At 42.4% G+C, this 115,343-nt stretch carries 112 protein-coding genes, 1 other RNA gene, 2 pseudogenes and 1 other annotated feature (2 of these 116 cut by a window edge); of the genes and pseudogenes, 83 read left to right on the forward strand and 32 right to left on the reverse strand.

All coding sequences use genetic code 11. From position 1 onward, the window contains the following. The 14 genes and pseudogenes from IGI78_RS04540 to cls form a co-directional block, all read left to right on the forward strand. On the forward strand, positions 1-679 hold the 3' portion of the coding sequence (locus tag IGI78_RS04540; RefSeq protein WP_096742352.1) for a DEAD/DEAH box helicase. It extends 632 nt beyond the left edge of the window; only the last 679 of its 1,311 coding nucleotides appear in the window; the start codon falls outside the window, past its left edge; the stop codon is at positions 677-679. Next, a complete protein-coding gene (locus IGI78_RS04545) occupies positions 669-1,352 on the forward strand; it encodes a ComF family protein (protein ID WP_077453544.1) in 684 nt (227 codons plus the stop codon). The genes IGI78_RS04540 and IGI78_RS04545 overlap by 11 nt, the downstream gene beginning before the upstream one ends. Positions 1,353-1,489: 137 nt before the next feature. Then, the gene (hpf, locus tag IGI78_RS04550; RefSeq protein WP_005237301.1) at positions 1,490-2,047 is read left to right on the forward strand and encodes a ribosome hibernation-promoting factor, HPF/YfiA family; all 558 of its coding nucleotides are present in this window, start codon (positions 1,490-1,492) and stop codon (positions 2,045-2,047) included. A gap of 182 nt (positions 2,048-2,229) precedes the next feature. Next, positions 2,230-3,177: a LacI family DNA-binding transcriptional regulator gene (locus IGI78_RS04555; protein WP_140965685.1), complete on the forward strand. Its 948-nt coding sequence runs from the start codon at positions 2,230-2,232 to the stop codon at positions 3,175-3,177. Positions 3,178-3,332: 155 nt separating this feature from the next. Next, entirely contained in the window at positions 3,333-4,598 is a 1,266-nt protein-coding gene (locus tag IGI78_RS04560) for an extracellular solute-binding protein (protein WP_077453542.1), read from the forward strand. 160 nt (positions 4,599-4,758) lie between these two features. Continuing rightward, positions 4,759-6,048, forward strand: coding sequence for a carbohydrate ABC transporter permease (locus IGI78_RS04565; RefSeq protein ID WP_077453540.1), 1,290 nt, complete (start codon positions 4,759-4,761; stop codon positions 6,046-6,048). 2 nt (positions 6,049-6,050) lie between these two features. Continuing rightward, a complete protein-coding gene (locus IGI78_RS04570) occupies positions 6,051-6,884 on the forward strand; it encodes a sugar ABC transporter permease (RefSeq protein ID WP_077453539.1) in 834 nt (277 codons plus the stop codon). Positions 6,885-6,894: 10 nt separating this feature from the next. Beyond that, a complete protein-coding gene (locus tag IGI78_RS04575; RefSeq protein ID WP_140965684.1) occupies positions 6,895-7,710 on the forward strand; it encodes a DUF1189 family protein in 816 nt (271 codons plus the stop codon). Between the two features lie 247 nt (positions 7,711-7,957). Further along, positions 7,958-10,342, forward strand: a pseudogene (secA, locus tag IGI78_RS04580) (preprotein translocase subunit SecA); the annotation flags it as partial. A 45-nt stretch (positions 10,343-10,387) separates the two neighbouring features. Beyond that, positions 10,388-10,462 (forward strand): annotated as a pseudogene (locus IGI78_RS04585) (SEC-C metal-binding domain-containing protein); the annotation flags it as partial. 88 nt (positions 10,463-10,550) lie between these two features. Beyond that, positions 10,551-11,658 (forward strand): peptide chain release factor 2 gene (prfB, locus tag IGI78_RS04590; RefSeq protein ID WP_102136372.1). Its coding sequence is split into 2 segments (ribosomal slippage): positions 10,551-10,622 and positions 10,624-11,658, totalling 1,107 coding nucleotides; the frame shifts between segments, so codons are not numbered across the junction. A 112-nt stretch (positions 11,659-11,770) separates the two neighbouring features. Then, positions 11,771-12,457 (forward strand): cell division ATP-binding protein FtsE, encoded by a 687-nt coding sequence (gene ftsE / locus IGI78_RS04595; protein ID WP_005237293.1) that lies wholly within the window; start codon positions 11,771-11,773, stop codon positions 12,455-12,457. Continuing rightward, complete coding sequence (gene ftsX / locus IGI78_RS04600) at positions 12,450-13,334, forward strand: permease-like cell division protein FtsX (protein ID WP_077453536.1); 885 nt, start codon at positions 12,450-12,452, stop codon at positions 13,332-13,334. The genes ftsE and ftsX overlap by 8 nt, the downstream gene beginning before the upstream one ends. A 122-nt stretch (positions 13,335-13,456) precedes the next feature. Continuing rightward, complete coding sequence (gene cls / locus IGI78_RS04605) at positions 13,457-14,902, forward strand: cardiolipin synthase (protein ID WP_096742357.1); 1,446 nt, start codon at positions 13,457-13,459, stop codon at positions 14,900-14,902. A gap of 63 nt (positions 14,903-14,965) precedes the next feature. Here the strand turns inward: cls and IGI78_RS04610 are convergent, their stop codons facing one another. Then, a complete protein-coding gene (locus IGI78_RS04610) occupies positions 14,966-15,085 on the reverse strand; it encodes a DUF4044 domain-containing protein (RefSeq protein ID WP_005237290.1) in 120 nt (39 codons plus the stop codon). A 332-nt stretch (positions 15,086-15,417) separates the two neighbouring features. Here IGI78_RS04610 and IGI78_RS04615 point away from each other — a divergent pair, with 332 nt between their 5' ends. The 19 genes from IGI78_RS04615 to IGI78_RS04705 all read left to right on the forward strand — a co-directional run bounded on the left by IGI78_RS04615 (position 15,418) and on the right by IGI78_RS04705 (position 40,336). Further along, the gene (locus IGI78_RS04615) at positions 15,418-15,786 is read left to right on the forward strand and encodes a DUF3397 domain-containing protein (RefSeq protein ID WP_077453534.1); all 369 of its coding nucleotides are present in this window, start codon (positions 15,418-15,420) and stop codon (positions 15,784-15,786) included. Positions 15,787-15,984: 198 nt separating this feature from the next. Then, complete coding sequence (gene mraZ / locus IGI78_RS04620) at positions 15,985-16,416, forward strand: division/cell wall cluster transcriptional repressor MraZ (RefSeq protein ID WP_005228792.1); 432 nt, start codon at positions 15,985-15,987, stop codon at positions 16,414-16,416. 25 nt (positions 16,417-16,441) lie between these two features. After that, positions 16,442-17,401, forward strand: coding sequence for a 16S rRNA (cytosine(1402)-N(4))-methyltransferase RsmH (rsmH, locus tag IGI78_RS04625; protein WP_077453533.1), 960 nt, complete (start codon positions 16,442-16,444; stop codon positions 17,399-17,401). A gap of 5 nt (positions 17,402-17,406) precedes the next feature. After that, on the forward strand, positions 17,407-17,826 hold the full coding sequence (gene ftsL / locus IGI78_RS04630) for a cell division protein FtsL (protein ID WP_077453532.1): 420 nt from the start codon (positions 17,407-17,409) through the stop codon (positions 17,824-17,826). Beyond that, complete coding sequence (locus IGI78_RS04635; RefSeq protein WP_142424782.1) at positions 17,827-20,022, forward strand: penicillin-binding transpeptidase domain-containing protein; 2,196 nt, start codon at positions 17,827-17,829, stop codon at positions 20,020-20,022. Positions 20,023-20,037: 15 nt separating this feature from the next. Further along, positions 20,038-21,000 carry a phospho-N-acetylmuramoyl-pentapeptide-transferase gene (gene mraY / locus IGI78_RS04640; protein ID WP_005237283.1) on the forward strand — a complete coding sequence of 321 codons (963 nt, stop codon included), beginning with the start codon at positions 20,038-20,040 and terminating at the stop codon, positions 20,998-21,000. A 12-nt stretch (positions 21,001-21,012) separates the two neighbouring features. Then, a complete protein-coding gene (murD, locus tag IGI78_RS04645) occupies positions 21,013-22,371 on the forward strand; it encodes a UDP-N-acetylmuramoyl-L-alanine--D-glutamate ligase (protein WP_077453530.1) in 1,359 nt (452 codons plus the stop codon). A 15-nt stretch (positions 22,372-22,386) separates the two neighbouring features. Beyond that, positions 22,387-23,481 carry an undecaprenyldiphospho-muramoylpentapeptide beta-N-acetylglucosaminyltransferase gene (gene murG, locus IGI78_RS04650; RefSeq protein WP_430618534.1) on the forward strand — a complete coding sequence of 365 codons (1,095 nt, stop codon included), beginning with the start codon at positions 22,387-22,389 and terminating at the stop codon, positions 23,479-23,481. An 86-nt stretch (positions 23,482-23,567) separates the two neighbouring features. Beyond that, complete coding sequence (locus tag IGI78_RS04655) at positions 23,568-24,554, forward strand: cell division protein FtsQ/DivIB (RefSeq protein WP_077453528.1); 987 nt, start codon at positions 23,568-23,570, stop codon at positions 24,552-24,554. Between the two features lie 153 nt (positions 24,555-24,707). Next, positions 24,708-26,030, forward strand: a complete 1,323-nt coding sequence (gene ftsA / locus IGI78_RS04660) for a cell division protein FtsA (RefSeq protein WP_081118410.1) — start codon at positions 24,708-24,710, stop codon at positions 26,028-26,030. A gap of 31 nt (positions 26,031-26,061) precedes the next feature. Continuing rightward, a complete protein-coding gene (ftsZ, locus tag IGI78_RS04665; RefSeq protein WP_005237278.1) occupies positions 26,062-27,306 on the forward strand; it encodes a cell division protein FtsZ in 1,245 nt (414 codons plus the stop codon). 12 nt (positions 27,307-27,318) lie between these two features. Beyond that, positions 27,319-27,990 carry a YggS family pyridoxal phosphate-dependent enzyme gene (locus IGI78_RS04670; protein WP_077453525.1) on the forward strand — a complete coding sequence of 224 codons (672 nt, stop codon included), beginning with the start codon at positions 27,319-27,321 and terminating at the stop codon, positions 27,988-27,990. A 16-nt stretch (positions 27,991-28,006) separates the two neighbouring features. Next, the gene (locus IGI78_RS04675; RefSeq protein ID WP_077453524.1) at positions 28,007-28,660 is read left to right on the forward strand and encodes a cell division protein SepF; all 654 of its coding nucleotides are present in this window, start codon (positions 28,007-28,009) and stop codon (positions 28,658-28,660) included. A 26-nt stretch (positions 28,661-28,686) separates the two neighbouring features. Continuing rightward, positions 28,687-28,950 carry a YggT family protein gene (locus IGI78_RS04680; RefSeq protein WP_005228822.1) on the forward strand — a complete coding sequence of 88 codons (264 nt, stop codon included), beginning with the start codon at positions 28,687-28,689 and terminating at the stop codon, positions 28,948-28,950. Between the two features lie 18 nt (positions 28,951-28,968). Beyond that, positions 28,969-29,751 carry an RNA-binding protein gene (locus IGI78_RS04685; protein ID WP_430618535.1) on the forward strand — a complete coding sequence of 261 codons (783 nt, stop codon included), beginning with the start codon at positions 28,969-28,971 and terminating at the stop codon, positions 29,749-29,751. A gap of 20 nt (positions 29,752-29,771) precedes the next feature. Beyond that, positions 29,772-30,527, forward strand: a complete 756-nt coding sequence (locus tag IGI78_RS04690) for a DivIVA domain-containing protein (protein WP_077453523.1) — start codon at positions 29,772-29,774, stop codon at positions 30,525-30,527. Then, positions 30,523-30,751, forward strand: a binding site (T-box leader). Its footprint overlaps the gene before it by 5 nt. A 477-nt stretch (positions 30,752-31,228) precedes the next feature. Next, positions 31,229-34,024: an isoleucine--tRNA ligase gene (ileS, locus tag IGI78_RS04695; protein WP_081118411.1), complete on the forward strand. Its 2,796-nt coding sequence runs from the start codon at positions 31,229-31,231 to the stop codon at positions 34,022-34,024. Positions 34,025-34,389: 365 nt separating this feature from the next. Then, a complete protein-coding gene (gene gltB / locus IGI78_RS04700; RefSeq protein WP_430618536.1) occupies positions 34,390-38,895 on the forward strand; it encodes a glutamate synthase large subunit in 4,506 nt (1,501 codons plus the stop codon). 1 nt (position 38,896) lies between these two features. Further along, positions 38,897-40,336, forward strand: a complete 1,440-nt coding sequence (locus IGI78_RS04705) for a glutamate synthase subunit beta (protein ID WP_081118413.1) — start codon at positions 38,897-38,899, stop codon at positions 40,334-40,336. 83 nt (positions 40,337-40,419) lie between these two features. Here IGI78_RS04705 and vanS read toward each other — a convergent pair whose 3' ends face one another. The 11 genes from vanS to IGI78_RS04760 form a co-directional block, all read right to left on the reverse strand. Beyond that, positions 40,420-41,550 carry a vancomycin resistance histidine kinase VanS gene (vanS, locus tag IGI78_RS04710; protein ID WP_430618537.1) on the reverse strand — a complete coding sequence of 377 codons (1,131 nt, stop codon included), beginning with the start codon at positions 41,548-41,550 and terminating at the stop codon, positions 40,420-40,422. Next, positions 41,540-42,235, reverse strand: coding sequence for a vancomycin resistance response regulator transcription factor VanR-C (gene vanR-C / locus IGI78_RS04715; protein ID WP_200126913.1), 696 nt, complete (start codon positions 42,233-42,235; stop codon positions 41,540-41,542). The genes vanS and vanR-C overlap by 11 nt, the downstream gene beginning before the upstream one ends. 99 nt (positions 42,236-42,334) lie before the next feature. Further along, on the reverse strand, positions 42,335-44,437 hold the full coding sequence (gene vanT, locus IGI78_RS04720; RefSeq protein WP_430618538.1) for a membrane-bound serine racemase VanT: 2,103 nt from the start codon (positions 44,435-44,437) through the stop codon (positions 42,335-42,337). Next, positions 44,434-45,006 (reverse strand): D,D-carboxypeptidase/D,D-dipeptidase VanXY, encoded by a 573-nt coding sequence (vanXY, locus tag IGI78_RS04725; RefSeq protein WP_195265982.1) that lies wholly within the window; start codon positions 45,004-45,006, stop codon positions 44,434-44,436. Before vanXY ends, vanT begins: the two co-directional genes overlap by 4 nt. After that, on the reverse strand, positions 45,003-46,055 hold the full coding sequence (gene vanC / locus IGI78_RS04730; protein ID WP_195265980.1) for a D-alanine--D-serine ligase VanC: 1,053 nt from the start codon (positions 46,053-46,055) through the stop codon (positions 45,003-45,005). Before vanC ends, vanXY begins: the two co-directional genes overlap by 4 nt. Positions 46,056-46,394: 339 nt before the next feature. Next, complete coding sequence (locus tag IGI78_RS04735) at positions 46,395-46,943, reverse strand: TIGR01440 family protein (RefSeq protein WP_077453516.1); 549 nt, start codon at positions 46,941-46,943, stop codon at positions 46,395-46,397. Positions 46,944-46,948: 5 nt separating this feature from the next. Then, positions 46,949-47,428 carry an ECF transporter S component gene (locus IGI78_RS04740; RefSeq protein WP_015510153.1) on the reverse strand — a complete coding sequence of 160 codons (480 nt, stop codon included), beginning with the start codon at positions 47,426-47,428 and terminating at the stop codon, positions 46,949-46,951. Continuing rightward, on the reverse strand, positions 47,425-48,213 hold the full coding sequence (gene thiD / locus IGI78_RS04745; protein ID WP_195265978.1) for a bifunctional hydroxymethylpyrimidine kinase/phosphomethylpyrimidine kinase: 789 nt from the start codon (positions 48,211-48,213) through the stop codon (positions 47,425-47,427). The genes IGI78_RS04740 and thiD overlap by 4 nt, the downstream gene beginning before the upstream one ends. Before the next feature lie 103 nt (positions 48,214-48,316). Beyond that, a complete protein-coding gene (gene zwf, locus IGI78_RS04750; RefSeq protein ID WP_195265976.1) occupies positions 48,317-49,843 on the reverse strand; it encodes a glucose-6-phosphate dehydrogenase in 1,527 nt (508 codons plus the stop codon). Positions 49,844-49,852: 9 nt separating this feature from the next. Further along, the gene (locus IGI78_RS04755) at positions 49,853-50,500 is read right to left on the reverse strand and encodes a metal-dependent transcriptional regulator (protein ID WP_008377371.1); all 648 of its coding nucleotides are present in this window, start codon (positions 50,498-50,500) and stop codon (positions 49,853-49,855) included. Positions 50,501-50,641: 141 nt separating this feature from the next. Beyond that, a complete protein-coding gene (locus IGI78_RS04760) occupies positions 50,642-51,877 on the reverse strand; it encodes an aminopeptidase (protein ID WP_195265974.1) in 1,236 nt (411 codons plus the stop codon). A gap of 231 nt (positions 51,878-52,108) precedes the next feature. Between IGI78_RS04760 and IGI78_RS04765 the strand changes: the two genes are divergently transcribed. Next, complete coding sequence (locus IGI78_RS04765; protein ID WP_005228861.1) at positions 52,109-52,684, forward strand: TetR/AcrR family transcriptional regulator; 576 nt, start codon at positions 52,109-52,111, stop codon at positions 52,682-52,684. A 54-nt stretch (positions 52,685-52,738) separates the two neighbouring features. On the opposite strand, the gene IGI78_RS04770 is transcribed toward IGI78_RS04765, so the two are convergent. Next, on the reverse strand, positions 52,739-53,185 hold the full coding sequence (locus IGI78_RS04770; protein WP_195265972.1) for a flavodoxin: 447 nt from the start codon (positions 53,183-53,185) through the stop codon (positions 52,739-52,741). Positions 53,186-53,361: 176 nt separating this feature from the next. On the opposite strand from IGI78_RS04770, the gene map reads away from it, so the two are divergent. The 8 genes from map to IGI78_RS04810 all read left to right on the forward strand — a co-directional run bounded on the left by map (position 53,362) and on the right by IGI78_RS04810 (position 61,605). After that, the gene (gene map, locus IGI78_RS04775; protein ID WP_195265970.1) at positions 53,362-54,126 is read left to right on the forward strand and encodes a type I methionyl aminopeptidase; all 765 of its coding nucleotides are present in this window, start codon (positions 53,362-53,364) and stop codon (positions 54,124-54,126) included. Between the two features lie 79 nt (positions 54,127-54,205). Further along, positions 54,206-55,129 (forward strand): YihY/virulence factor BrkB family protein, encoded by a 924-nt coding sequence (locus IGI78_RS04780; protein WP_005237256.1) that lies wholly within the window; start codon positions 54,206-54,208, stop codon positions 55,127-55,129. A gap of 19 nt (positions 55,130-55,148) precedes the next feature. Continuing rightward, positions 55,149-56,375 (forward strand): glycosyltransferase family 4 protein, encoded by a 1,227-nt coding sequence (locus IGI78_RS04785; RefSeq protein WP_086299204.1) that lies wholly within the window; start codon positions 55,149-55,151, stop codon positions 56,373-56,375. A gap of 285 nt (positions 56,376-56,660) precedes the next feature. After that, positions 56,661-57,647, forward strand: coding sequence for an aldose epimerase family protein (locus tag IGI78_RS04790; RefSeq protein ID WP_195265968.1), 987 nt, complete (start codon positions 56,661-56,663; stop codon positions 57,645-57,647). Positions 57,648-57,788: 141 nt separating this feature from the next. Then, positions 57,789-58,235: a CopY/TcrY family copper transport repressor gene (locus tag IGI78_RS04795; RefSeq protein WP_008377382.1), complete on the forward strand. Its 447-nt coding sequence runs from the start codon at positions 57,789-57,791 to the stop codon at positions 58,233-58,235. A 37-nt stretch (positions 58,236-58,272) separates the two neighbouring features. Further along, entirely contained in the window at positions 58,273-58,482 is a 210-nt protein-coding gene (gene copZ / locus IGI78_RS04800) for a copper chaperone CopZ (RefSeq protein ID WP_077453509.1), read from the forward strand. Positions 58,483-58,609: 127 nt separating this feature from the next. Beyond that, positions 58,610-60,976 carry a heavy metal translocating P-type ATPase gene (locus tag IGI78_RS04805; RefSeq protein ID WP_288362708.1) on the forward strand — a complete coding sequence of 789 codons (2,367 nt, stop codon included), beginning with the start codon at positions 58,610-58,612 and terminating at the stop codon, positions 60,974-60,976. 101 nt (positions 60,977-61,077) lie between these two features. Beyond that, positions 61,078-61,605 carry a type II toxin-antitoxin system Phd/YefM family antitoxin gene (locus tag IGI78_RS04810; RefSeq protein WP_005237249.1) on the forward strand — a complete coding sequence of 176 codons (528 nt, stop codon included), beginning with the start codon at positions 61,078-61,080 and terminating at the stop codon, positions 61,603-61,605. 161 nt (positions 61,606-61,766) lie between these two features. Here IGI78_RS04810 and IGI78_RS04815 read toward each other — a convergent pair whose 3' ends face one another. Beyond that, the gene (locus IGI78_RS04815) at positions 61,767-62,486 is read right to left on the reverse strand and encodes a DUF2087 domain-containing protein (RefSeq protein ID WP_081118425.1); all 720 of its coding nucleotides are present in this window, start codon (positions 62,484-62,486) and stop codon (positions 61,767-61,769) included. 178 nt (positions 62,487-62,664) lie between these two features. On the opposite strand from IGI78_RS04815, the gene IGI78_RS04820 reads away from it, so the two are divergent. The 3 genes from IGI78_RS04820 (at position 62,665) to IGI78_RS04830 (ending at position 67,289) form a co-directional block, all read left to right on the forward strand. Beyond that, positions 62,665-63,834, forward strand: a complete 1,170-nt coding sequence (locus IGI78_RS04820; RefSeq protein ID WP_081118426.1) for a pyridoxal phosphate-dependent aminotransferase — start codon at positions 62,665-62,667, stop codon at positions 63,832-63,834. A 187-nt stretch (positions 63,835-64,021) separates the two neighbouring features. Further along, positions 64,022-64,930 carry a phosphate ABC transporter substrate-binding protein PstS family protein gene (locus tag IGI78_RS04825; RefSeq protein WP_081118427.1) on the forward strand — a complete coding sequence of 303 codons (909 nt, stop codon included), beginning with the start codon at positions 64,022-64,024 and terminating at the stop codon, positions 64,928-64,930. A 121-nt stretch (positions 64,931-65,051) separates the two neighbouring features. Further along, positions 65,052-67,289 carry a GH25 family lysozyme gene (locus tag IGI78_RS04830; protein WP_081118428.1) on the forward strand — a complete coding sequence of 746 codons (2,238 nt, stop codon included), beginning with the start codon at positions 65,052-65,054 and terminating at the stop codon, positions 67,287-67,289. 67 nt (positions 67,290-67,356) lie between these two features. Here IGI78_RS04830 and pnpS read toward each other — a convergent pair whose 3' ends face one another. Both pnpS and IGI78_RS04840 read right to left on the reverse strand, forming a co-directional pair. Next, positions 67,357-69,087, reverse strand: a complete 1,731-nt coding sequence (pnpS, locus tag IGI78_RS04835) for a two-component system histidine kinase PnpS (protein WP_081118429.1) — start codon at positions 69,085-69,087, stop codon at positions 67,357-67,359. Next, entirely contained in the window at positions 69,087-69,791 is a 705-nt protein-coding gene (locus IGI78_RS04840) for a response regulator transcription factor (RefSeq protein WP_081118430.1), read from the reverse strand. The genes pnpS and IGI78_RS04840 overlap by 1 nt, the downstream gene beginning before the upstream one ends. Positions 69,792-69,941: 150 nt before the next feature. Between IGI78_RS04840 and IGI78_RS04845 the strand changes: the two genes are divergently transcribed. The 4 genes from IGI78_RS04845 (at position 69,942) to IGI78_RS04860 (ending at position 72,727) form a co-directional block, all read left to right on the forward strand. Next, positions 69,942-70,415 (forward strand): DUF523 domain-containing protein, encoded by a 474-nt coding sequence (locus tag IGI78_RS04845; protein ID WP_077453503.1) that lies wholly within the window; start codon positions 69,942-69,944, stop codon positions 70,413-70,415. Continuing rightward, entirely contained in the window at positions 70,405-70,743 is a 339-nt protein-coding gene (locus tag IGI78_RS04850; protein ID WP_430618539.1) for a putative DNA-binding protein, read from the forward strand. The genes IGI78_RS04845 and IGI78_RS04850 overlap by 11 nt, the downstream gene beginning before the upstream one ends. A gap of 14 nt (positions 70,744-70,757) precedes the next feature. After that, positions 70,758-72,176, forward strand: coding sequence for a signal recognition particle protein (ffh, locus tag IGI78_RS04855; protein ID WP_005228902.1), 1,419 nt, complete (start codon positions 70,758-70,760; stop codon positions 72,174-72,176). Between the two features lie 350 nt (positions 72,177-72,526). Further along, positions 72,527-72,727, forward strand: a complete 201-nt coding sequence (locus IGI78_RS04860; protein WP_081118431.1) for a CsbD family protein — start codon at positions 72,527-72,529, stop codon at positions 72,725-72,727. A gap of 46 nt (positions 72,728-72,773) precedes the next feature. On the opposite strand, the gene IGI78_RS04865 is transcribed toward IGI78_RS04860, so the two are convergent. From IGI78_RS04865 to IGI78_RS04875, 3 genes are read right to left on the reverse strand one after another with little or no spacing between them, the layout of a single operon-like run. Next, positions 72,774-73,934 carry an ABC transporter permease gene (locus IGI78_RS04865; RefSeq protein WP_081118432.1) on the reverse strand — a complete coding sequence of 387 codons (1,161 nt, stop codon included), beginning with the start codon at positions 73,932-73,934 and terminating at the stop codon, positions 72,774-72,776. A gap of 12 nt (positions 73,935-73,946) precedes the next feature. Further along, a complete protein-coding gene (locus IGI78_RS04870; protein WP_081118433.1) occupies positions 73,947-74,828 on the reverse strand; it encodes an ABC transporter ATP-binding protein in 882 nt (293 codons plus the stop codon). Then, positions 74,825-75,211: a GntR family transcriptional regulator gene (locus IGI78_RS04875; protein WP_170920129.1), complete on the reverse strand. Its 387-nt coding sequence runs from the start codon at positions 75,209-75,211 to the stop codon at positions 74,825-74,827. The genes IGI78_RS04870 and IGI78_RS04875 overlap by 4 nt, the downstream gene beginning before the upstream one ends. A 100-nt stretch (positions 75,212-75,311) precedes the next feature. On the opposite strand from IGI78_RS04875, the gene IGI78_RS04880 reads away from it, so the two are divergent. Together IGI78_RS04880 and IGI78_RS04885 are read left to right on the forward strand one after the other, a co-directional pair. Continuing rightward, complete coding sequence (locus tag IGI78_RS04880; RefSeq protein WP_077453498.1) at positions 75,312-75,881, forward strand: DNA-3-methyladenine glycosylase I; 570 nt, start codon at positions 75,312-75,314, stop codon at positions 75,879-75,881. A 13-nt stretch (positions 75,882-75,894) separates the two neighbouring features. Further along, positions 75,895-76,428, forward strand: a complete 534-nt coding sequence (locus tag IGI78_RS04885) for a dihydrofolate reductase family protein (protein ID WP_081118434.1) — start codon at positions 75,895-75,897, stop codon at positions 76,426-76,428. 82 nt (positions 76,429-76,510) lie between these two features. On the opposite strand, the gene IGI78_RS04890 is transcribed toward IGI78_RS04885, so the two are convergent. Continuing rightward, positions 76,511-77,062 (reverse strand): NADPH-dependent FMN reductase, encoded by a 552-nt coding sequence (locus IGI78_RS04890; RefSeq protein ID WP_016613846.1) that lies wholly within the window; start codon positions 77,060-77,062, stop codon positions 76,511-76,513. 254 nt (positions 77,063-77,316) lie between these two features. On the opposite strand from IGI78_RS04890, the gene rpsP reads away from it, so the two are divergent. From rpsP to IGI78_RS04970, 16 genes are all read left to right on the forward strand, one after another. Further along, positions 77,317-77,592 carry a 30S ribosomal protein S16 gene (gene rpsP, locus IGI78_RS04895; RefSeq protein ID WP_005228917.1) on the forward strand — a complete coding sequence of 92 codons (276 nt, stop codon included), beginning with the start codon at positions 77,317-77,319 and terminating at the stop codon, positions 77,590-77,592. Between the two features lie 11 nt (positions 77,593-77,603). Then, complete coding sequence (locus tag IGI78_RS04900) at positions 77,604-77,849, forward strand: KH domain-containing protein (protein WP_005228918.1); 246 nt, start codon at positions 77,604-77,606, stop codon at positions 77,847-77,849. A gap of 112 nt (positions 77,850-77,961) precedes the next feature. Beyond that, entirely contained in the window at positions 77,962-78,219 is a 258-nt protein-coding gene (locus IGI78_RS04905) for a hypothetical protein (protein ID WP_081118435.1), read from the forward strand. 87 nt (positions 78,220-78,306) lie between these two features. Next, the gene (locus tag IGI78_RS04910; RefSeq protein WP_081118436.1) at positions 78,307-79,131 is read left to right on the forward strand and encodes a hypothetical protein; all 825 of its coding nucleotides are present in this window, start codon (positions 78,307-78,309) and stop codon (positions 79,129-79,131) included. Between the two features lie 155 nt (positions 79,132-79,286). Beyond that, positions 79,287-79,811, forward strand: coding sequence for a ribosome maturation factor RimM (rimM, locus tag IGI78_RS04915; RefSeq protein WP_081118437.1), 525 nt, complete (start codon positions 79,287-79,289; stop codon positions 79,809-79,811). Further along, positions 79,801-80,547, forward strand: a complete 747-nt coding sequence (gene trmD / locus IGI78_RS04920) for a tRNA (guanosine(37)-N1)-methyltransferase TrmD (protein WP_077453494.1) — start codon at positions 79,801-79,803, stop codon at positions 80,545-80,547. Before rimM ends, trmD begins: the two co-directional genes overlap by 11 nt. Before the next feature lie 166 nt (positions 80,548-80,713). Continuing rightward, on the forward strand, positions 80,714-81,061 hold the full coding sequence (gene rplS, locus IGI78_RS04925; RefSeq protein ID WP_002357176.1) for a 50S ribosomal protein L19: 348 nt from the start codon (positions 80,714-80,716) through the stop codon (positions 81,059-81,061). Between the two features lie 126 nt (positions 81,062-81,187). Continuing rightward, on the forward strand, positions 81,188-81,796 hold the full coding sequence (locus IGI78_RS04930) for an aminoglycoside phosphotransferase family protein (RefSeq protein WP_223273021.1): 609 nt from the start codon (positions 81,188-81,190) through the stop codon (positions 81,794-81,796). Between the two features lie 387 nt (positions 81,797-82,183). Beyond that, positions 82,184-83,197, forward strand: a complete 1,014-nt coding sequence (gene adhP, locus IGI78_RS04935; protein WP_077454243.1) for an alcohol dehydrogenase AdhP — start codon at positions 82,184-82,186, stop codon at positions 83,195-83,197. Positions 83,198-83,298: 101 nt separating this feature from the next. Continuing rightward, positions 83,299-84,018: a helix-turn-helix domain-containing protein gene (locus IGI78_RS04940; protein ID WP_170920132.1), complete on the forward strand. Its 720-nt coding sequence runs from the start codon at positions 83,299-83,301 to the stop codon at positions 84,016-84,018. Between the two features lie 270 nt (positions 84,019-84,288). After that, on the forward strand, positions 84,289-84,693 hold the full coding sequence (locus tag IGI78_RS04945; RefSeq protein WP_081118438.1) for a VOC family protein: 405 nt from the start codon (positions 84,289-84,291) through the stop codon (positions 84,691-84,693). Positions 84,694-84,884: 191 nt separating this feature from the next. Beyond that, on the forward strand, positions 84,885-85,310 hold the full coding sequence (locus IGI78_RS04950; protein WP_034878711.1) for an Rrf2 family transcriptional regulator: 426 nt from the start codon (positions 84,885-84,887) through the stop codon (positions 85,308-85,310). Between the two features lie 135 nt (positions 85,311-85,445). After that, the gene (locus tag IGI78_RS04955) at positions 85,446-86,096 is read left to right on the forward strand and encodes an NAD(P)H-binding protein (protein WP_077454239.1); all 651 of its coding nucleotides are present in this window, start codon (positions 85,446-85,448) and stop codon (positions 86,094-86,096) included. A gap of 177 nt (positions 86,097-86,273) precedes the next feature. Then, positions 86,274-86,735: a GAF domain-containing protein gene (locus IGI78_RS04960; RefSeq protein ID WP_086293039.1), complete on the forward strand. Its 462-nt coding sequence runs from the start codon at positions 86,274-86,276 to the stop codon at positions 86,733-86,735. 180 nt (positions 86,736-86,915) lie between these two features. Continuing rightward, entirely contained in the window at positions 86,916-87,143 is a 228-nt protein-coding gene (locus tag IGI78_RS04965; protein WP_005237217.1) for a hypothetical protein, read from the forward strand. 170 nt (positions 87,144-87,313) lie between these two features. Beyond that, the gene (locus tag IGI78_RS04970) at positions 87,314-88,087 is read left to right on the forward strand and encodes a hypothetical protein (protein ID WP_140965863.1); all 774 of its coding nucleotides are present in this window, start codon (positions 87,314-87,316) and stop codon (positions 88,085-88,087) included. Positions 88,088-88,161: 74 nt separating this feature from the next. Here IGI78_RS04970 and IGI78_RS04975 read toward each other — a convergent pair whose 3' ends face one another. After that, positions 88,162-88,497 (reverse strand): antibiotic biosynthesis monooxygenase family protein, encoded by a 336-nt coding sequence (locus IGI78_RS04975; RefSeq protein WP_140965862.1) that lies wholly within the window; start codon positions 88,495-88,497, stop codon positions 88,162-88,164. A 707-nt stretch (positions 88,498-89,204) separates the two neighbouring features. On the opposite strand from IGI78_RS04975, the gene IGI78_RS04980 reads away from it, so the two are divergent. From IGI78_RS04980 to IGI78_RS04995, 4 genes are all read left to right on the forward strand, one after another. Beyond that, positions 89,205-90,866 (forward strand): peptide ABC transporter substrate-binding protein, encoded by a 1,662-nt coding sequence (locus IGI78_RS04980; protein WP_140965861.1) that lies wholly within the window; start codon positions 89,205-89,207, stop codon positions 90,864-90,866. A gap of 188 nt (positions 90,867-91,054) precedes the next feature. Beyond that, positions 91,055-92,128 (forward strand): dipeptide epimerase, encoded by a 1,074-nt coding sequence (locus tag IGI78_RS04985; RefSeq protein ID WP_140965860.1) that lies wholly within the window; start codon positions 91,055-91,057, stop codon positions 92,126-92,128. A 21-nt stretch (positions 92,129-92,149) separates the two neighbouring features. Next, entirely contained in the window at positions 92,150-93,064 is a 915-nt protein-coding gene (locus tag IGI78_RS04990) for a C40 family peptidase (RefSeq protein WP_189372293.1), read from the forward strand. A gap of 36 nt (positions 93,065-93,100) precedes the next feature. Then, on the forward strand, positions 93,101-93,865 hold the full coding sequence (locus IGI78_RS04995) for a serine hydrolase (RefSeq protein ID WP_140965858.1): 765 nt from the start codon (positions 93,101-93,103) through the stop codon (positions 93,863-93,865). Between the two features lie 53 nt (positions 93,866-93,918). On the opposite strand, the gene IGI78_RS05000 is transcribed toward IGI78_RS04995, so the two are convergent. Further along, positions 93,919-94,620 (reverse strand): GntR family transcriptional regulator, encoded by a 702-nt coding sequence (locus tag IGI78_RS05000; RefSeq protein ID WP_077454231.1) that lies wholly within the window; start codon positions 94,618-94,620, stop codon positions 93,919-93,921. A 171-nt stretch (positions 94,621-94,791) separates the two neighbouring features. On the opposite strand from IGI78_RS05000, the gene IGI78_RS05005 reads away from it, so the two are divergent. Both IGI78_RS05005 and IGI78_RS05010 read left to right on the forward strand, forming a co-directional pair. Next, entirely contained in the window at positions 94,792-96,096 is a 1,305-nt protein-coding gene (locus IGI78_RS05005; protein WP_081119487.1) for a PTS sugar transporter subunit IIC, read from the forward strand. Positions 96,097-96,111: 15 nt separating this feature from the next. Beyond that, entirely contained in the window at positions 96,112-97,527 is a 1,416-nt protein-coding gene (locus IGI78_RS05010; RefSeq protein WP_081119488.1) for a glycoside hydrolase family 1 protein, read from the forward strand. A gap of 53 nt (positions 97,528-97,580) precedes the next feature. Here the strand turns inward: IGI78_RS05010 and IGI78_RS05015 are convergent, their stop codons facing one another. The 3 genes from IGI78_RS05015 to IGI78_RS05025 form a co-directional block, all read right to left on the reverse strand. After that, complete coding sequence (locus IGI78_RS05015) at positions 97,581-98,681, reverse strand: mandelate racemase/muconate lactonizing enzyme family protein (RefSeq protein WP_140965857.1); 1,101 nt, start codon at positions 98,679-98,681, stop codon at positions 97,581-97,583. A gap of 509 nt (positions 98,682-99,190) precedes the next feature. Beyond that, on the reverse strand, positions 99,191-99,559 hold the full coding sequence (locus IGI78_RS05020) for an ACT domain-containing protein (protein ID WP_081119490.1): 369 nt from the start codon (positions 99,557-99,559) through the stop codon (positions 99,191-99,193). A gap of 147 nt (positions 99,560-99,706) precedes the next feature. Further along, positions 99,707-100,006 carry a hypothetical protein gene (locus tag IGI78_RS05025; RefSeq protein WP_195265960.1) on the reverse strand — a complete coding sequence of 100 codons (300 nt, stop codon included), beginning with the start codon at positions 100,004-100,006 and terminating at the stop codon, positions 99,707-99,709. A 113-nt stretch (positions 100,007-100,119) separates the two neighbouring features. Between IGI78_RS05025 and IGI78_RS05030 the strand changes: the two genes are divergently transcribed. Continuing rightward, positions 100,120-100,335 (forward strand): helix-turn-helix domain-containing protein, encoded by a 216-nt coding sequence (locus tag IGI78_RS05030; RefSeq protein WP_034872498.1) that lies wholly within the window; start codon positions 100,120-100,122, stop codon positions 100,333-100,335. Between the two features lie 333 nt (positions 100,336-100,668). On the opposite strand, the gene ssrA is transcribed toward IGI78_RS05030, so the two are convergent. Then, positions 100,669-101,032: a transfer-messenger RNA gene (ssrA, locus tag IGI78_RS05035) on the reverse strand. Between the two features lie 62 nt (positions 101,033-101,094). After that, on the reverse strand, positions 101,095-101,865 hold the full coding sequence (locus IGI78_RS05040; RefSeq protein WP_081119492.1) for a Cof-type HAD-IIB family hydrolase: 771 nt from the start codon (positions 101,863-101,865) through the stop codon (positions 101,095-101,097). Positions 101,866-102,010: 145 nt separating this feature from the next. On the opposite strand from IGI78_RS05040, the gene IGI78_RS05045 reads away from it, so the two are divergent. The 3 genes from IGI78_RS05045 to IGI78_RS05055 are packed head-to-tail and all read left to right on the forward strand — an operon-like array spanning position 102,011 to position 104,515. Further along, positions 102,011-102,361, forward strand: coding sequence for an SdpI family protein (locus IGI78_RS05045; RefSeq protein ID WP_081119493.1), 351 nt, complete (start codon positions 102,011-102,013; stop codon positions 102,359-102,361). Then, complete coding sequence (locus tag IGI78_RS05050) at positions 102,342-103,055, forward strand: response regulator transcription factor (RefSeq protein ID WP_081119494.1); 714 nt, start codon at positions 102,342-102,344, stop codon at positions 103,053-103,055. Before IGI78_RS05045 ends, IGI78_RS05050 begins: the two co-directional genes overlap by 20 nt. Then, complete coding sequence (locus IGI78_RS05055) at positions 103,055-104,515, forward strand: sensor histidine kinase (protein WP_005237199.1); 1,461 nt, start codon at positions 103,055-103,057, stop codon at positions 104,513-104,515. Before IGI78_RS05050 ends, IGI78_RS05055 begins: the two co-directional genes overlap by 1 nt. 116 nt (positions 104,516-104,631) lie before the next feature. Here the strand turns inward: IGI78_RS05055 and IGI78_RS05060 are convergent, their stop codons facing one another. The 3 genes from IGI78_RS05060 to IGI78_RS05070 form a co-directional block, all read right to left on the reverse strand. Beyond that, on the reverse strand, positions 104,632-105,105 hold the full coding sequence (locus IGI78_RS05060) for a hypothetical protein (protein ID WP_081119495.1): 474 nt from the start codon (positions 105,103-105,105) through the stop codon (positions 104,632-104,634). Then, positions 105,084-105,821, reverse strand: coding sequence for a hypothetical protein (locus IGI78_RS05065; RefSeq protein WP_081119496.1), 738 nt, complete (start codon positions 105,819-105,821; stop codon positions 105,084-105,086). Before IGI78_RS05065 ends, IGI78_RS05060 begins: the two co-directional genes overlap by 22 nt. 180 nt (positions 105,822-106,001) lie before the next feature. Continuing rightward, positions 106,002-108,086, reverse strand: coding sequence for an LTA synthase family protein (locus IGI78_RS05070; protein WP_077454265.1), 2,085 nt, complete (start codon positions 108,084-108,086; stop codon positions 106,002-106,004). A gap of 237 nt (positions 108,087-108,323) precedes the next feature. Here IGI78_RS05070 and IGI78_RS05075 point away from each other — a divergent pair, with 237 nt between their 5' ends. The 3 genes from IGI78_RS05075 to ybaK are packed head-to-tail and all read left to right on the forward strand — an operon-like array spanning position 108,324 to position 110,793. Then, positions 108,324-109,493, forward strand: a complete 1,170-nt coding sequence (locus tag IGI78_RS05075) for a class I SAM-dependent rRNA methyltransferase (protein WP_281201985.1) — start codon at positions 108,324-108,326, stop codon at positions 109,491-109,493. 5 nt (positions 109,494-109,498) lie between these two features. Further along, positions 109,499-110,251, forward strand: a complete 753-nt coding sequence (aroD, locus tag IGI78_RS05080; RefSeq protein ID WP_081119498.1) for a type I 3-dehydroquinate dehydratase — start codon at positions 109,499-109,501, stop codon at positions 110,249-110,251. A gap of 50 nt (positions 110,252-110,301) precedes the next feature. Further along, the gene (gene ybaK / locus IGI78_RS05085; RefSeq protein ID WP_081119499.1) at positions 110,302-110,793 is read left to right on the forward strand and encodes a Cys-tRNA(Pro) deacylase; all 492 of its coding nucleotides are present in this window, start codon (positions 110,302-110,304) and stop codon (positions 110,791-110,793) included. A gap of 55 nt (positions 110,794-110,848) precedes the next feature. Here the strand turns inward: ybaK and IGI78_RS05090 are convergent, their stop codons facing one another. Further along, on the reverse strand, positions 110,849-111,886 hold the full coding sequence (locus IGI78_RS05090) for a tagatose 1,6-diphosphate aldolase (protein ID WP_081119500.1): 1,038 nt from the start codon (positions 111,884-111,886) through the stop codon (positions 110,849-110,851). Positions 111,887-111,906: 20 nt separating this feature from the next. Here IGI78_RS05090 and IGI78_RS05095 point away from each other — a divergent pair, with 20 nt between their 5' ends. Continuing rightward, on the forward strand, positions 111,907-112,032 hold the full coding sequence (locus IGI78_RS05095) for a hypothetical protein (protein WP_267907354.1): 126 nt from the start codon (positions 111,907-111,909) through the stop codon (positions 112,030-112,032). On the opposite strand, the gene IGI78_RS05100 is transcribed toward IGI78_RS05095, so the two are convergent. Continuing rightward, positions 112,026-113,288 (reverse strand): NAD(P)/FAD-dependent oxidoreductase, encoded by a 1,263-nt coding sequence (locus tag IGI78_RS05100; RefSeq protein ID WP_081119501.1) that lies wholly within the window; start codon positions 113,286-113,288, stop codon positions 112,026-112,028. The two genes, IGI78_RS05095 and IGI78_RS05100, sit on opposite strands and share 7 nt — an antisense overlap. Positions 113,289-113,448: 160 nt before the next feature. On the opposite strand from IGI78_RS05100, the gene gdhA reads away from it, so the two are divergent. Continuing rightward, the gene (gene gdhA, locus IGI78_RS05105) at positions 113,449-114,798 is read left to right on the forward strand and encodes an NADP-specific glutamate dehydrogenase (RefSeq protein WP_081119502.1); all 1,350 of its coding nucleotides are present in this window, start codon (positions 113,449-113,451) and stop codon (positions 114,796-114,798) included. Between the two features lie 102 nt (positions 114,799-114,900). Next, positions 114,901-115,343, forward strand: the beginning of a protein-coding gene (locus IGI78_RS05110) for a glucose-6-phosphate isomerase (RefSeq protein ID WP_005229134.1). The gene runs 904 nt beyond the window's last position; only the first 443 of its 1,347 coding nucleotides appear in the window; the start codon lies at positions 114,901-114,903; its stop codon lies off the right edge, out of view.

Raw genomic sequence — 115,343 nt, forward strand, 5'->3', positions numbered from 1 at the left:
CTACGAGGGCGATACGCAGCTGCGTTACGGATTATACAATGCCTTGGCAGAAAACGGGTGTCTGATCTATTTAAGTGCGACGCCTTCAGAACGGCTGCTGCAAGAAATTCGTGGAAAATTCGCTGTGTTGAAAATGCCGTTGCGGTTTCATCAGCGTCCGCTGATCGTTCCCAAACCTATTCATTATAGTCGCTGGGCGCAGGCTTATCGCAAAAAACGTTGGCTGCGACCATTGCTACAGCACTTGCAGCGGTTGGTTAAAAAAAACTTTGTCTTGGTATTTTGTCCAAGTATTCAGCTGATGAAGGAAATGGAAGGGGCTGTCCGCAGGCAAGAAGCATCATGGCTCATCACTAGTGTTTCTTCACAAGATGAAAAACGGAGGGAAAAAGTCCAATCGGCGCGCAGCCAAATGTACAAGGTGTTGTTTACAACGATGATTTTAGAACGAGGCGTAACGTTTGAAAATGTCTCAGTGGTGGTACTAGGAGCCAATCACCCGGTCTTTACAAAATCGGCGTTAGTACAAATCGCTGGCCGTGTCGATCGCAAAGGTGCGTTTACAGAAGGGGAAGTCATTTTTTTCTACGACCAAATGACAGAAGCGATCCGTCAAGCAATTAAAGAACTCAATGAGATGAACCAATTAGCAAGGAGCTGGTTGACCGATGGAGTGTAGTTGGTGCCAAATATTTTTTCCAAGAGAGGTAACGATCATTGAGCTGTTGGCTCCTTGGCGCATCCCCGAAAAAGAATTATGTCCACAATGCGCTCAGCGATTTACCGTGATCGATTGGCAAAGCTGCTGCCCAACATGTGGCAAAAAGGATACCATTTCCTGCAGTGACTGTCTCTTTTGGGCGAAAACCTGTCCCATGATCCATTTGCAGCATCGGGCACTGTTCGCTTACGATCAAGGGATGAAGGCGTGGATTCACGAATACAAATTAATGGGAAACTATCAGTTGCGGGAGACCTTTGCTGCGGCCATCAGACAAAAGATCAACAACTTTGAATACGATTGTTTGATACCCATCCCGCTATCGGCAGAACGTTACCAGCAGCGAGGGTTTAATCAAGTGACCGCTGTGCTGGACGCAGCCGGAGTCAAGTCGCAAGAATGGCTGGATAAAGTGGTTGATACCGCACCACAAGCTCAACGTTCTCGCAAGCAACGATTAGAGGAGGCCCAACCTTTTGCGGTGAAGCCGGATGTAGCATGTGAAATTAAAGGGAAAAAATTATTGTTGATCGATGATGTTTACACTACCGGTAGAACGTTATATCACGCAGCTGAAGCATTGCAGACCTTTGCCCCCCAGTCGATTCGATCCTTTTCCTTTGCCCGTTGAATCGTTATTTTGAAAACGCTTAAAGAAAATTGTTCGATTTACTAGGCAAATGACCAAGAGTTCGATATAATAGAGTTAAGAAGAAGAAAAGAGTGGTCCTTTTCCTTCTTTACTGGTAGACGAAAGGGGTAATTTTTATGTTTAGATATAATGTGCGCGGCGAAAATATCGAGGTAACAGAAGCGATCCGTGATTACGTCGAGAAAAAAGTAGGTAAATTAGAACGTTATTTTAATGATGTGCCGGAAGCAACAGCACATGTTAATTTGAAAGTATATACTGAAAAAACAGCAAAAGTAGAAGTAACGATTCCTTTACCATTCTTAGTTCTGCGTGCGGAAGAAACCTCACCTGATCTATATGCTAGTATCGATTTGGTTGTTGACAAATTGGAACGCCAAATCCGCAAATTTAAAACAAAAATCAACCGCAAATCTCGTGAGACAGCGTTGGTTCCGCCAACAGATGGTGATTTGTTCACAACTGAAGCAAATGATGAAGAAAACAATGGTTCTGAATTAGACATCGTACGTACAAAACGTTTGTCTTTAAAACCAATGGACAGTGAAGAAGCTGTTTTACAAATGAACATGCTTGGACACAACTTCTTTATCTTTGAAGATGCGGAAACGAATGGAACGAGCATTGTGTATCGTCGAAAAGATGGCAAATACGGGTTGATCGAAACAGATTAACAAGTGTTGAGTCTTTTTCTCGACACCCCAAAAAGTCTTTTTTGACAGAGTAGCTGAGAAGCTGCTCTGTTTTTTTATATTGTCTATAGAGGGAGAAATTCTTTTTATATCTAAATCCTTTCAAGTTATCTTTTAAATTAATGTGTTATACTATAGATGAAATAATACAAGGAGAGTGAATCATGACTACGCTAGCAGATGTTGCTAAAAAAGCAAATGTTTCCGCAATGACCGTTTCTCGAGTGATCAATCATCCGGACAAAGTAACTGAAGAGTTAAAGGAATTAGTTCATCAAGCGATGCTTGAATTGGATTATCAGCCGAACATTGCTGCCAAATCATTAGTTTCCAAGCGTTCCCATATCATCAAAGTGTATATCTTAGAGGAGATGGATACGACAGAACCTTACTATATGAACTTATTGGTTGGGATCGCTCGTTCTATCGGTAAAGCACACTATTCTTTGCAGCTGGTTACGACTGACGGGGTGGATCGTGGCCCAGCAGATGGCAGTATCATTACGGGCTTTCGGCAGGCTGACATGGACTGGATAAGAAATTTAAGGAAGCCTGTGGTGTTATTTGGTGAAAATGAAGCGGGGTTCAGTTTTGTCGACAGTGACAACTACCAGGGAATCGTTTCTGCATGCAAACATGCTATCGAGGCCGGCTATCAACAATTGGTCTATATTGGTTTAGAGTTGGAAGAAGCGTTTACGAAAAGCCGAGAAAAAGGATACATAGATACAGTCACAAAAGCGGGACAAGCACCAAAAATCTATCGTTTCGACAATCGCTCTTCCGCCGCCCGCAAGTTTATCCAAACGCAGAATGAGCATTTAGTGAAAAACACTTGTTTTATCTGTGCTACTGATCGTTTAGCCTTAGGCATTAATCAAGGCTTGCAGTCGATCGGAGTGGAGGTGCCAGCTGATTTTGGGATCATCGGCTATGATGGCGTATTCCTTGATCAGGTAAGTTCGCCAAAATTGACAACGATGAAGCAAGCCATCGTGGAAATGGGGGAAGCTTGCGGCGAATTATTGATCCAAAAAATCGAACATAATGATACAAGCCAGCGACAACAGCGCTTTTTACCTCAACTGGTGGTTCGTGAATCCACAAGGTGAAAATTAAGCAAATGGTTGCGCAATTTCTTTTTGATTCTTCGATATCTTAATTTAAAGGCTTTTTCTATTTTTGTTATCGCTAACATTTAGAAAAGGTTTGCCATTTTAAGAAACCGGTTGCATAATGGAGTTACAAATTGCAGGAGGTAAAGAGGATGAAAGTGAATTGGAAAAAGGCAGCTTTAGGATTAGTTTCAGGAAGCGCATTGTTAGCGCTTGCGGCATGTGGTGGCAACAGCGGTAGTACCGATGGTAGCAATGCAGATGCAGGTTCAGGTAGCGATGAAAAAACGATCACGGTCTCTGTAGGCGCAGACTATATTGATTATATCAATGAAGTGAAATCTGACTTTGAATCTGAAAATGATGTGACCATCAACGTTGTAGAAATGGACATGTTCGATCAAATGGATGCGCTTCAATTAGACGGACCTGCTGGCAAAGGACCCGACGTTACGATGTCTCCTTATGACCGCGTGGGTCAAGTAGGATCGCAAGGGCATTTGGCAGAGATGACTTTGCCAGATGATGGTCGTTACAGCGATACAGACAAGCAACAAGTGACGATCGATGATAAAATCTATGGCGCACCAGCAATGATTGAAGCGGTTGTCATGTTTTATAACAAAGATTTGATCGATGAAGCGCCAGCAACATTTTCTGATTTAGAAGAACTAGCAAAAGATGATCGTTTTGCAGAAGGCGATGACAATGTTGGCTTCTTAGCTCGCTGGACAGACTTTTATTATACGTATGGTCTATTAGCTGGTTATGGTGGTTATGTCTTTGGGGATGAAGGAACAGATCCATCTGATTTAGGGATCAACAATGAAGGTTCTGTTGAAGCGATCACCTATGCAACAGATTGGTTCCAAAATGTTTGGCCGCAAGGAATGCTGGACGTATCAGCCAACGAAAACTTGATGTTGGATTACTTCAACCAAGGCAAAACAGCAGCTATCATCTACGGCCCATGGGGCGTGAACGGCTTTGAAGAAGCAGGGATCAACTATGGCGTAGCGAAAATCCCAACATTGAGCAATGGCAATGATTATGAAACATTTGGCGGAGGAAAAGCGTGGGTTGTTTCCAACTACTCACAAAACAAAGACGTTTCTCAACAATTTGTCGAGTATTTGACCAACGAAGCCAATCAAGAGAAATTGTATGAAATGCGTCATGATATTCCAGCAAACATTATGGCTCAAGAAACAGTCGCTGCTTCTGATGATCCAGTAGCAAAAGCAGTAATCGAGCAATACAGTGTTTCACAACCAATGCCAAATATCCCTGAAATGTCTGAGGTTTGGGTAGGGGCTGAAAACATGCTATTTGATGCAGGTTCAGGTAATATGACTCCTCAAGAAGCAGCGGATAATGCTGCCAAAACAATCGAAGAAGCGATTGAGCAGAAATATTAATAAATAGCCGATTACGGTCTGTCATTCATGTCGACGATTCTATAGAGGATGTTTGTCAAAAGGATTCCTTGCAACGTAGCACGCAAGAAATTGCTTGATGAGATTGATTTCTATGGATCGTCGGCCGCTTGGCAGACTTTCGATTTTAAGGAGGATACATATGAGGACGAATTCAAAAGCCATGCAGACAGCGCTTCTTTCAATCATCCCTGGGGTGGGACAATTCAAAAATGGTCAGAAATTTAAAGCGGGACTCTTTTTTGCGGTCTTTCTAATTTTTCTTGGCGAAATGCTTTTGTTCGGTGGACAAGCATTATATAATTTTGTCACACTGGGATCCGTACCGATGGAACACAATTCTTTGTTCTTGTTGATCGAAGGAACGCTACAGGTCATCGTTACCGTTATTTTCATTATCTTTTGGGTTTTAAATATCAAAGATGCCTATCAAGTTCGCCAAAGTATTGAAAAAGGGTTCCCGGTGGCAGTTACGAGAAAAGAGTTTTTCAATAAATTGTATGAGGATGGTTTCGCTTATCTATTGACGATCCCAGCCTATCTGGTGATGATCGTAGCAATTATTTTTCCGGTAATGGTGACACTCTTCATGGCGTTTACCAACTATGATTTTCGACATATTCCGCCAGCAAACTTAATCGACTGGATCGGTTTTTCGAATTTTACGAATATCTTCACCTTAAGTTCTTACCGCGACACCTTTGTAAAAGTGTTTAGTTGGACGGTGATTTGGACCGTTTTAGCAACTACTCTGCAAATTACCTTAGGAATACTGACAGCAGTTGTTGCCAATCAAAAATTTGTGAAGTTCCGTCGGGTCTTCGGGGTGATTTTCTTACTTCCTTGGGCGGTGCCAGCGTTCATCACGATCATGAGTTTTTCGAACATGTTTAATGATACCGCTGGAGCAATCAATACTCAGGTGATCCCGCTATTGAACAACTTGCCTTTTGTTGATATTGGCAATATTGCTTGGAAAACCGACCCGTTTTGGACAAAGACGGCGATTATTTTGATTCAAGGGTGGTTAGGTTTTCCATATATTTATGTCATGGTCTCAGGGATTTTACAATCCATTTCTGAAGATTTATACGAAGCAGCCAAAATGGATGGGGCAAATGCGATTCAGCGTTTTCGCAATATTACGTTGCCGGCGATCTTTTTGGTGGCAGCACCAACCTTCGTTACGCAATACACAGGGAACTTTAATAACTTCTCCATGATCTATCTCTTTAACGAAGGTGGTCCAGGAAGTTTAGGCGGAAATGCCGGTTCGACAGATATTTTGATTTCATGGATCTACAAATTGACGACGGGTGGCTCGCCACAATATTCGATCGCATCTGCATTGACCTTGATCATTTCCTTTGTGGTGATCTCCATTTCATTACTGGTGTTTAAAAAGACGAATGCATTTAATATGGAGGACTGAGGATGAAAAAGAAAAAGTTTTCTTTCAGCAAATTATTTACCTACTTGTTTATGATCGCTTTATCGATCATTATCATCTATCCCTTGTTGATTACCGCAACCTCAGCCTTTAAGGCAGGGAATATGATCGCTTTTCGCTTGGATTTTGATGCGGATTGGACATTGAACAACTTTCGACGATTGTTCAATGAAACCCCCTATTTGACATGGTATAAAAACACTTTGATCGTGGCTGTTTCCACGATGGTGATCCAAGTAATGATCGTAACGCTGGCAGGGTATACTTACAGTCGTTATCGCTTTGCCGGTCGTAAGAGCAGTTTGATGGTGTTCTTGATCGTTCAGATGGTGCCAACGATGTCGGCGTTGACCGCTTTTTATGTCATGGGCTTATTAGCAAACGGTCTAGATAGTTTTTGGTTTTTGACACTGATCTATATCGGTGGTGGGATTCCCATGAACACTTGGCTGATGAAAGGGTACTTTGATACGGTACCAATTGACTTGGATGAATCAGCAAAACTTGATGGTGCAGGGCATTTTCGCATCTTTTGGCAAATCGTTTTGCCCCTCGTAAAACCAATGGTCGCCGTGCAAGCATTATGGGCCTTTATGGGACCATTCGGCGAATTCTTGCTAGCGCGGTTCTTGCTTCGCTCGCAAGAGCGTTTGACTGTCGCAGTCGGTCTGCAGACTTTTATCAACGATGCCCGTAACCAACGGGTAGCACTTTTTGCGGCTGGGGCGATTTTGATCGCCGTACCGATCGCTGCACTGTTTTTCTTCTTACAAAAATACTTTGTTTCAGGTTTGACCTCGGGTGGAACAAAAGGATAGGAATGATAGGATGTCTGAACAACGATTTCCCTTAACATACTTTGGGGCCATTTTTTCTCCAACAAAAGTCTATGCATGGCGTAAAAAATTAAATCGCTGGCAGCAAGTGTTTGTCTATATTTTCTTGATGTCCTTGCTGATGGTCCCGCTGACCTTGATGATCAGCAAGCAAACGGATCAAGCCTTTGCAGCATTTTTCCCCCATGCAAAAACACTCATGACTGCTGAAACAGCAGCCAAATACAGTGAACTGCAGCTGGAAGATGGCAAACTTTTAACGGATGAGTCACAAGTCTTTTCGCAAACAGAAACGGGCATTATAGGCGTTGGGCTTTCAGAAGCGGACCTTGAGGAAGCCAAATATGCCATCAATTTCCGAGAAACAGACTGGACCATCAAAGAAGAAATCGATGGACAAACCTATCACTATGAAATGCGTTACACGGCGGAAATGATGCCTGATCAAGTGCATGATGCGACTTCGTTTCAGAAAGTGATCGAAGACGGCTTCTATCGCAACAACGAGACGGCGATTTTCTTCAGTCAGACGATCACAGTGGCATTTTTATTGGTGGCAATGAATAGTATTCTCGTCATAGGCGCAGCATTTTTCCTCTGGGTGACGAAAAAATCACGACTGTCGACAATCGGCAGCTTCAAAGAAAGCACGAACGTGATTTTAAATGCATTGGGGGTAGGCTCTCTGGTGGCAATGTTGGCAGGATTTATTGGCGCTGATATCATCTTGATGATCGGGATTCAGTCTTTAGGCATGCTGCTGATGCTTTTCTTAACTTTCTTAAAAACCCGTTTTAAAACGGCCTAATTTGCAAACATTCGCAACAAGTCATTTGGACGTGCGCTGGACTTTTGGCGCCGATCAATGGCTTGTTGCGTATTTTTTCCCTTCGTTTCTTTAAAATCTGTGAAAAAAGGTTAAGAATCCGTTTATCACGCAAGATTGATGCGATAGTTCTATCGAAAAATATTTCATTTATGGTGAACTAGTGCTAAAATAGTTAGGAGAGTTTCCAGCTAGGATAATGTAGAAGTAAAAGGAGAATTATTAAGGTATGGCCAATTTTTTTAGAAAATTAATCGAAAACGACAAAAAAGAATTAAAACGTCTTGACCATATTGCGAATCAAGTTGAATCACATGCGGATGAAATGGCCGCTTTATCTGATGAACAATTACGCGGGAAAACCGATGAATTTCGTCGTCGTTTCCAAGAGGGAGAGACTTTGGATAAATTATTACCTGAAGCCTTTGCAGTAGTTCGTGAAGCTGCAAAACGCGTTTTGGGTCTGTATCCTTACCACGTCCAATTAATGGGTGGGATCGTCTTACATGATGGGAATATTCCAGAGATGCGTACCGGTGAAGGGAAAACCTTGACGGCGACATTACCTGTTTATTTGAATGCCTTGAGTGGTCAAGGCGTCCACGTCGTAACCGTCAATGAATACTTGGCAACTCGTGACTCGACTGAGATGGGAGAGCTGTACAACTTTTTAGGCTTGACGGTCGGCTTGAACATCAACTCAAAATCAGCAGAAGAAAAACGTGCGGCGTATGCTTGTGACATCACTTACAGTACAAACAATGAATTAGGGTTTGACTATTTGCGGGACAACATGGTGGTTTACCGTCATCAAATGGTACAACGTCCATTAAACTATGCCATCGTCGATGAGGTCGATTCGATCTTGATCGATGAAGCGAGAACACCGTTGATCATTTCAGGACAAGCAGAAAAATCAACTGCGCTATACACCCGGGTCGACAATTTTGTCAAACGCTTGACGGAAGAAGAAGACTACAAAATCGATATCCAATCAAAAACGATCGGTTTGACAGAGCGTGGGATCGAAAAAGCGGAAGAGACTTTCGGCTTAGAAAACTTGTATGATATTGAAAACACGGCATTGACCCATCACTTGGACCAAGCGCTACGAGCGAATTACATTATGATTCGCGACATTGATTACGTGGTGCAAGATGGGAAAGTAATGATCGTTGACCAATTTACAGGTCGGATCATGGATGGCCGCCGCTATTCTGACGGGCTACATCAAGCGATCGAAGCAAAAGAAAGTGTCGAGATCGAAGATGAAACCAAAACGATGGCGACGATCACATTCCAGAACTACTTCCGGATGTACAAAAAACTGTCTGGGATGACCGGTACAGCGAAAACAGAAGAAGAAGAGTTTCGAGAAATCTATAACATGCAAGTCATTCAGATTCCTACAAACAAACCAATTTTACGGGATGATCGTGCGGACTTGCTTTATCCAACGCTTACCAGCAAATTCCAAGCAGTCGTTCAAGACATCAAAGAGCGTCACCGTAAAGGACAACCAGTGCTTGTAGGGACGGTCGCTGTTGAGACGTCTGAATTACTGTCATCAATGCTTGATCGTGAGAAAGTTCCTCATGAAGTATTGAATGCCAAGAATCACTTTAAAGAAGCAGAAATCATTTTGAATGCGGGACAAAAAGGCGCTGTAACGATCGCGACCAATATGGCTGGTCGGGGAACGGACATCAAGTTAGGTCTTGGTGTTGCAGAACTAGGCGGCTTGGCAGTTATCGGTACTGAGCGTCATGAATCACGACGGATCGATAATCAGTTGCGGGGACGTGCGGGACGTCAAGGAGATCCAGGGATGTCGCAATTTTACTTATCGCTAGAAGATGATTTAATGAAGCGTTTTGGTTCTGAACGAATCAAAGTGTTCTTGGATCGGATGAAAATCGATGAAGGCGATGCTGTGATCCAAAGTAAGATGCTTTCAAAACAAGTAGAATCTGCCCAACGACGAGTGGAAGGGAATAACTACGATACCCGGAAAAACGTCTTGCAATACGATGACGTAATGCGAGAACAGCGGGAAGTTATTTACGGACAACGTCAAGAAGTGATCATGGAAGAAACGGATCTTTCACCACAATTAATGAATATGGTGAAACGCTCCATCAGCCGGGTCGTTGACAGTCATACGCAATTAGAAGAAAGCAATTGGAATTATGAAGGAATCGTTGATTTTGCGGCCAATGCACTTGTTCATGAAGATACCATCAGCATCGAAGACATCAAGGGAAAATCAGCTCAAGAGATCAAAGATTATCTAAACCAACGGGCAGAAGAAGTCTTTGAACAAAAGAAAACACAACTTAATAGTCCAGAACAATTACTGGAATTTGAAAAAGTAGTGATTTTACGAGTCGTTGATACGAAGTGGACCGACCACATCGATGCTATGGATCAGTTGCGTCAATCGGTTGGGTTACGGGCTTATGGACAAAACAATCCATTAGTTGAGTACCAAACAGAAGGATTCAATATGTTTGAAAACATGGTTGGAGCCATCGAGTATGAAGTAACGCGTCTGTTTATGAAGGCAGAGATTCGTCAAAACGTTCAACGGGAACAAGTAGCCCAAGGAGAAGCGCAAGGGGTAGAAGAAGCACCGGCTGCCCAAGCGCCAAGTTTCAAAAACGTGGGTCGCAATGATCCTTGTCCATGCGGAAGCGGGAAAAAATTCAAGAATTGCCACGGGAAAAATATGTAACAAGTTTTGAAAAAGGTGAGAGTAGGCTGGCAGACGTTTTTGTCCAGTCTACTTTCGTTTGTAAGAAAAAAAGAAAGAAGGAATTTTAATGGAAATCGCAGATATTCGGAATCAATTGACCCAGATGAATGAAAAAATAATCAGTTTTAGGGGGTCTCTTTGACTTAGATCAGTTAGAAGAGGACATTGCGGAAGCGGAGCACCAAATGGCAGATCCCACCTTTTGGGATGACTCGGAAAAAGCCCAACAAGTCATTAACGCCAACAATGCCAACAAAGAGACCTACGATCAGTTCAATCAGCTAGCAGAAGAATTGGAAGAGCTCGAAGTGATGCTAGAAATGATTCAAGAAGAAGCTGATCCGGAAATGGAAGCAGAACTTGAAGCACGAATCGGTAAGTTAAATGAGAAAATGGCTTCTTATGAATTGTCGATGTTGTTAGATGAACCCTATGATCGGAACAATGCGATCATCGAGCTTCATCCGGGCGCAGGCGGTACCGAGTCGCAAGACTGGGGCAGCATGCTGTTACGGATGTATACTCGTTTTTGCGAACAACATGGATATCAGGTGGAAACCTTGGACTATCAAGCCGGTGATGAAGCGGGGATCAAAAGTGTCACATTACTTGTGAAAGGGCACAACGCCTATGGCTATTTGAAGTCGGAAAAAGGCGTGCATCGCTTGGTCCGTATTTCACCTTTTGATTCTGCTAAGAGACGGCATACGTCATTTTGTTCGGTGGATGTGATGCCAGAATTAGATGGGGCGATCGATGTGGAGATCAACTCAGATGATTTGAAGATCGATACGTACCGCGCAAGCGGCGCTGGTGGACAGCACATCAACAAAACCGAATCTGCTGTGCGGATCACCCATATCCCGACAGGTACGGTAGTTGCTAGCCAAGCCCAGCGCTCACAATTGAAAAACCGTGAGCAAGCGATGGGGATGTTGAAAGCCAAGCTGTATCAATTAGAAGTGGAAAAGAAAGAACAAGAAGCAGCAGCTTTGCGAGGCGAACAGTTAGAAATTGGATGGGGCTCGCAAATCCGTTCCTATGTCTTCCATCCCTATTCGATGGTCAAAGATCACCGGACAAATTTCGAAACTGGGAATGTACAGGCAGTCATGGATGGCGATTTGGATGGCTTTATCGATGCGTATTTGAAGCTAAAACTGAATCAAAAATAACCTGGTGTGACTTAAACAGATTGAAACATAATTGTAATCTGTTGCAAGCAAGGTGAAATATATTCATGCTATAATAAGCCAGAATGAAAATTTGAGATGGAGAGATAGCTGTATGATAGAAATGAAAGATATAATGAAAAAGTACTCTAATGGTACGACTGCTATCCGCAACCTTTCGATTTCAATTGATCAAGGGGAGTTTGTCTATGTCGTTGGACCATCCGGTGCCGGAAAATCAACCTTTATCAAATTGATGTATCGAGAAGAAAGAGCAACAAAAGGCGTTTTGAATGTCGCAGGATATGATTTGGTCGGCATGAAAAACCGTGAGATCCCTTTGATGCGCCGAGAAATCGGCGTGGTCTTCCAAGACTACAAACTTTTACCGCGGAAAACGGTCTTTGAAAATGTTGCTTATGCAATGCAAGTTATCGGACGCAAACCCCGTGATATCAAAAAACGGGTGATGGAAGTTCTGGATTTAGTCGGACTGAAACATAAAGTACGGGTATTTCCGAGTGAGCTTTCCGGTGGGGAACAACAACGTGTGTCAATCGCTCGTGCCATCGTAAATACGCCGAAAGTATTGATTGCGGATGAACCAACGGGGAATCTAGATCCTGAAAACTCATGGGAAATCATGAAATTGCTTGATCGGATCAATGCCCAAGGAACAACGGTCGTTATGGCGACCCATAATAGTACGATCGTAAATACGATTCGTCATCGCGTGATCGCGATTGAGAATGGCCGCATTATTCGCGACCAAGCGGAAGGAGAATATGGTTACGATGATTAGAACATTTTTCCGTCATCTCCTGGAGAGTATCAAAAGTTTAAAGCGTAACGGCTGGATGACCATCGCGTCGTTGAGTGCGGTAACGATCACACTGACATTAGTCGGTATTTTTCTAGGTGTAATCTTAAATGCAACAAAATTGGCCGAAGACATTCGTGAGAATGTGGATGTTTCGGTTTTCGTTGATATTGGTACGGAACAAGAAGATATGGATGCTTTAGAACAATCCTTAAACGATCTACCTAACGTTTCGGAAGTGAAATTTTCTAGTCGAGACGAAGAATTGCAGAAGATCCAAGATGCCATGGGAGATTCATGGAACTTGTTCGAAGGCGACAGCAATCCGCTCTATAACGTGTTTGTCGTCAGTGCAACAGATCCAGAGTATACGACAGAGATCGCTGAACAAGCGGGCGAATTGCCAAATGTTTTCAAAGCCGATTACGGCGGAGATTCTTCTGACCGAATCTTTGAATTATCTGCGGCTGTGCGGACTTGGGGCTTAGCGGCGGCAGTCTTACTGATTTTTGTAGCAATGTTTTTGATCTCCAATACGATTCGGATCACGATTTTGTCTCGTCAAAGAGAAATTCAAATCATGCGTCTGGTAGGGGCGAAAAACGGCTACATTCGTTGGCCATTCTTTCTTGAAGGTGGCTGGATCGGACTCTTAGGATCAATCGTCCCAATTGCGTTGATGTACTTCGGGTATCATCAAGTTTATGCAATGGTCAATCCATCCTTGCTACGTTCAAATTACAGTCTAATTGCACCAAATCTGTTCTTGATTCAAGTATGTGGTGTGATGGCGTTGATTGGGATTGTGATCGGTTCACTTGGTTCCGTCTTATCGATGCGCCGATTCTTAAAATTCTAAACCGATGTTTTCTTAAGTCGATCGTCAGATCGGCTTTTTTTGTTTCCTCACAGTGTTTCTTTACTTTAGGTACTATTTTTTGATATGCTTTAGTAGCGGGAAATCGGGGAAGAGGTGAAAAAATGGTTGTAATGGACAATCTAGTAACCATTTTATTTATAGTCAATATTTTGTTATCAATTATTATCATTTTCAGAGAAAGGCGGCAGACTGCTCAAACATGGGCCTGGCTTTTGGTCTTGATGTTTATTCCTATTGTTGGTTTTGTTCTTTACTTTTTCTTCGGAAGAGGGATCTCCAAGGAAAAGATCTTTGATATGCGCTCGCAAGCAAAGATTGGTCTAAATGTTGAACTAGAAGAGCAAAAACAAGCACTTTCGCGTCATTTGTTTCCGCATCCGCCGACTGCTCAAGTAGAAGTCCAGCAGTTAGTCTATCTGTTGACGGTCTTTGGTCAATCTCTCTATACGACAGCCAATAGCATGACGCTTTATACCGATGGACGGCAGAAATTTGATGCTTTGATTGCTGATATCGAACAGGCAAAAAATCATATTCATATGGAATATTATATTTATCGCAGCGATGCATTAGGGAATGAAGTCAAAGAAGCATTGGTACGAGCGGCAAAGCGAGGTGTGAAAGTAAGAGTCTTATTAGATGCTTGGGGCAGTACCCAAGTATCCTTGAAGTTTTTTGATGAGTTGCGTCTACATGGCGGGCAAATTGCCTTTTTCTTTCCTTTGTTCGTTCCTTATGTCAATCCGCGAATCAATTATCGGAATCATCGCAAAATCGTGGTGATTGATGGTGAGATTGGTTATACAGGTGGATTTAATGTGGGAGACGAGTATCTAGGACAAGTGGAAAAATTCGGTTATTGGCGAGATAATCACTTGCGAATTGCCGGCTCAGCAGTCTATTCGCTGCAAAATCGGTTTCTAATGGACTGGAACTCACAGCATGCCTTGGAGATCAAATATGATCCGGCATTGTTTCCTGAGATCAAACAAACGGGGACAGTCGCTGCCCAAGTCATCACTAGTGGTCCTGATACGGAACATGAAGAAATCAAAATGACTTATTTGAAAATGATCAATTTAGCTAAAAAAGAGATCCTAATCCAAACGCCGTACTATATTCCGGATGAAGCCATTCATAATGCCTTAAAGTTAGCCCTGCTCTCTGGGGTGAAAGTTCATATACAAATTCCGAACAAACCTGATCATCCTTTAGTTTATTGGGCGACCTATTCATTTGCGGCTGAATTGCTCCGCTTTGGCGCAATCATCGAGACTTATGAAAAAGGGTTTATGCATGCAAAAACGATGATCATTGACAGTGGACTTGTATCGATTGGTTCGGCAAATATTGATGTCCGATCTTTTCGCCTAGATTTTGAAGTTAATACAATCATCTATGATGCGCAGCTAGCGACCAAAACGAAAGAAGCGTTTCTAGCAGATTCGATCGATTCGAAGCCGCTAACGATCGAAGCATATCAACAAAGAAAGTTGACGATCAAAATCAAAGAAGGTTTGGCACGACTCGTGTCACCGTTACTGTAAAAAAAGTGCCCTTTTCCAAAAGATGGAAGCCATCATTTTGGAAAAGGGCACTTTTTAATAGGATTAACCCATAATACTTGTGTATGCTGCTAAGAAAATCGAGCCGACAGTGAGAATAAGCATGGTCCAGATCACGACTTGTGTGATTTTTGCAAAGGTACTTTTTGGTTTTTTCTCGTTCATTCTAATCCACCTTTTAGAGTTATTCTAGTGACAGTTTACCCTCAATTTCTCAAGAACTCAAGTTGATCCAAGGAGAAATTAAGAAAATTTCAATTTCACCATAAAAAAATTCGTTAGAATGGCAAGATAGGCTTGTTGAAGCTACGCCCTTCTGCTTTAATAGGTAAAGAAATACATTCTTTAAAACTTTCAAAAGTTAGTTGCTGAAATAAGAGCCTCCTTAAAAAATTTCATGGCTGTCTTATTCCGGCTTAGATTTTTAAAAGAACTGAAACATGGATGTAAAGAAAATAAAGTATAGTGACACTAGTTGTTAGAAAGGATTTTGCTGTATGTCTGGATTTAATCCAATCGTTTTGTTTTGGTATATTTTTCCTGTGCTCGTTTATTTTGCTTGTCGTTTTATCGTTTCTGCACTTTCGTTGAGTGATCGTTTCCATGTGAAGGCACCGGATTTAGCGGTACCATTTTTAATGGTGGGGATTCACCAATTATCAAAATATACTTTTGATCAAGCGATCACATTGTACTATTTGATCTCCATTTTTCTATTAGGCATTCTACTGGCCGTCTTTCAGGCGTACTACTATGAAGAAATCCAATATAGTCGCTATTTTAAAATGTATTGGCGCAGTATTTTCCTCTTTACGATCATCTTTCATATCGTTTTGATCATTTTAAATATTGTAAGTTACTTATAGTATTTTGACCATTGATAAACGTCCATTTTTTCTCTTAGAGTTTTTTTAAAAACTCTAAGAAGTCTTTTTCTCCCTTTTTGTTCATTTGGTAAAGAAAAGTCAAACAACTTCCCTTTCAAATTTCATATAATTTGTGGTAGAAAGTGGGGGATTGTGGTAGACTGTGAATATCAGGTGGAGATCGGGGGTTATTTATCGATGTTTATGGGAGAATTTCAACATTCGATAGATGCAAAAGGCCGACTAATCGTCCCTTCAAAACTACGAGAAAAACTCGGAGAAAAATTTGTGGTGACACGTGGATTAGATGGCTGTTTATTTGGCTACCCCTTATCTGAATGGGAAAAACTTGAAGAAAAACTAAACGAAATGCCTTTAGCGAAAAAGGATGCTCGGACATTTGTCCGCTTCTTTTATTCTGCTGCAACAGAGTGCGAGATCGATAAACAAGGTCGGATCAATATCCCTGTTACATTGAGAAATCATGCAGACCTTACTAAAAGCTGCGTGATCATCGGGGTTTCAAACCGGATTGAGATTTGGGATGAAACGCGTTGGCAAGCATTCTCTGAAGAAGCAGAAGAAAACTTTGATGAAATTGCTGAAACAATGATCGACTTTGGCTTATAGGCTTGATAGGAAGAGGAAAAAACACATGGCAGATTTTCAACACTACACCGTTATGCTACAGGAGACCGTTGATGGGTTAAAGATTCGTCCAGAAGGCGTCTATGTCGATTGTACATTAGGTGGAGCCGGTCATAGTGAATATCTATTGTCACAACTATCTGAAGAGGGACATCTCTTTGCCTTTGATCAAGACCAAACCGCCATCGACCATGCAAAAGAACGTTTAGCACCATATGTTGCTAAAGGGATGGTCACGTTTATTAAAAGTAATTTTCGCTATTTAAAGGAAGCATTGCATCAACACGGTGTGAGCCGAGTCGATGGGATTTTGTACGATTTAGGTGTTTCCTCACCCCAATTAGATGAAGCCGAACGTGGCTTTAGCTACCACCAAGATGCACCGCTGGATATGCGGATGGATCAAACTGCAGCATTGACTGCCTATGAAGTGGTCAATCAATTCGACTACCATCAATTAGTCAAGATCTTCTTCCGTTATGGAGAAGAAAAATTCTCAAAACAAATCGCTCGTGAAATCGAGCGGGTGAGACAAGATCATCCCATCGAAACAACGGGGGAATTGGTCGATATCATCAAAGCAGCCATTCCAGCTCCAGCAAGAAGAAAGGGCGGTCACCCAGCAAAACGGGTTTTCCAAGCCATTCGAATTGCAGTCAATGATGAGCTAGGTGTAATTGAAGAATCTCTTGAACAAGCAATTCATCTTTTATCAGTTAACGGACGTGTCAGTGTGATCACGTTCCACTCTTTAGAAGATCGAATCGTGAAATCGATGTTCAAGGAATACAGTACACCGAAGGACATGCCGCCAGGTCTGCCGATGATACCAGAAGAATTTCAACCAACACTAAAACTTATAACAAGAAAACCACTGCTTCCTACTGAGGAAGAAGTAGCTGAAAATAATCGTTCTCGTAGTGCGAAACTACGAATCGCGGAAAAAATCAAGGAAAGCGAAGGGTAACAACTATGGCAGAACTAAAAGTTCATGACTATGAATTCAGAGAACCACTTGAATCACAACCTTTGGATCACTCTGAACCGACAACTGAAAAACTGCCTACTGATCCCCAGCGTCCTGAGGTCATCCGTGTACCAGCATCTCCGGCTCGTCGGTTAAAAAGTATTTCTACTCTAGAAAAACTGATTGCTGCCTTTGTGATCATCGCTGTATTGACGTTGGCGATCTTGACCATCAATATTCGGACCAATATCAGCCAAGTCGAACATGATATTTCTCTTATCCAATCGGATATCAGTGAAAAAACGACACAAGCAGAACAGTTGGAACAAGAGAAAAATGAGCTTTCTAAAACCGAACGGATCCAAAAGATTGCTGAGGATAATGGATTGTCGATCGATGATGGCAATTTAAGGAAAGTGGACTAAATGAAGTTAACAGATAAATTCAAGCAATACTTAAAAAAGAACAATCAAACTACAACGAACAATCGCAAAAAAGTAGGTATTATTCTGTTTGCTACGAGTATTGGATTGTTCTTTTTGTTTGTCACGCGTTTGAGCTATATCGTCATTGTCGGAGATGTTGCGGGGACTTCATTAGCAGAAAAAACCAAAAATCTCTATGAGGGCAGTGAAGTTATCAAGGCGAAACGAGGAACGATCTATGACCGCAATGGAATCCCGATTGCTGAGGACGTGACCTCATACTCTATTTACGCTGTTTTAAATCAAAATTACAAAGATGGTAATAAGAATCTCTTTGCAGAAAAAGCAAACTTCAATAAGTTGGCCAAAATCTTGTCAGATGTCTTGTCCATTGATCAAGAGACAGCAGTCAATACGTTAGAGGATGGCCTTGAGCAACAATTGTGGCGAGTGTCTTTTGGGAGTAAGGGAAATAATATTACATTAGAACAAAAAAATGCGATTGAAGATGCGATGGAACAAGAAGATATTGCTGGCTTCCATTTTGATAGCCATCCAGCTCGCCTTTATCCGAATGGGGTCTTTTCTTCTCACTTTATCGGCTATGCGGTTGCCAATGACGACGATACTGGTCTAGTCGGTAAAACCGGGTTAGAAGCTGCCTACAATGATGTGTTATCGGGAACTGATGGCGAGATTGTTTATCAAAAAGATAACAATCAAAACCCGCTACCAGGAACAGTTGCCGAAACCGTCGCAGCGGTGGATGGAAAAGACGTCTATACAACCATCGATAGTCGTATCCAAAGCTATTTGGAAACGCTGATGGACAGTGTCTTTAAAGAAAACAAACCAGAAAACTTAACAGCCAATTTAATGGATGCCAAAACCGGCGAGATTATAGCGATGGCACAACGACCAACCTACAATCCAGAAAATTTGGATTCAATCAATGATTGGCAAAATCTATTGGTTGAAGACAACTATGAGCCAGGATCCACCATGAAAATCTTAACGACGGCAGCTGCCATCGATCAAGGCATCTTCAATGAGAACGAAACTTTTACCCCAAGCCCTGATGGATTGAAACTTTATGATGCCACCATCAATGACTGGGACTTTGGTCAAAAAGGAACCTTGACGATGCGCCAAGCTCTTTCGTGGTCCAGTAATATTGGAATGGTGACCTTGGAACAGCGAATGGCTGACCGCTGGCAACAATACTTAAAAGAATTTGGCTTTGGTCGTAGCACCTATTCAGGATTGCCTAACGAAAATACGGGAATCACCCCAGAAGATAATCCTGTCAGCCAGGCGATGACTTCTTTTGGTCAAGCGATTGGTGTGACGAATTTCCAAATGATGCAGGCTTTTACATCGGTCGCCAATAATGGAACGATGCTGAAACCACAATTTATTAGTAAAATCGTTGATGGTAATACTGGAGAAGAAACGGTCACGCAACCTGAAGAGGTGGGGCACCCCATCACAGAAGAAGCGGCAACGAAGGTTCGCGAATATATGCGTGATGTTGTCGAAAGTGAAAATTACGGAAGTGCCTATGGCGTTTATGAATTACCTGGCTACAACATTTCTGCGAAAACCGGGACGGCCCAAGTAGCTGATCCAACAACCGGCAAGTATTTGTCTGGAGGCACCAATTATCTGTATTCTGTCGTTTTGATGTTTCCTTCAGAAGAACCAGAATATATTTTGTATTTGACCATTAAACTACCAGAGAAGCATGAAAGTACCGTGTTAGGTGAGATTGCCAATCCATTGATGAAACGGGTCATGGATCTGAAAAACTCTGCATTAGAAGAAAGCACAACATCTGGTAGCGAAACGACTGTGGGGGATTATCGCAATCTCGATACAGAATCTGCTGCAACCGACGTTCAAAAAGCTGGGTTGATTCCAATAGTCATCGGGGATGGTGAAAAAGTCATTGCCCAATCGGTTGACAGTGGAACTTCGATCATGCCAGGAGAACGAGTACTGCTCGTTACCGATAGCGATAAGTACTATATGCCGGATACAACTTCCTGGTCAAAAGCAGATTTGATTAAATTTGGCAGTCTACTAAATGTAGATGTTAGTTTTGAAGGAGACGGCTATTGTACCAAACAAAGCGTTGAGCCTTACACCGAATTATCGGGGCAATCGATCAAGTTTACACTAAGTGAAAACGAATAAATAGGAGAGAACAATATGGAATGGACAGAGATGATATTACCTTTGGCAAGTGGCTTTGCGATCGTAACAGCCACAATGCCTTTGTTTATCGGCTATTTTCAAATGAAGAAATACGGACAGGAAATACGTGGTGACGGTCCCAAATGGCACAATGTAAAGGCCGGAACACCAACGATGGGTGGGTTTGTATTTTTGATTTCTGCAATGATCACTGCCATCTGGGTAGGAGCATGGCAAAATCAATTGACTGCTTCATTGTTCATTCTTTTGTTCATTACCTTGGTTTATGGTGCATTAGGATTTCTTGATGACTTCATCAAGATTTTCCGCAAAAGAAATATGGGCTTAAACTCGCTGCAAAAACTGATTGGACAGATTTTAGGCGGACTCGTCTTTTACTTTGTTTTCCGATCTGAAGGCAATGCGGATGTACTGAATTTCTTTGGGATCGATGTATCGCTATCGATTTTTTATGGCTTATTCGTCATTTTTTGGCTTGTTGGTTTTTCAAATGCAGTCAACTTGACGGATGGGATCGATGGACTAGTCGCAGGACTGGGCACGATTTCTTTTTCAACATACGCACTGATTGCTTGGCGACAAGATCAAATCGATGTTTTGATCGTTTGTCTTGCGATCATTGGCGGATTGATCGGCTTCTTTCCCTACAATCGCAAACCGGCAAAAATTTTCATGGGGGATGTCGGCTCACTGGCTTTAGGCGGTCTGCTGGCAGCTATCTCGATTCTTTTACACCAAGAATGGACCCTCTTGCTTGTCGGATTGGTCTATGTTTGTGAAACAGCAAGCGTGATGCTGCAAGTTGCCTCATTCAAATTAACGGGCAAACGAATCTTCAAGATGTCACCCATTCATCATCATTTTGAAATGAGTGGATGGTCTGAGTGGAAGATCGACACTGTATTTTGGTGTATCGCGTTAGGTTGCTCGTTGCTCACAATAGCCCTTGTATGGTAGGAGATGAAGAAAATGAAAAAAATTACAACATATCAAAATAAAAAAGTTCTTGTGCTAGGATTAGCGCGTAGTGGATTCAGTGCGGCCAAATTGTTACATGATTTGGGCGCACTTGTGACCGTTAATGACGGAAAGCCATTTGCTGAAAATCCAGAAGCACAAGATCTTTTGGCTTTAGGGGTCAAAGTGATCACTGGCAGCCACCCGATTGAATTATTGGATGAAGGATTTTCGCTAGTTGTTAAAAATCCAGGGATCCCTTATTCACAACCTCTTGTCCAAAAAGCTTTAGAGAAAAAAATTCCTGTGATCACGGAAGTGGAACTGGCGTATCAAATCTCTGAAGCGCCGATTATCGGTATTACTGGTACGAATGGAAAAACCACTACAACGACCATGATCGCCAATGTCTTGAATGCTGGAATGGAAAAAGGACAGGCATTGCTTTCTGGAAATATCGGGTTTCCTGCAAGTTCCGTTGCTCAAACAGCTAAGCCTGAAGATCGCTTGGTGATGGAGCTTTCAAGTTTCCAATTGATGGGAATCGATACCTTGCGGCCGAAAATCGCTGTCATCACGAATATTTATGAAGCCCATATCGATTACCATGGTAGTCGCCCGGAATATGTCTTAGCAAAATGGCGCTTGCAACAACGAATGACCGCTGACGATTATTTAGTGATTAACTGGAACCAACCAGAACTAGAAGCACTATCAACCAAGTCAAAAGCGCAAATCATTCCTTTCTCCACTAAGAAAAAAGTAGCGGGAGCATATATGCTTGATGGAATGCTCTACTATAAAGAAGAAGCAATTATGGCAGCGGAGGAACTCGGTGTACCTGGGGCACATAATATTGAAAATGCCTTAGCGGCGATCGCTGTTGGGAAACTTTGCGATATGTCGAACGAAGCAATCAAACAAGCGTTACAGACCTTCACTGGGGTGCCTCATCGGACCCAGTATGTCACCACCATCAATCAGGTGAAATTTTTCAATGATTCCAAAGCAACCAACATCTTAGCAACAGAAATGGCCTTAGGTGGTTTTGACAATGAAAAATTGGTCTTACTGGCAGGCGGATTGGATCGTGGCAACAGCTTTGATGAGTTGGTTCCAGCACTAAATGGGCTCAAAGCTATCGTTGTGTTTGGAGAAACAAAAGAAAAATTAGCCGCTGCTGCTCAAGCAGCTGGTGTAAAAACGATTGAAATGACAGAGAATGTTGAAACAGCCGTCCCATTAGCCTTTTCTTTAAGTGCTGCTGGAGATACGATTCTATTGTCACCGGCGAATGCAAGTTGGGATCAATACCCTGATTTTGAAGTTCGCGGCGACAAATTTATGGCGGCAGTAGCAGAACTTAAATAGAAATGAGTGAAGGATATGAAAATACTTGTGACTGGCGGCGGTACTGGCGGACACATCTATCCAGCGTTGTCTTTTGTGGATTACGTGAAGGAGATTGACCCGACAGCCGAATTTTTATACATTGGTGCAACAAGGGGCTTAGAGAATAAAATCGTCCCTCCAACAGGTATTCCTTTTAAAACACTAGAGATTCAAGGCTTTAAGCGTAAGCTATCTTTGGATAACGTAAAAACGATCCAGCTTTTTATGAAAAGCTACTACGCAGCAAAGAAAATCATCAAAGATTTCCAACCGGATGTAGTGATCGGCACCGGCGGCTATGTTTCCGGCGCCGTGGTCTTTGCTGCCTCGAAGTTGAAAATACCTACCATTATTCATGAACAAAATAGTGTACCTGGAATCACCAATAAATTTCTAACCAAATATGTGGATAAAATCGCCATTGCTTTTCACGATGCTTCTCAATACTTTCCAGCGAAGAAAACGGTGTTGGTGGGCAATCCTCGTGGTCAAGAAGTACGGAATAGTCAAAAGTCGACGATTTTGTCTTCTTACGATTTAAATCCGGCGAAAAAAACAGTCTTGGTTTTTGGTGGGAGTCAAGGAGCTCTGAAAATCAATCAAGCGATCATTGATGCGCTGCCGCTGTTTGCTCAAAAAGAGTATCAGTTACTTTATGCATCTGGCGAAAGGTATTACAAAGAGATCGAAGAAAAAATTGGGATGTCAAAAGATGCATTTCCTAATATCAGTATTCGTCCCTATATCGATCAAATGGCAGAAGTGATGGCAAATAGCGATTTGTTGATTGGTCGAGCGGGTGCCACATCGATCGCCGAATTTACGGCATTAGGGATTCCAGCGATTCTGATTCCAAGTCCTTATGTGACTAATGACCACCAAACGAAGAACGCCCAAAGTTTAGCCAATGCAGGAGCAGTCAAAATGATTGCCGATCATGAATTAAACAGCCAAAACCTCGTGGAAGCAGTAGATAGTATCATGCAAGATGAAGCCCTTCGTAGTAAGATGGCCAAAGCCTCAAAAGAACAAGGGATCAGCGATGCCTCGGAACGATTATTTCGACTTGTGCAAGAGGTAATCAAATAGTACAATGTGTGGGATAGAAAGGAGCGATTATCATTAGTAAAGACAAAACACCTCATGATGATCAAACCCCCTCGTCAACGGAAGAGTTGACCCCTTGGCAAAAAGAAAATCTAAAATATTTGCAAGAAAAAGGCAATCAGCCAGCTTGGTCGTCACCCACTTCTGAAGAAACAGAAGACATGTCCCAAGCACATGAAGATGAGTTGACAGAAGAAGCACTTTTTGAAGCAGAACAAGCGATAGAAGAAACAGACGATGAGAAAGAAGGAGTGACTGAGCCAGAAAAAAAAGCTCGCTCTTTCGCTGATCGGCTGCCTAATCTAAAGGCGTACCGCAATCAGGTATTGATTCGCCGCTTAGCGCTGATTATCGGTCTACTGATGATTCCTTTGTTGATTGTTTTGTATTTTGTTTCGCCGCTTAGTCGTTTGGCGAATGTGGTGGTCAAAGGCAATCAAGAAGTATCCGCAGAAGCGATTCTCGAAAATTCTGACCTAGCCGTCAATGAAGAGATGTGGCCGCAATTTTTTGAACGGAATCAGAGTGTGGCAGCAATCAAAAAAGAATTGCCGCGCATAAAAAATGCTTCCATTTCTCTATCTGGTATTAATCGTTTCGATATCACTGTTACTGAATTTCAAGAAGTGGCTTTATTAGCCAAAGACGGCGGCTATGCACCAGTTTTAGAAAATGGCGCTGTTTTGGAAGACATCAGTGAGCAGCCAGAGGAAGGATTGCCGGTTTTAGAAAATTTTTCGGCTGAAGACAAAATCAAAGCGACACTCAGTGCCTATCAAGAATTAAGTTCAGAAATTCGCGATGGCATTTCTCAAATCAAATACACCCCCCGTGACAGCAATGATGAGCTGTTGACTCTCTTTATGAATGATGGCAATCAAGTGATCGTCAACATCTCAAATATGGTGAGTCAAATGCAGTATTATCCGCAAATTGCCAAAGATTTGACCGAGGACAGTATTGTGGATATGGAAGTTGGGATCTTTACGTATCCTATTTCAAATACACAAGAAGACGATGCAGACGAAAATCAAACAGCTGATAGTGATTCTTAGGAAAAATTCAAGAGTTTTTTTCATTAACTTGTTTCTAAAAAGCGCCATTATATGGTAGAATTGGTAACAGTGAACAAATTATTCGAATGAACTCTAAAAACGGACTGTGATGGTTCGCTATATATCCAATTTAAGTAGGAGGGAACCCCATCCATGGCAAAAACGGGAATGTATGTTGGCCTTGATATCGGTACGACATCTGTAAAAGTTGTAGTAGCCGAATACGTTGACAGCCAAATGAATATCATTGGTGTAGGAAATGCAAAATCAGAAGGAATCAACCGTGGGATTATTGTAGATATCGATAAAACGGTACAAGCCATTCAAAGAGCAGTAAGACAAGCAGAAGAAAAAGCAGGAATTCAAATTCGCAGTGTAAGTGTTGGTGTACCAGCCAATCTTCTTGAAGTGGAAAATTGTCAAGGGATGATCGCGGTCAATAGTGAATCAAAAGAGATCACCGACGAGGACGTCCGCAATGTTGCTTCCGCAGCACTTGTACGTTCAACCCCTCCTGAAAGACAGATCATTGCTATTTTACCGCAAGAATTTACTGTGGATGGGTTTGAAGGGATCAAAGATCCTCGTGGCATGATCGGTGTTCGCTTAGAAATGTTTGGTGTGGTTTATACAGGACCAAAAACCATCATTCACAACATTCGAAAGTGTGTGGAAAAATCCGGACTGATCGTCAATGAAGTGGTCATTACGCCATTAGCATTGACAGAATCGATTTTATCTGATGGTGAAAAAGATTTTGGCACGATCGTTATCGATATCGGTGGCGGCCAAACAACGACAGCTGCGATGCACGACAAACAATTGAAATTTACTCATGTGAACCAAGAGGGCGGCGAATTTGTCACCAAAGACATTTCAACGGTTTTAAATACCTCTTTCAACAATGCAGAAGCATTGAAGATCAATTATGGGGATGCGTATCCTGAACGAACTTCAGCTAGCGAAGAGTTTCCGGTCGATGTGATTGGAAAATCAGAACCTGTGAAGATTGATGAACGCTATTTGTCAGAAATCATTGAAGCCCGTATGGAACAAATTTTCACTAAATCAAAAGAAGTCTTAGACGAAATTGATGGACTTGATTTACCAGGTGGCGTGATTTTAACTGGTGGTGCTGCAAGCCTGCCAGGTGTCGTAGATCTTGCTCAAGAAGTATTCGAAACAAACGTTAAGCTTTACGTTCCTAATCATATGGGACTTAGAAATCCTGTATTCACCAATGTAATCAGTATCGTTGACTATTCAGCAAACTTAAGCGAAGTCTATCAGCTTGCCAAAAGTGCGATCACCGGTGAAAAAACAGTCGCGCAACAGCCCGTTGCTATTCAACAACAAGAAGTACATTACGAACAATATGAAGCTCCAGAAGAAACTTATGAAGAAGTAGAAGAAGAGAAAAAAGGTGAGTCGATCACAAACCGAGTAAAAGATTTCTTCTCAAATATCTTTGAATAATCTAAAACGATTCTCAGGAGGAAGATAAACTATGGAATTTTCAATTGATAATAACATCAATGACGGCGCTGTGATCAAAGTCATCGGAGTCGGCGGCGGTGGCGGCAACGCAGTCAACCGTATGATCGAAGAAAATGTCAAAGGCGTAGAATTTATTGCGGCCAACACTGACGTTCAAGCATTAAAAAATTCAAAAGCAGAAACAGTGATTCAATTAGGCCCTAAATATACCCGCGGTCTTGGTGCTGGTTCTCAACCAGAAGTTGGTCAAAAAGCGGCAGAAGAAAGTGAAGATTCTATTCGTGAATCATTAGAAGGCGCGGACATGATTTTCATTACCGCTGGTATGGGTGGCGGAACCGGGACCGGTGCTGCACCGATCGTAGCGAAAATCGCCAAAGAAATCGGCGCATTGACAGTCGGTGTCGTTACTCGCCCATTTACTTTTGAAGGACCAAAACGCGGCCGTTTTGCGGCTGAAGGAATTGCTAAATTGAAAGAGAATGTCGATACACTATTGATCATCTCGAACAATCGCTTGTTAGAAGTTGTCGATAAGAAAACACCAATGCTTGAAGCATTCCGTGAAGCAGACAATGTCTTGCGTCAAGGGGTTCAAGGGATCTCAGACTTGATCACTGCTCCAGGCTACGTTAACTTGGACTTCGCTGATGTGAAAACAGTGATGGAAAACCAAGGCACCGCTTTGATGGGAATTGGTGTTGCTAGCGGCGAAGAACGTGTAATCGAAGCAACGAAAAAAGCAATCTCTTCACCATTACTAGAAACTTCGATCGATGGTGCCGAACAAGTACTATTGAACATCACTGGCGGATTGGATATGACTTTATTTGAAGCACAAGATGCTTCTGATATCGTCGCTCATGCAGCAACAGGTGATGTAAATATTATCTTAGGTACCTCAATCAACGAAGACCTAGGCGATGAAATCCGTGTGACTGTCATTGCAACTGGCATTGACCCTTCTAAAAAAGAACGTGGGTCTCGCTCTAGCAGACAAAGCCAAAGCCAAATTCATTCTATCCCACAAAAACCCACATTAGATATGGACCAAGCACGCCCTGCGCAAGCAGAGGAAAGCAACGGTTTCGGTGATTGGGATATCCGTAAAGAACAAAATGTACGACCTAAAGTAGAAGAAAACACATTTGAAAATGTAGAAAAGAAAGAATTCGACACCTTCAGCCGTGATGAAGTACGCTCGAATGATGACGACGAATTAAGCACACCACCATTTTTCCGTCGTAAACGCTAGGGGGCAGAGCACATGATTTCTGAGAACTTGCACAAGATCCAGCAAGAGATACAGGACTCCTGTGCTCTTGTTTCTAGAAACGCCAGTGAGGTCTGTTTGACAGCTGTAACAAAATCCGTCGATACAGAAACGACAAGAGAACTTCTAGAAAATGGTGTGCGGAATTGTGCTGAAAATCGAGTAGAAAAACTACTTGAAAAAAAAGCAGCATTAACGGATTTTCCAGATGTCCGTTGGCATTTTATTGGCAATTTGCAGCGTAGAAAGGTAAAATCAATTATAAACGAGATTGATTTTTTCCATGCGTTAGATTCAATCAAACTGGCACAAGAAATTCAAAAACGAGCAGAACATCCGATCAACTGCTTTGTGGAAGTAAATGTTTCGCAGGAAGCAACGAAACAAGGGATTTTCGTAGAAGAGGTGATGGCTTTTATTGAAGCACTCGCTTCGTTCGATAAAATTCGTGTTGTTGGATTGATGACGATGGCCCCGCTCACTGCTTCCAAAGACGAGCAGCATCAGATTTTTAAAGAATTAAAAAGGATTCAACAACAAATCGCTGACCTGCATCTTACACATGCCCCTTGCTTAGAAACGAGTATGGGAATGAGTAATGACTTTCCCATTGCGATCCAAGAAGGCGCAACATTTATTCGTGTAGGAACAGCATTATTTCAATAAAAAAGGAGGTTGACCGATGTCGCTCAAAGAGAAACTGACCAATTTTTTTGGATTGACTGACGAAGAAGATTATTACGAAGAAACATATGCCACTGAAGAACCGGCACGAACAGCATCTAAACCGGCTGTGAACCAAGGAGGAGCTTTTACGGCCTCCAGAACATCCGCGAATACGTATGCATCTGGCCAAGCGGCAACCCGTACAACAAGTCAACCACAAAATCAAGCTTATCAATACAGACAGCAACCTCAAACTGCTGCTTATCAACAATCCTCAGCTGCGGCTGAACGAGTAAGATCGGTACCTAAGACGGAAGAAAAAGTCGTTCCGATGGCGCAACAAAGAACCAATACGAGAGTCAAAGATACAAAAGCAAAAGAAACTTCCTCGCAAGTGGCAGGAAAAATAACGATCGTAGAACCACGTGTTTACTCTGAAGCAATGGGGATTGCGAAGCAAGTCATCAATGGTGATGCTGTACTTGTTAATTTTCATTTAATTGAAGAGTACCAAGCTCGTCGAATAGTTGATTTTTTAACAGGAACAGTGTACGCTGAAGATGGTGATATCAAGCGCGTTGGCGATGAAATTTTTCTTTGCACGCCTAAGGGTATGGAAATTGAAGGCACTGCCCAAACATTAGCAGATACCAATTTTTTTGATATCTAAAGTGAGGAGGAACGCCAATTTTATTCTTGAGATTCGTTAAATTACTGAGTGATGCTGTTTATCTGTATACCATTTTATTAGTGATCTATGCACTTTTGTCTTGGTTTCCAGGAGGGTATCAATCCGCTTTTGGCCGTTTCTTGGCAAAAGTGTGTGAACCGTATTTGAGTTTATTTGATCGATTGAAATTAAGTTTTGCTGGTATCGATTTTACGATTGCATTTGCAATTATTGTCTTACAGCTAGCATCACAAGCATTGATATTGATCCTACAATCAATTTTATTTTAACGTAAGGGGTGGTTATCGGTGAACGCAAATGTCTATCAACATTTTCGAAACGATGAACGCCCTTTTATTGATTCCGCTCAAGGATGGATCGAACAAGTGCAAATGCAGTATGCGCCATACTTGACTGATTTCTTAGATCCAAGACAAGCGTATATCTTAGAAAGCTTGATTCGTCAATCAACGGATTTAAGCTTCCGTTTTTTTGGCGGATACGAAGCTGCTGAAAGACGACGCTGTTTAATTTATCCTGATTACTTTGAGCCCACCACCGATGAGTTTGACATGACTTTATTTACGATTCAATACCCGAAAAAATTTACGGTTTTGAGTCATGGAAAAGTTTTGGGCACGTTAATGGGGACTGGAGTCAAGAGGGAATACTTTGGAGACATTCTTTCCGATGGTGAAATATGGCAAGTATTCGTTGCTACTGAAGTCAGTCATTTTATTCAACTACAAGTGGATAAAATCGGCAACGTATCGGTACGTTTGGAAGAAACGAAATATACCGATTTGATCGTGCCTAAAGATGGCTGGACCGAGGAAAGAGAAACGGTTAGTTCATTGCGTCTTGATACAGTGATCTCCGCCGTGTACAACATCTCTCGTCAGCGTTCGAAACAGTTGATCGAATCAGGAAAAGTAAAAGTAAACTGGACAGAAGCATTACGACCAGATTTTGTTCTGGATTTACTGGATATCGTTTCAGTAAGAGGATTTGGTCGGATTCAAATACAGGGGTTAGAAGGAACCACGAAAAAAGAAAAAGTTAGATTGTTATTAGGTGTATTACGTAAATAAATCAAAGAGGTGTATAGAATATGGCATTAACTCCATTAGACATTCAAAATAAAAACTTTTCAGTAAAAATGAGAGGCTACAATCAAGACGAAGTCGATGACTTTTTGGATATGATTGTTCGTGATTATGAAGAAGCTGTTCAACGCAATCGTGAGTTAGAGAAATCATTGAAACATGCAGAAGAAAAACTCGAATACTTCAATGAATTGAAAGACGCCTTGAACCAATCCATTATCGTGGCTCAAGATACGGCGGATAAAGTAAAAACAAGCGCAAGCAAAGAATCAGAAGTAATCGTTACTTCTGCCCAAAACCGTGCGGATGAGATGGTTGCTACTGCAGAAAAACATGCCCATGCCTTGATGACCTCAGCAGAAGAAAAAGCCAAAGAGATTTTGACAGATGCAACAAATAATGCACGTCAATTGGCGACAGAAACAAATGACTTGAAGAAGAAAACCAGAGTCTTCCATAACAACTTATTAGTTATGTTGCAAACGCAATTAGAACAAGTGAAGAGCCCTGAATGGGAAGAAATTTTGGCGCCATTTTCAAGCTATGTACAAGATTCCCACCAAGTGATCAGAGAAGTTTTGTCAAAAGAACTTGACAGTGAAAATGGTTCTGGAGTAAACTCAGAAGCAGTGGAAACATTTGATGTGGACATTGTTGAATCAGATGAAAAAATCGTTGATGTAAGTGAAAGCCCTGAAGTGAAAACGTTAGATGATGCGAGAAACTTATTAGACGAGTTGAACAAAACAGATAACAACTAAGACACAGAACAGAAAAATTTCTTATATTTTTCAAGCGAGTTTGGGAGAGTGGAAGCCAAATAAAACCCTGTAAGAAATCAGATCATCTGTGAGTTGCGTTCTTGAAAGAGCTGACTTTTCAAAGACTCGAGTAGAGAACGACGCCTGATCCCGTTACCGATCATCAAAGAATTGTCAAATGACAATTAAATTTGGGTGGTACCACGAACACGTTCGTCCCTTGCCAGGGACGGACGTGTTTTTTGCTGTGAATCACTATGATTGGCTTGCGAAGCAAGACAGAATAGATGATGAACAGTACTAGGCGACCATAGGGAGCGTAGTAACCGTACTAGGAATCACTATGATTGGCTTGCGAAGCAAGACAGAATAGATGATGAACAGTACTAGGCGACCATAGGGAGCGTAGTAACCTTACTAGGAATCACAATGATTGGTCCGCAAAGCGGAACAGAGCAGATGATGAACAGTACTAGGCGACCGCCGGGAGCGTAGTAACCTTACTAGGAATCACAATGATTGGTCCGCAAAGCGGAACAGAGCAGACGCTAGCCAGCTGTTAACAATCAGTGAATCCTGAATGCTTTGAATTTATGGCAACCAATCCATTTGACAGGTTCAATAGAAGCAATCGGTTGATCGAGTCGATGGATTTTGAAACTATACCAAAACGTTGAGAGACGAAAAGGAGCGAAACAAGAATGAAAATGAAAGAAACACTGCATCTTGGAAAAACCGCTTTTCCAATGCGAGGCAACTTGCCAAACCGCGAAGTGGATTGGCAAAAAGAATGGGAAGAAAATCAATTGTATCAACGTCGTCAAGAATTAAATGAAGGCAAGCCAACCTTTGTCTTACACGATGGCCCTCCCTACGCAAATGGAAACATCCATATCGGACACTCATTGAACAAAATCAGTAAAGACATCATCGTACGTTCCAAATCGATGTCAGGTTTCCGTTCCCCTTATGTACCTGGTTGGGATACTCATGGTTTACCGATCGAACAAGTACTGACCAATAAAGGGATCAAGCGCAAAGAAATGAGCTTGGCAGAATATCGCAAAAAATGTGAAGAATATGCTTTGACACAAGTGGATACGCAAAGAGCTGATTTCAAACGTTTAGGCGTTTCTGGTGACTGGGATCATCCATATATCACATTGACACCAGACTATGAAGCAGCAGAAATCCGCGTGTTCGGAAAAATGGCAGAAAAAGGCTACATCTACAAAGGATTGAAACCAATTTACTGGTCACCATCTAGTGAATCATCATTAGCAGAAGCTGAGATCGAATACAAAGATGTGAAATCACCATCGATCTATGTGGCTTTCCCAGTCGCAGATGGCAAAGATTTGCTTGATTCAGATACAGCTTTTGTTATCTGGACGACGACGCCATGGACCTTACCAGCGAATCTAGGAATCTCTGTGAATCCAACCTTTGCCTATGTTCAAATCTTGGCCGATGGCCGCAAATTCGTCGTGGCAAAAGATTTATTAGAAACCGTGACGAATGAGATCGGTTGGGAATCTGTCGAAGTTTTACAAGAATTGGCTGGCGATCAATTGGAAAAAATGACGGCACAACATCCTTTTTATGATCGTACGTCTCTAGTAATGTTAGGTGACCATGTGACATTGGATGCCGGTACTGGTTTGGTCCACACTGCACCAGGACACGGGGAAGATGACTACATCGTCAGCAAAAAATATGGTCTAGATGTCTTATCACCAGTCGATAGCCGTGGGGTCTTCACAGAAGAAGCACCAGGATTTGAAGGGGTCTTTTATGACAAAGCCAATCCAATGATCACTGAGCTTTTAGAAGAAAAAGGAGCCCTACTAAAACTAAACTTCTTTACTCACAGCTATCCACATGATTGGCGGACGAAAAAACCAGTCATCTATCGGGCAACACCACAATGGTTTGCGTCTATTGATAAGTTCCGTCAAAATATTTTGGATGAGATCGAAAAAGTAGATTGGATCATTCCATGGGGCAAAACCCGTTTATACAATATGATTCGCGACCGCGGCGACTGGGTGATCTCTCGTCAACGTGCGTGGGGCGTTCCGTTGCCAATCTTCTATGCAGAAAACGGTGAAGCTATCATTACGCCTGAAACGATTGAGCATGTGGCAAACTTATTTGCTGAACATGGTTCAACGATTTGGTTTGAAAAAGAAGCAGAAGAATTACTGCCAGCTGGCTTCACGCATCCGGGCTCACCTAACGGCAAATTCTCGAAAGAGACTGACATCATGGATGTTTGGTTTGATTCAGGTTCTTCTCACGAAGCGGTGTTACGTCAACGTCCAGAGTTGACATTCCCAGCTGACATGTACTTGGAAGGTTCTGACCAATATCGTGGGTGGTTCAACTCAAGTATCACGACTAGTGTTGCGATCAATGAAGTCGCACCATATAAAGCCGTCTTGTCTCAAGGCTTCACCTTAGATGGCGAAGGTCGCAAGATGAGTAAATCTCTTGGTAATACCATTGCACCAGAAAAAGTGATCAATCAAATGGGTGCGGATATTTTGCGCCTTTGGGTCAGCAGTGTTGACTACGAAGCGGATGTCCGAGTGTCTATGGATATCTTGAATCAAGTGTCAGAAGTCTATCGAAAAATTCGCAATACCATGCGTTTCTTATTGGCTAATACGAATGATTTTGATCCAGCAAAAGACAGCGTACCATTTGAAAACTTGCGTTCTGTTGATAAATACATGATGGTTCGCTTGAATCAAACGATCAAAACGATTCGGGAAGATGGCTATGAAAAATATAACTTCTTGCATATTTACCGGACAGTCATCAACTTCTTGACAGTCGATATGTCATCCTTCTATTTGGATTTTGCAAAAGATGTCGTTTATATCGAAGCTGAAAATGATTTCCAACGTCGCGCCATGCAAACCGTCTTCTATCAAACAGCGGTTGCGTTGACGAAATTACTGACGCCGATCATTCCCCATACGGCAGAAGAAATCTGGTCACATTTGAAAGAAGAAGAGGAATATGTTCAATTAGCGGAGTTCCCTGGCTATGATACATTTGCTAACCAAGAAGAGCTGCTTGATTTATGGCGTGCTTTCCTTGATTTCCGTGACAATGTCTTAAAAGCATTGGAAGAAGCGCGTAATGCAAAACTGATTGGGAAATCGTTTGAAGCAAAAGTGACTGTCTATCCAACCGAACCGGTTGCGGCACTACTAAAAGCTATCGATTCAGATATTGCACAACTGCTGATCATTTCACCAGACTTCTTAACGATCAAAGAAGCAGGGGAAGCAGCACCAGAAGCGGCCTATCAATTCGAAGACGTGGCGATCTTAGTGGAAAAAGCCGAAGGTGAAGTCTGCGAACGTTGCCGCCAAGTCCGTGTAGATGTTGGTGTAGAAGAGCAACTGCCAACACTTTGCGGCCATTGTGCAGCCATCGTCAAAGAAAACTATCCCGAAGCAGTTGCAGAAGGCTTTGAAAAATAAAAGAACGAAAAAAGATGACCCCATTGCGGGTCATTTTTTTTTGAAATTAGTCAAGCTTGTTCCTTGAAAATGGGACATAAACAGCTGTTTGTGACATCCAAATGAGAAAATCTAGCTTAATTGATAACGATTCTCATTTGTTTGCAATAATTTTCCGACAGTTTATTGTATAATAAAAAAACCTTATTAGACGAAGATTCCTGCCTGTGATTTACTAGTCACTATTTGTTCAATGGATTTAAGTAACCCTTGAAGGAAGAAATCAACGAGCACGGATCAAGTAAAAAAAACTTGCCAGATAGAAAAACAGATTGTAAACTGTTAAAAATCGGAATATTCAGAATATTGAAAGAAAGTGTGATTCCATGAGTGATTTAGAGATGATGAGGAAAACGAACCAAATGATGTACGATGCCGCTTTTGAAAGAGATGCTTGTGGGATGGGCTTTATTGCACAAAAAGATGGTCGCTATTCTCGAGAACTTGTGCAAAATGCCTTAACGATGTTAGAACGGATGAACCATCGAGGGGGAACTGGGGCAGAACCTGACACAGGAGACGGAGCTGGGATTTTGATGGCGATGCCTGATCCATTTTTTCAACAGCGAGCAAAAGAGGCCGAAATCCCATTGCCTGAAAAAGGCGCCTATGCTGTTGGGATGTTTTTTTTACCGAAAGAAAAGCTCCGAGCAGCACAGGTCCAAGAAGAAGTAGCTAAAGACATTCAACAAATGGGTTTTACGGTTTTATGGCAACGAGATGTGCCTTATGATTATTATCAATGTGGGCCAGGAGCGCAAAAAGTCATGCCCTCATTTGTGCAAGTCTTTATTGAAAAACCTGTCGATGTAGCTGCAGGCCGTCCCTTTGAAGATCAGCTTTATCGGTTACGGCGAAAACTGGAAAAAACGTATCATACCGATGAGCTGTCTATCTGCAGCTTATCTAGTAAGACAGTTGTTTATAAAGGGATGCTGCATGCCTATCAAGTTGGCTTGTTTTTCAAAGATCTTCAAAGCCCAGAAATGACTTCCAGTATTGCTTTGACCCATTCTCGTTTTTCAACGAATACCTTTCCAAGCTGGAGTCGGGCGCAACCTTTTCGTTTCTTAGCCCATAATGGCGAAATCAACACATTACGCGGGGCGGAAAATTGGATGCATGGACATCAGATCGAAGTCTACGATGACGAAAACTCCGATTCGGCGAAGTTGGAAAATTGTATGGAGTATTTGTATCGTCAAGGTCGAGACATTCCCCAAGCACTGTTGATGATGGTGCCAGAAGCATGGTCCAAAGAAGCTGGCTTGACGCCAGAACTGACGGCTTTTAATGAATACAATGCAAGCTTTATGGCCCCTTGGGATGGACCAGCAGCTTTATGCTTTACCGATGGGGATCTGGTAGGAGCTGCACTCGATCGAAATGGGTTGCGGCCATCTCGCTACTCGATCACGAAAGCTGGTTTTGTTATCGTGGCCTCTGAGTCAGGGGTTGTCGATTTGCCAGCGTCAGAAGTGATTGAAAAAGGGGTGCTTGGACCAGCAAATATGTTTTTGGTGGATACCAAAAAAGGGGTGATCTTACGCAATCAAGAAATCAAAGCGCATTATGCGAACGCCCATCCTTACCAAGAGTGGTTAGCGGATCACTTATTAACACCAGAGCTGCTTCCTGACGCAGAAAGACAGGAGGAAACGGCAGATGAAGCGATCCAGACCCTTTGGAAACGAAATGGCTACACGGATGAGATCATTCGCACGTTGATTTTACCAATGGCTCAAACGGGAGAAGAACCAGTGATTTCCATGGGGTTTGATTCACCCTTAGCCATCTTAAGCGAACGTCCCCAATCTTTGTTTACGTACTTTAAACAACAATTTGCTCAAGTGACCAATCCGCCAATCGATGCGATTCGTGAAAAATTGGTAATTGGTACCGAACTGTTTTTAGGTCGAGATGGTGATGTTTCAAAGGACATTCGAATCAATTGCAATAAGCTGAAGATTGCTAGTCCTGTGTTAAAAACGAGTGAATATGAAAAAATCAAACAGTTAGATCAAAATGGTCAAAAAGCAGTTTTGCAGTCGATTCTCTATGATTATGTACCAGAAAATGGAGCAGCATTGCAGCAAGCGTTAGAAGCGCTTTTTAAAGAAACGGAACAAAAAATTGATTCTGGGGCAACGATCGTCATTTTAAGTGATCGGGAAGTCATTCAGCCGCAAGAAGGAAAAGTGGCGATTCCGATCCTTTTGGCAGTATCAGGCCTGCACAATTACTTGGTGCGAAAAGGCAAACGTTCCTTGGCATCGATCGTTGCGGATACTGCGGAAGTCTGTGAGGTCCATCATTATGCCATGTTAGTCGGCTACGGAGCAAGTGGGGTCCACCCTTATGGGGCTTACCAGACATTGGCGCATTTTGAGCTTTCAGAAAAGATTGAAAGTTACCGCAAAGCTTGTGAGAAAGGTATTGTCAAAATTATGTCACGGATGGGGATTTCAACGATTGCCGGTTACCATGGGGCGCAATTGTTTGAAGCTGTTGGTATCTCTGAGAAAGTTATCTCCGAATACTTTACCGGCACGGTTACTCGTATCGGTGGACTTTCATTAGCGCAAATCGAGCAAGAATACTTAACGCGTTATGAAGCGGCGTATGGCGAGAAACGCGTGGATTATCTTGATTCGGGTGGTAGTTTCCAATACAAAGCTGACGGGGAACATCATCTGTTCAATCCAAAAACAATCTATGGATTTCAAAAAGCTGTTCGTACCGGCAGCTATGCGCTTTATAAAGAATATGCGGCGGAGATGAACCAAGACGCGTTAGAGAATCCAACGACCCTCCGTTCTATGTGGACTTTTGCGAACACAAGACGCAGTATTCCATTAGCTGAGGTGGAGCCAGTTGAAACGATCGTCAAACGATTTAAAGTCGGTGCGATGTCTTACGGCTCTCTAAGTGAAGAGGCGCATCGCTGTATTGCTGAAGGAATGAATGCGATCGGGGCAAAATCCAACAGTGGAGAAGGTGGAGAAAACCGAAATCGTTTCAAACCAGTGAATGGCATTAATTATAATAGTCGCATCAAACAAGTAGCTTCTGGCCGTTTTGGTGTCAACGCCGAATATTTAATGAGTGCGGACGAACTCCAGATCAAAATGGCGCAAGGGGCGAAACCTGGTGAAGGGGGGCAATTGCCAGGCAACAAAGTCTTCCCGTGGGTCGCTGAGATTCGTGGCTCAACACCTGGGGTCCGATTGATTTCGCCGCCACCACATCACGACATTTATTCGATTGAAGACTTAGCCCAGCTGATCTATGACTTAAAGGCAATCAATCCCTATGCACGGATCAATGTCAAATTGGTTTCTAGTACGGGCGTGGGTACGATCGCTACCGGTGTCGTCAAAGCCGGCGCAGACGTAGTCGTGATCTCAGGCTATGACGGTGGGACCGGTGCTTCTCCGAGAAATTCGATTCGTGATGCTGGCTTGCCTTGGGAAATGGGGCTTGCAGAAGCCCATCAAACGTTAGCTATGAATCATTTGCGGCAGCGAATGACCTTAGAGACAGATGGAAAATTAATGACGGGTCGAGACATCGCCATTGCTGCTCTTTTAGGAGCAGAAGAATATAGCTTTGCCTCTTTAGCGCTAGTTGCGATTGGTTGTGTCATGATGCGGGTTTGCAGTATCAATACATGTCCTGTCGGCATTGCTACGCAAAATCCAGCGTTGCGCAAATTTTTCGCAGGGAAACCTGAGCACATCATCAATACGATGTACTTTTTAGCAGAAGATTTACGGGAAACAATGGCCGAGCTAGGGTTTCGCACGATTGATGAGATGGTAGGACACGCGGAAGTGTTGACACCACGCTTCGTTGCCAAAGGCAAAGCAAAATCATTAGACTTTTCGAAAATGATTGGGACGACGATCCCAATCGAACGCAAAGTGACCGACCCATTCCTTGAGAAACGACAATGGCCAGAATTAGACGCTTTTGCCCAAGCAGCTATCGACAATAATCAAGAAATCGTTATGAATCATACGATCAATAATGTTCAACGTTCAGTCGGCGCTCGTTTAGGGGGCTGGATCGCAGAACGCTTTGGCAATTACGAAGTAACGCCAGGTTTGTTGCAGTTTACGTACCGCGGCATTGCTGGACAAAGTTTTGGGGCGTTTGCCACCCAGGGCATCCAGTTGAAACTGATTGGCGAGGCCAACGATTATGTAGCCAAAGGACTGAGTGGTGCCCGTTTGATCATTGTGCCGCCTGATGATGCCGCTTATGACGCAGAGCATTCACCGATTGTCGGTAACGTTGCTTGTTTTGGGGCGAATCGGGGTGAAGGCTATTTCCGCGGCATTGCTGGCGAACGCTTTTGCGTCCGTAATAGTGGAGCCAAAGTCGTTGTAGAAGGTGTTGGGGACCATGGCTGTGAGTACATGACTGGCGGCGTCGTGGTGATTTTAGGAAAAACCGGCCGCAACTTCGGTGCCGGAATGTCCGGTGGCGTGGCATACGTCTATGACCCTGATCAAACTTTTGCAGAAAAATGCAATCGGGAAATGGTTGATTTGTACCGGATTGGCGAAAGTGGCGATGACCATCAGCTGAAGGAGATGATCCAGCAGCATTTTGCCTATACAGATTCATTGAAGGCGGCTGAGATTCTAGAAGATTGGGAAAATCAGCAGCAACATTTCATCAAAGTCTATCCGACAGAGTACCATCAGATGATCCAAGCAACGGAGACTTTGGCTGAGCAAGGATTTATCGGGGAGGAACTTGTGACGAAAGCTTTCGAAGCCGTCGTCGGTCCACAATTGACTATTCCAGGAAAGGAGCGCGACTAATATGGCAGATCCATTTGGTTTTTTAAAGTACCCAAGAGTAGAAAATCCTACCCGACCGGTTTCAGAACGTATCCAAGACTGGCAAGAATTACAGACGCCGTTGCCTGAAAATGAGCGTCAAGAGCAAGCGGCGCGCTGTATGAATTGTGGCATTCCTTTTTGTCATACTGGTTCTTTTTACGGCGGGCAACGGGCGGTTTCAGGTTGTCCCAATGACAACCTGATTCCTGAATGGAATGATCTGGTTTATCAAGGGCGTTTCCAAGCCGCCTTTGAGCGTTTAGCCAAAACCAATCCACTACCAGAAATGACAGGGCGTGTCTGTCCTGCTCCATGTGAAAAAGGCTGTACCGAGGCACTGAATGGCTCAGGTGTCACGATCCATGACAATGAACGTTTTATTATCGATACTGCTTTTGAAAACGATTGGGTCAAAGCTTCCGGGTTGCCTCAAGAAGCGACTGGTTTCAAGGTGGCCATCGTTGGTAGTGGACCGGCTGGTTTATCCGCTGCTTGGCGCTTGAATCAACTAGGACATCAAGTGACGGTCTATGAACGCAGCGATCGCTTTGGCGGTTTGCTAATGTATGGTATCCCAAACATGAAATTAGACAAAGATGTCGTGCAGCGACGTATTGATCTAATGGCAGAGCTAGGCGTGACCTTTGTCGCTAATACGGAGATCGGTCGTGACTTGTCAGCAGAGGAATTGGCTGCTCAGTATGATCGGGTCATTTTGGCGACAGGTGCCAGCGTTCCTCGTGACTTGAAAATTCCTGGTCGTGAATTGACTGGGGTCCAATTCGCAGTCGATTATTTGACGGAAGCAACCAAAGATGTATTAAAGCATGGCAAAGCGGCAACCAGTAAAAAACTTGCTGGCAAGCACGTCGTCGTGATTGGCGGCGGCGACACTGGAAATGATTGTATTGGCTCAGCGATTCGGCAAGGAGCCGCTTCTGTGCGCCAATTGGAGATCACGCCCCAACTGCCATTGACACGTACCGACAGCAACCCTTGGCCTGAATACCCAATGACAGCCCGCACAGGCTATGGGCAAGAAGAAGCGGCTGAAGTGCTGCAAACACAAGTGACGTATCATGGGGTGTCCACAACGGCCTTTATCGGCGCCGAACGTGGCCAGTTGATTGCTATTGAAACGGTCTCGGTGGATCAACAGTTTCAGCCGATCCCTGGTACAGAGCAAGTGATCAAGGCGGATTTAGTCTTGTTGGCAATGGGCTTTATTGGCGCAGAGACCCAACTCTTTGATGCCTTTGGTGTGCGAGAAGTTTATGATGATTATACAACAAATAATGAACGGGTCTTAGTGGCAGGCGATGCTAAAAGAGGACCAAGCTTAGTGATCTGGGGGATTCGTGAAGGACGCCTAGCGGCAGAAAAAGTCGACCAAGCGTTACGATCATTGGTGTATCAATAAGCAAACAATAAAAAACAACCTGAGCAGCTCGTCCTCCTTCTAAATCAGAAGGGGAGCAGTGAAATGCTCAGGTTGTTTGCATGTTAGGAAGTTGGCTCAGATGGATGGGGCTTTGATCGCTGTTCATTTTTTTCCATTGCTGCCTTTGGTAGGCGAATCGAAAAGACGATGGTTTCGTCACGGCTTTCCGCCCAGATTTTTCCACCTAATGCTTCAACGATTTCTTTGGCGATCGGCAGCCCCAGACCGGTTCCACCAGTCGCAGTCGCTCGTGAAGCGTCCATCCGATAAAAAGGCTCAAAAATCAAGCCAATTTTTTCAGCAGGGATCGTTTTCCCGTGATTGGTCAATCGAATCAAGATATCATCAGAGGCACTGATGGCTAAATGCAAGGGGGAATCGGTATAACTATAGTTGATGGCATTGCGGATCAAGTTATCAAAAACGCGTTCCATTTTCTCCGTATCAACGGTCGCAAAGACTTTTTTCTGTAGCTGCAGTTGCCAATGAAGGTTCTTTTCTTCTAACAGCGGTAAAAATTCGAACGTCAACTGTTCCAGCATTAAGCTAAGATCCGTGGTTTCGGTCTGTAAGGCGATCGTTGTAAGATTAAAACGGGTGATTTCGAAAAACTCGCTGATCAATAATTCTAGCCGCTGGGCTTTTTGCAAGGCGATCTTGGTATAGCGTGCCCGTAGTTCGGTAGAAAGCTGTGGTTCCTCTTCTAACAGCGTCAAGTAGCCGATCACACTGGTCAAAGGTGTGCGTAAATCATGTGCGAGATACACAATCAAATCATTTTTCCGCTGCTCTGCTTCTTTGGCTGCTCGTTGATCTTGGAGATTTTTTTCCCGTAACTGGTTCATTTCTTCTTGGACATCGATCAGATTGCTGGAGAGAATGATTCGCTTCGTGGGTTCGGCAATCAATTGATTCGTGGCTTGGATCGTTTCATTCAAATAGCTGATGGCTTTACTCATATAATAAATCGTTGTACTTGCCCAGATCAGCAAGGCACCGATGGCTAGACAGACGAGCCAATAATCAGCAAAAAGCCGTAATATTTGATAAATGGGCTCATAGCCGTACCAAACCCTCAATCCTGCTACAAAGCGAACAGTTAAAGGGATCAGAATTAAGAGGAGCATTAAAACACCTGTGGTGATAAAGTATTGAGTCAAAAGTTTCCGAATCAATGGACTTCTATTTTTCAATGATATAGCCGACCCCCCATACAGTTTTGATTAATTTCGGTTTGCGGGGTTGTTCGTTTAGCTTTTCCCGCAGACGGGCAATATGTGCCATCACTGTGTTATTGTTGTCTAAATATTTTTCTTTCCAGACTGCTTCAAAAAGGGTTTCCGAGGTAACGACAGATCCTTGGTGTTCAAATAAGTAAAGCAAGATTTTAAATTCGATGGGGGTCAAAAAAACCTCTTTGCCATAAAGAAAACATTGGTGGCTGTTGATTTTCAACAGTAAGCCTTCCTTTTCGTATTCTTCAATCTTCTGCGGAACAGCTGACTGATTGTATCGTTGGTATCGCCGTAGTTGCGTTTTGACCCGAGCAACAACTTCTAATGGATTGAAAGGTTTGGTCACATAATCATCTGCACCTAGGCTTAGACCGGTAATTTTATCCAGATCTTCTCCTTTGGCAGTGAGCATCAGTACTGGAAAAAAGTGGGTTTTGCGAATGTTCTGTAACAGCTGAAAGCCGTCGATATCCGGCAGCATCACATCTAAAACTGCCACATCGACTGTTTCTTTTTCGAGATAAGCCAAAGCACTCGTCCCATCATAAAAAGGTTCCACTTGGAAGCCTTCATTTCTTAGAAACGTCGTGACTAACTCGGCGATTTCTTTTTCATCATCAACAACGATTATTTTTTCTGCCATCCTTGATTCACTCCAACTATCTACGATCATTTTTTCATTTACATTACCATTTACTCTACCCACATCATACCGTAATCCGTAAGCGAATGCATTTGTTTTCTACTTTGAACTAGAGGTGATGCGGGAACCTAGGCGGCTGATCAATTCATTGGTAATGGTTTGTGCTTGATCAGCTGTAGTCGTCCAATCGCTGATTACTTCGAGCGAACTTTCGACCGCCAGTTCTGGATAGTCCGTTAAATCGATCAAGAGCATGTCCATACAAACCAACCCAATCTGCGGGAGTAAAACCCCTTGATAAGACAATTGGAATCCTTGATTTGATAGGGCACGGGGGACCCCGTCGCAGTAGCCGATACTAACGATCCCGATCGTGGCTGGTCGATCAAAAACAGTGCCTAGTCCATAGCCGATCGCTTCTCCGGCTGCAACTGTTTTTTTGTCTACCAGTAAGGCTTTGAGTGTCAAAATCGGCTGTACGTTTATCTTCTGTTTTGTTGGTTCATTCGGGACACTTAGTGAACCAGTTAAAAGAATGCCTGGGCGCACATAATCATAGTGTTTCTCTGGGTAATTTAATATTCCGTAGCTGCTTTGCAGATGTGTCAGTCCATAGGCAATATTTCTAGCGGATAAGCCAGCCAATAGATCATCAAAACAAGTGATTTGGGCTTGTGTCCGTAAGATACTTGCCGTATCTAGCTGATCTGAAGAGCCTAGATGGGAAAAAATGCCTGTGATCTTGAGGCATGGCAAGGCATAAAGCTTTCTAACTGTTTCAAGGTCAGGGGCAACGCCTAAGCGGTGCATACCAGTATCTACCGCTAAATGGCATTCGATCGGAATGCTTGTTTGGGCTAAAGCATGCCCATGGTCCTCACTAACGATGGTTTGAATCAAGGAATAATGTTTCAGCTCTTTGGCACGTTGGGCAGAAGTGTACCCTAAAATCAGTAAGCGACTTTTGATGCCAGCTCGCCGTAATTCAATGGCTTCTTCAATGGTAGCAACGGCAAAGAAATCGACGCCGGCTCTTTCTAGGGTGCCTGCGACCGTCTTCGCATCACAACCATAGGCATCCGCTTTAACCACCGCCATCACTTTTGTTGTGGATGGAATCACTCGTTTGATTTCCTGCAAGTTGTGCAGCAAGGCGGGGGCTGAAAATTCTTTGGTTGCCCGTTGCAAGTGGAGCGGCGTTTTTTTCGGAAACGAGAACAGCTTTTGCAAAGCAAAGAGACCATAAATCAACCCGATGGTCAGCCCTAAGACCACAATGTAATTGATTAGATTGTTTTGCAGCAAGGGCAGTTTCTGACTAAGAAAATGGGTCACCGCAATGGTATAAGGATGGAGCAAATAGAGCCAAAGGGACAGTCGACCCGCTTGTTTCCAGATCATGGGTGCTTGCCATTGCTGGATGATCGGAAATAAAAACAAGAGGACGAAGGGCAAAAAAACATACATACTGTCATGTTTCGGCGTGGTAAAGTGATGCAAGAGATAACTTTCCAAAAGCAAGCAAATCAGACTGATCAGCAGATAACTATAGCGATGGGGAGAAGCAGGTTTCTTGGCAAATCTTCTGGCTAGTACCCCTAAGAGCAAAAACAAGGGAGCAAAGAAAATACCGTTGCGAGTTCCAGCCAATAGTTGGAAAATCAGTGAATAGAATGACGCGAGGGGTGTTTGGGCAGCCAGTCCAGACCAACTGTCCCCACCTAAACCAATCACGTATAAACCGATAGCCATGAAAAAGACTTGTTTAAAAGAAAAGCGCACCAAGAGTCCCATCACTAAAAGACTGCCGGTAATGATCGCAGGAAAATACCATAGATGATAAAGGATGCCATTGACTAGCAAAGTTTGAATAAAAGTGCCTAGGGGCATGTTCAATCCTAACATGCCGCTGTACCAAGCAAGCGGCAAAAAGAGCAGTGTGGCTATGAGATAGACTTGCAGCTGCTTTTTAATAAAATGCCAGACACGCTGTCTGGCAGGATAGCTGTTTTGGGTGGCCAAGTCGCTGAACACGTAATATCCGCTGATCATAAAAAAGAAGGGGACGGCGATTCTGAAAAGAGTCAATGTGATCAGGATATCACCATCGGGCCACAATCGATGAAGGGGTAGACAGTGGATCGCCACCACCATCATCGCTAATAGCACTCGAAACTGCTCGATTCCCTGATTCTTCTTCATGCGAACTGCCTCGTGGTCTGTTCAAGATACTGATGGTATTCTTCCAAGGTCCACTGTTGATTGGCCATGATTTGACTATGAGGCAAACCGACATAACGAAAATGCCATGGTTCGTAACCAATCCCTGTAATTTCTTGTTTGTCTGCGGGGTAGCGTAAAATAAATCCGTAGTTCATCATTTCCTGGGTAAATAAATCAGCGGCTGCGCTGTCACGAAACCGTGGACAGATCAAATCATCTTGGCTACCCTTTAATCCAACATCGATCGCTAAGCCTAACTGATGCTCGCTACAGCCGGGCAACGCCACAAATTGTTTCGTATAGGATAATCCATTTTCTTTTAAGGAATATTCCCATAAATGCCGTTGCTGCTTTTCGGTTCGATAGCCATCTAATAAGCAGATCTCGTCTTCAAGTTTTAAGGCTTTGACGAGGCGTTCCCATTGTTTGGCTGCTTCTGGCTGCAAGTAAACTTCTTCTTCACTAAAGGCAGCAAGGACCAAATGAGGCGGTTCTTGGTTTTTTTCTAGCGGAAACTCTTTGCTAACTAACTGTAGATAGGGATTCATTTGACTTCCTCCTTTGCTAAGATAAGCAGTTTTTGTAGTAGTTCTTGATAGGATAAGCCGATCGCTGCCATCATGGCCGGATAGCGGGAGTGATTAGTAAAGCCCGGCATAGTATTGATTTCATTCAAGTATAGTTCTCCTTGGTCCGTGACAAAAAAGTCGATGCGAGCAAGACCTTTAAGACCAAGACTACGATAGAGCAACTGAGCTTGTTCTTTGACCTTGGTTTCAATCGTTTCAGGCAATGGCGCAGGAACGGTGATCTTGGCGCTGATCAGCTGGTACTTTTCTTCAAAATCGAAAAAGCCGTCTACTAATGAAATAGCGTCACAAGCACCGACAGTCAAAGAGTCGTTACCCAAAATACCGCAACCGATCTCAACACCGGCAATATTTTTTTGTAGGAGCACTGCGGAACAATAAGCGAAGGCTTCCTTCAAGGCAGGAGCGATTTCTTCAACACGAGTTACTTTTGTGATCCCTTTTGAGGAGCCCGCTTCATTAGGCTTAAAGAAAACGGGAAAGCCATGGGTCTGGATGAAGGCTTCGATTTGTTGCTGTTGGTTGTCTTGATTTGTCAAGAGAATCGTAGGGGCGCTTTGTACGCCAATCGTTGCTGCAGCTTGATGCAGCAACCATTTGTTCATACATAAGGCAGAGGCTGCCACCCCACAGCCTACATAAGGCAGCTTCATCAATTCAAACAATCCTTGGATACTGCCATCTTCCCCGTATTTACCATGCATAATGGGAAATAAAACATCAGGTACCAACGTTTGCTGCGCTTCACTTAGCCAAAAGCCGTTTCCTTCGAATAGCGGCTGGATTTTCTGTGTATGTTTCCTATCCAACAACCACGTGTCTTGTCGGATGTTTTCCAGTTCTCCTGTATACAAATACCAATCCATAGCATCAGGGGCGATCCCGATCAGAGAGAGGTCATAGTCATAGGGAGATGATTGGAGTGCTTCGATTGCGCTAGTTGCTGAGGCTAAAGAAACGGTGTATTCCGGTGAATTGCCTCCAAAAATAATAGCGATTTTTTTCATGTTTTTCTTCCTTCCACTTTTCGATTCTTGCTACATTCAGTCTATCAAGGAAAGAAAAAAGAAATTTACGGGCTTACTGGTATCTTTCTTTTCTTTTTGTGATGAAATTCTGACGAATTTATGACAAAAGGAAGGCGACAGCTGCCGCTCTTATTACACCAGAAAGAAACTAGCCTTTGAAGTAGAAAAAGCTGCCATATGATGGAGTGGAGAAAATAGTGAAAAAAGAGCACTCTGAAGGAAAGGGGGAGGCAATAGCAGGAACGTTGACACAAAAAAAGCACGCCGAAGCATGCTTTTTCTTTTTGATGAGGGCTTTTCGATTATTATACGATTCGCTTATTGTGCGTAATGCGCACGAGGACCACCAATATATTTGGGCCGTGATCCCAGAGCTGTGACATGGGCAGCGCCGAGGGTCTTGATAGAGGGACGAATTGGGATTTGAACATGTTTGACATGCATGCCGATCGCTGTGTCACCAATATCGATGCCAGCTTTTGCCACTATGTGCTCCACTTCAATAGGCTCATCGAACAGCTGGAAAGCCGCAACTGAGCAAGCACCGCCTGCATGCAGCTGGGGCACTACAGCGACTTCTTCTAAGTGATAGAGCTGAGCCGTTTTACGCTCAACGGCTAAAGCCCGATTGAGATGTTCACAGCCTTGAACGGCTAAATGAATGTTTTTAGGACGCAAGATCGCTCGCAGTGTTTCGACGATGATCATGCCTACTTCTTGACTGGAATTTTTGCCAATCAAGCCGCCCACGACTTCACTTGTTGAACAACCAAGGACAAAAAGATCATTTTCACCAACGTTCGCTGTCGTAATGACTTCTTCAACGATCGTAGTTAAATCCGTTTTTAATTGATTGATATCTGTCATAAGAATCACCTTTCATTTAAAGAAAACTTTTTCGTGCGGCGCAAGGCATGCGTCAGGGGTAAAGCAACGATGCTGCCAAAGACCGTTTGGATCAAATTACTTGGAATCGAGGCGATCCCAGCGCCTAAACCGAATAGCAAAACCGTTGCTGCTGCATAGCCGGCGATCATAATCAAGCTGCCGACAATAACGGCTGCTAATGGCCGGTGGCTCATTCTGCCTACGATCCAGCCTTGTACACCATGAATCACGATGGAAAAGAAGGCCCATTCAGGGTAACCTGATAGAAAATCAATGATGCCGCCGCTCATTCCGCCGACGAAGGCCCCGGCACTAGGTCCAAACAAAAGGGCCGAGATATAGATTCCTGCTTCACATAAGGTCACAAAACCCTTCGTTTGCGGAACAGGAATGATAAAGGTCAAAGAAAGTGCACACGTGAGTGCCGTCAGCATAGCGATCGTCGTTAGGTTTCTTACTTTCATACGTATTCATCCTTTCTGAAGTAGGCAAGTTGATTGACGTTTCCGGAGGTACCTAAAGGTAGCCCCTCTTCGATTCCTGCCCAAACAAATGCTTTTGCGGTTTGGATAGCTGCTTCCAACGAAGTGCCTTTAGCAAGTAAAGCGGCAATCGCTGATGAGAGGGTACAGCCAGCACCGTTGGTTGTGGGGTGGGTACTTTTTTCTGCTTCAAAAACAGTATACTGTCCAGAGTGGTATAAAAGGTCGTAGGCTGTTTCCCCAGTTAGTCGACTGCCACCTTTGATCAGAACATTTGGGGCACCAAGCGCATGGATTTTTTTTGCCGCCGTTTTCATCTCCGCTAAGGAGGTAATCCTTTGTCCAGATAAGTGTTGTGCTTCGAGCAGATTAGGTGTCACTAATGCTGTGGAAGGAAACAAGGAGATCAATCCTGCTTGATACGATTGATTAAAGGCGGTATCTCCTTCTTTAAAAGCAAGCACGGGATCGAGCACGATCGGTCCGGTAAATGCTTGTAAAAAATCCCGCAGCAATTCAATGATGGCCGTTTGATGAAGCAGCCCAATTTTGATTGCATCTAGGGATACGACCGAACGCAGTGAATCCAGCTGTGCTTGGATCACAGGCTCAGGAAGATCATGGAACAAAAGATCATCGTTAATGGCGACAACACAGGTCAATAAGGCATGACCAAACACCCCGAATTCCTCAAATGTTTTCAAATCCGCCGTCATGCCGCCGCCTGCCAAACTGTCAAGACCGGCGATCGATAAGACTTGTTTCATCTTTGCTGCTCCTTTCATTTCTCATTTCTTTCTATTATAAACAGACGGAAAAAAAGAAAAACGGCCAATTGGATGTTTTTTCCTCATCCAATTGACCATTTGCTTATTTTTCATTTAGTAAATCCCGTTCTCGATACCATTCATCGGGACGCCAGATCCATTCAAACCCATCGGCAGCTAAGAGATCATAGGCAGCTTGGGGTCCCATCGTTCCTGCGGCATAGTTTGGAAAATCAGGTGTTTCTTGGTCCCAAGCGTGACGGATCACATCAACGATGCGCCAAGATTGGGCAACTTCATCCCAGTGGGTAAAGTTAGTGCCATCCCCGTTCAAAGCATCTAGAATCAATTTTTCGTAGGCTTCAGGGGTGTTTTCGACGATTTCAGTACTATTTCGGTAATCGAGCTTCACTGGCAATGTTTCAAACCCTTGGCCAATCTCTTTTCCGTTCAAGGAAAGAGAGAAGCCTTCCGTCGGTTGAATGTAAATCGTCAGCACATTCGGTGCCAAACTCTCGATTTGCTTTTGTTCATTCAGGTCTTGCTTAAAGACATTGACTGGGACTTGTTTAAAGACAATGTTGATGCGAGTGCCTTTTTCCGTCAAGCGTTTCCCGGTGCGTACATAAAATGGTACGCCGGACCAGCGAAAGTTATCGATCAAGAATTTCCCAGCAACGAAGGTTTCCGTCGCCGATTTTTCATCGACATTGGCTTCTTCACGGTAGCCAACAAATTTCTTATCTTCTAATTGTCCTTTATTGTATTGACCACGAACGAAGTGTTGTTTCACTTCTTCTTCGGAGTAGATACGGATCGCATTTAAGGCTTTGATTTTTTCTGTCCGTAACTCTTTTTCAGAAAAAGCCACTGGCGGCTCCATGGCTAATAAGGAAAGGATCTGTAGAATATGGTTTTGGACCATATCTTTTAAGGCGCCGCTCTTATCATAATAACCACCGCGTTCTTCAACACCTAAGTTTTCTGCGATATTGATCTGAACATTGTCAATGTACCGATTGTTCCACATCGACTCAAAAATGTTATTGGCAAAACGAATCGCAGAAATGTTTTGGATCATTTCTTTTCCTAAATAATGATCGATCCGGTAGATTTCTTGTTCTGTAAAGACTTGATTGATCTCTTCATTCAAGTCTTTTGCTGAGTCATAGTCGCTTCCAAATGGTTTTTCGATGATCACCCGATGGTAGCCGTCAGTATCCAGCATCCCTTGGGATTTCAAATGAGAAACGATCGTCCCAAAGAAGTTAGGAGACATCGCTAAGTAAAAAATTTGATTGCCTTCTAAATGGTATTTTTGATCTAAGGTTTCCGCTAAATCTTTCAATGAATCATAATGACTCGTATCTGTTACATCATGTGATTGGTAATAGAAATGAGAAGCGAATGTCTCTGCTTGCTCTTGTGAGTCGCTCAATTCTTTGATCGTACCTATTACTACTTCACGATAGTGTTCATCCGACCAAGGACGGCGAGCAGTACCAATGACTGCAAAATCTTCTTTCAAATCGCCTTTTTTGTACAACCGAAACAAAGAAGGGTATAGTTTGCGTTGGGCAAGGTCGCCCGTACCGCCAAAAATCGTAAAAAGGACCTTTTTTTCCATCATCTTCACTCCTTACAGTTTATCGACAAAAATCGTGCTGGCGGCTTTGTAGCTGACAGCAATTTCTTTTGTATCATTTTTGATCGTAATCGGACCCTCGTATGCTGCCGCATCGATGATCTCGTATTCTTCATGAATATTCAATTGGATCGAAACGAGGTAATCCAGCAGTTCTCGTTCGTCAAGGACACGGGCGATACGAATTTTTGTTCCTACCGGATAGGAACTCATGGTGTTTTTTTCGCCTTCGTGAATGAGTTCTCCTTGTTCAGGGATCATTCCACCATGTGGGCAATACCGAGGATGATCAAGGTAGGCTTCTAAGCGGCTCGCCAGTGTTTCCGAGGTGACGTGTTCTAAAACTTCTGCGTCATCATGAACTTCATTCCATGAGTAATGCAGGTGCTCCACAAGAAAGACTTCCCATAAACGATGCTTGCGGATCAGAGCACTTGCAGAAGCTAAACCAGTTTCAGTCAACTGTACCCCTTGATAAGGTGAATGTTCCACTAAGCCTTCTTTTAATAATTTTGAAATCATTTCACTTACTGAAGCTGCTGAGACGTCCAGACCTGACACGATTTGTTTGTTATTGATTTTCTTTTGGTCACCACCAAGCTCTAAGATGAGCTTTAAATAATCTTCACGATTTGGTGTCATCGGATCCATCCTCTCTTATCAAAGACTATCAAAGTAGATTTTATCAAAAAAGCCGGCTGATTACTACGAAAAAAGCCGCCGGTTTCCAATATTCTATGTAAAAGAAGGCCGAGGGGAGCAACTCCACCTCAGCCTTTTTTATTAAGCCCAGTCACCATTGCGGAAGACAGGAACCGTGGTGCCATCTTCTTTGATGCCATCGATGGACATTTGGTCAGAGCCAACCATGAAATCTACGTGGGTTTGGCTGCGGTTCAAACCAGCCGCTGCCAGTTCTTCTTCACTCATCTCAGTGCCGCCTTGCAAGCTGAAGGCATAAGCGGAGCCTAAAGCCAAGTGGTTTGAGGCATTTTCATCGAACAACGTATTGAAGAAGATGATGCCGGATTGTGAGATAGGGGAAGGATCAGGAACTAATGCGACTTCACCTAAAGATTTTGCTCCTTCATCGATTGCTAGCAGTTTGCCTAACACTTCTTCGCCTTGTTCTGCAGAAAAGTCCACGACTTTGCCGTCTTTGAAGGTGAACTTCATCCCAGAGATGATGGTGCCTGCGTAGCTCAATGGTTTTGTACTTGAAATATAGCCATCGATGCGACGATTATCTGGGGCAGTAAAGACTTCTTCTGTTGGCATGTTCGCCATGAATTTTTCATTGCGGGTATTGTAACTGCCAGCACCTTCCCACAAGTGATTTTTAGGCAAACCGATGATCAAATCGGTACCCGGTGCTGTATAGTGTAATGCGCTGAATTGTTCTTTGTTCAATTCTTCGGCTTTAACTTGCAAGGTTTCATCGTGTTTTTTCCAAGCTGCGACAGGATCTTCTTCATAGATACGTGTCGTTTTGAAAATTTGATCCCAAAGCTTGTCTTGTGCTTCTTCAGGGGAAGCGTCAGGGAATACTTTTTGGGCCCAATCTTGACCAGCCGCCGCAACCACAGTCCAGCTGACTTTGTTGGCTTGTGTTGCTTGACGTAATTTCATCATCGCTTTACCAGAAGCAGCTTGGAAAGCGGCCACTCGGTCTGAGTCAACGCCCGCTAACGCATCGGGATTGGCAGAAACGACACTGATGCGGCTCGCACCTTTTTCAACCCAATCTTCTGTTTGATCAATTTTATGCTGAGGAATCGTAGACAAACGATCTTCGGTCGCATGAGTAAGAAATTCTTTTTGGATCTCATCGTCGGTCCATTGGACGATTACTTCGTCTGCACCTAATTCATACGCTTTTTTCGTTAATAGACGAGCTAAAGGTGCTTGGTCCACGGCGATTTGGATGACGATCGTGTGCCCTTTTTGGACATTTACGCCAACTTCAGTGATCAGTTGGGCATATTTTTCAAGGTTCTGATTAAAGTTTGGTAAAACCATTAAAATTCCTCCATTTATTCTAAATTTATAACTGTCTTCATGATAGCACTAAGTATTTTTGAAAACAAACGAAAAAGTGAGCAAAAAAACAGTGGTCTTCAAATTGAAAAACTGGAAACACTAAGGGCAATAATTTTGAAAGTTTTTTTGCAAACTTAAAAAAACATGATACAATAAGTAAAAGGTATTTCTGAAAGCGATGTATAGCAGAATTAAGGAGATTAAAAAATTATGGCAAGAAAGAAAACTATTACTAGAGACCAGATTTTAAAAGCTGCCTATGAAGTTGTCGCAACCGAAGGATTTACACGTTTTACCGCACGCAATATCGCAGCGAAGATGAAATGTTCAACGCAACCGATCTACTTAGAATTTAAAAATATGGATGACTTAAAAAATGCATTGATCAATCAGATTTACGACTACTTAGCGACAGAAGTCTTTCCAGTTGAGAGACGGGGAGATGTCATCGTTGACTTAACGTTAAATTATATTGGCTTTGCAAATAAAGAAAAACGATTATACCGAGCGCTATACTTAGAAGAGCATGGTGGTGGGGATTCCATGCAACAGTTTTCATTTGACCTTTTTGTGAAATCAGTGAAAAAAGAACCAAAATATCAAGATCTATCTGATGTAAAATTACAATCTTTGCACACCGGTGTCTGGATCGTCGCTACTGGCTTAGCGGCATTGATGTCTTCGGGAATCATTCATCCGACAGAAGATCAGATTGCTAAGCTGATGACGGAAACCACCGATAATATTTTAGCAAGAGAAACACCCATCGATATTAGCTATCATTAAGCAAACAATAAACCTCCGGCAGAATCAAGTGATTTTGTCAGAGGTTTTCTTGTTTTATTCAGCGAATGCTTCTGCTAGTTTATTGGCAAAGGCTTCTAAGTTTTGAATATCGTCTTCTTCTGCAGCCAAGTCAACTTTGACGTTGTCTGCTCCTTTTGTCGCACCAGTTTTGCTAAAGGCGGCTTCAAAGTCGTCAACGGATTTACAAAAGTCATCATAAAAAGTATCGCCGGAGCCACAGACTCCAAAGATTTTGCCGCTTAAATCAAGTTCTTGCAAATCTTCATAAAAATCGACGATCTCATCCGGTAGTTCCCCGTCTCCATATGTATACGTTGCGACGATACAGATATCAGCATCTTCAAAGTCATCTGCATCCACTTGGGTACACTCATTCATTTCTACTTCCATGTCAAGATTTTCAAGGGCTTCAGAAACGATATCCGCAATTTCTTCCGTATTCCCCGTCATGCTTGCATAGACGATTTTTGCTAAAGCCATGGGCTTTTTCCTCCAATCTCATTCCTATTCTCAAGGAAAACTCTCTTACAGATTATAGCAAATGCACGAAAGTTTGAAAACAAAACTTGAAAAACTCTTTACAATGTCTGTGAATTTTGTAAAATAAGGGATTTCTATGGTAAAATAAGAGGAATTTAATTAAGGGAGACGAGAACATGATTACATTAAAATCTGCCAGAGAAATTGACCGCATGGCCGAATCCGGCGCGCTGTTAGCAGATGTCCACAAACAATTACGCAGTTTCATCAAACCAGGTATCACCAGTTGGGATATCGAAGTGTTTGTCAGAGATTATATTGAAAGCCACGGCGGCATCGCTGCCCAAATTGGTTTTGAAGATTACAAATATGCCACTTGCTGCAGTATCAATGATGAGATTTGTCACGGATTTCCTCGAAAAAAACCATTGAAAGACGGCGATCTGATCAAAGTCGACATGTGTATTGATTTAAAAGGTGCCATTTCTGATTCTTGCTGGAGTTATGTCGTAGGGAACTCGACGCCTGAGATTGATCGATTAATGGAAGTAACCAAAAAAGCGTTGTATCTAGGAATCGAACAAGCGCAAGTGGGCAACCGAATCGGTGACATCGGTCATGCCATTCAAACGTATGCGGAAAAAGAAGGGTACGGGGTTGTGCGTGATTTCGTAGGACACGGCATTGGCCCAACGATCCATGAAAGTCCGATGATCCCTCACTACGGAGAAGCCGGCAAAGGGTTACGTTTAAAAGAAGGAATGGTTATTACCATCGAACCTATGATCAATACAGGGACGTGGAAAATGAAAATGGATCCTAATGGCTGGACCGCCTATACATTAGATGGCGGTTTAAGCTGCCAATATGAACATAGTTTGGCGATCACCAATGATGGTCCGAGAATTTTAACTTCTCAAGGAGAAGAAGGCACCTACTAAATTTTGGCGGTAGGAGACTTCTGATTGTTACGTATGACAAAGAAAAAAAGGCAGATGATTCGCTGGCGGAGGAAGAAACATGAAAATCGTTGATAAAGTAAAAAGCAATCAAAAGCTGATGCGTTTCATCGAAACGACGCAAAATAGAATAACTGATTCAGAAATGGGGACCACTTCGGTCGTCGTGGCCTACTATTTATTGCTTTCACTTTTCCCGTTAATGATTGCGCTGGGGAATCTTTTGCCTTATTTATCAATTGATCCGAACACGGTTTTATCTTATGTACAGGAATTGATCCCGAATCAAATCTATGATTTTATCGGCCCAGCGATCGAAAATCTTCTCACCACCAGCTCTGGTGGATTGTTGTCGATCTCCGCTTTAGCGGCGTTGTGGTCGGCGAGTCAAAGTATCAATGCCTTGCAAATTGCGATGAACAAAGCCTTCGGTGTGGACCAGCGTTCCAATTTTATCGTGGTGCGCGCAGTATCATTTGTGATCATCCTGCTCTTTATGATTGCGATCGTTGGTGTTACGATGGTATTTGGGCTTGGAAAAATCATTCTTGATTTTTTGCAGCCGATTTTTAAGTTTCAAGACAATCTGATCGATACGTTCCAAACAGTCAAATGGCCAGTCACGATCGTTGCTTTGCTGTTCATCATGATGCTGATCTATTGGTTAGTCCCTAATGCGAAGGTCAAGTTGCGTTCGACTTTGCCGGGGGCGATCTTTGCAACGATTGGCTGGATGTTGCTGTCACAAGTGTTTGGCTTATACGCCCGTTACTTTGCTGCGAAAATCATTGGCTATCAAATTATTGGAAGTTTTATTGTTTTAATGATCTGGTTGAATCTTGCTGCGACGATTATTATCTTGGGTGGAATCATCAACGCAGTGGTAGAAGAGTATGTATCAGGACAAGAGATCAAAGAACGAACAGATCCTGTTCAGCGGATTTCTTCGAAAATCGAGGATACATTTACCAATAAAGAGAAATAACGGAAAGCGAGAATAAACGATGGATTTTGCATTCAAATTTGTAATGCGCTTATTTATAACAATGATCGTGTCTTTAATCCTAACACCGATCATTAAATTGATTTCTTTTAAGATCGGCGCAGTCGATCGACCAGGAGATCGCCGAATCAACACCAAAACAATGCCGACCGCAGGGGGATTAAGCATCTTCCTCTCCTTCTCTTTTGCATTGCTTTGGGAATTTCGCGCAATGATTCCTTTTGACTACGTCTGGCCGATGCTTTTAGGGGCAGCCATCGTCGTAGTTACTGGATTATTGGATGATATCTTCGAGTTGACCCCTATGCAAAAAACGCTAGGCTTGACGTTAGCGGCTTTGGAGATCTATTTTGTTGCCGGCATCAAAATCAGTACGGTTTCGATCCCTTATCTTGGGGTTTTTGATTTGGGGTGGCTTGGACTGCCTATGACCATCCTGTGGATTTTGGCGATCACGAATGCAGTCAACTTGATTGATGGTTTGGATGGTCTAGCGAGTGGGGTCTCTATTATCAGTTTGACGACCATTGGGATCATCAGTTACTTCTTTTTACCGAATTCAGTTGAAGTACCGATGGTGATCTTTACGCTGATCGCCGCGATCGTTGGCTTTTTTCCTTATAATTTTTATCCAGCCACGATTTTTTTAGGGGACACTGGGGCACTTTTTCTAGGTTTCATGATCTCCGTCCTATCGTTGCAAGGCTTAAAAAATGCGACCTTCATTACAGTGGTTACCCCGATGCTGATATTAGGAGTACCGATCACGGATACCGTCTATGCCATGATTCGCAGAAAATTTAATAAACAAAAAATCTCATCGGCGGATAAAATGCACTTGCATCATCGCTTACTTTCATTAGGGTTTACCCACCGTGGCACGGTCTTGACGATCTATGCCTTGGCGATGGTGTTTTCATTTATTGCGTTATTGATGAATTATGCCAGCAACACCGCAATCATTTTACTGATCATCAGTACAGGATTCGGTATTGAATTGTTTATCGAATTGATTGGTTTGGTAGGAGAAAATCGTCAACCATTGATGTGTGCACTGAAATTCCTGGGAAACCGTCGATTTAGGCAAAAAGTCCTCATGGCGCGGGCAGAAAAAAGACAAGACAAGCAAGAAGAGGGAAGCGAGGATTTGGATTTGGCTTCCAGTGCTTCTCAAATCAAAGAAAAGCGACGAAAGAGAAAACATTACCAAGCAAAACACAAAAAATAAACGATACAATTGCGGCATAAGAGCCCAACAGGTGAAGCGAATGTGATTGATCATTGAAGAAAAGACAGGAGCAGCCAGCGCTTCTCCTAGTACTTTCTCTCACGATCAGCTGACCATGATTCAATCAACCCGTTGACCCTTCTTGCCGCTTTTTATTTGTGTAAAACGGCCCGGCATAAAATAAATTCCCACTGAATCCTTCCGTCTTGAATTGACGGATCTAGCCCATAACGGCTATACTTAAAAAGAGTAGCAGACTAATTAAAGAAAGAAGGATATGAACGAATGCCAAATGTGAAACAAATAACCTCAGAAAAAATGGGGACGATTTATGAGCTTTCTAATGATAGCGGTACCATCGTAAGACTAAGTCCTGAAGGCGCACGCTTATTGGATTGGGTCGTTCCAGTAGAAGAAGGCCGCGACATCGTGGTCGGTTATGATACGATCGAAGGACATCGCCAAGCACGTTATTATGGCGCAACGATCGGCCCTGTGGCAGGAAGGATCGCTGGTACTCGCTTTGAGATCGACGGACAAGAATACCAAACGGAAGACAATGATGGTGGCAATACGCTTCATGGCGGTTCCAAGGGACTTGACACCGATATCTGGATCGCTGAAACCTTTGAGGAAGCAGACAATGTCGGCGTGATTTTTACTACCACACGGCAAGATGGCGATGGCGGGTTTCCTGGGAATGTTCGTTATCAAGTCACTTATACGTTGACGAATGACAATGAACTATTGCTTGCTTATGATGCCAGCACAGACAAAGCAACTTTATTTAACCCAACGAACCACGGTTATTTCAATTTGACAGGTGATACCCAACAGCCGATCGATGACCACTTGGTTCAAATCAATGCCGAACATGTGGCTGAAACGAATGACGATGTGACGACCACCGGTGAAAAAACGCCTGTCGCAGGCACAAAGTTTGATTTTAGACAAGAACGCCCGATGGGAACGACGATGTTGGATGATCCGTTCTTATTGGATCATGGGCAAGAATGGGATCTGAAAGTAACCAGTCCCGATCAAAAAGTGCAGCTGACTGTAACCACCGACCGTCCTGCTGTTGTTATTTATACGACGGGTGAAGGAGAAGCTGGTGCACCAATGAAGACTGGTCCTTTTGCCAATCATGGCGGGATGGCGATCGAAACACAAGGTGTTCCTGGCTCTGAAAAATTTCCCCACTTTGGTGAGATCGTACTGCGTCCAGAAGAACCCTTCCACTCTGTAACGACGTATCAGGTCCACTTTTAAGCATAGGAACCAAATCATTTTTAATTATATAGAAAAAAGCATTGTCAAAACGCAGAAAGTTTGGCGATGCTTTTTTTTGACAAAATACGATTACAGATGTAAACTTAAAAATGTGAATCACTTATGAAAGGAAGTGGACAAATGCAATCTGTGGTCGAACCAATCAAAATCAGCGATTCTGAATGGGAAGTCATGCGTGTGATCTGGACATTAGGACAATCCGACGCGAAAGAGATCACCGCTTTATTGAGCGAAAATAAAAATTGGAAAGCAGCGACAGTCAAGACGCTTTTAGGACGACTCGTCAAAAAAGGCGTATTGAAAACAGAAAGCCAAGGAAAAAAATTTGTTTATTCGCCGCTTGTTTCCGAAGAAGCAACCGTTCGCAGCGCAGCTGAGAATCTTTTTTCTCATATTTGTGCCAAAAAAGTTGGGCAGACATTAGCAGAAATGATCCAAGAAGCAGCATTGACGGCAGAAGATTTGGCGATGCTCCAAGCAGCAGTCGACCAAAAAGTGCCAGTAGCAGCGATTTCGTGTAATTGTATTCCTGGTCAGTGCCAATGCAAAACCCATGCAACAAAATAAGTAGCCAACGAACTGTTAAAAGAAATGAGGAATAGTAATGAAAAAAAATATGCAAATCAGCGGAATGAATTGCGCCCATTGTGCGGCAAAAGTTGAAAAAGCGCTTAGTGACGTACCGGGTGTGAAAAAAGCTAAAGTGGACTTGAAAAAAGCTCGCGGAACAGTCAAGTTTGACGAGTCGCAAGTGACAGAAACAGCCTTAGTCAATGCGGTCTCCGAAGCGGGTTATCAAGGGGTATTTGAGTAAGCGATGGAATTGCTAAAGTGAAAAGGAAAAAATCAAAACAAATGAAAAGTGTCCAGCCGCTTGAAGCTTTTGTATGAAGGAGCAAGAATGTACGGATATTCAGTGAAATAGGAAGGGGAATACTAGGATGAATCAGAAAAAAACGTCACCTGCAGACAATCGTCAGACGTCAAGCCATCATAGGCATGAACCTAGGAATGAGCAGGATAATGGTACGCAGGGACAAGAGCAACCTGCGCAATCACAGGTGGCAGAAATCCATGAGATGAATGGGATGGATCATCACAGGGCGACATCAAAACAGCAGGAGCATGAAAGTTCCGATAGAAACCATAGTCATATGGATCATGAAGTTTCCAGAATAAATCATAGTCATAAGGACCATGAGATGTCTGGCATGAACCAGAGTCACACGGACCATGAGATGTCTGGCATGAACCATAGTCACATGAATCATGAGATGTCTGGTATGGATCATAGCCATATGGATCATAGCCATATGGATCATGGAATGGGTGGCATGGATCATAGTATGCATATGGGAAATTTTAAGCAAAAGTTTTGGCTATCCTTGGTTTTGGCGATTCCAATCGTCATTTTATCACCAATGATGGGCATCGAATTGCCCTTTCAGTTCACGTTTCCCGGCTCAGATTGGGTCGTATTGCTTTTAGGAACGATCCTGTTTTTCTATGGCGGGCAGCCGTTTTTAAGTGGTGCGAAAATGGAATTGAAACAAAAAAGCCCAGCCATGATGACGTTGATTGCTATGGGGATCACGGTTTCTTATTTTTATAGTCTTTACGCGTTTATCGCCAATCATTTTCTTGCTGTTCCTCATGTAATGGATTTCTTCTGGGAACTAGCGACTCTGATCGTGATCATGTTGTTGGGGCATTGGATCGAGATGAATGCAGTTTCTAATGCTGGCAATGCATTACAGAAATTAGCAGAACTATTGCCAAAAGAAGTGATTCGGAAAAATGCGGATGGATCAGAAGAACAGATTCCATTAGAAGAAGTGACCAACAAAACACAGTTGATCGTTCGCTCAGGAGATAAGATTCCTACAGACGGAACGATCCTTGAAGGAGAAACAACGATCGATGAGTCGGCAGTTACTGGTGAATCCAGACGGGTACCTAAAACCATTGGCAGTACTGTCATTGGAGGATCTGTCAACGGCAATGGTACCATCACGATGGAAGTCACAGGAACTGGGGAAGACAGCTACTTAGCGAAAGTCATGGAAATGGTGCGAAAAGCCCAAGCTGATAAATCCCGCTTAGAAGCACTTTCGGACAAAGTGGCAAAATGGCTGTTTTATATTGCGTTAGTTGCTGGTGTCTTGGCATTTGCTGTATGGCTGTTTGTTGCTGACCTACCGACTGCTCTTGATCGAATGGTCACGGTATTCGTCATTGCCTGTCCCCATGCGTTAGGGCTAGCGATTCCCCTCGTGGTTGCTCGCTCGACATCGATCGCTGCCAAAAATGGCTTGCTCTTAAAAAATCGCAACGCACTGGAGAATGCGCATCATGTTGATTATCTGATCCTCGATAAGACCGGTACGTTAACAGAAGGAACGTTTACCGTAACTGGCATCGAGGCGACAGGCAGTCTTTCTGCATCAGAAGTACTCGCTTACCTAGCAGGTCTTGAGAAAACCGCCAATCATCCGATCGCAGAAGGTATTTTAGCCCAAGCTGAAAAGGAAAACATTACAGCCAAAAAGACGACTGATGTTCAAACAAGGACAGGGATTGGTCTGGAAGGCGTGATCGATGGACAGAAGTGGTTGATCGTCAATCAAAAAGGATTGGAGCAATTAGCCATTCAGTATCAAGGGAACTCCTTGGAAAATTATCAAGAACAGGGCAATACCATCAGCTATTTGGTTCATGACGGCAAAGTGGAAGGAATCGTCGCATTAGGGGATAAGGTGAAACCAGAAGCGAGTCAATTTATTCAAAAAGTGAAAGACTTAGGCATCACACCAGTTATGGCTACTGGAGACAACCAAGAAGCGGCGCAAGCCGTAGCCGATTACCTAGGAATCGAAGCCTTCCATGCGGCAATGTTGCCAGACGATAAAGAACGTCTAGTCAGTGACTATGTCAAAGAGGGCAAGCGCGTCGTAATGGTAGGCGATGGGATCAATGACGCCCCAAGTCTTGCAAGAGCGACGATCGGGATTGCGATCGGAGCGGGTACCGATGTAGCGATCGATTCAGCCGATGTCGTTTTGACGAATAGCGAACCTCAAGACATCTTGCACTTCTTGACTTTGGCGAAAAAAACAAGACGCAAGATGATTCAAAATCTCTGGTGGGGCGCAGGATACAATATTTTTGCCATTCCTTTGGCAGCTGGCGTCCTCGCACCGATCGGGATCATTTTGAACCCAGCAGTCGGAGCTGTCTTGATGTCTATGAGCACGATCATCGTTGCCATCAATGCAATGACCTTGTCAATCGAAAAAAGCGGCGATTAGCCGCTTTTTTGTTTCTTTTCCTAGGAGCAGTGAAATACCTCTATAATCTGCTTCTGGATTTATGCTATAATGTGTTCGTTGAGACAAGGAGGACGTTGATTATGGAACTGAAGAAGTTGGATGTTCCCACTACTTCAATTACTGAAGTAAAAAAATCTCCGATGGATGTATTTAATCAAGCGCGAGAAGCAGGAACAGCAGTATATGTATTCAATCGTGAAAAAGTGGCGGGGGTCATGTTGACACAAGAGCAGTATGAAACGTTATTGCAGGAATTAGATTATTTGCGTCAGCGACCGCTGATGGAAGAAGAACCCGAACAGCCGCCAGTGGCAGGGCTAGAGGAATTCTTACAAATCATGCGGCAAGCGCTGATCACCGGTGCCAGCATCTCGGCAAAAAATTTAGATGAGCGGATGGTGGCGTTAGGCTTCATCACTCGTAAAACAGGTTTTGGCGGTGTCGTCGATATGGTGAACGAATTGAAAGAAACAGGCAAGATTGTTTATCAGTTGCGCAAAAAACAAGACGGCAAATCGGTGACTGCTGAAGTCATTGGGGAACAAGACAATCAAACGCAATTATTTGATAAATTGATCATCAAAAAAATCTTTCTAAAAGAAAAATAAACGCTGGAACTTGTCCCAGCGTTTCAGACAGTAGACAAAGTACGGGTGTTTTCGTACTTTGTCTTTTTTTTGTAAAAAACTGGAGCTTTTTGACTTTTTAACACTGTGAAAGATACTGTCCATCCATCCAACAAAAGTTCCAGCCAGTTACAGACTAGGTTTTAAGTCAACCAGTAAGTTTTCCCGTCTTTCGTCCGTTGCATAAATCCGTATTCGATCAAATAACGTCGGACAGTGACGTAATCGGTGATCGCTTGTTTTAATACATCGTTGACGGCAGCTTCTGAATAATTTTTCTTTGGATCAAATTTTTGTGCCAGTACACTTAAGACAACGATCTTGCGCTTTTCTTTGCTGGGAAATTGTTTGATAAACCCCGTTTCATCAAAATAAGTGGCAATGATCTTTTCTCTTTCACTAGCCGTAATGGCATAGCGATCATCAAGCATCGTCGCCCCTTTGTGAGGCGGTAGCAACGGGCTATCTTGCAACAAGGACATGATACTTAGAAAAACAGTCGCTTGTCGCTGCTTTTCTTTTAGCTTAAAGCGATGATTCCTGACAGTCGAAGAAGAGATAGCTAAGCGCTGGGCAATCACAGTATCGCTAATATCTTGGGCAAACAATTGTAAAATCTCCTGTTGGCTCTCTGATAAGCCTGTTTGTTCTTTGGGTAAAGCCAACAATGCGGATAGAACGGTTCCGTGATGCTCAGTGATATGCTGCATCATTCGTTTTTTTGCCGTAAAAAAGGCGCCATCAACGGGATAGATTTCTTCTTTGTCGAAGGTCTCCTGACAAAATACGCAACAATATTCCGTTGATGTTGCGACATATCCTTGCTGGTAATCAGAAATGGTAAACTCTTGATAAGGTTTCATTTTGGGTGCTCCTATTATTGTTTATATATATACTAACATAAGTTGATTTCGTTTGTAAATAAGCAAACGGATTTATCGTTATTAGATTAATTTCATCCGTTGCTTAAAATCGTCGCCTTTTTGTGTTAGGATTAACAACAATAGCGAATGAATTTGCTTAATTCAAAGGAGTGATACTATGGCAGACGTAAGCCAACGCTTCAATCACGAAGTGTACAATATAGCTGTTTCATTGATTCGTAAATTTGATGAACGGGTTTCTTCAATTCCTGATATTTTAAAGTTAACGTTAGGCGAGCCGGATTTCAACACACCGGAGCACGTGAAAAAATCGGGTGTCCAAGCAATTGAACAAAATTTCAGCCACTATTCTGGAATGGCAGGCTTAGCAGATGTTCGGCAAGCAGCCAGTCTCTTTTTGAAAAATAAATATCAGCTTGATTACGACTTTCAATCAGAAGTATTAGTGACGATCGGTGCAACGGAAGCAATCTCAGCTTCGTTATTAGCCACGCTGGAACCTGGTGATAAAGTGATTCTACCAGCACCAATTTATCCAGGCTATGAACCAGTCATCCATTTAGCTCATGCCAAACCGATTTATCTTGATACGACGGACAATGACTTTGTTTTAGCGCCAGACGTTTTGGAAGCAGCCTTAAAAGAGCATGGGGAGCAAGTCAAGGCAGTCATTTTGAATTATCCTAGCAATCCAACAGGGGTCGTTTATACCCGAGAACAAGTCAAAGCATTGGCAGAAGTTTTAGAAAAATACCCCGTTTTTGTTATTAGCGATGAAATTTATAGTGAGTTGACTTATGATGAAACCCATGTATCCATTGCCGAATACTTGCGGGACCAAACGATCGTGATCAATGGCTTGTCGAAATCTCACGCGATGACTGGGTGGCGTGTCGGCTTCATTTTTGCACCAGAAGCGTTGACTGCTCAGATCATTAAGGTTCACCAATACTTAGTGACTGCGGCATCAACGATTTCTCAAAAAGCAGCTGTGCGGGCATTGATCGAAGGCATCAATGATGCAGAAGTCATGAAAGCCGATTACCGTGAACGTCGAGATTACTTGTTTGAAAAAATGACTGCCCTTGGTTTTGAAATGGCGAAGCCATCTGGTGCATTCTACATTTTTGCCAAAATACCAGCTGGTTTCAACCAAGATTCCATGGCTTTTTGTGTCGACTTAGCCGAAAAGAATCAATTAGCAATCATCCCGGGTATCGCCTTTGGTCCCGAAGCAGAAGGCTATGTTCGTTTAAGCTATGCGGCAAGTATGGAAAACTTGGTGGAAGCGATGGATCGCTTGACACGCTATATGCAAAGCAATTGATTCTACAAACGTTTCTTTCGTTTTTAGATAAAGTAAGCCCCCTCTGATGGATTCAGTGGGGGCTTTTATAGGCAATCGACGAACTTTACAAAAGATTTACATCGCTTTATCGATTCTTTACATGAAATCCATCAAGGGTTTACACCGCCTTGCTAAACTAAGCATATAACGAAAGGAGATTTACTAAATGAAAAAATTGGGACTTTTATTTTTTGCAACTGGTTTATTATTAGCTGGCTGTGGGAGCGGTGGCGCAAGCACTGAGAGCAGTCAAGCATCAGGCGGATCTTCATCAGGTACCGCATCAAATGAAAATGTAGAAATTTTAGCGGTAGGCTCAACTGCATTGCAACCCTTGGTTGAAGCAGCAGGTGAAAGCTTCTCAGCAGACAATCCCAATTATACAATTACGGTTCAAGGTGGCGGTAGCGGAACTGGCTTAAGTCAAGTAGAAGCAGGCGCTGTGACGATCGGTAATTCCGATGTTTTTGCGGATGAAAAAGATGGTGTGGATGCCAGCAAATTAGTTGACCATAAAGTAGCTGTAGTTGGTATGGCACCAGTAGTGAATAAAGACGCAGGCGTTACGGATCTTAGCCAACAAGATTTAATCGATATCTTTACAGGCAAAGTGAAGAATTGGTCTGAACTAGGTGGAGCAGATCAAGAAATCTCTGTAATCAACCGCGCATCAGGCAGCGGTACGAGAGCGACCTTTGAAAAATGGGGCTTAGATGGTGCAGAGACGATCCAAACACAAGAACAAGATTCTTCTGGAACAGTTCGTAAAATCGTTGCTGAAACACCAGGAGCAATCAGCTACCTTGCTTTATCCTATGTGGACGATTCGATCCAAGCGCTATCTCTTGATGGAGTAGAAGCAACTCCTGAAAACATTGCAGATAACAAATGGCCAATCTGGTCTTATGAGCATATGTACACGAACGGCGAGCCAGATGCTAACGTCAAAGCCTTTCTTGATTACATCATGACAGACGATGTCCAACAAGGAATCGTTATCGAATTAGGATATTTGCCAATCACTGATATGAAAGTAGAACGCAGTGTAGACGGCGAAGTAACGAATGTTGAATAAACAGTTTTCATAAGGTACAAAAAAAGAAGGGAAGAACTCCTTCTTTTTTTGTACCTTTTTTTTATTTTTTATGTAAAATAGATAGTGAATATAGATGAATATTCAGTGAAAGGGGAAAAAAATGAAAAGATTTCCAAAAAAAATGTTAATAGCAGCATTGTATGCGGGAACGGCCTTTGTCATTTTTGGCATGCGTGTTGGTTTTGCAGACACAGAATCAACAAGTGAGTCAAAAGAGGCTGCTATTGTTTACTCTGAGACGAATGATGTGACAAGCAGTGACAGCCAAACAATTCGCTCGAATACAGGTGAAACCAGCGAAGACTCAATTGATTCAACGAGTGAGACAACATCATCAAGTAACCGCAGTGAAACGGGCAGTACGACTGTTGATAGCAGTACAGCCGAAAGTGAAGAAAAAAGCCCAGACAATGCTTCGGATTCTGTCTATGATATCAGCTCAGGATTAGACCCAACGTATCGAAGCCGTTCAGATTTGAAAGTCAGCTTAAGCCGTTCGGCACGGTCTGTTTCTAGTGTTCCTTATATTTCAGCAGGAGATCCCTCAACCCCAAAGCAAGACTTTATTGATATTTCCTCCCACAACGGAGAGATCACTGTGGAGCAGTTCAAGTTGATTAAAAGTTATGGCGTTTCTGCAGTGGTGGTGAAATTGACAGAGGCAACTTCTTATCGAAATCCCTTAGCTGCAAGTCAAATCGCAAATGCTAAAGCTGCAGGCCTGATTGTACATGCTTATCACTACAGTTGGTTCACCACTGAGGCACAGGCAAAAGCGGAAGCAGATTATTTTGTAAGCTATGCCAAACAGCTAAACCTGCCGACCTCTGCTTTGATGGTCAATGACATTGAAGAGCCAAACATTAAGAAAAAAGCAGACCATACACAATTGTCAAAAGTTTTTGAAAATAGATTAAAAGAGTTGGGTTATTCAAATACGCATCATTATATAGGTGTGTCGTGGGTCACGGATAACGCGATCGACCCTGTTGCTTTAGGAAAAAACAAAGTTTGGATCGCACAATATCCATACGAACCGCAAAATCAGAAGTATACGGATTATAGTGCATGGCAGTGGACATATAACGTTACATTCCCAGGGATCAATGGCACCTTTGATATGAATTCAGATTATAACAAGTATTTTATCAGTCAAGGACAAGGTGGTGCGATCAATGATGGCCGTTATGCCACCGTTGTAAAAGACAATTATACGATTTGGCAAAATTTTTCTTGGACAAAAAAAGCAGACTCTAAAGCTTATCTGGGTCAGACCCTGCAAATAAAAGTGCGTTATGAGCATATTAACGGTAGCACCTATTATTCGTTATACGACAACCAAGGGAATTGGGTTGGGTACATTAACTCTGGTGGCGTCAAAGTTGCTGATGGTCCTCAAGGGAATTGGCAATCAAAACAAACCTATGTCAAATTTAAAGAGCCAGGAACAATATATCGAGATTTTACGTTTACTAGGACTGCACCGATAACTTCAGATATGGTGAAAAATACCTATAAAGTAACCGGTACCTACCATCACTTTGATGGCACGTATTATGATTCAGTTTATGATTTTTCTGGAAAATGGATTGGGTACATCGCTTCAACGAAATTAGCAGTTCAAACGAATCAAGGCCCCGCATTGGCCGATGGACGCTATGTAACGATCACCAGTGGAAATTACTCGATATGGCAAAATTTTTCATGGAAAGTAAAGGCATCCAGCAAGGATTACTTGAACAAAACAGTTCTAGCGAAATATCGCTATGAACACTTAAATGGCAGTATTTATTATTCACTATATGATCAATCTGGTACATGGTTAGGCTATATGAACGCTAATGGTACCAAAACAGCGAATAATGCAGGTGGAACAGCTATTTCAAGTGGTAAATATGTCACTGTTACAAGTAAAAATTATTCGATTTGGCAAAACTTTTCTTGGAAAGAAAAAAATAAAAGTAGTAATTTTTACGGTCAAACACTCCAAGTAAAAGTATATTATAACCATTTCAATGGAAGTACCTATTCATCATTGTACGATAACAAAGGAACTTGGCTTGGCTATATCAATGCCAATGGAACAAAGGAAGCAAGTAATGCTGCCGGAATAAACCAAAGTTACCATAAAAAAATAACGTTTACTCAGAATTTTCCACTCTGGCAAAATTTCTCTTGGAAGCAAAAAAGTACGGTGACTAATGCCATGAAAGGACAAACTTTCGAAGCGCGCTATGTGTATCGCCACTTTAATGGTAGTAATTACCTGTCAATTTATGATAATAAAGGAACTTGGTTAGGTTACGTTAATGAATCCGCAACAAAAGTTGTTAAGTAAGCATGGTTCCAAAAAAACAGCCGAGAAAATGCCACTAGGCGTTTTCTCGGCTGTTTTTTATCAATAATCATCTTTCTTCATGAAGCGGCAAAGTCACCGTAAAGGTAGAACCAATTTTAGGGAAACTGTCCACCTTGATGCTGCCGCCTAATAATTTGGTATAGTCTTTGACGATAGCCAGTCCGAGTCCAGTGCCACCAGAATTGCGGGCGCGGGCTTTGTCTACCCGATAAAACCGTTCAAAAATTCGTTCTTGATCTTCTTCATCGATGCCGATGCCTTGATCCTGCACTTGAAATAGTAGCTGGTCGTCTTGCTCGGAAAAGGATAATTTGATGGTTCCACCAGGTTTTGAATAGGTGACCGCATTTTCAACTAGATTTTTTACGATGGGCTGCAGCAGCTCTTTTTTGGTAGACAAAATGTAGTGTTCTGGTCCTTCAAATTGAAAGGTCAATTGCTTCTTAGCAGCTGCGGGACCATAAGTTTGAAGGACTTGTTGCAGCAGTTCGGAAAAGTCGATTGGCTGATTGACATACTGGAAAGAATCGCTGTCTTGAGACAATTGGATGATATCTTGTATTAGATTTTTCAAGCGATAGGCATCTTTTTGGATGATCTCTAAGAAGGTCTGCAAGGTTTCAGGATCTTCTTTGGCACCGTCCAACAATGTTTCAGTAAACCCGATCAAGGAAGTTACCGGCGTTTTTAATTCATGGGAAACATTGCCGACAAAATCTTTTTGCATCTTTTCTAATTGTCTGATGCGCGTCAAGTCATAGGAAATACCAATCAACTGGTTTTCTTGGAAACTCCGCAAGGTAACATCCAGGACTTTTGAACGTTCTCCGCTAAGGGTGGTCTCCGCATGGAAAATAGGGGTCTCGTCATTAAATTGATAGATTAACTGGATCAATTGTGTGTCATGAATCACTTCAGTAAAAGGTTGCGGCAAGGTAGGCACAGTTTCCATCCCCAACTGATCTTGCATCGTCGGATTCAACAGCAGCAGTTGATTTTCTTCATTGATGATAAAGACACCGATCATCAATTCACTGAGCAATCCGTAAAGTTGTTGTTCAGATGCTGCATAGGCACGATAGGTCTGGCTCATTTGTTCGCTCAGCTGATTGATCAGTTGATACAACTCATCATGTTCAGGTGTTTCTTGCATAATGATTGCTTGTTGATCGGGCGAGCTGATCATTTTCTTTACGACGGGCAGAATCGTTTGGATCGGACGATTCCGCTGACGCAAGGTATGGAAAATCAGTAGGCTGATCAAGAAACAAAAGACAAGATAGACAATCAAGATCGACTGCTTGATTCCTTGGTTTTTTGCAAAAAAAGCAGCAGTCGGTTCGGCGATTCGTAAGATTTGCGTCAGATTTCCTTCCTCTTTGACAGGGACTGCCACGTAGAGCAATTCTTCATGTAAGGTATCACTTTCCCTCAGAGACTGACCGACGGCGCTTCCGCGCAAAACGGCTTGGACTTCTGGACGATCGGAGCGGTTTTCATGCAGTGTATGATCATAGGTATCGAAAATAATCTGACCTTGATCATCTAACAAAGTGATGCGACTATTGCTATCTTCCACATAGGTATCCGCAAATTGTTCGAGCGCTGCGGTTTGGTTATCTGAGAGATTCAAAAAAACGGTAGCTTTTTCTTGAAGGAAATCCACTTGTTGAGCAATGACTTGTTGACGGTAAAAACTGCTAAGAATTTGCCAGCTTAGAAAAAAAATCAGCAATAGGCCAATCGACCATAAACCATAGCCATAGCGTTTTTTCATTAGACTGGCTCCTGAAATTTATACCCGAATCCCCGAACCGTTACTAAGTATTCCGGCCGTTTTGGATCAGCTTCCAATTTTTCTCTTAAATGACTGATGTGAACATCCACGATGCGACTTTGTCCATCAAAGTCGAAGTTCCAAATGCGATTGAGCAAGGTATCGCGATCGATCACGCGGCCTTTTCGTTTCATAAAGTAAACTAGCAGCTCGAATTCTTTTGGCGTTAGGAAGATTTTCTCACCATCCACACTGACTTGGAAATTCGTCAGGTCTGCTTGGATCCCACCGACTTGCAGAATCTCTGCAGGTTGATCTTCTTCTCGTGTTTGTTGACGGGGTTCTAAACGACGGAAGATAGCTTTCATTCGAGCCAATACTTCTCGAGGGCTGAAAGGCTTCGTCAAATAGTCATCGGCGCCGATTTCTAAGCCTAAGATCCGATCGATTGGATCATCTTTTGCGGTCAAGACGAGAATCGGGGTCTCGATTTTTTCTTGGCGCAATTTCTTCGTGATCTCGATACCGTCCATATTTGGCAGCATGACATCTAAGATGATAAAGTCAAAAGGCTTAGACAAAGCTAATTCGTAAGCTTTTTTTCCATCTGCGGCTGAGACGACTTGGTAGCCTTCTTTTTCTAAATTAAAGGTTAAAAGTGTGACGATGGAAGGTTCATCATCGACAACGAGAATTTTTTTCATGATACACTCCTTTCGTTTCTTTTTTTCAAGAAACGATTAAATTTCAACGAACAAGTCCTATTTTAGCATGAATAGACAATTGGTACTATTGCAACCACTAAATAAATGCTATAATAAAGGACGATTTCATAGGAAAGCTGAGGGTGCGAAATGATCGGAATCAGTGCGTGTCTAGGCGGTGCACTTTGCCGCTATGATGGAAAACACCAAGCAGTGCCACAATTGATCGAACTGGTAAGAGCAGGTCAAGCCATGATGGTCTGTCCAGAAGTTCTTGGCGGTTTGCCGATCCCACGGGAACCGGCCGAAATCGTCGGTGGTGATGGGGTGGATGTTTGGGCACAACGGGCGAAGGTCGTCACCATCTCAGGAGAAGACGTGACCGAAGAGTTTACTACCGGCGCGAAAATTGCTTATCAAAAATTACAAGAGCAAGGCATCACCCAACTGATCCTAAAGGAGAAAAGTCCCTCTTGTGGCAGTCAGACGATTTATGATGGCAATTTTTCTGGAATCAAAAAAACAGGGGTCGGTGTCGCTTGTGCGTATTTTCGACAACAAGGCATGACTGTTTTGTCCGATGTCGAATGGCTTGCAAAACAGGAGGAAGCAAATGGAAATTGAAAAGACCAATCGCATGAATGCGTTGTTTGAGTTTTATTCCACGTTATTGACGGAAAAACAGATGAATTACATGGAATTGTATTACGCAGATGATTTTTCTCTAGGAGAAATCGCTGAAGAGTATCAAGTAAGCCGTCAAGCAGTTTATGACAACATCAAACGCACCGAACGTATTTTAGAAGACTATGAAAAAAAACTACATATGTTTTCGGACTATATCATGCGGGAAGACTTGCTGGATCAGCTAAGAGAGTATACGAAAACTCACTATCCAAAAGACGAAACCTTACAGGGGTTTATTCAACAGCTCCAAGAAATTGAAGAATAAAGGAATGAAAAAAAATGGCATTTGAAAGTTTAACTGAACGCCTCCAGCAGGCAATGAGCAAACTGCGCAGAAAAGGAAAAGTATCTGAAGCAGATGTAAAAGAAATGATGCGTGAGATTCGTCTAGCTTTATTAGAAGCCGACGTCAATCTCCAGGTTGTAAAAGAGTTTACCAAAAATGTTCGTGAACGGGCAGTTGGGGTAGAAGTATTAGAAAGCTTATCTCCAGCGCAACAGATCGTTAAAATCGTTGATGAAGAATTAACTAAAACATTAGGATCTGAAACAGTTGGTATCGAAAAATCACCGAAGATTCCAACGATCATCATGATGGCTGGTCTGCAAGGGGCAGGGAAAACCACCTTTGCTGGAAAATTAGCCAACCATTTGATCAAAACCGAAAACGCACGTCCATTAATGATCGCTGGTGACGTGTATCGTCCAGCCGCGATCGACCAGTTGAAAGTATTAGGACAGCAATTGGATGTACCTGTTTTTGATATGGGAACAGATGTCAGTCCAGTTGAAATTGTGCGTCAAGGACTGGCTTTGGCTCGGGAAAAGAAAAATGACTATGTTTTGATCGATACGGCAGGTCGTTTGCATATCGATGAAAACTTGATGGAAGAGCTAAAACAAATCAAGGACCTGGCACAGCCAAATGAAATTTTACTGGTAGTTGATGCGATGACCGGACAAGATGCTGTCAACGTGGCAGAAAGCTTTAATCAACAACTGGGGATTACAGGGGTGGTCATCACCAAACTAGATGGTGATACTCGTGGCGGGGCGGCATTGTCGATTCGTCAAGTTACTGGCGCTCCAATCAAGTTCACTGGTACCGGTGAAAAATTGACCGACCTTGAAGTATTCCATCCAGATCGGATGTCTAGTCGGATTCTCGGTATGGGTGATATGCTGACTTTGATCGAAAAAGCACAGCAAGATTACGACGAGAAAAAAGCAGAAGAACTTGCTCAAAAAATGAAGGAAAACTCCTTCGACTTCAATGACTTTGTCGAACAGATCGATCAAGTCATGGGCATGGGCCCAATTGAAGATCTCTTAAAAATGATTCCGGGAATGAGCCAAATGCCTGGTATCGAAAATGTCAAAGTTGATCCGAAACAAATTGCTCGGCAAAAAGCCATGGTTTATTCTATGACACCAGCTGAACGGGAAAATCCAGATTTGTTGAATCCAAGCCGCCGTCGTCGGATTGCCGCCGGTTCTGGAAACAGTGTCGTCGAAGTCAACCGCATGATCAAACAATTCAAAGAATCTCGCAAAATGATGCAGCAAATGAGTAAAGGGAATATGAACATTCCTGGCATGGATCAAATGTTTGGCGGTGGGGTCAAAGGGAAACTTGGAAAAATGGCCATGAACCGCATGGTAAAAAAACAAAAGAAGAAAAAGAAAAAACGCAAATAACAATTCTGATGCTAAAAAGGATTGCGTAAAAGACCTGATTAGCGAAGGATTCCAAAAGACATGACCGAAAAAAGGCGCTCAGAGAAACCTCCTTGCTAGAATCAGCAAGAACAGCTTCTCGAATCAAAGCCTTCGACGGTCCTGTTTTTTTATGCAAGCAATGTTTTTTATGGCCTCCTAAAAGGGGAAGCACTTTTTATCGTGTGAGTATGATATCTATGAAAGGCCAAAAATTTTCCACGATTCAAAAGAAACTAGCACCTGTAAAAATAGTAGAAGCAGAACATTCGTGCTTTCTGTCAAATGATGCTACTATTAACTTATAGCAAGTATGAAAGGAGTTTTTTACGATGACAAACAAAGATCGCATTGAAGGAAAAGTAACCGAAACAAAAGGGAAACTTACAGGAGATGACTTCGAAGAATTAAAAGGAAAAACCCAAAATAAATATGGGAAAGCCAAAGATAAGGTTGAAGATTTTGCGGATGATGTTTCTCGCAAAGTAAATGACTTCTTTGACAAAAAAGACGACGACAAACCTAAACATTAAATATAAAAGCGTCCCTACAACAAGAAATTGTTGCCGGGACGCTTTTTTAAATATTGCTGACCTGTTTGTTTTTTCGTTTGTACCACCAATTCATCAGTGCTTTAGGATAGACAAGCAACAAACTGATGAATAAGCAAGCAACCAGCAACAAACCAAGCCGGAGGGCGATATTCCAAAGACTGACATCATATCCTTCGTAAAGATCACGGTAAAAAATTTCTAACGGGTAATAAGATATCATGGATAGATAGAACCAGGTTCCCAAAGAAAGCAGCCAATAAACCGGGGCGCGCAATTTAGGGATCGTTAAATAATCACCATCATTTTCTAAAGAAATTTTCGAGAACACTTTTTCGGCAGCAAGAATCAGCAAGCCGCTCAAGCCGAGGTAAAGGAGCAGCAGCCACCAAGGGTAGACATATCCTTGCGGCCAATCGATCCACGTTTGAAAAGGAAGCAGAAAATCCCCATGACCAAGAAACACAAAACTAAAAAACTCGCGGGTACATTGGAAAAAGCTATACCCCATTGATCCTAGAGAAATAGTGAAGAACACCGATAGCAGGCCAGTAAACAAATTCCCCAGCAAAACGCCCAACAGGAGGCCTGTAGCAAATACGAGCAGATTCGTTGCCAAGGTACTAAGGGCAGAAAGCAGCACGTCTTGAAGCGGCACAGCGAGATAGCGAGCTGGAATCATCGTGTATTCGATCAGGATATGACCTAACAGACCCAACACTAAACAAGCCGTCAAGGGTAAGCCGATAAAAAGCACTTTCTTGCGAAAGACCTGCTTTCTGCTAAAGGGTAAAGCAAATAAAAAGCGATTGAAATGGGTGCGGCCATCGACAAAAAAGGACAAAAAGCCTATAAGAAACAGAAAGACAATCACAAATTGGTTCATGGTAGTCATATAAGGGTGATTGTAATAAATCTCATCAGAGTACTCTTTGTTGATCGTCAATGCCGCATCGCGGTACTCTGCCGCCGAATCAAAGTAAACCGGGGTTTCACCGTTGTAGCTTTTGACATAGTACTCTCGATTTTCGTTGAAATCTTTGATAAATTCTTCAGATGCCAAATAGCGTTCTTGCTGATGCCAGGCTTTTTGTGATTGCCAGCCAGCACTAAGATACATGAAGAGCACGACAAAGCAAAAGCCGATCAATAGCTTGCCGTAGCGTTCTTTAAATAAATTGCTTAACATCGTTTTCCACCTCTATCCTTCCACCAATGCTTCTTGTCGTAAATTTGCTTCAAACAGATCTTCCAAAGTCAAAGGTAATTCTTCAAAAACCAAAGGATCAAGTTGCTGAATCTCAGCCGCCAGCTCCTCTGTGTAATTGTCAAATAAAGCGGTCAAGACTCGGCCTTGCTTTTGAATCAGCTTGGAGTGCTGCTTGATAAGGGGAGGAATCTGTTTGCTGCGAAAGACGAGTTGGAGTTTGCGAGATTGTTCGCGAATCGTTTCCAAACGGTAGTCTCCTTCAATCGTTTTCCCTTTGATCAACAAGGCACGATCAATAATATGTTCTAATTCATTTAGATTATGAGAAGCGATCAATGCGGTACGATTCGATTCGCTGAGGCTTTCCAGCAATAGTCCGATCACTTTTTTACGGACGATCACATCAAGCCCATCAAAAGGTTCATCTAAAAGTAAGAACGTCGCATTTGAGGCAATCGCAAGAATCATTTTATAAAGACCTTGCATACCTTTTGACATCCGTCGGTAGGAAAGCGTCAGAGGAAGACCGTGACTTTGCATCAATTCTAAATAAAGATTTTGATCGAAATTTGGATAAGCAAGCCGATAAAATTGATTGAGCTTTTTCAAAGAGTAGGCCGAAAGAAAGTTTTCTTTTTCATCAATATAAAAAAGTTGTTCTTTTAATTGCGGGTACTGATCTAGGCGTTGGTTATCGATCGAAATTTCGCCATCATCTAATAAATAATGTCCAGCGATCGTTCGAAACAACGTGGTTTTCCCAGAACCATTGCGGCCGATCAATCCTACGATTTCTCCTTTTTCCAAGGAGAAGTTCACGTTTTCTATGATAGTTGTTTGCTCCATTTTCTTGGTCACATGTTCGATCTTCACTGTGGGTCGCCTCCTAACTCTTGTTCAAAGCCATTCATCCAATCGGTCAACTCGCGTATGCTGATCTGTAAATGGCGTGCTTCAATCATCAATTCTTTCAAACGTTCTTTCACTTGTAAGATCCGAATCTCATCGCGAGGCAAGTCCTCGGTGACTTTCACAAAAGTGCCTTTTCCTTTGATGGTGACAAGGACTTGCTCATTTTCCAATACTTTGTAAGCTTTGCTGACGGTATTTGGATTCATCAACAGGTGCTTGGCCATTTCACGAACTGAAGGCACTTGGTCTCCGGCGGTTAGAACACCGTTCAGAATATCTTCTTTGATACTTAAAACCAATTGCTCATAATAAGGTTTGCTGCTGGCTTTGTTAATGCGAACCACAAAATCAGCTCCTTTCATTTATGTGTACTAGTATACGTAGTACACTAGTGGAAGTAAAGTCTTTTATGATAAAATAAGCAAAAAGGAGCTGATGAGAACAATGAAGCGATGTGAGTGGGCCAACAGTACGCCAGCAATGCAAGAGTATCATGATTCGGTCTGGGGAAAACCTGAGTATGAGGATCAGCAGTTATTTCGAAAACTGGTGTTAGATATGAATCAAGCAGGATTGAGCTGGCAAACGATTTTAAATAAAATGGCAAATTTTGATGCGGCATATGATCAGTTTGAAATCACCAAAGTAGCGAACTATACGGAAGAAAAAGTGGAAGAGCTGATGATGAATCCAGGAATCATTCGCAATCGACGAAAGATTGAAGCAGCGATCATCAATGCCCAAGAAGTTTTAAAAATCCAGCAAGAATACGGCAGTTTCTCTGCATTCTTGTGGCGATATGTCAATCATGAGCCGATCATCAATGAATTTCAGCAGCAATCCGATGTACCAACCCATTCGGAAATCTCCGATCAGCTAGCAAAAGACTTGAAAAAGCGAGGCTTTAAATTTGTCGGAACGACAACTATTTACGCCTTTATGGAAGCGGTTGGTATGGTCAACGATCACTTAGTTACTTGTGTTTGTCGAAGGTCAGAAGCAATCGTAAAATAAAGGAGTGAGATTAATGGGAAAAGTGATATTTTATGGTGCAATCAGCCTAGATGGCTATTTAGCAGGGCTAGAGGATCAACTGGACTGGCTGTTTCAAACCGACACCGGTGTTGCAACGACCTATGAAGCATTTTTTGCGACTATCGACACGACCGTGATGGGAAGAAAAACCTATCAAGAAGCGAAAAAACTGATGGATGAGGGACCGTTGTATCCTGAAACGACAAATTATGTTTTTTCCCATACCCGAAAAGAACCGCTGCCGGATGCAACCTTAGTGGCATCGGATCCAGTTGCATTTGTTTCAGCATTGAAACAAGAGAAAAACGTATGGGTAGTGGGTGGGGGTTCCCTATTAAAACCCTTACTAGAAGCGGATCTGATTGATGAATGGTTTATTCAAATCGCGCCGGTGCTTTTAGGAGAGGGCAAGCCACTGTTTGAAGCAGGGGATTACGCGAGGCGCTTGACGTTTGTTGAAACAAAACAGATGGGGGAACTGACAGAACTTCATTATGTTCGAAAAGCTGAGCAAGCAAGCGAGTAAAAAATACAAACTATTTTTCTACGCAAAAAAGACCAAGAAACTCAACGCTGAGTTCCTTGGTCTTTTGATACAGATTCATGGATTAGTTGAATCGTTGAAAGAGTTCAATATATTTTGCAATGATCGTTTCAAAGAAGCTTACTGTATCTGGATTGATTTCGTTGTTTTCATCAATCAAGTTGGTGATTCCACCGATATAGGCTTCTGGTTGTTGCAGAGTAGGCATATCCAAAAAGACTAATGATTGACGTAGGTGATGGTTTGCACCAAAGCCGGCGATCGCTCCTGGAGAAACGCTGACGACTAATGCTGGTTTACCACCCCAGCTGCTCGCACCATAAGGACGAGAACCGACATCCAAAGCATTTTTCAACGCTGCAGGAACAGAGCGATTGTATTCTGGTGTAAAGAAGAAGACACCATCAACGGCGCTTAATGCTTCACGAAATGCTGTCCATTCAGCAGGAACTTTTCCTTCAACTTCCAAATCTTCATTGTAAAATGGCAAGTTGCCGATCTCAATGAAAGATGCTTCAAAACCTTCTGGTAATAATGATGCGAATTTTTTCGCTACGAGTTTATTAAATGATCCTTCCCGTAAACTGCCGACGATAAAACCAATTTTTTTTGTCATGTAAAATTCCTCCTTGTTGTTTTCTACTCTTTTAGCTTACCAAAAGTAAGTGAATGGTGCAAATAAAACGATTTGACTTTAAAAAGTTTCTCTATCACTAATGATACGCGTCCTGATCCATTCTGGCAAAAGATAACCATGCTCAGAAAATAAGAAAGAAGAAACTTTTTTTAGCTGTAAAGAAAAAACTCTTTACACCACCAGAAAAACCTGTTAAACTAGCTCTTGTGATTAAATCAATGGAGGTGTAAATAATGGCAGTAAAAATTCGTTTAAAACGCATGGGTTCTAAAAAGAAACCTTTTTACCGTATCGTCGTAGCAGATTCACGTTCTCCTCGTGACGGACGTTTCATCGAAACAGTTGGTACTTACAATCCTTTACTAGACCCAGCTGAAGTAACAATCAAAGAAGATCTAGTTCTTGATTGGTTATCTAAAGGTGCGCAACCTTCAGATACAGTTCGTAACATCCTTTCTAAAGAAGGCGTTATGAAAAAACACCACGAAGCAAAATTCACTAAGAAATAAGGTGACTTTGGATGAAAGATTTGCAAGAATTAGTCTTAACGATCGTTTCACCACTTGTTACCAAACCTGAGGATATCAAGCTTGAGCTGGTAGAGTCAGATGATTTCTTGGAATATAATCTTACTGTGGCACCAGAAGATATTGGTCGTATCATCGGTAAACAAGGTCGGGTTGCCAAAGCAATTCGAACGATCGTTTACAGTGTACGGACAAATGGACCAAAGAAAGTTCGTTTGAATATCATTGATGGTAAATAAGCAAGAATGAAAAGCATTTCTCTTTGAGGAATGCTTTTTTTGTAAAATTCATGCTTAAGATGGAGGACAAAAAAAGGTGGTTTTGAGATAATCAAAAGAAGGAGGTGCTTGTATGTCTCAACTAATCGCATGGATCGTCGTTCTTTTGATTCTCGTATTTATTTATAAAATTGGTTCTTTTCTTTGGCGAACGCTAGGGATCTTGTTGTTGCTCTTTTTAATTTGGGTCTATCGTGAGGAGATCATGACGCAATTAAACCAATGGACACAAAACTTTCGTTGGGGCGACCTATCAACGATCGCCAATCAAGTTTGGCAATGGTTCAAGGATGGCTTTCAATCACTGCAAAATTGGGTGACAAATCTTTAAAAAATCAACAAAAAAAATGACAGACAATCTGACTTGTTTGTCATTTTTTTTATTGAGGGGTATCCTTTGTATAAGGAGGGGAACATCATGAAAAAAGAACTAGGATTATTCGTTACGCTGCTGACGATGGGCGCCTTAGCTGGCTGCAATAATCAACAGGAACCAGAAACAAGTCAAGCCAGTAGTGCCGAAACAACAGCGACGAGTATGGTGGAAAGTACCCAAACGCAAGCAAGTAGTCAATCAGAAACCAGTCAATCAAGTACGTCTTCTAGTCAGGCGGCTTCTAGGGATTCTTCAAACACGAATAGTACTGCAGATATCTACGCTCAAATACAAGCGGTATTCCCTGATCTTGTCTTACCCAAGGACATTCCACTTGCTTCAGGTAAAGTGTTGAATGCAGCCACAGCTGGCAGCCAAGCCGATGCCTCAATTCTTTATTATGGACTTGATCAGCAGTTGCCTCTCAATGACAAGGCTTTGAACGAGGAAACACCGATTGCTGCTTTTCAATCAAAAGAGTATCAATCAGCGGATGAAGCTGCCGCAGCGGTCAATGTAACAGCTGATGATGGCGGACAAGCCGTTGATCTCGGATATGGGATTACTGGGCATATGCAAGGAGCTGCTGGCTCCAGTTATTTGAGCTGGCAAGAAGGAAATTGGTCATTGACTGTTCGAGCAGTCAACCAAGAAGAACAAGATCCTGTGCCGGTTGCCAAAGAAGTGGTGGCGTATCTGGAAGAAGCTATGCTCCCAGCGCCTGAGGTCGGTCAAATCACTATCGATATGGGAAAAAATGACCATACAGCAACTACCGTGGTCTGGCAACAAGAAAAGACCCTTCGAACGGTGCAACATCAAGATGCACGTTCGGCATTGAAGATGGCCGTTTCTATGAATCAATAAAGCTTATATTAGGACAATGCCCCTTTGATCAAGCGTCGAAGGGGCGTTTTTCGCGCGATGATTTTGAGGAAAACATGGGGCGCTAGGAAACGGCTAGAATTCGCTACTTTGCTATGCTAAAATAGAACAGAAGTTAGAAGAAATGGGGAACGAACGTGACAGAATATTTAAACGTAGGGAAAATCGTCAATACACATGGGATCCGTGGAGAAGTACGAGTGATATCGCAAACGGATTTTCCAGAAGAACGCTACCGTAAAGGGGCTGAATTGACACTTTTTCGTGAAAATAAAGAGCCATTACCATTGATCGTTTCAGGTCATCGCAAACACAAAAATTTTGATTTGTTAACATTTGAAGGCTATCCCAACATCAACGACGTTGAACCGTTTCGTAACGGCATTTTAAAAGTTACCAAGGATGATTTGGTGGATCTAGCAGAAAATGAGTTTTACTACCATGAAATTATTGGTCTGGAAGTCGTCGAAGAAGATGGCACAATCATTGGTAAAGTAAAAGAGATCCTTTCACCAGGTGCCAATGACGTTTGGGTCGTTCAACGAAAAGGGAAGAAGGATGCCTTGATTCCTTATATCGAGTCGGTTGTCCACACGATCGATCTTGAAAATGGTCAGGTCACTGTGGAAATCCCAGAGGGGTTGTTAGACGATGAGAATTGATGTGTTGACACTATTTCCGCGAATGTTCGAAGGTCCTCTAGGAGAATCGATCATCGGCAAAGCACGGGAAAAGGGACTGTTAGAAATCAATGTCTCTAATTTCCGTGACTATTCCGATAACAAACATCAAACAGTGGATGACTATCCTTATGGTGGCGGAGCAGGAATGTTATTAAAAGTCCAACCTGTCTATGACAATATCAAAGCGATCGAAGCAGCGGCACCAGAAACGAAAAAGCGGGTGATCCTATTAGACCCAGCGGGAAAACCCTTTGATCAAAAGATGGCGGAAGAATTCTCTACCGAAGAGCACCTTGTTTTTATTTGCGGTCACTATGAAGGCTATGATGAACGAATCCGTTCATTGGTCACTGATGAAGTGTCACTGGGGGATTACGTCTTGACTGGTGGCGAATTGGGGGCAATGGTCATGATCGATGCGACAGTCAGGCTATTACCAGAAGTTTTAGGCAATCAAACCTCCGCACAAACCGATTCTCATTCCACTGGTTTATTAGAACATCCGCAATATACACGTCCGGCAGCGTTCAAAGGCATGAAAGTGCCGGAAGTTTTGATGAATGGCAATCATAAATTGATCGAGCAGTGGCAATTAAAAGAATCATTGCGCCGAACGTATCAGCGCCGACCTGATATGCTAGAAAATTATCCGTTGACGGCAGAAATGCAGAAACTTTTAAAAGAAATTGAAGAAGAAGCGAAAGCTGGCAACTAAAATAGTGCCAGTTTTTTTTATATTCTGCGCCATGACAAGAAAATTCTCTTTACAGCCTATGGTCGACTGTGGTAAGATGTTTCAGTGAGTGTAAACTCAACTATTACGATGTTCCGCTGGAGCTTTCATGCTTTAAGAATGTTTGGGAATAAGGAGAATGATAAACATGAATCCATTGATTCAAGAACTAACTCAAGAACAATTACGTACGGACATCCCAGCTTTCCGTCCTGGGGACACTGTTCGCGTTCACGCGAAAGTTGTCGAAGGAACTCGCGAACGTATCCAGTTATTTGAAGGTGTTGTCATCAAACGCCGCGGTGCTGGTATCAGCGAAACTTATACAGTTCGTAAAGTATCAAACGGTGTAGGTGTTGAACGTACCTTCCCATTGCACACACCACGTGTTGCACAAATCGAAGTTGTTCGTTACGGTAAAGTACGTCGTGCAAAATTGTACTACTTGCGTGCATTACACGGAAAAGCAGCTCGTATCAAAGAAATTCGTCGTTAATCATTTATTATCAGATGAAGCAAAAGCCCTTGATTTCAAGGGCTTTTTTCTTTTGACTAAGGGGAAAGAAACTTCTATTTGTTGTGATAAAATGAAGAAACGACTATACAAATAGGAGGGGTTTCATTGAATGAAAGAAGTAACAATCTTGGACGAGAAGAAATAATCATCGAAAAGGAGTTCGTCAGACGGCCAAAGGTTCCATGGTCGAAGGACGTTCAACGCTTTTTACGTTTTTTGCATGATCAGCAGATAAATTATGTGCCGAAACCATTAGGGTTTGATCAGGAAGAACATGAGTTAGTTTCTTTTGTTCCAGGGGAGGTATATGATCAGCCATTGCCGGATGAGCTTTATACAGATGAGGTTCTTTGTTTAGTAGCTGAACGATTAAGAGATTTTCATGATCGAAGTGTTGGTTTTCTGGAAAGGTTAACTGGTGAGGAACAGTGGATGTTGGATTACTCTGGCCCAATACAAGTGATGTGTCACAATGATTTTGCTCCGTATAATATGACGATCGTGGATGGGGAGCCATTTGGTCTTTTTGATTTTGACACAGTAAGGCCAGGAAGCAGGTTGTGGGATGTTTCTTATGCTGCTTATCGCTGGGTACCCTTGTACTTTGATGGGAAAAGTCATCTGAGTGAAACACAATGTCATCGATTGGAAATTTTCAGAAAAACATTGACGAGGGACATCTCGTTAAATACCAACATGACATTCAGCGCCTGAAAGAAAATAAATCCCAAATCATCGACTTGATAAAAAAATAGAAGGATAGGGAATGATTTAAAAAAAGTTTACATGATAGTGGAAGTCTCTCTTGATATTTTTTATTATAGAATCGTTATTTATATCGGTGATTTCACTCATTTTTTCGTCTTCATCTTTTATCTAATTCGGTATTAAAGAAAAAAAATTGAATTATTTCATTATTTTTTTCTAATAAATGATTACAGAAAAAAAGCAATATATTCCCCTTTTTCCGATGATTTCTATGGTAATCTTCTCGATAGAGAACTTTCTTTTATCTAGCTATTACTGACCTCTATGCGTTAGTTAATTACTTCACAAATAAAAGGAAGTTCTTTATTTAAACGAATTGAAAGAGGTGTCTTTGTGAAAGCAGCTGTAGTATCAAAAGATAAGGTTGTAAAAATCGAAGAAAAAGAATTGAGAGCGCTTCGTCCGAATGAAGCATTATTAGAAATGGAGTGTTGCGGTGTCTGCCACACTGACTTGCATGTAAAAGATGGCGACTTTGGCGATGCGTCTGGAATCGTACTTGGTCACGAGGGAATCGGTAAAGTCGTTGCGATCGGTGATGATGTTACTTCTCTAGCAATTGGTGACCGTGCAAGTGTTGCTTGGTTGTATGAAAGCTGTGGATCATGTGAATACTGTGTGAACGGGAATGAGTCATTATGTCGTTCTGTTAGAAATGCCGGCTATTCTGTAGATGGTGGTATGGCTGAAGAGTGTATCGTTGTAGCTGACTATGCAGTGAAGGTGCCTGAGGACTTAGGTTCTGCTGAAGCCAGTAGCATTACTTGTGCAGGCGTAACGACATATAAAGCGGTGAAAGTTTCTGATATTAAACCAGGTCAATGGATCGCCATCTATGGTTTAGGCGGATTAGGAAACTTAGCCTTGCAATATGCAAAAAATGTCTTCAATGCAAAAGTGATTGGGATCGACATCAACGACAAGCAGTTGGACTTTGCAAAAGATCACGGCGCTGATCTTGTGATCAATCCTGCGAAAGAAGATGCAGCGAAAGTCATTCAAGAAGCAACCGGTGGCGCACATGCAGCTGTTGTAACTGCTGTTTCAAAAGCAGCCTTCAACTCTGCTGTCGATGCCGTTCGTGCGGGCGGTACGATTGTAGCAGTCGGTCTTCCACCAGAAAGCATGGACTTGAACATTCCGCGGCTTGTATTGGACGGTATTAAGATTGTTGGCTCTCTTGTTGGAACACGAACTGATTTAGCAGAGGCTTTCCAATTTGCAGCTGAAGGAAAAGTCGTTCCTAAAGTTGTTATGCGTCAGTTAGAAGAGATCAATGATATTTTTGATGAAATGCTCTCTGGCCAAATCAAAGGGCGGATGGTCATAGATTTTCAAGAGAAATAAATGGAAAGAGAAATACCAACAGATAAATTTTAAACGAAGGAGAAAAATTCGTGTGTAATTTATTGATCATTGACAGCAATGAGCGAGGAGCAGTTAATGATATGATTCGTTTGATCGATCGTCATTTCCCAAATGTCATCTTACTTCCGACGGTTGATTCGAAAAAAGCGCTTCAGCGAACATGTCTTGAGCAAACGGTTGAAATTGCAGTGATCAATGCGGATGGCGAAGGAGACTGTTTTGAATTATACAAAGAATTGCTCTCTTTTTGCCCGAATGCAAAAGCAATTTTGTATTCTGCAGTAGAAAGCTTTGCTATCGCTCAAAAAGCGTTGCGTTACGGCTTGATCGATTATTTAGTGGAACCGATCACCAATGATTTTGTTTATGCATTAGACCGGGGGATTCAATCCATCAATCAGATTTCCTTGCTGCACGTCGAGAACAACAATGAAGCTTCTCCTTCGCTTTCTTTAAGACATAAGATATTGCGCTATATTCATGAAAATTATAGAGAACATATTACGTTAGACACTTTAGCAGATCACCTGCATTTAAGCCGGTATCACACCAGCCGTTTGATCAAGAATACCTTAGGAATGACCTTTTCATTGTACTTGATGATTTATCGTATTGAAGTTGCCAAAAAAGAAATCTCAACAAGTGATCGATCAATCAATGAAATCTCTGTCAGAGTGGGATTCAATGATCCAAATTATTTTAGTAAGAAATTTAAAAAAGCAACTAGTTATACGCCCAAAGAGTATCGAAAAATTTATCGTGGGAAAGCTACCGTGATCGATTCAAGACTTGAGTATTGAGTATTAAAAAAAGTAGAGTAGCTTGCGTTGAATTGATCAGCGAAAAAATGGCTTCTATGCGATGCGTATTTGGTTACTTTTTCATAGGTAAGAAAAGCAAAAAGGTCTTGCATGCAAAGACCTTTTTTTTACTTAAAAAAAACATTTTTGGGTGAGCTGATAGAAACCAAGAGCAAATGAAAAGGTTTGATGGTTTTGTGAATCAACTGATAGGTGGTATAATGAGAGCGGATTCGTTAATGCAGCTTATCAAAGAAAAGAGGCAAGAAAATGGCGAACAAAATGGTGTTTATAAATTTGCCTGTCACTGATATCAAACGTGCAACCTCCTTTTATGAAGCGTTGGGATTTGTCAAAAATGAAGAGTTCTCAAACGAGACTAGCAGCGGGATGGTTTGGAGTGAATCGATTTGGGTGATGTTGTTAGAACATGAGTTTTATCAACAGTTTCTGAATGGCAGACGTATTGCGGATACGAAGAACACAAGTGGTGCATTGATTGCGTTTAGCTTCGATACACCAGAAGAAGCGAAGAATTTTGCGAAGATTGCAGAAGAAAATGGCGGCCAATCGTTCCAAGTTGACATGGGTATTCCAGAAGACGTGATGGTCGGCTATGAAATCGTTGATCCCGACGGTAATCAGCTTGAATCGGCGTGGATGAATGGCTATTAGCAAAGTGATCGTTTAAATAAAAAGTAAAAAAGTGGTTCAGTATGCAGTTCCTTCAAGAAGTTAGGCTTTTGTGCTAACTTTTTGAGGGCTGTTTTTTTTGACGGGATTCTTGAGTTTTGTAAGATTGATCAGTCCCCTTTGTCTAAATGCTAAAAAAGAGGTATGATACAAGAAAAAGGAGTGGAGACGAAGTGAAATATTCAACCAAATACAGCGACGCCATTCACATCCTCGCTTACATCCACCTCTTTAAAGGAACTGATTTATCAAGTGATCGGATCGCCCAGAGCGTTGAAACGAATCCTGCTTATGTTCGCCGGATTATGAGTGATTTACGGGTTGCTGGATTGATCGAAAGCCAAAGAGGAAAACCAAACCCTAAACTAACGAAGGAACCAAATGAGATTTCTTTGTTAGACATTTATGCGAGTGTTGAAAAAGATCACCATCTTTTACATGCAGACAAAAAAACCAACCCCAACTGCTTAATTGGGGGGAATATTCAAGGGGTATTAGAAGAAACCTATGATGTGCTGCAAAAGAAAATCGAGCAGGAGATGAGTGCCATCTCGTTGCAATCAATCATTGAAGGCATTCGAGGAGAAGCCAAACAGTAGATTGAACGGACACAACACAGTAAAAAGAACTTTCACCTGCTAAGCAATTTCTTGACAGGAAAGAAAGTTTCTTTTATACTCTAGTTGTAACTTGATTAGTAACAACTATTTTAGTCAAACAAAAGATGAGGAAGGATGATTATCATGAAAATCGGTGTTATTGGCGCAACAGGAAATGCAGGTTCAGCTATTTATCAAGAAGCAGTACAGCGAGGACATGAGGTGACTGCTATCGTTAGAAATGAAGCGAAGGCCAAAGAACAATTTGGTGATACAGTCAAAACACTTACAAAAGATGCTTTTTCGTTAACAGAAGGAGACCTCGACGGGTTTGACGTATTGGTCGATGCGTTTGCGACAAGTCCTGACCAAGCGTACTTGCATGTGGATTTGGCAGCAAAATTAGTGCACCTGTTTCGAGAAAAGAACACACGCTTGTTCTTCATTTTAGGAGCTGGCAGCCTGTTCAACGAAGCGGGCGAACGCAATCTTACCGAATTGAAAAAAGCCCCAGGAAGTGAAAGCTGGATTGCGATTCCAGAAAATCAGCTAGACGAATACCTCTTTTTAGAAACCGTCAAAAATGTCCCTTGGGTGGGGATTTCTCCTGGGAACGTCTTTCAAGAAGGACCAGCTAAACCAGCGATTTTAGGGAAAGATCACTTGCTATTCAATGACCAAAAGGAATCAGTAACATCCAGTGGTACGTTAGCCAAAGCAATCCTTGATGAAATCGAAACAGTGCGACATGAAAATACTCGTTTTACTGTGATTGATGCAGAGTAGTTCAGCAGATGATTGAGAAGGAGAACCCAATCGATCGAGATCGGTTGCTGACAAAGGTTAGTAAGTAGACTGATTCAGGCGACTTCTCTTTATTCACATTTTTTGTTTCCAGTACCCAGCAATTTAGACGAGACAAATCCTCTGTGTTTGCTTATAATCAAGGACAGAGGTGAGAAAATGAATAAAAAAATCGAAGCGTATGAATTGATGCTTCTGCAATTAAAAGGGTTGTTAGAAGCGGAGAGTAATTGGATCGCCAATCTAGCCAACTCTTCTGCTTTACTGAATGAAACATTGGAAGATACAGTATTTGCCGGCTACTACTTATTTGAAGAAGGCGAACTGATCTTAGGCCCATTCCAAGGAAGAGTATCTTGCACCAGAATCACATTAGGCAAAGGGGTTTGTGGGGAATCAGCGGAGAAAAAAACCACATTGATCGTACCCAATGTCAAAGAACATGAAAATTATATTTCTTGTGACTCAGCAGCAATGTCTGAAATCGTAGTTCCCATGGTAGCTGGTAATCAGCTGCTTGGCGTGCTGGATATCGATAGTGGAAAAACAAACAGCTATGATGCGATCGATCAGAAATATCTGGAAGAATTTGCGGCGTTATTGGTAGCAAGTCGCCAATAAAGCACTTGTTTTTTAATATTAACGTAAAAACAACATAATGTTTTAAAGCGAAGCGTTCATTGAATATGAACGCTTTTTTTAGTTATTATTTACAAATTACGGGCATATTTCTTTATTTAATTAAAATTAGATGATAATATGATAATACAATTAGAAAAATGAATTTTTAAGGAGAGAATTATGGAAGCAGAAACAATTGTATTAGGTAAAGCATATGAATGTAAACCAGTTGGCTTACAAAGTCGTGTGATCGGTGAAGTGGTCAGAAAAATGGAAAGGTGTGTCGTATTAAATGTGATTCGCTATGATGGAATCGATCATGAAGATATCGAAGAACGTTGCGGACGAGTAGTTGCAAAATACAATGAGATCTATCAACCAGCACTAGTTGAGTGCTTTTTTAGCTGATCCATTGGTAATCACCCAATCAAAATAAAATGAAACCATGCACGTAAACCAATTCCCTTAAAAAAGGGGCTGTTTCTTGGAAGCAGCCTCTTTTTTTGATTCTTCGACACAGCTGCGTAGAAAAATACATGCTATAATGGGCGAGAAACTAGCAGAAAGCAGGGAGCAAAATGGAATTAGAAAAAACGGTCATTGATGACAAACAGATGCTTTTTGAATTGCCGCAGGAAGCAGGGCAAATGCAAATTGTTAAAGGAAAACTTATTGAAGCAAAAGACAATACCGTCCTCTTAACCATAAAAAAAGGCCAATTACTATCAGTCGCAGATGAGAAAACATTTGATGACAAGCAAGAATATGACCGCTTAATAATCCTTACACCACCTTGGGAGATCATGGCGCCATACTTAGCAGCCTATTATCAAGAGAAATACCAACTGTCTAATGCTTCCAACGCACCTATCATGATTCCACAGGAACTGCAACAAGGGGTCGCTGTTTGTGCGGAACCATTTGATTGCTTGATCGATTTTCTGGGGTATGTATCCACCAGCAAAAAGGAAACGAAAGAGGTGAAAAAAGGGAGCAAACCTCGTCATAAATGGTCAAAAGAATTACAAGATGAACCCTTTATGGTGGATTATCAAGGAAGTACAGCAACGGTCTATTGGCAGAAACGCAACGAGGTTCGAATTGAAAAAGGCGCTACCTTGCGTCAAGAGGTTCCATTGAACAAAGACGGCTCGGTGGGATTTTCAGCTCGATTAGCAGAAAAGATACGGCAAGAGAATCAATCAGCGATCAAAGAGGGACGAACGATTGCAGACGTCGTATTAAAAAGTGTCAATGAGGTCGGCATGTTTCTTTACTATGGGGGGACCAATGGCTGGCTTCAATTAAAAGATCAGCAAGGAAGAACCCTGAACGAGCGAACGGTGGAATAGAAAAGAGAGATACTGAACAAGAAAGCGATCCACCAAAGCGAACGGAATCAGCTTTGGTGGATCGCTCTTATAGTCTAACTAGGACTAGGTTCTTCATCGATCAAGACAAATTCTTGGCCGGTCTTGGACAAAACAAGGCTCGGTTTTGCAGTTCCTTCTTTTTCAGCTCGATACGCATCTCGGTGCTTTTGCAAATGTTCGGGACGTTTTAACCAAGCTTGAAAGGCTTTTTTCTCAGTCCATTTTGACACTAACTGGAAAACGAGGCTGTCTTTTGATTCTGAAAACCAAGCTTCAGCAGAGTGACACCCAGCAAATGTTTTCATTGAGGCGGTATCTTTTTTCATTTTAGCTAGAAATCGTTCTTTACCTTCAGGAATTACTTCAAATGCGACGGTACGGATATACATGAAATTCCTCCTTGCTGTGAGTGATTTCATTTAGTATAGCCCTAATTGAGAATCATTGTCAATTAGCATTGAGAATTTGTACGTTTTTATCGATTTTTGCTTTTTGATTAAATCCTTCAAAAGCCTTGAACAAATGAAAAAAGTACGTATAATTAATATACGTACTGAAGAGTCCGAAGAGTATTGGAGAAAATGGATACTTGGGGAAGTCTTTCTTTTCTCACGTGCAATACTCTTCGTTTGTTTAGTGTACCACTCCCATTTTAAAATAGATACGTTTTTTTTACTTTCTGAGGAGATTTCTTTTATTCCTTGAGTTGAAAGGCAAAAAAGTGGGAAGGTTCTGAGAAAGCGCTATGAAGACGAAATTTGTGTCTTCTTTTTTTGTATGAAAGGTAAGGAAAATTAAGAAAGTTTTTTATCCATTTTACCTGCGAAATGATGTATAAGAGAGTAGCCAAAGTACTGATCACTAGAAGATCAGTACTTTTTTGTATGCTTTCTTGGCACGACTCCTGTCAACGATATTCAGCATAAAGTCGCACTTTTCTAATTTTTACATTCAGAAGAGCGCTTCTGACACAACCATGTAACCTCTTACATTTTTTGGTCGAGTTAAATTGACAGGCTGCATAAACATGCGGTAAACTCGGTACAACAAACAGAATTTTTTGAATTATCTGAATGTTAGAAGGGGATGAGTAGAAATGGGGAAACGTAGCAAATATGCAGTATCACTTGTGTTACTAGGCAGCTTCTTTTTAGCAGCTTGTCAAAATGGCGCGCAAGAAAACGAGACGGATTCATCAGCAGCTTCTTCTGCAGAGCAAGTGATCAATGTGCAATTTTCAGCAGAGATGGGCAGTGCCGATATTTCTTTAGCAACCGACTCTTATAGCTTTATTACTCTGAACAATGCTTATGAAGGCCTTTATCGCTTGGATGAGAACAATGTTCCTGTAATTGCTGGGGCAAGTAAAGACGCTGAAGTCAGTGAAGATGGCCTGACCTATGCCATTTCACTGCGAGAAGAGGCAAAATGGTCCAATGGTGATCCAGTTACAGCGGCTGATTATGTTTTTAGCTGGCAGCGAACCGTTGATCCAGCTACAGCTTCCAATTATGCCTATATGCTAGCACCCGTTAAAAATGCATCTGCTATTTCAGATGGCACGCTAGATAAAAGCGAGTTAGGGATCGAAGCAGTCAATGATCATGAGTTGAAAATCACGTTAGAAAAACCAACACCTTACTTTTTATCTTTACTGGCTTTTCCAACCTTCTTCCCACAAAACGAACGTGTCGTGGAGGAATTTGGTGATCAATACGCCTTAACAAGTGAAAACGCGGCGTACAATGGACCATTCCTATTGACCAATTATGCTGGCCCAGGCACCGATATCCAGTGGTCATTGGAAAAAAATCCGGATTATTGGGATGCCGATTCAGTCAAACTTGAAACAGTTAATTTCGATGTCGTGAAAGACTCATCGACTGCTTATAACTTGTACGAAAGCGGACAAGCCGATGACATTATTTTAAGCGGTGAATTGGCGATGCAGAATGTGAATCATCCTGATTACATTGTTCAGCCTAGTGCAACCACTCAGTATTTAGAAATGAATCAAGCACCAGAAGATTCGCCTTTTCGAAATGCAAATTTGCGCCAAGCCATTTCGTATAGCATGAATCGGCAACAAATCGTTGAGAATATTTTAGGCAACGGCTCATTACCGGCTGTCGGTTTTGTTCCTTCTGACCTAGCTTTCAATCCAGAGACAAAAGCTGACTTTGTTGAGGATGCGGCAACCACGTTAGCCTTTGACGAAGAAAAAGCCCAAGAGTATTGGGAAAAGGCCAAAGCTGAGCTGGGGATCGATACGTTGTCTTTCGAGCTGCTGACCTCAGATACCGACCAATCGAAAAAAATGGCGGAATACATTCAAGGAACCTTGCAGCAAACACTGGATGGATTGACTGTCGAAGTCACAAATGTTCCTTTTTCTGTTCGTTTGGATCGTTCCAATAGCGGCGATTTTGAGATGGTCATGAACAATTGGATCGGTGATTATGCAGATCCAATCAACTTTTTAGAATTGTTCAAAAAAGACAGTTCCTACAATCGTGGGAAATGGTTAAATGATGACTACGACCAATTGATCGAACAAGCCTCCAATGAAAATGCCAACAACCCAGAAGCCCGTTGGGAAAATATGGTGGAAGCAGAAAAAATCTTAAATGAAGATTTGGGCATTATTCCGCTTTTTCAAAGTGCAGAAGCACATCTGCGGTCGCCTAAGATCAAAGGTCTCATCGTTCATAGTGTCGGTGCTGCCTATGACTATAAAAATGTGTTTGTCGAAGAATAAGTATAAAAATTGATTCTTTCATACATCTACTGACTGATGTAGTCAAACAGTACTGCAGAAAAGAGGAACGCCATTCGAGCGTTCAGCAACTTGAGAACAAGGAATACAGCCGTTCTTTATCTAGCAGTGAAGAGGAATGATTCATTCCAGCTAGATAAGAACGGCTTTTCTTTTTAGGGGGAACGCCAATGAAAATCACAGCAGTTGAAACCAAACGAATTCCGATCCAGCTGAATGCACCATTTAAAACGGCGCTTAGAGAAGTGCACGCCGTCGAAGTGATTCGAGTGCTGCTTTCTTTTGACAATGGGATCGTTGGCATCGGAGAAGCAGCACCTACCGAAGTCATCACCGGCGATACAAAAGAAAGTATTTTAAAAGATATCGAAACTGTTTTTGCCCCCTTCCTGTTAGGCAGAAAGGTAGATGCGCAATTGTCGGTAATGGATGAGCTTCATGCGTTGATCCAGCATCATACGAGCCCTAAAGCGGCGATCGATATTGCATTGCATGATGCACTGGCTAAAGCAGCTAACTTACCGCTTTACCGTTATTTAGGAGGTTCTGTCAATAGGTTAGCAACCGATTATACGATTAGTGTCGGCTCACAGGAGCAGATGCTACAGGATGCGCAAGCAAAAGTCCAAGCGGGGTTTCGCTCCTTGAAAATCAAACTAGGGGCAGGAACGATCGAAGAGGAAGTTGCGAAAATTCGCCGCATCAATGAACGCTTGGCAGGAAAGATCTCCTTTCGAATTGATGCCAATCAAGGCTGGACCAAAGAAGAAGCGGTGCAGATTTTAGACCAATGGCAAGACATTCCGATCGAGTTTGTTGAACAGCCAGTAAAAGCCCATGATTTTGCTGGACTCAGCTATGTGACTGCTCGTACGACGATTCCGATCATGGCCGATGAAAGTCTTTTTTCCTATGAGGATGCCAAACGTTTGATTGCTGAAAACTGCTGCAATTATTTGAACATTAAATTGATGAAAAGCGGCGGGATCAAAGAGGGACAAAAAATTTATCAATTGGCAAAAGAGCATCAAGTGCCGGTGATGGTCGGTTCGATGATTGAAGGGTATGGTGGAATGGCTGCCGCCGCCCATTTTGCCTTAGGGATGAACGATGTCCGATTTTATGATCTGGATGTTCCTTTTATGTGGGAGACCCAAACGACTTCCCCTGAAACTCAAGGGATTCTTCAGCGTCCAGGAAGCTTGAGCGTCACCGAACGCATCGGACTAGGAATCAACGAATAAACAGTTATGAGAGGAGCAAAGATGAAACAAATTGTTCAGGCTGGCTCTTCCTTCTTATGGAAGGAACCCAAAGAAAACAAAGTACTAGCAAAAATCAAAGCATTCCCTTTAGAAGCACTGCACACTTTTTTGACTGATGAAGATACGATGCGGCTTTATCAGGAAAGCTTAGTGGACTCCGAAGTATTATATGGGACGATTGTAGAAGTCATCGACCAAACGGATGGTTGGGCCCATGTGATCGTCTTGGATCAAAAAAGCAATAAACACCCACTTGGCTATCCCGGCTATCTACCAAACGAGGTATTGAAGCCATTGCCACCAGACTATGCAACAGCTAAAAGAATGCTCGGCGTGACTGCCAAAGAAGCTTTGCTTGTTTTTGACTCTGCGACACGGATCGTTTCTTTTGGGACGGTTTTACCCCTAGTTGGGGAAACCACAGATTCCTATCGAGTGGCTACGCCTAATGGACCAGCAACGATCGCTAAATCCTTTGCTCAAGTCATTGTGGATACATGGACAAATCTGCCCGAGAAAATGATTGCACTAGCAGAACAATTTTTGAATCAGCCCTATGTCTGGGCAGGCATTAGCGGCAGTGGCTTTGATTGTTCTGGATTCATGTATTCGCTGCATCGACTTCATGGTATTTTGATCCCCCGAGATACGATTGAGCAAGCACAACAAGCAAACATTGTACCTTACAGTCAGGCACAACCGGGAGATCTGTTGCTATTTGCTTATGAAGAAGGAAAAGGTGAAGTCCATCATGTTGGGTTGTATTTGGGGGATGATGAAATGATTCATTCAAGAACACCCGGATCGCGGGTCATGAAAACCAAAATCGCTGGTTCTAATTATGAACCGGAACTAGCAGTTGTGGCGCGCTATTGGCAAGACAAACCAAATACACCAATTGAACCGGGCACATAAGCAATCCTTTACTGACTTTGAGGAAAGGAGCGTTTGATGACAAAAGATGACGTTTATTTAGAAATAAATCATATCCTAAAAAAATATCAAGCAACATTGGAAATGGGGTTATGGATTGGTACGCCAACGAAATGTCTTGTTGACTATCAGAGTCATAAGTCATTTCCAGCAGCAAGTATCAGTAAGCTTGTATTGTATGCCTATTACCTTGAACAAATCATCGAAAAAAAGATCGATCCCCAACAAGTAATTTGTGTGAGCCCCGTTGATCTGACAGGTGGCGCTGGGGTCCTCCGTCTTTTTCCTCAGAAAAAAAGCTGGGCTATCAGTGAACTGCTTACAGCGATGATCGCCGTATCTGATAATACCGCCACCAATGTACTGTTGGACTTAGCTGGGTTGCCCACACTTCAAGCATGGATCCAGGAGCCGGAGATCCAATTTGAACGGTATATGATGCGACCGATTAAAGACAAGGAGAACCGCTTGACCCCTTCGGCGGCTGCCAAACTACTACTAAGGTGTGTTAAACAAGAAGAAGCTGCCCTAGGATTTTCAGCCTTAAATCAGCAGCAATTTCAAGAGGGCATACCAGGGACTTTTGCTGAAACAACGCATCCTGCGTGCCGCATTTTTAATAAGACAGGCCGTCTTGACCGCATCGAACACGATGTAGCGTATTTACAAGCCAATGAAACGACGATCATCATTGCGGCGTTTTCCTATGATAAAACCGGTAGTGGTCAAGGGATCAGTTGGCTAAGAGAAATTGGTCAAACAGTCTATCAGCAATGTTTTTAAGTAAAATACGCTGCGTATCGATCCTCACTCAGAGGTACTCGATACGCAGCGTATTAATTATTTACGACGATAAAATCTCCCATATCATAACGATGCCGTGACTGAGAAAATTCAAAAGGCGTCCCATCGCCGAGATAAACCGTTTGTTCCACTTCTAAGATGGGATCGGTGGCAGCACAAGCTAAGTATTGCTGATCATAGGTATCTGCACGATCCGCTTTGATGCGACGGACAGATGTCCCAATCGAGGAGTGTAGCTGGTTGGTGATATAACCGTAGACCGATGAGTTTAAGACTTCCTCGGTAATCCCGGGAATGACATGAAGCGGCATGATGGTATATTCTAAAACAACGGGTATATCGTCAAACAGGCGCAAACGAACGATATCATAAATTTGTTGGTCACTGCGGATTTTTAGTTTTTCTTGTTCTTTCTCATCGGGAAAAAGAATGGCAAAAGAAATGATCTTGCTGGTGATCTTTCCTGTTTCCCCAAGACGTTTGGTCAATCCACGATTGATCTTGGCGTTGTAATCGAAGGTTGAATAGGCGTCGCTGATAAAGGTACCCGTGCCTTTTTTACCGTAAATAATGCCTTCCATTTGTAAAATATTCAATGCTTTTTGAATTGTCACGCGGCTGGTCTGATAATGGACAGCCAGTTCGGATTGCTTCGGCAATTTTTTCTCTTCTTCGTAAAACCCGTGATTGATTTTGCTCCGTAGATCGGCAGCGATGTCATGGTAGTTCGCCATTTGCTTCACCTCAAAATAATAATAAGTGATAAAACGAAGTATGTAAACTTGGAGCTTTACATACCTTGTTTTAAAGGCTTTTCCTGCGTTTACATTCTTCAGGAAATGAATTACATTTGTAATGTAATCGTTTTCTAGCGATTGAAGAATAGGGGGATAGGAGGGAGTTTTATGCAAGGATTTATGGATCGACTCGCTGACGTTTTAGGAAAGTTTGCCAATAGGATCAACAATTTACGCTACATCATGGTCATTAAAAATGCCTTTGCTGCTTTGATTCCAGTAATCATTACCGGAGCATTTGGTACTTTGTTTTCAGCAATGGTTTTTGATGCTGAAAATGGATTGGCACAAATCGAGGCACTGCGCTTTTTAGAAAGTTTAAAACCGATCTCATCTGCGGTCAGTTATGTGACGTTGAGTTTCTTAACGATCTATGCAGTGTTTCTGATTGGGATTGAGCTAGCAAAATTAAATAAGATTTCGGGGGTCTTTCCAGGAATCATCGCCGTGATGTCTTATCTTTCTGTTAATCCAATGATCTTTGAATTTTTGCACGAAGATGCGACGGTGGTTGCTGAAAACGTGCTGGCTAAGCAATATACGGACACGAAAGGTCTATTTTTAGGCATGTTCGTTGCGATCGTTTCCATCGAGCTTTATGCGTGGCTAGGAAGACAAAAACGGCTGCAGATCACGATGCCTGATAGTGTTCCAGGGAATGTTTCGGCAAGTTTTTCGGCATTGTTTCCAACGATTTTCACCGTGACCATCATCGCCACCGCTGGTTTTACTATCAAAGCACTCACAGGGATGTATGCTTACGATATCATCTACAATGTCGTCCAACGACCACTGGAAGGGATCGTCCAAGGATTACCAGGTATCTTGTTGTTGATGTTTATCGCACAAGTCTTTTGGGTCATCGGGATTCATGGGAACCAGATGGTCAAACCCATTCGTGAACCATTGTTGCTGGCAGCAATCGCCGTCAACACGGAAGCTTTTGAAGCTGGAAAAGAAGTACCCAATATCATTACGATGCCGTTTTGGGATATGTATATGAGTATGGGCGGCTCTGGCGTGACGATTGGGTTGCTGATTGCGATTTTGATCGCCGGCAAGCGGGAGGACATGCGCCAAATCACTAAATTGTCATTAGCACCTGGGATTTTCAATATCAATGAGCCAGTGATCTTCGGAATGCCAATTATGTTGAATCCCATTTTGGCGATTCCCTTTATCCTGACACCATTAGTAACAGGAACGATTGGGTACGTGGCCACAAGCCTAGGCTTTGCCGCTAAAGCAGTGGTAATGGTCCCATGGCCAATGCCACCGATCGTCAATGCTTATCTAGCTACTGCTGGGGATATCGGGGCTGTGATCACGCAAGTTATCTGTATTGTCGTGGCGATTTTAATCTATCTCCCTTTTGTTTTGGTAATGAATCGCACGACCAATGAAGTTGCATAAAGGAGTTTTGAAAAAATGGTAAAAATACCTGAGACATTTATTTTAGGGGCTGCTTCGTCTGCTTGGCAGACAGAAGGCTGGCAAGGAAAGAAAGAAGGGCAAGATTCGTATCTCGACCGCTGGTACAAAGAAGAACGCTTTGTTTGGCATAATGGCTATGGACCGGCTGTTGCGACGAATTTTATGGAAAAGTTTTCAGAGGATATTCAACTGATGCAGGAGGTTCATTTGACCCATTACCGAACATCGATCAACTGGGCGCGCTTCTTTACCGACCATGAACAGCTGATCGTTGATGAAGACTATGCTGCTCATATCGATCAGCTTATCGACCAATTGCTTGCGGCTGGAGTCGAACCGATGCTTTGTTTGGAACATTATGAACTGCCAGCTAGTTTGATGGATGCCTATGATGGCTGGAGCTCGCGGAAAGTGGTCGATCTGTATACCCGTTATGCCGAGATCGCCTTCGAACGTTACGGTGATCGAGTCAAACATTGGTTTACCTTCAATGAGCCGATCGTTATTCAGACTCGTTGTTATCTCGATGCGATCCGCTGGCCCCATGAACAAAATACGAAAAAATGGATGCTTTGGAACTATCACAAAGTATTGGCATCCGCCCAAGCAGTGGCTGCCTATCATGAAAAAGGCTATGAGGGGCGCATCGGTTGTGTGCTGAATCCAGAAATGGTTTACGCACGCTCTTCCTCACCGGAGGATCAAAACGCGCAAAAAATGTATGATCTCTTTTTCAACCGGATCTTTTTTGATCCAATGGTCAAAGGTCATTATCCAGAGGAACTTATCACACTTTGCCAAACCTATGGCATCTACTTTGATCCGACAGAAGAAGATTTGGAAACGATCCGCACCCATACGGTGGATTTCTTAGGGGTCAATCAGTACTACCCGAAACGCGTGCGGGCACCACGGTATCAATGGCATTCGGATACACCGTTTCATCCGGAAATGTTTTATGAGACCTTTGATTTGCCAGGAAAACAAATGAATAACTCTCGTGGCTGGGAAATCTATCCGAAGGTCATGTACGATATGGCTAATTACCTGAAAGAGAATTATGGGAATATTCCATGGCTGATTACTGAAAACGGTATGGGGCGGGAAAATGAAGAACAGTATATGGATGCAACAGGACAAGTTCAAGATGACTATCGAATTCAATTTATTACTGAACATCTTTACTGGCTGCTAAAAGCTGTCGAGGAAGGTGCCAACTGCGAAGGCTATATGCTTTGGGCATTTACCGATTGTGTTTCACCTATGAATGCATTTAAGAACCGCTATGGTCTCGTCCGAATTGAGTTAAATGAAGAACGGACCCGGTCATTAAAAAAATCAGCCGCTTGGTATCGTTCCCTGATTGATGAACGGTGGCTGCCATTTGAAGAAAAACCATTGATTCTGTAATAAAAACCCACGTTGATTTCCTGATAGTAAAGGAAATCAACGTGGGTTTTCAGTTAAAAGGGTTGTTTATGAGGAGCAAGTTTCTCCCAGTCAAAGGTGACGCCAATCCCTGGTTCTTCTGGTGCAATCGCACAGCCATCGGATGGATCGATCACTAACGGTCTCGTGGTGTATTGATCGATTGGGAAACTGTGCATTTCGAGATACCCAGCATTAGGCATCGCTGCTAAGAGACTGACGTGTAATTCCTGCATGCCGTGAGTAGAAACCGATACGTTGTTCGCTTGTGTTAAGGCAGCAATTTTCAACCAGCCGGTGATCCCACCGCAATTGGAAGCGTCGGGTTGTGGAAAATCGACATTGCCATATTTGGTCATATGAGCAAATTCGATCGGGGTGCGCAAGTTTTCCCCGCCTGCGACCGCAATTTGCCCTTCTTTAGCGATACGCGCGTAGCCTTCGTAATCTTCGGGGATCGTTGGTTCTTCAAGGAACAAAATGTCATAAGGCGCCATCAGTTTGGCGGCTTTGATCGCTTTTTCAACCGACCAGCTCATGTTGGCATCCACCATAAAGACCACATCGGGACCAATCAATTCTCTGACCGCTTTTATGCGAGCAATGTCTTCGGCAAGGGTTTTTTGCCCCAATTTGATTTTGACCGCTTTTAATCCCATGTCTAAATATTTTTGATTATTGGCTAAGAGTTTTTCAAGAGGAAAGTTTAGATCGATCGCACCACCATAGCATTTGACTTTGTTACTTGCGCCGCCTAAAAGTTTGTAGAGGGGTTCTTGTGCTTTTTTCGCACGTAAGTCCCATAAGGCGATATCACAAGCAGCAATGGCGAAACTCGCTAAACCTCCTCTGGCAACATAATGGATGCCCCAGTTCATCTGATCCCACAAGGCTTCCACACATGCTGGATCTTTCCCTAAAAGGATTGCTTTTAGTTCTTTATCGATCAGTTTGGCGATCGACTCACCACCAAAGCCACCGGTGTACGTATAGCCCACACCTTCGCGGCCATCATCAGTAACGATCTTGACGATAGGCACTTCAAAGTGGGTGTGTAGGCCGTGTTTTGCATCTTCCATGATTTCCGGAAGCGGAATCCGATAATACGCTGTTTGAACATCTGAAATTTTTACCATAAAAAATCCTCCTCAACATTAATGTTCACGTGTGCATTTTAGATTGTTAACGTTTGCATAATCATGTTAGCATGAGAATACTCGATTGACAAGGCAAAATCACTCAAATTCAATACTTAAGAAACAAAAATGCTTCTTTTTTACGAGTTCATTCAGTTAGGAGAGAAGGTAAAGGGATCGAGAATATAAATAGAAATAGGAAAGATGTTATTAGAAATGAATTGAAAACCCTATAAATTGTCATAAAAAGGCATTTTTTATGATTTTTGGACATATTTATTGAATAAAAATCATTTTTGTATTATTATTAAAGTAACAACGAGCAATGAAGAGTACTGGGGCAAATGAAAGCTTGGGGAAGTCTTCCATTTGAACTACCTAGTACTCTTATCTTTCTTAAACGACGAGAAAAATACAAGCGAACGACTGAACTTTTTTGGTTCAGTCGTTCTTTGTGTTTATTGAGGTGAGCAATAGGGATGACTAGATTATGAAGCAAAGGGTTTCTCTTATTTGACGAAGAAATAATCATTGTCGGTTAAAACCGTACGAGCTTGTTCTACTTGATGTTCCTTGATTAAAATGTAATCAGTATTGAAGGTAGAAAGAGCAAAGATACTAATCGATTCTTCGGCTAGAAGGGAAGAGATTCTTGCAATGATACCGATCATACTGAAGTCCAGTACACCGATTATTTTAATGGCTTTCCATCCATCCTCTCTGTTTATCGTTTCAGAAGGGACGTTGGTAGTCGGCAATACCAAAGAAAGTTCTTCTGAGGTCTGGGCAAAAAATAGAGGGACGATCTTCAGCATCGAAGGATCGATATTCTTTACTTGGATGACAGAAAACGAGGGTTCTAATAAGGTCAATTTCATCTAATCACGTCCTACGTTTGATGCTTTCATCATATCAAATCGGAAGAACGAAGGGAACAAGCTGTTAAACATTTTCAATTTTAACCCAAAATAGCAAAGGGAACGATAGTCTATAGCTTGATAGGAGCTTAACCTATCGTTCTTGTATTAAACTTTTCTTCGCGTTTTTAACTCACCAATCTGACGTTCCATTTTTTCGAGGGAGCTACCAAAGTCTGTGAGAAAAACATTGAATAATAAGGAGCAGGCATGATAATCTCGGATGATTTTCTGCTTATTCGCGGGTCTTTTTTTGTCACTGAAAAATTTTTCTAATACACAGAGCGGCTCTTGCCAAGATCTTAATTGCTCCAAAGTATCTCCTAAACGATACATGTCCTGGTAGCTAATTTCTTTTACCGGCTGCTTATTACTCGTCTTAATACCCATCTTTTCTATTTCTTTCAACGTAACGCCTCCATTCTGATTTTATTGATGTTTGTATAGACACCACTTTTAATCCTATTTTACTATATGATGTCTCTAGGAACAACATCTGTTTGCAGAAAAGGTGGGAATACATGAACAGAAGAATAGAAATAGGCTTAAAAGAGCTTGTAAAAAGCAGAGGAATTTCTCTAAGAGAGTTAGCACGCTTATCGGATATTGAACCTTCGATTATTAATAAGCTGGCAAATGGAAAACGAGAGAAAGTTTACCTTCAACATATTGAAAGAATCGCTAATGCATTAGAAATTGACGATATTTCAGAAATTATCAGACTCACGAAAAAATAACTTTTTGAAAAGTAGGCTAAGGCAAAAAAGAGAACACTTAGAATATCGTAATCACACTGTAGCGACGTGACTATTCTAAGGTTCTCTTTGTTTTTATATCCTATAGAAATCAGAGAAGGCGACACAGAAGGATTTAGGAAGCACGCCAGCGGACGGCATCACTTCTAGCCCATCACTTTTCGAAGTGGTGGACTTTTTTGCGTGCTTTTGAAAAAACTATTTAGAAAACTATTTAGAGTGGTAGTCAAATAGTGTCACATACTGGCACAAGTAAAAAGCCAAAACCCTGTAAAATCAAGGTTTTGGCTCTTAGTGTCACTTACTGACAGTTTAAAATGGAGATGGCGGGAGTCGAACCCGCGTCCAAACATATTGCTACCTAAAAATCTACGCTCATAGTCAACTCATTTGAAGGTTCGCTTTACAGCTTGCCGAGTGACAGGCAGTCTGTATCGCTAGTCTGATGCTCTCTTTTTTATCTTACAGACGGAAAGATAAAACGTATCCCACTTAGAATAGGACCCTTACTCGAGCACATGGGCGATGCCGAGAGGATCTACGCTAACTGTTTTTAGGCAGCTAAAGCGTAAGAGTTTTCGTTTTTAGCAGTTATATTTAACTGTAACGTTTTAACGTAGACGTAACCTACGAAGCGCAATTCAGGCTCAACTATGCCTGTCGAATCCGTAACATCCCCTTGATAAAAGGGGTATCGCTACCATTCATTAGTATACCATAGTTTTGCCTGTATGCAAAGAATCAGATTAAGTCAAAGTGTTTCAGGGCGTGCACGATCCCGCCTTCGGTATTTTTCAGGGTCACGAAGTCTGCCAACTCTTTCAACTCTTGAATTCCATTTCCCATTGCAATTTTGTGGTCGCAGGCTTCTAAAAGAGCGAAGTCGTTGCTGCCGTCACCAAAGCCGAAGGTAGGTACATCTTCTAGACCCAACAATTCTACCAAGGTTTTCACGCCAGTTCCTTTAGAGGTGCCGGATTTTACGACATCGATCGAAAAAGGCGTATTACGATAAAAAGTTAATTCTGGAAAACGCTCATGATAATAAGCATCGTTGCCGACACCTAAAACCAGCAACATATTGGTCCGGTCCGTTTCATAATGCAGAGGATCGATTTCTGGGAGAGGGCTACGTACGTAGTTGTATGCACCGACCATTTCCTCGGTGTGACCAGTCGCCCAATAGCCTTTCTCATTGTAATAACACAGCTCATCACCATTGTCTTTGACGGCTTGGTACATTCGTGCGCAAAGCTCAGGTTCTAGAGTATCAGAAAAAACTTCTTTGCCGTCAATGCGAATAAAGGCCCCGTTCATGACGATGTTTGAGGTGATCCCAGCTGCTTCACGAATGGCGGTAACTTCAGGTTCGGTTCTTCCCGTTGCAATGATCGGCAGTACTTCATTTTTTCGCAACATCGCCATCGCTTCAGCAATTTCCGAAGTGATTTGCGAGTGCTCATCTAAAAGCGTACCGTCAAGATCAAAAAATGTTAATGCTTTATAGGTCATGTATCTTACTCCTAAGGTTTATAGTCATAGTCCACTCACAATCTTATCAAAGATTGAAAAAAAGGCAAACCTTTATGAATAATCGGTGAAGTTGTTGGTAGAAGAAAGAAATTCGAGTATACTATAGGAAGAATGGAGTGAAACGATGATTTTTTTAGTAATTGGCAGCATTTTTTTCTTGATTGGTCTCACTTTTTTTCTTTTTCCATCAAAAAAAATGAACCTTATTTATGGCTACCGTTCCTATCTGGCAAAACAAAATGAACGAAATTGGCGACAGGCCCAAAAACTATCTGCCCGATTCTTTCTGCTTTTTGGCGGAATCATGGCGCTCATTGGGTTTGTCTTGAAATGGCAAGAATGGACCAACTTTTTTCTAATTGAAATGATCGCGATCCCTTGGTTCATCGTGCCGATCTTTGGCCTGATCGAAGAGAATCTGCAACGATTTGATAAAGAACATAGAGGTGAAGAAAATGAATATATTAATGATTGAAGACAACGAATCTGTTTCTGAAATGATGCAAATGTTTTTCTTGAATGAAGGATGGGAAGCGGCTTTTAAATACGACGGCAAAGAAGGGCTGGAAGCCTTCGCTGCTGAACCAGACAAATGGGACATGATCACCCTTGACTTGAACCTTCCTTCCATGGATGGCATGATGGTGGCGCGCGAAATTCGCAAAATCTCCAGCACAGTACCTATTATTATGTTGACGGCCCGTGATTCAGAAAGCGATCAAGTCATCGGGTTGGAGATGGGGGCAGATGACTATGTGACGAAACCCTTTAGTCCACTGACCTTGATCGCGCGGATCAAGGCACTACACCGCCGTAGTGAATTGGTTGACAAAACAACACCTGAAGCTTCCGATGCCACCTTTGATATCGTCACCGATCATTTCAAAATGAACACAAAAACACGGGAAGCCTATTTAAATGGTCAACCCATCGATGGGTTGACGCCGAAAGAATTTGATTTGCTTTATACGTTAGCGAAAAAACCGCGACAAGTATTTTCGAGAGAACAGTTGTTAGAACTGGTTTGGGATTACCAATACTTTGGCGATGAACGGACCGTCGATGCACATATCAAAAAACTAAGACAAAAAATTGAAAAAGTGGGGCCACAGATCATTCAAACCGTCTGGGGCGTTGGGTACAAATTTGATGATGCGGGTGCTGCTTAATGCGCTACCTGTATCAACAGCTGATTGCATTTTTTGTGGTGATCTTCGTGATCTTGATGACGATTGGTATTGCGTTTACTCAAATGACACGCCAAACGTTACAAGAACGGAATTATGAGCAGTTAATGGGGTATGCTTCGTCGGTCGCGACGATTTCGCAAATCAGTGACTCAGAATATTTACAGCAAAATATGACCCGGGATGGCTATCTACAGTATTCCTTGCGTTTGGCTGAGAATATTTTGAGCAACCAAGATATCTCCTTTGCTTTCTTTAAAAGTCCTGATGATATTATTTATCCACTAGATACCGCTCATGCTGTTGATTTTCCGATCTCTGAAAAAGACTGGCAATCCTTAGAAAATGGGGCGCGTCTACAACTGACCTCCGCCACAAATTTATACGGGGAAAAAGAACTGACTTCCTATGTGTTGATACCTTTTTCTGTCAATCGTACGGATTTTTACGGGGTAATGGTGGTTTCGCAATCGGCAAGCAGTATTTTGAATCTTGTCAGTGCCTTTAATCAAAACTTGTTTAAAGTTTGTTTGATCTCGATCGTTGTCTCATTATTGATCAGTTACCTTTTTGCTACGTTCCAAGTAAGGCGGATCAATCGCATGAAACGGGCAACCAAAGAAATTACTAATGGCAATTTTGATATTTTCTTGCCGGTGCATAATCGGGATGAATTTGATGAATTAGCCGAAGATTTTAATTTAATGACGAAATCCTTAAAAGAATCCCAAGAAGAGATTGAACGGCAAGAAGAACGTCGTCGGCAATTTATGGCGGATGCTTCTCATGAGATGCGTACCCCATTGACGACTATCAATGGCTTATTGGAGGGCTTAGAGTACAACGCAATTCCTGAGAATCAAAAAGACAATGCGATCCGCTTGATGAAAAATGAAACCAATCGTTTGATTCGTCTAGTCAACGAAAACCTTGACTACGAAAAAATCAGAACCAATCAAATCTCGATGGTCATCAAAAAATTTGATGCGACGCAAACTATCAAAAATCTACTGACGCAACTGGAGAGCAAGGCAGAAATCGCCAAAGATGTGTTGATTTTAGAAACAACAGAGCCAATTGACGTCTACGCGGATTATGATCGGTTTGTCCAAATCATGGTCAATATTTTACAAAATGCGATCCAGTTTACGGAAGATGGAGAAATTCGGGTTCGAATCGAAAAAGGCTACTTGGAAACGATCATCGAAATCAGTGATACGGGAATCGGCATGTCTGAAGAACAAGTCAAGAATATTTGGGATCGTTACTACAAAGTTGATCCTTCCCGCAAAAACCGTCAATTTGGTGAATCTGGTCTGGGACTATCGATCGTTGAACAGCTCGTACGCCTGCACAAAGGAAAGATCAGTGTAGAAAGTGAACTTGGCAAAGGCACGACCTTTAAAATCTCTTTTCCAGATATCGACTTAAATGAAGAATAAGGAATCGACCGGCAGCAATTTGATTAGCCGGTCGATTTTTTGCGTTTCATTGGCAGCATCTCAAACAAAAAGACTTGCTTTTGCAAGCAAGCCTTTTTGTTTGAGGGCTATGTAAACTATAGATAAGTGGTATAGGGCGTATGGGCAAAGCATTCGTCTTCATGGATCAAATAGATGGCAACAGCAAATTGTTCGGCGATTTCTTGGCACAAAGGCAGCAGGATTTGGACCTCTTTTGTTGTTAACGTGCTCAAAACATTTTCGATTAAAAGGGTTTCTCTTTCTGAAAGTAACGCTAAGAGCAGTTGAATTTTGATTTCCTCAAAGGGGGCTAACTCTGTCCGCTCTTTTTTTAAAGCTGATAAGGGAAGCTGAACATAAGGCAGTACACTCTCTAAATCGTCCCCTTTTTTATTTGCAAGAGATACATTGTCCATCACGGATAAAAAGGGAACGGAGGGCCATTGAGCACGAATCAAGATTGCTTTTTTTTGTGAAAGCAGCAAACTTAATTCAGAAGTTTTTGTTTCATTGTCTTTCGAAACATAATAGAAACCAATTGATTTCGTTAGCTGAGTTGGTTTTTCCATTGTTTTTTCCTCCAATACAGACTATGTCCGCTGGCAATCAAACCAGTAAAACCGGTCACAGCGGCAAGTAAGACGACAAGTGTGTGGCGTGTGCTTTCAAATAAAATAGCAAGCCAAGTGGTGCTGTTCAAATCGACATTTTGGACCAGAATTTGACTATTTTGCGGAATCGTAATGGCGAATTCTTGTCCAGGAAGACTTTGGACAGCCTCCCAAAAGTTATCAGAAGCACGCTCTCGATCAAGGGCAATGATATGCCCACTAAGTAATTCCCGCTGGAAATAAGGCTGGAAGAGTAGCAATAACACAAAGGCGATCACAGCGGCTGCTAGGAGCGGTAAGAGCATTTCAATGATCTGCATTGCTACCCATTGTCTGGTGGTAGCGCCACTTGCTAACCAAGCAGTGTATTCCGAGCGTTTATATAGTTGGTAGTAAACTTGAAAGCCGATAAAGACCAGCGTAAAGGCGCTGAAAATCAAATAGAACAGTTGATGATAGATTGTCGTAACCGGTTGGATCTCTTCGGCTACTTTCGTTTGCAGATCTTCTGTCGCTAAGAGATCTCTTGTCTGAGCGATCACTTGATCCATCGAGTAGATCAAGGCAAACGTCACGATCAAGCCAATTACGGCAAAGAAGGATACAAGCGTATAAAGCACCATGGCTTTTTTATGATAAAAAATGCTAGCAATCGCAAAATGTATAGTTTTCATCTAATTCACCTCATCCTAGTACATAGTATAAAAGGGGAGTTTGAATAAAGTATGAAGTTCTTGTAGTAAAATATCGAAGCTAAAAAAGTGGCGAGAAAGTTCGACGTTTTCCTAACAAATAGCGCAAAAAAATCCAGCAAGGCAGGCGCCTTACTGGATTGATCATTGGTTGTTCTTACTTTACTCGCCGCTATCTTGTTCCATCATCTGCTGGTATTCTTGGAAGGTTTTTGTTTGGTACAGATCGACGGTCGATTGATTCCCGTTTTGAGAAAAGACACTGGTTGAATCACTGCCTAGATTCTTTTCGATATCCATCATTTGCTGAAGGGCATCTTTGTAATTATAGGTCGAAGGATCAACTTCTTCTAAACCGCTCTTCGCGTAGAAACGTAAGAGATCACCATTGTTGATCTGATCAGAAACCGAAAGCTGTTTGTCGACTTTGGCTTTCCATTCATCGACTTTGGCTTGCAATTCATCGGATGGATCGTTGATCGGCATGCCGGTACGATTGTCATACAATGTACTGCTATAGTAAGTGTAGTCTGGTGTCACAAAGTCGCCATCACGGAAGGCAACCAGTTGTTCATTTTGATCAGAGAATAAATCTTGTCCCAGTTGAATATAGTTCGATGTATCCACACCCAGTAAGTGCAATAGGGTTGGCAATGCATCAACTTGACCGCCATACGTATGATTGATGCCGCCATTTGATTGTCCTGGAATATGAATCATATAAGGGACACGTTGTAACGACGCATTGTCAAAGTTTGTCCACGTAGAACTTGTTTTTCCAAGCAATTCTGCTAAGTTACGGTTACGAGAATTGGAAATTCCGTAATGGTCACCATATAAAACGATGACGGAGTTTTCGTACAAGCCACTTTCTTTCAAGTAATTGAAGAACTCTTCTACGGCTTTATCCAAATAATTCGCGGTTGCGAAATAGCCATTGATCGTTTGATCAGAAGTGTTCGCTAGCGGGAAGCCGCCTTCTTCATTGGTAAATTCAGAATAAGGGTAGTGGTTAGAAACCGCAATGAATTTTGAATAGAACGGTTGTTGCAGACGTTCTAAGTATTGTACCGATTGTTCAAAGAACGGTTTGTCATGCAACCCGTATTGGAATGAATTTTCATCATTGACATCATAATAAGAAGCGTCAAAGAAATAATCATAGCCAAACCGTTTGTAAGTTTCATTTCGGTTCCAGAAGGTACCAGTATTTCCGTGGAAAACGGCACTGGTATAGCCTTGCGTTTGACCTAAAATATCTGGTGCTGCTTCAAAGGTGTTTTTCCCACCCAGTTGAGTGAATAACGCTCCTTGATTCAATCCAAACAGGGAATTTTCGAATAATGTTTCGGCATCACTGGTCTTCCCAGCTTTTACTTGGTGGAAGAAATTATCAAAACTAAAGGTACTATCGCTATGGTATAAACTATTGATAAACGGCATGACTTCATGTTCCACGCCATCTTCATCTTTCAATTTATAATCGATCAAGAATTGCTGAACACTTTCTAAGTGAATATAAATGACATTCTTGCCTTTTGCGATACCAAACAGATCATCATTTGGTTCTGCGTAATGTTCTTTAACATAGCTCTCTACTTCGTTCATGTCGTTGGGACTCGCTTCGGCACGTACTTGCGAAGCTTGATAAGTTTGTACGCCATCATAAACTGTAAAGGCATTGATCCCAAGATATTTGACTAAATAGTCACGAGAAAACGTTCGAGTAAGCAATTCAGGACGATCCGCTTCTGCTAAGAAAAGATTGGCAGAAAAGACCATAACAGCTAAGGTTGAGATCGCAAAAGCCATCCGTGCCCGCACAGGACGAGTGTCCATTTTGATTTTCTTCATTGAAAAGGCTGCAATCAGCACGATAAAGTCAATGAAATACAACACATCGTAGGGACGGAACAAGCGGATCGCGCTTTCTCCTAGACCACTTGCCACTTTTCCAACACCAAGCATCGTGTTGATGGTGATAAAGTCAGTGAATTCTCGATAGTATGAAACATTGGAGAACAAAAGCAAGGTCATCAAGAAATAAATCACAAGCATCGTGATATAAGCTGCTTTGGTTCTTCTTACGTACAATGCGATCGACAGCAGTAATAAGGTCGTTGCGATCGGATTGATGAATAAGATGAAGTACTGAATGCTGCTTTCAATCCCTAGGTGGAAGTCCACCATATAGGCAAAGATATTTTTTAGCCAAAATAATAGGGCTAATAGGAAAAAAAAGCCCATTCTTGTATTCACAAAGGTGGATACTTTATTTTTTTTCAAAGGAATCGTCCTCTCTTTTTCCAGTATAACCGGTACATTACGATTTTACATCACAGTACATTTTACTAGGCTGGGAAAGACGTGTCAAATGAATTCCTTGTCATGACGCGGAATTAAGTATTTCTTTACTTTCAATGATACAGACAATACAGTCGCTTTTTGCTATACTAAAAAGGAGAATGAATGGAGCAGATGAACATGAAAATAAAACTAACGAAGCAAGGATCAGCGAAGCTTCGCAAAAAGAATCCGTTGATCCAACGAGAAGATCTTCAACAAGCAATCGAGACAAAGGAGTGGGTCACCTTTACTGATCAGGCCAACCAATTTTTAGGTATCGGCTATCTAGGTGAACAAAACAAAGGGATCGGATGGGTCGTATCCTTTGAAGAAACAGTGATCGACCAAGCATTCTTTGCACAACGCTTTGCAAAAGCAAAAGGCAAGCGTAGTGCGTATTATCAAGATGAACTGACAGATGCGTTTCGTCTTTTTAATGGCGAGGGGGATCAATTGGGGGGACTTACCGTAGATTTGTATGGCGAGTATGTCGTTTTTTCTTGGTACAATGCCACCCTTTATCAACATAAAAAAGCGATCGTGGCGGCTTTTCGTCAAATCTTTCCCGAGATCAAAGGGGCTTATGAAAAAATCCGCTTTGCGTCTGAACTGCCTGAATCAGCATGGGTCTATGGGGAAACGGCGCCTGAACCCTTACTGGTGAAAGAAAATGGCGTCACGTATGCGACGTATTTGAACGAAGGACTAATGACGGGCATCTTTTTGGATCAAAAAGAAGTTCGTGGCCAACTCGTCGATGGTTTGGCAGCTGGCAAGTCTGTTTTAAATATGTTCAGTTATACGGGGGCGTTTTCTGTCGCTGCTGCTGTCGGTGGGGCTACTCAGACCACGAGTGTTGATTTGGCAAAACGCAGTTTGGAAAAGACCCGCGAACAATTTTCAGTTAATGGCATTGATCCAGATACCCAGCGTATCCATGTCATGGATGTCTTCAATTACTTCAATTATGCCCGCAAAAAAGACTTGCGCTTTGATGTGATCGTCTTAGATCCGCCGAGTTTTGCCCGCAACAAGAAAAAAGTCTTCTCGGTTGCAAAAAACTATGGCGATTTAGTCACAGATAGCTTGGAGATTTTAGCGCCAGATGGTTTATTGATCGCCTCAACGAATGCGGCCAATCTGTCCTCGAAGAAGTTTCAAGAAATGATCGAAGCGTCATTAGAGAAAGCACATGTTCCTTATGAATGTATTCAAAGTTATCGTCTACCAGCTGATTTTGCGGTAGATAAGCACTTTCCAGAAGGTAATTATCTGAAAGTATTCTTTTATCAAATGAAAAAGGAGTGAAGGAGATGAGCCGATCAAAACCAGTAACGTTAGATGGGAAAACACCCCTGATTTGTGTCCCATTGATTGGAAAAACCAATGAGGAAATTTTAAAACAAGCCCTTGCTGCTGAGGAATCAGAAGCACAGATCATTGAATGGCGCGTTGACCATTACAAACATGCAGACGATCAACAAGCGGTCTTAGATGCATTGTCTCATATTCGCACGACTTTAAAATCAAAAGAGCTACTTTTTACTTTTCGAACCATAGAAGAAGGGGGCGAGCGGCCGTTCACGTTGACCCAATACAAAGAATTGTGTTTAGCTGCTGCTGATTCAGGCTTGATCGATTGGATCGATATCGAATTAGAGAAAGCTGAATTTTTAGGTCGCGGCTTTATTCAAGAAATCAAAAAGGCACAGGTAAAGCTGATACTGAGCAATCATGATTTTGAGAAAACGCCAGAAGATGCTGTGTTGATTTTAAAAATCGGCGTAATGAATCAATTTGGTGCCGATGTTGGCAAGTTAGCGATGATGCCCAAGCAAGTCCAAGACGTTTTACGTTTAATGGGGATCATTACTAAAGCTCGTGGCTTCAACCAACTGCCGTTGGCGATCATGTCGATGGGGGAGCTGGGGAAAATCAGCCGTGTTAGTGGGGCATTGACTGGTTCGGTCTTTACTTTTGCTTCGTTGCAAGGGGCATCAGCACCTGGACAAATACCGATCGAACGAATGACCAACTACTTACAAGAATTTTCACTCAATGAGTAAGACCAGCCAAGGCCTTCTCTTAGAAGAAACCAAAACAAAAGAGGGATAAAATGGCGAAGAAGAAACAAAAAACCAATGCGATCCGTCAAGTAGAACAACAGAAAATCGCCTATAACGAATACACCTATGAGTGGTCGGAAGATCATCTCGATGCGCAATCCGTCGCTGCGCAACTAGCACGCCCGCAAGCTATCTACAAAACGCTGGTGGCAGTGGGGAACAAAACAGGACCGCTGGTGGCTGTGATTCCTGGAAATAGAGAAGTGGATCTGAAAAAGTTAGCCAAAGTCAGTGGAAACAAAAAAGTAGAGATGCTGCATCTGAGAGATTTAGAAGAGACGACTGGCTATATTCGCGGCGGCTGTTCGCCGATCGGGATGAAAAAGCTCTTTCCTACTTATATTGATCGTGGGGCGCAGACACTGGAAGAAATCGTGGTTTCTGCAGGAAAGCGCGGGTTGCAGATGGGGCTTGCCCCACAAGCGTTGCAACAATTGACAAGGGCGGTCTTTGCCGATTTGTTGGCAACTGAACACGAATAAAAAATCCCCGTGAACCATCTAGAGATGACGCTCACGGGGATTTTTTTGTGCTGTTTTATTCCATGACCTCAATATCGAAAACCTCGATATTTTCTAAACCACCATAAAAGTCAAACCACGGAGTGGCATATTGTTTTAGAATGGCGTTTAATTCTTCAACATTTTCTTTTCCTTGGGTGTCCAGCCATTCCAATAACGCTTTGGCCCCTTGTTTCCCATAAATTTCGACACTATCGCGCCAAGTTGCTCGACCACCTAAGATTCCTGAGAATTTGGCACCATGTTGACCAGCAAAGGTCAATTCATCGCGAAAGACATTCGCTGGAACTCCCGCACTCAAATAGATGAATGGTCGCGTCGCGGCGTCACTGGCTTCTTTGAAGTAATCGGCGGCTTCTTCTTGCGTATAAACGGCCTCTAAGCCTTCTTTTTGGAAGCCTTCAACTAAGTCGAACTGAACCGGTACTTCGACTTTCAAAATATCGATATGGTAGTGATCTTTCGTCAATTCCTGAATGGTTCGGATGACCTTGCTCGGTTTGATCTTGGCAAAAGCAGGTGATTTGTCATCTGTGATCTCATCATCATAGACGATTGGTTCCACAAATAACGGAATATCGGCCGCCTGCGCCTCCGTACCTAAACGCTCCAAAAACGCATGTTTGGTATCTAAAATCTCTTGCGGTTCATCTGGATTATAATAAACCAAGACTTTCGCAGCATCTGCCCCTTTTTTCACCAGGCGCTGCAACGATTCATTGGGTAAAATCTCAGGCAAACGACCCGGCGTGTTGACATCATAGCCTGTTTTTTCATAGGAAAGGATCAAGCCAGCATTGGGATTCTTTGCTTCGATCCCTAAGAAGCCATATTCCTCATCTAACAAAATACTGCTGACATATTTGGTCAATTCTTGGGAAACCAACTGCTTGAACTCATAAATGTGTTCCATCGTAAAGTCATCCGGTCCAGTTGCTGCCTTCATCATTTTTTTCATGGAACCACGTTGGTCGATCGCTAGTGCAGCAATCACACCATCCTCATTTGAAAGTTTTTGCATTCGTTCAAATTTACCTCTTGAAATTCGTTTCATTAAAAAAACCTCCCTCGATCTTGCTATCTTTAGTCTACGCCTACTTTGAGAAAAACCCAACTAATAAGCAAAAAGAGGGGGAGACCCAGGTGTTGACAGCAACGGGCAAGGATATTGCTGCCAACACCTGGGTCATCGATCAATAACTGAAATAACTCGCTGTTTCTGCTGCATTTTTTCCGGAGACATGTCCAGTACAAAACGCTGCTGTAATGTTGAAACCACCTGTATACCCATTGATATCCAGCAATTCACCGGCAAAATACAAGCCATTGATTTTCTTGCTCTCCATGGTTTTTGGATTGATTTCTTTCAGATGGACCCCGCCGCCCGTCACGAAGGATTTTTCTAATGGGAACGTGCGGACAATGGTGATTGAAAAGCCTTTGATCAAGGAAGCGAGCGCCGCCAACTGTTCTGGTGAGGCTTTTTCAGCAACCAGCTCATGCAGGTCTAGCTGCTGCAAAAAGAAGGTCATCAAGCGCTCAGGCAAAAAGCCAGCTAAAGCATTCGGCAATTGTTTCTTCGAAGCCGCAGACTGAATCAATTCTTGGGTCAAGGCTTCATGGGATTTTGCCGGCAGACAATCCAGAACAACCGTTACGGGTTGTTGCTTTTTCAATTCTTGATTTACAAAGGAGGAACAACGCAAAGCAGCAGGACCAGATAAACCAAAATGGGTAAACAAAAGATCCATCGTATGGGCGACAATAGGCTTTCCTTTTTGATCCAAGACACTCAACGTGATGTCTTGCAAGGAAATGCCTTGCAACGTCCGCTCTTGAATAAAGGATTCTTCTGAAACAAGCGGCGATTCGGTTGGATAAAGCGGCGTAATGGTATGGCCGACTTTTTTTGCCATCTTATAGCCGTCCCCCGTTGCGCCCGTGGAAGGATAGGTGCGGCCTCCTGTCGTCAGAATCACACTAGGGGCAGAGAACTCATCGGTTTCGGTTCGCACACCGCGAATTTGACTGCCGTCATGGATCAACTTTGTGACAACCGTGTTCGTCAACAGGGTGACGTGATGATCGTTGATTGCTTGAAGTAACGCTTCGACGATGGTTTTTGATTTGTTCGTCACAGGGAACATCCGTCCGTGGTCTTCTTCTTTTAAGACGACCCCCAAGTCAGCGAAAAACGCCATTACATCATAGTTATTGAATTGGGAAAACGTGCTATACAAAAATTTGCCGTTTCCCGGAATATGAGCAACTAAATCATCTACCGGCCGATTATTGGTTACATTGCAGCGTCCGCCGCCAGTCATCAATAATTTCTTGCCGATTTTTTTGTTTTTTTCGATTAATAAGACCCTAGCACCTTGTTTGGCAGCAGTGATCGCAGCCATCATGCCGCTCGTACCTGCACCCACAACAATGACATCATAGGTTTTTTCCATTCTTTTCACCTCTTTGGGATTGTAACACATCGGCTACGACTGCTGAAAGGATTGGTCGATTTTTTTCGAATGATAAAAAATTCTGACAATTCTAAAAAAAAGCGTGCAATTTCAGAAAATTTCTTTAAAATAGAAAATATCTTAAAGGAGGTAATGCACTATGACCAAAGCTTCAGCTTACGTGAAAGAAATTCAAGCGAAGATTCACGAGAAAGACCAACACCAACCGGAATTTCTTCAAGCAATTGACGAATTTTTGCCTACGATCGTTCCCTTTTTAGAGGAGCATCCAGAATATATTGAATCAAATATCCTTGCACTCTTAACTGAACCAGAACGTTTTATCCAATTCAGAGTCCCATGGCAAGACGATCAAGGCAACTGGCAAGTAAACCGTGGCTATCGGATTCAATTCAACTCGGCAATGGGGCCTTACAAAGGCGGCTTGCGTTTTCACCCAAGTGTCAACTTGAGTATCTTGAAGTTTTTGGCGTTTGAGCAAATCTTCAAAAACAGCTTGACAGGTCTGCCGATCGGCGGCGGCAAAGGCGGAAGTGATTTTGATCCAAAAGGCAAATCAGATGCCGAAGTGATGCGTTTTTGCCAAAGCTTTATGACGGAGCTGTCAAAACATATCGGACCTGACTTAGATGTTCCTGCTGGCGACATTGGTGTCGGAGGACGGGAAATCGGCTATTTGTTTGGTGCCTACAAACGATTGAAACAATACGATGCTGGTATTTTAACTGGTAAGCCATTAGACTTTTGGGGCAGTAAAAACCGCACAGAAGCAACGGGTTATGGTGCTGTTTATTTCGTTAAGCATTTATTGACAGACCTAGGTGAAACCTTTGAAGGCAAAAAAGCGATCGTTTCTGGAAGCGGCAATGTTGCGATTTATGCAATTGAGAAATTGCAAGAATTAGGTGCGATCCCTGTCACTTGTTCTGATTCCTCTGGTTTTATTTATGACAAAGACGGCATTGATCTGGCCTTATTAAAAGAAATCAAAGAAGTGAAGCGCGAACGTCTGACAGCTTATGCGAAAGAACGTCCATCAGCAGAATATCATGAAGGGGCATCTGTCTGGGATTTTGATACAACAGCGGAATTAGCCTTTCCTTGCGCGACCCAAAACGAGATTGATCTCTCACAAGCCAAACGTGCAAAAGCCAATGGTGTTCGGGTCGTTTCTGAAGGCGCGAATATGCCTAGCTCATTAGAAGCAGCAGAATATTTTATTGAAGAAGGAATTTTCTACTGTCCAGGAAAAGCAGCCAATGCTGGCGGCGTAGCCGTTTCTGCGTTAGAAATGAGTCAAAACTCCCAACGACTGCAATGGGAAAAAGCTGAAGTCGATGCCAAATTGGACGATATCATGAAGTCGATCTATGAAGCATGCCGTGATACTGCTGAAACCTTCGATCAAAAAAATAATTTTATGTTAGGTGCGAACGTCGCAGGCTTTGAAAAAGTTGCTAAAGCAATGTTTGCTCAAGGACTTGTCTAAAATCACCCAACAGGCTACCTATCAGGAATTACTTGAAAAAAGTTGGAAAAAAACGTAAAGTAGGTAGTGTATGAAAAACTATTTTTTCAAGGAGGACAAATCATGTCACACATCAAGTTTGACTATTCGAAAGTAGCACCATTCGTAAACGAATACGAATTGAGCTACATGCAAAGTCAAGTTACAGCAGCAGACAAACAATTACGCGAAGGAACAGGTGCTGGTAGCGACTTTTTAGGTTGGATCGACCTTCCTAAAAATTATGACAAAGATGAATTTGCGCGTATCAAAAAAGCGGCTGAAAAAATTCAATCTGATTCTGAAGTACTAGTCGTGATCGGGATCGGCGGATCTTATTTAGGAGCGAAAGCAGCGATTGATTTCTTAAATCATTCTTTCTTTAACTTGTTACCAAATGAAGAACGCAAAGCACCACAAATCTTTTTTGCCGGTAATTCAATTTCTTCAACTTACTTAGCAGATTTGATCGAAATCATTGGTGACCGTGACTTCTCTGTGAATGTGATATCAAAATCAGGAACTAC

Source organism: Enterococcus sp. DIV1767 (assembly GCF_050542585.1).
In the GTDB taxonomy this organism is placed as follows: Bacteria; Bacillota; Bacilli; order Lactobacillales; family Enterococcaceae; genus Enterococcus_D; species Enterococcus_D innesii.

Coding starts and splice junctions, on each gene's coding strand:
- IGI78_RS04980 (WP_140965861.1), top strand. CDS start 89,205: ATGGGGAAACGTAGCAAATATGCAGTATCACTTGTGTTACTAGGCAGC.
- ffh (WP_005228902.1), top strand. CDS start 70,758: ATGGCATTTGAAAGTTTAACTGAACGCCTCCAGCAGGCAATGAGCAAA.
- murG (WP_430618534.1), top strand. CDS start 22,387: ATGAAAATACTTGTGACTGGCGGCGGTACTGGCGGACACATCTATCCA.
- mraZ (WP_005228792.1), top strand. CDS start 15,985: ATGTTTATGGGAGAATTTCAACATTCGATAGATGCAAAAGGCCGACTA.
- ileS (WP_081118411.1), top strand. CDS start 31,229: ATGAAAATGAAAGAAACACTGCATCTTGGAAAAACCGCTTTTCCAATG.
- IGI78_RS04690 (WP_077453523.1), top strand. CDS start 29,772: ATGGCATTAACTCCATTAGACATTCAAAATAAAAACTTTTCAGTAAAA.
- IGI78_RS04985 (WP_140965860.1), top strand. CDS start 91,055: ATGAAAATCACAGCAGTTGAAACCAAACGAATTCCGATCCAGCTGAAT.
- IGI78_RS05055 (WP_005237199.1), top strand. CDS start 103,055: ATGCGCTACCTGTATCAACAGCTGATTGCATTTTTTGTGGTGATCTTC.
- murD (WP_077453530.1), top strand. CDS start 21,013: ATGAAAAAAATTACAACATATCAAAATAAAAAAGTTCTTGTGCTAGGA.
- IGI78_RS04755 (WP_008377371.1), bottom strand. CDS start 50,500: ATGACACCAAATCGTGAAGATTATTTAAAGCTCATCTTAGAGCTTGGT.
- IGI78_RS04765 (WP_005228861.1), top strand. CDS start 52,109: ATGGCAAGAAAGAAAACTATTACTAGAGACCAGATTTTAAAAGCTGCC.
- IGI78_RS04820 (WP_081118426.1), top strand. CDS start 62,665: ATGGCAGACGTAAGCCAACGCTTCAATCACGAAGTGTACAATATAGCT.
- IGI78_RS04960 (WP_086293039.1), top strand. CDS start 86,274: ATGAATAAAAAAATCGAAGCGTATGAATTGATGCTTCTGCAATTAAAA.
- IGI78_RS04545 (WP_077453544.1), top strand. CDS start 669: ATGGAGTGTAGTTGGTGCCAAATATTTTTTCCAAGAGAGGTAACGATC.
- IGI78_RS04790 (WP_195265968.1), top strand. CDS start 56,661: ATGCCAAATGTGAAACAAATAACCTCAGAAAAAATGGGGACGATTTAT.
- IGI78_RS05015 (WP_140965857.1), bottom strand. CDS start 98,681: ATGGTAAAAATTTCAGATGTTCAAACAGCGTATTATCGGATTCCGCTT.
- IGI78_RS04810 (WP_005237249.1), top strand. CDS start 61,078: ATGGAACTGAAGAAGTTGGATGTTCCCACTACTTCAATTACTGAAGTA.
- rpsP (WP_005228917.1), top strand. CDS start 77,317: ATGGCAGTAAAAATTCGTTTAAAACGCATGGGTTCTAAAAAGAAACCT.
- cls (WP_096742357.1), top strand. CDS start 13,457: ATGGTTGTAATGGACAATCTAGTAACCATTTTATTTATAGTCAATATT.
- IGI78_RS04970 (WP_140965863.1), top strand. CDS start 87,314: ATGGAATTAGAAAAAACGGTCATTGATGACAAACAGATGCTTTTTGAA.
- pnpS (WP_081118429.1), bottom strand. CDS start 69,087: ATGAAAAAACGCTATGGCTATGGTTTATGGTCGATTGGCCTATTGCTG.
- IGI78_RS04830 (WP_081118428.1), top strand. CDS start 65,052: ATGAAAAGATTTCCAAAAAAAATGTTAATAGCAGCATTGTATGCGGGA.
- IGI78_RS04880 (WP_077453498.1), top strand. CDS start 75,312: ATGAAGCGATGTGAGTGGGCCAACAGTACGCCAGCAATGCAAGAGTAT.
- IGI78_RS05040 (WP_081119492.1), bottom strand. CDS start 101,865: ATGACCTATAAAGCATTAACATTTTTTGATCTTGACGGTACGCTTTTA.
- IGI78_RS04890 (WP_016613846.1), bottom strand. CDS start 77,062: ATGACAAAAAAAATTGGTTTTATCGTCGGCAGTTTACGGGAAGGATCA.
- IGI78_RS05045 (WP_081119493.1), top strand. CDS start 102,011: ATGATTTTTTTAGTAATTGGCAGCATTTTTTTCTTGATTGGTCTCACT.
- IGI78_RS05000 (WP_077454231.1), bottom strand. CDS start 94,620: ATGGCGAACTACCATGACATCGCTGCCGATCTACGGAGCAAAATCAAT.
- IGI78_RS04940 (WP_170920132.1), top strand. CDS start 83,299: ATGATTCGTTTGATCGATCGTCATTTCCCAAATGTCATCTTACTTCCG.
- ftsE (WP_005237293.1), top strand. CDS start 11,771: ATGATAGAAATGAAAGATATAATGAAAAAGTACTCTAATGGTACGACT.
- mraY (WP_005237283.1), top strand. CDS start 20,038: ATGGAATGGACAGAGATGATATTACCTTTGGCAAGTGGCTTTGCGATC.
- IGI78_RS04670 (WP_077453525.1), top strand. CDS start 27,319: ATGATTTCTGAGAACTTGCACAAGATCCAGCAAGAGATACAGGACTCC.
- IGI78_RS04825 (WP_081118427.1), top strand. CDS start 64,022: ATGAAAAAATTGGGACTTTTATTTTTTGCAACTGGTTTATTATTAGCT.
- vanC (WP_195265980.1), bottom strand. CDS start 46,055: ATGAAAAAAATCGCTATTATTTTTGGAGGCAATTCACCGGAATACACC.
- IGI78_RS04740 (WP_015510153.1), bottom strand. CDS start 47,428: ATGAAAGTAAGAAACCTAACGACGATCGCTATGCTGACGGCACTCACG.
- IGI78_RS04785 (WP_086299204.1), top strand. CDS start 55,149: ATGGATTTTGCATTCAAATTTGTAATGCGCTTATTTATAACAATGATC.
- IGI78_RS04615 (WP_077453534.1), top strand. CDS start 15,418: ATGTCTGGATTTAATCCAATCGTTTTGTTTTGGTATATTTTTCCTGTG.
- IGI78_RS04565 (WP_077453540.1), top strand. CDS start 4,759: ATGAGGACGAATTCAAAAGCCATGCAGACAGCGCTTCTTTCAATCATC.
- IGI78_RS04965 (WP_005237217.1), top strand. CDS start 86,916: ATGGAAGCAGAAACAATTGTATTAGGTAAAGCATATGAATGTAAACCA.
- IGI78_RS05070 (WP_077454265.1), bottom strand. CDS start 108,086: ATGGGCTTTTTTTTCCTATTAGCCCTATTATTTTGGCTAAAAAATATC.
- IGI78_RS05010 (WP_081119488.1), top strand. CDS start 96,112: ATGGTAAAAATACCTGAGACATTTATTTTAGGGGCTGCTTCGTCTGCT.
- gltB (WP_430618536.1), top strand. CDS start 34,390: ATGAGTGATTTAGAGATGATGAGGAAAACGAACCAAATGATGTACGAT.
- IGI78_RS04805 (WP_288362708.1), top strand. CDS start 58,610: ATGAATCAGAAAAAAACGTCACCTGCAGACAATCGTCAGACGTCAAGC.
- thiD (WP_195265978.1), bottom strand. CDS start 48,213: ATGAAACAAGTCTTATCGATCGCCGGTCTTGACAGTTTGGCAGGCGGC.
- IGI78_RS04845 (WP_077453503.1), top strand. CDS start 69,942: ATGATCGGAATCAGTGCGTGTCTAGGCGGTGCACTTTGCCGCTATGAT.
- IGI78_RS04635 (WP_142424782.1), top strand. CDS start 17,827: ATGAAGTTAACAGATAAATTCAAGCAATACTTAAAAAAGAACAATCAA.
- IGI78_RS05050 (WP_081119494.1), top strand. CDS start 102,342: ATGAATATATTAATGATTGAAGACAACGAATCTGTTTCTGAAATGATG.
- ftsZ (WP_005237278.1), top strand. CDS start 26,062: ATGGAATTTTCAATTGATAATAACATCAATGACGGCGCTGTGATCAAA.
- zwf (WP_195265976.1), bottom strand. CDS start 49,843: ATGATGGAAAAAAAGGTCCTTTTTACGATTTTTGGCGGTACGGGCGAC.
- IGI78_RS04555 (WP_140965685.1), top strand. CDS start 2,230: ATGACTACGCTAGCAGATGTTGCTAAAAAAGCAAATGTTTCCGCAATG.
- IGI78_RS04840 (WP_081118430.1), bottom strand. CDS start 69,791: ATGAAAAAAATTCTCGTTGTCGATGATGAACCTTCCATCGTCACACTT.
- IGI78_RS04905 (WP_081118435.1), top strand. CDS start 77,962: ATGTCTCAACTAATCGCATGGATCGTCGTTCTTTTGATTCTCGTATTT.
- IGI78_RS05100 (WP_081119501.1), bottom strand. CDS start 113,288: ATGGAAAAAACCTATGATGTCATTGTTGTGGGTGCAGGTACGAGCGGC.
- IGI78_RS04995 (WP_140965858.1), top strand. CDS start 93,101: ATGACAAAAGATGACGTTTATTTAGAAATAAATCATATCCTAAAAAAA.
- map (WP_195265970.1), top strand. CDS start 53,362: ATGATTACATTAAAATCTGCCAGAGAAATTGACCGCATGGCCGAATCC.
- IGI78_RS05005 (WP_081119487.1), top strand. CDS start 94,792: ATGCAAGGATTTATGGATCGACTCGCTGACGTTTTAGGAAAGTTTGCC.
- IGI78_RS04910 (WP_081118436.1), top strand. CDS start 78,307: ATGAAAAAAGAACTAGGATTATTCGTTACGCTGCTGACGATGGGCGCC.
- IGI78_RS04560 (WP_077453542.1), top strand. CDS start 3,333: ATGAAAGTGAATTGGAAAAAGGCAGCTTTAGGATTAGTTTCAGGAAGC.
- copZ (WP_077453509.1), top strand. CDS start 58,273: ATGAAAAAAAATATGCAAATCAGCGGAATGAATTGCGCCCATTGTGCG.
- IGI78_RS04885 (WP_081118434.1), top strand. CDS start 75,895: ATGGGAAAAGTGATATTTTATGGTGCAATCAGCCTAGATGGCTATTTA.
- IGI78_RS05065 (WP_081119496.1), bottom strand. CDS start 105,821: ATGAAAACTATACATTTTGCGATTGCTAGCATTTTTTATCATAAAAAA.
- IGI78_RS04705 (WP_081118413.1), top strand. CDS start 38,897: ATGGCAGATCCATTTGGTTTTTTAAAGTACCCAAGAGTAGAAAATCCT.
- IGI78_RS04955 (WP_077454239.1), top strand. CDS start 85,446: ATGATTATCATGAAAATCGGTGTTATTGGCGCAACAGGAAATGCAGGT.
- vanT (WP_430618538.1), bottom strand. CDS start 44,437: ATGAAGAAGAATCAGGGAATCGAGCAGTTTCGAGTGCTATTAGCGATG.
- IGI78_RS04570 (WP_077453539.1), top strand. CDS start 6,051: ATGAAAAAGAAAAAGTTTTCTTTCAGCAAATTATTTACCTACTTGTTT.
- IGI78_RS05060 (WP_081119495.1), bottom strand. CDS start 105,105: ATGGAAAAACCAACTCAGCTAACGAAATCAATTGGTTTCTATTATGTT.
- IGI78_RS04815 (WP_081118425.1), bottom strand. CDS start 62,486: ATGAAACCTTATCAAGAGTTTACCATTTCTGATTACCAGCAAGGATAT.
- IGI78_RS04850 (WP_430618539.1), top strand. CDS start 70,405: ATGGAAATTGAAAAGACCAATCGCATGAATGCGTTGTTTGAGTTTTAT.
- ftsA (WP_081118410.1), top strand. CDS start 24,708: ATGGCAAAAACGGGAATGTATGTTGGCCTTGATATCGGTACGACATCT.
- IGI78_RS04575 (WP_140965684.1), top strand. CDS start 6,895: ATGTCTGAACAACGATTTCCCTTAACATACTTTGGGGCCATTTTTTCT.
- rplS (WP_002357176.1), top strand. CDS start 80,714: ATGAATCCATTGATTCAAGAACTAACTCAAGAACAATTACGTACGGAC.
- IGI78_RS04860 (WP_081118431.1), top strand. CDS start 72,527: ATGACAAACAAAGATCGCATTGAAGGAAAAGTAACCGAAACAAAAGGG.
- IGI78_RS04865 (WP_081118432.1), bottom strand. CDS start 73,934: ATGTTAAGCAATTTATTTAAAGAACGCTACGGCAAGCTATTGATCGGC.
- IGI78_RS05075 (WP_281201985.1), top strand. CDS start 108,324: ATGAAAATAAAACTAACGAAGCAAGGATCAGCGAAGCTTCGCAAAAAG.
- IGI78_RS04770 (WP_195265972.1), bottom strand. CDS start 53,185: ATGGCTTTAGCAAAAATCGTCTATGCAAGCATGACGGGGAATACGGAA.
- IGI78_RS04735 (WP_077453516.1), bottom strand. CDS start 46,943: ATGACAGATATCAATCAATTAAAAACGGATTTAACTACGATCGTTGAA.
- IGI78_RS04900 (WP_005228918.1), top strand. CDS start 77,604: ATGAAAGATTTGCAAGAATTAGTCTTAACGATCGTTTCACCACTTGTT.
- IGI78_RS04795 (WP_008377382.1), top strand. CDS start 57,789: ATGCAATCTGTGGTCGAACCAATCAAAATCAGCGATTCTGAATGGGAA.
- IGI78_RS05020 (WP_081119490.1), bottom strand. CDS start 99,559: ATGAAATTGACCTTATTAGAACCCTCGTTTTCTGTCATCCAAGTAAAG.
- IGI78_RS04945 (WP_081118438.1), top strand. CDS start 84,289: ATGGCGAACAAAATGGTGTTTATAAATTTGCCTGTCACTGATATCAAA.
- vanR-C (WP_200126913.1), bottom strand. CDS start 42,235: ATGGCAGAAAAAATAATCGTTGTTGATGATGAAAAAGAAATCGCCGAG.
- ybaK (WP_081119499.1), top strand. CDS start 110,302: ATGGCGAAGAAGAAACAAAAAACCAATGCGATCCGTCAAGTAGAACAA.
- IGI78_RS05030 (WP_034872498.1), top strand. CDS start 100,120: ATGAACAGAAGAATAGAAATAGGCTTAAAAGAGCTTGTAAAAAGCAGA.
- ftsL (WP_077453532.1), top strand. CDS start 17,407: ATGGCAGAACTAAAAGTTCATGACTATGAATTCAGAGAACCACTTGAA.
- IGI78_RS04990 (WP_189372293.1), top strand. CDS start 92,150: ATGAAACAAATTGTTCAGGCTGGCTCTTCCTTCTTATGGAAGGAACCC.
- rsmH (WP_077453533.1), top strand. CDS start 16,442: ATGGCAGATTTTCAACACTACACCGTTATGCTACAGGAGACCGTTGAT.
- hpf (WP_005237301.1), top strand. CDS start 1,490: ATGTTTAGATATAATGTGCGCGGCGAAAATATCGAGGTAACAGAAGCG.
- ftsX (WP_077453536.1), top strand. CDS start 12,450: ATGATTAGAACATTTTTCCGTCATCTCCTGGAGAGTATCAAAAGTTTA.
- vanXY (WP_195265982.1), bottom strand. CDS start 45,006: ATGAATCCCTATCTACAGTTAGTTAGCAAAGAGTTTCCGCTAGAAAAA.
- IGI78_RS04610 (WP_005237290.1), bottom strand. CDS start 15,085: ATGAACGAGAAAAAACCAAAAAGTACCTTTGCAAAAATCACACAAGTC.
- IGI78_RS04975 (WP_140965862.1), bottom strand. CDS start 88,497: ATGTATATCCGTACCGTCGCATTTGAAGTAATTCCTGAAGGTAAAGAA.
- trmD (WP_077453494.1), top strand. CDS start 79,801: ATGAGAATTGATGTGTTGACACTATTTCCGCGAATGTTCGAAGGTCCT.
- IGI78_RS05090 (WP_081119500.1), bottom strand. CDS start 111,886: ATGAAACGAATTTCAAGAGGTAAATTTGAACGAATGCAAAAACTTTCA.
- IGI78_RS04675 (WP_077453524.1), top strand. CDS start 28,007: ATGTCGCTCAAAGAGAAACTGACCAATTTTTTTGGATTGACTGACGAA.
- IGI78_RS04780 (WP_005237256.1), top strand. CDS start 54,206: ATGAAAATCGTTGATAAAGTAAAAAGCAATCAAAAGCTGATGCGTTTC.
- aroD (WP_081119498.1), top strand. CDS start 109,499: ATGAGCCGATCAAAACCAGTAACGTTAGATGGGAAAACACCCCTGATT.
- gdhA (WP_081119502.1), top strand. CDS start 113,449: ATGACCAAAGCTTCAGCTTACGTGAAAGAAATTCAAGCGAAGATTCAC.
- IGI78_RS04760 (WP_195265974.1), bottom strand. CDS start 51,877: ATGGTTTTACCAAACTTTAATCAGAACCTTGAAAAATATGCCCAACTG.